Annotated in this window: 109 protein-coding genes, 1 tRNA gene and 1 pseudogene (2 of these 111 running past the window's edge); 51 read left to right on the top strand and 60 right to left on the bottom strand. The window is 55.3% G+C overall.

Going from position 1 to position 115,343, the window contains the following annotated elements:
• Positions 1–1,432 carry the 5' portion of a Hint domain-containing protein gene (locus QEZ52_RS00600; RefSeq protein ID WP_406646983.1) on the bottom strand. It extends 143 nt beyond the left edge of the window, so only the first 1,432 of its 1,575 coding nucleotides appear in the window; its start codon is at positions 1,430–1,432; its stop codon lies beyond the left edge, outside the window.
• Positions 1,433–1,795: 363 nt separating this feature from the next.
• Between QEZ52_RS00600 and dapE the strand changes: the two genes are divergently transcribed.
• From dapE to rnr, 3 genes are read left to right on the top strand one after another with little or no spacing between them, the layout of a single operon-like run.
• Positions 1,796–2,941 carry a succinyl-diaminopimelate desuccinylase gene (gene dapE, locus QEZ52_RS00605; protein ID WP_406646985.1) on the top strand — a complete coding sequence of 382 codons (1,146 nt, stop codon included), beginning with the start codon at positions 1,796–1,798 and terminating at the stop codon, positions 2,939–2,941.
• Positions 2,942–2,947: 6 nt separating this feature from the next.
• A complete protein-coding gene (locus QEZ52_RS00610) occupies positions 2,948–3,559 on the top strand; it encodes a TIGR04282 family arsenosugar biosynthesis glycosyltransferase (protein ID WP_406646987.1) in 612 nt (203 codons plus the stop codon).
• 32 nt (positions 3,560–3,591) lie between these two features.
• On the top strand, positions 3,592–5,853 hold the full coding sequence (gene rnr, locus QEZ52_RS00615; RefSeq protein ID WP_406646989.1) for a ribonuclease R: 2,262 nt from the start codon (positions 3,592–3,594) through the stop codon (positions 5,851–5,853).
• On the opposite strand, the gene QEZ52_RS00620 is transcribed toward rnr, so the two are convergent.
• Both QEZ52_RS00620 and QEZ52_RS00625 read right to left on the bottom strand, forming a co-directional pair.
• The gene (locus tag QEZ52_RS00620; RefSeq protein WP_406646991.1) at positions 5,850–6,263 is read right to left on the bottom strand and encodes a DUF1801 domain-containing protein; all 414 of its coding nucleotides are present in this window, start codon (positions 6,261–6,263) and stop codon (positions 5,850–5,852) included. The two genes, rnr and QEZ52_RS00620, sit on opposite strands and share 4 nt — an antisense overlap.
• Positions 6,260–7,039: a glutathione S-transferase family protein gene (locus QEZ52_RS00625; protein WP_406646993.1), complete on the bottom strand. Its 780-nt coding sequence runs from the start codon at positions 7,037–7,039 to the stop codon at positions 6,260–6,262. Before QEZ52_RS00625 ends, QEZ52_RS00620 begins: the two co-directional genes overlap by 4 nt.
• Positions 7,040–7,044: 5 nt before the next feature.
• On the opposite strand from QEZ52_RS00625, the gene QEZ52_RS00630 reads away from it, so the two are divergent.
• Complete coding sequence (locus QEZ52_RS00630) at positions 7,045–7,764, top strand: helix-turn-helix transcriptional regulator (RefSeq protein WP_406646996.1); 720 nt, start codon at positions 7,045–7,047, stop codon at positions 7,762–7,764.
• A 69-nt stretch (positions 7,765–7,833) separates the two neighbouring features.
• On the top strand, positions 7,834–9,156 hold the full coding sequence (locus QEZ52_RS00635; RefSeq protein ID WP_406646997.1) for a lytic murein transglycosylase: 1,323 nt from the start codon (positions 7,834–7,836) through the stop codon (positions 9,154–9,156).
• Positions 9,157–9,228: 72 nt separating this feature from the next.
• Here QEZ52_RS00635 and QEZ52_RS00640 read toward each other — a convergent pair whose 3' ends face one another.
• From QEZ52_RS00640 to QEZ52_RS00665, 6 genes are all read right to left on the bottom strand, one after another.
• Positions 9,229–10,473: an ABC transporter permease gene (locus tag QEZ52_RS00640; protein ID WP_406647000.1), complete on the bottom strand. Its 1,245-nt coding sequence runs from the start codon at positions 10,471–10,473 to the stop codon at positions 9,229–9,231.
• Between the two features lie 6 nt (positions 10,474–10,479).
• Positions 10,480–11,739, bottom strand: coding sequence for an ABC transporter permease (locus tag QEZ52_RS00645; RefSeq protein WP_406647002.1), 1,260 nt, complete (start codon positions 11,737–11,739; stop codon positions 10,480–10,482).
• 77 nt (positions 11,740–11,816) lie between these two features.
• Positions 11,817–12,893, bottom strand: coding sequence for an ABC transporter substrate-binding protein (locus QEZ52_RS00650; RefSeq protein WP_406647004.1), 1,077 nt, complete (start codon positions 12,891–12,893; stop codon positions 11,817–11,819).
• A 79-nt stretch (positions 12,894–12,972) separates the two neighbouring features.
• On the bottom strand, positions 12,973–14,073 hold the full coding sequence (locus QEZ52_RS00655) for an ABC transporter ATP-binding protein (RefSeq protein ID WP_406647006.1): 1,101 nt from the start codon (positions 14,071–14,073) through the stop codon (positions 12,973–12,975).
• 340 nt (positions 14,074–14,413) lie between these two features.
• Positions 14,414–15,811: an aspartate aminotransferase family protein gene (locus tag QEZ52_RS00660; RefSeq protein ID WP_406647008.1), complete on the bottom strand. Its 1,398-nt coding sequence runs from the start codon at positions 15,809–15,811 to the stop codon at positions 14,414–14,416.
• A 66-nt stretch (positions 15,812–15,877) separates the two neighbouring features.
• Positions 15,878–16,573 (bottom strand): GntR family transcriptional regulator, encoded by a 696-nt coding sequence (locus tag QEZ52_RS00665; RefSeq protein WP_406647010.1) that lies wholly within the window; start codon positions 16,571–16,573, stop codon positions 15,878–15,880.
• Positions 16,574–16,704: 131 nt separating this feature from the next.
• Between QEZ52_RS00665 and QEZ52_RS00670 the strand changes: the two genes are divergently transcribed.
• From QEZ52_RS00670 to QEZ52_RS00685, 4 genes are all read left to right on the top strand, one after another.
• A complete protein-coding gene (locus QEZ52_RS00670; RefSeq protein ID WP_406647012.1) occupies positions 16,705–17,790 on the top strand; it encodes a polyamine ABC transporter substrate-binding protein in 1,086 nt (361 codons plus the stop codon).
• A gap of 112 nt (positions 17,791–17,902) precedes the next feature.
• Positions 17,903–19,030: an ABC transporter ATP-binding protein gene (locus QEZ52_RS00675; protein ID WP_406647014.1), complete on the top strand. Its 1,128-nt coding sequence runs from the start codon at positions 17,903–17,905 to the stop codon at positions 19,028–19,030.
• Positions 19,030–19,911, top strand: coding sequence for an ABC transporter permease subunit (locus QEZ52_RS00680; RefSeq protein ID WP_406650599.1), 882 nt, complete (start codon positions 19,030–19,032; stop codon positions 19,909–19,911). Before QEZ52_RS00675 ends, QEZ52_RS00680 begins: the two co-directional genes overlap by 1 nt.
• Complete coding sequence (locus QEZ52_RS00685) at positions 19,908–20,723, top strand: ABC transporter permease (RefSeq protein ID WP_406647016.1); 816 nt, start codon at positions 19,908–19,910, stop codon at positions 20,721–20,723. The genes QEZ52_RS00680 and QEZ52_RS00685 overlap by 4 nt, the downstream gene beginning before the upstream one ends.
• A 58-nt stretch (positions 20,724–20,781) precedes the next feature.
• On the opposite strand, the gene QEZ52_RS00690 is transcribed toward QEZ52_RS00685, so the two are convergent.
• The 3 genes from QEZ52_RS00690 to QEZ52_RS00700 all read right to left on the bottom strand — a co-directional run bounded on the left by QEZ52_RS00690 (position 20,782) and on the right by QEZ52_RS00700 (position 24,436).
• Positions 20,782–21,582 (bottom strand): phosphotransferase family protein, encoded by an 801-nt coding sequence (locus QEZ52_RS00690; RefSeq protein WP_406647018.1) that lies wholly within the window; start codon positions 21,580–21,582, stop codon positions 20,782–20,784.
• 141 nt (positions 21,583–21,723) lie between these two features.
• The gene (locus QEZ52_RS00695; RefSeq protein WP_406647020.1) at positions 21,724–22,383 is read right to left on the bottom strand and encodes a flagellar hook capping FlgD N-terminal domain-containing protein; all 660 of its coding nucleotides are present in this window, start codon (positions 22,381–22,383) and stop codon (positions 21,724–21,726) included.
• A gap of 4 nt (positions 22,384–22,387) precedes the next feature.
• A complete protein-coding gene (locus tag QEZ52_RS00700) occupies positions 22,388–24,436 on the bottom strand; it encodes a flagellar hook-length control protein FliK (protein WP_406647022.1) in 2,049 nt (682 codons plus the stop codon).
• Between the two features lie 126 nt (positions 24,437–24,562).
• Between QEZ52_RS00700 and QEZ52_RS00705 the strand changes: the two genes are divergently transcribed.
• The 7 genes and pseudogenes from QEZ52_RS00705 to QEZ52_RS00735 form a co-directional block, all read left to right on the top strand.
• A complete protein-coding gene (locus QEZ52_RS00705; protein WP_406647025.1) occupies positions 24,563–24,838 on the top strand; it encodes a rod-binding protein in 276 nt (91 codons plus the stop codon).
• Positions 24,831–25,190, top strand: a complete 360-nt coding sequence (flgN, locus tag QEZ52_RS00710; protein WP_406647027.1) for a flagellar export chaperone FlgN — start codon at positions 24,831–24,833, stop codon at positions 25,188–25,190. Before QEZ52_RS00705 ends, flgN begins: the two co-directional genes overlap by 8 nt.
• Before the next feature lie 204 nt (positions 25,191–25,394).
• The gene (locus QEZ52_RS00715; protein WP_406647029.1) at positions 25,395–26,603 is read left to right on the top strand and encodes a flagellin; all 1,209 of its coding nucleotides are present in this window, start codon (positions 25,395–25,397) and stop codon (positions 26,601–26,603) included.
• 71 nt (positions 26,604–26,674) lie between these two features.
• On the top strand, positions 26,675–27,046 hold the full coding sequence (gene flaF, locus QEZ52_RS00720; protein ID WP_406647031.1) for a flagellar biosynthesis regulator FlaF: 372 nt from the start codon (positions 26,675–26,677) through the stop codon (positions 27,044–27,046).
• 1 nt (position 27,047) lies between these two features.
• Entirely contained in the window at positions 27,048–27,452 is a 405-nt protein-coding gene (flbT, locus tag QEZ52_RS00725; RefSeq protein ID WP_406647033.1) for a flagellar biosynthesis repressor FlbT, read from the top strand.
• Complete coding sequence (locus QEZ52_RS00730) at positions 27,449–28,249, top strand: DUF1217 domain-containing protein (RefSeq protein WP_406647035.1); 801 nt, start codon at positions 27,449–27,451, stop codon at positions 28,247–28,249. The genes flbT and QEZ52_RS00730 overlap by 4 nt, the downstream gene beginning before the upstream one ends.
• Positions 28,250–28,353: 104 nt before the next feature.
• A pseudogene (locus QEZ52_RS00735) lies at positions 28,354–28,524 on the top strand (IS3 family transposase); the annotation flags it as partial.
• An 85-nt stretch (positions 28,525–28,609) separates the two neighbouring features.
• Here the strand turns inward: QEZ52_RS00735 and QEZ52_RS00740 are convergent.
• Positions 28,610–29,947 (bottom strand): FliI/YscN family ATPase, encoded by a 1,338-nt coding sequence (locus tag QEZ52_RS00740; RefSeq protein ID WP_406647037.1) that lies wholly within the window; start codon positions 29,945–29,947, stop codon positions 28,610–28,612.
• Positions 29,948–30,034: 87 nt separating this feature from the next.
• Here QEZ52_RS00740 and QEZ52_RS00745 point away from each other — a divergent pair, with 87 nt between their 5' ends.
• The 9 genes from QEZ52_RS00745 to QEZ52_RS00785 are packed head-to-tail and all read left to right on the top strand — an operon-like array spanning position 30,035 to position 34,604.
• Complete coding sequence (locus tag QEZ52_RS00745) at positions 30,035–30,430, top strand: FlgB family protein (RefSeq protein ID WP_406647039.1); 396 nt, start codon at positions 30,035–30,037, stop codon at positions 30,428–30,430.
• 15 nt (positions 30,431–30,445) lie between these two features.
• On the top strand, positions 30,446–30,838 hold the full coding sequence (gene flgC, locus QEZ52_RS00750; protein ID WP_406647041.1) for a flagellar basal body rod protein FlgC: 393 nt from the start codon (positions 30,446–30,448) through the stop codon (positions 30,836–30,838).
• Between the two features lie 19 nt (positions 30,839–30,857).
• A complete protein-coding gene (gene fliE / locus QEZ52_RS00755) occupies positions 30,858–31,148 on the top strand; it encodes a flagellar hook-basal body complex protein FliE (protein ID WP_406647043.1) in 291 nt (96 codons plus the stop codon).
• 1 nt (position 31,149) lies between these two features.
• Positions 31,150–31,422, top strand: coding sequence for a flagellar biosynthetic protein FliQ (locus QEZ52_RS00760; RefSeq protein WP_406647045.1), 273 nt, complete (start codon positions 31,150–31,152; stop codon positions 31,420–31,422).
• Positions 31,422–32,138 carry a flagellar hook-basal body complex protein gene (locus QEZ52_RS00765; protein WP_406647047.1) on the top strand — a complete coding sequence of 239 codons (717 nt, stop codon included), beginning with the start codon at positions 31,422–31,424 and terminating at the stop codon, positions 32,136–32,138. Before QEZ52_RS00760 ends, QEZ52_RS00765 begins: the two co-directional genes overlap by 1 nt.
• Before the next feature lie 21 nt (positions 32,139–32,159).
• A complete protein-coding gene (flgG, locus tag QEZ52_RS00770; protein ID WP_406647048.1) occupies positions 32,160–32,945 on the top strand; it encodes a flagellar hook-basal body protein in 786 nt (261 codons plus the stop codon).
• A complete protein-coding gene (gene flgA, locus QEZ52_RS00775; RefSeq protein WP_406647050.1) occupies positions 32,945–33,364 on the top strand; it encodes a flagellar basal body P-ring formation chaperone FlgA in 420 nt (139 codons plus the stop codon). The genes flgG and flgA overlap by 1 nt, the downstream gene beginning before the upstream one ends.
• A gap of 1 nt (position 33,365) precedes the next feature.
• Entirely contained in the window at positions 33,366–34,109 is a 744-nt protein-coding gene (flgH, locus tag QEZ52_RS00780; RefSeq protein ID WP_406647052.1) for a flagellar basal body L-ring protein FlgH, read from the top strand.
• A gap of 9 nt (positions 34,110–34,118) precedes the next feature.
• Positions 34,119–34,604: a flagellar basal body-associated protein FliL gene (locus QEZ52_RS00785; protein WP_406647053.1), complete on the top strand. Its 486-nt coding sequence runs from the start codon at positions 34,119–34,121 to the stop codon at positions 34,602–34,604.
• Between the two features lie 464 nt (positions 34,605–35,068).
• Here the strand turns inward: QEZ52_RS00785 and QEZ52_RS00790 are convergent, their stop codons facing one another.
• The 11 genes from QEZ52_RS00790 to fliL all read right to left on the bottom strand — a co-directional run bounded on the left by QEZ52_RS00790 (position 35,069) and on the right by fliL (position 45,420).
• Positions 35,069–35,218, bottom strand: coding sequence for a transposase (locus QEZ52_RS00790; RefSeq protein ID WP_406647055.1), 150 nt, complete (start codon positions 35,216–35,218; stop codon positions 35,069–35,071).
• Between the two features lie 175 nt (positions 35,219–35,393).
• The gene (locus QEZ52_RS00795) at positions 35,394–35,780 is read right to left on the bottom strand and encodes a hypothetical protein (protein WP_406647057.1); all 387 of its coding nucleotides are present in this window, start codon (positions 35,778–35,780) and stop codon (positions 35,394–35,396) included.
• Between the two features lie 11 nt (positions 35,781–35,791).
• Positions 35,792–36,883, bottom strand: coding sequence for a flagellar biosynthesis protein FlhB (locus QEZ52_RS00800; RefSeq protein WP_406647059.1), 1,092 nt, complete (start codon positions 36,881–36,883; stop codon positions 35,792–35,794).
• Positions 36,883–37,653 carry a flagellar biosynthetic protein FliR gene (locus tag QEZ52_RS00805; RefSeq protein ID WP_406647061.1) on the bottom strand — a complete coding sequence of 257 codons (771 nt, stop codon included), beginning with the start codon at positions 37,651–37,653 and terminating at the stop codon, positions 36,883–36,885. The genes QEZ52_RS00800 and QEZ52_RS00805 overlap by 1 nt, the downstream gene beginning before the upstream one ends.
• Entirely contained in the window at positions 37,650–39,674 is a 2,025-nt protein-coding gene (gene flhA, locus QEZ52_RS00810; protein WP_406650601.1) for a flagellar biosynthesis protein FlhA, read from the bottom strand. The genes QEZ52_RS00805 and flhA overlap by 4 nt, the downstream gene beginning before the upstream one ends.
• Before the next feature lie 72 nt (positions 39,675–39,746).
• Positions 39,747–40,241 (bottom strand): transglycosylase SLT domain-containing protein, encoded by a 495-nt coding sequence (locus tag QEZ52_RS00815; protein ID WP_406647063.1) that lies wholly within the window; start codon positions 40,239–40,241, stop codon positions 39,747–39,749.
• Positions 40,242–40,611: 370 nt separating this feature from the next.
• Positions 40,612–42,888, bottom strand: a complete 2,277-nt coding sequence (locus QEZ52_RS00820; protein WP_406647065.1) for a hypothetical protein — start codon at positions 42,886–42,888, stop codon at positions 40,612–40,614.
• On the bottom strand, positions 42,885–43,754 hold the full coding sequence (gene motA, locus QEZ52_RS00825; RefSeq protein ID WP_406647067.1) for a flagellar motor stator protein MotA: 870 nt from the start codon (positions 43,752–43,754) through the stop codon (positions 42,885–42,887). Before motA ends, QEZ52_RS00820 begins: the two co-directional genes overlap by 4 nt.
• 73 nt (positions 43,755–43,827) lie before the next feature.
• Entirely contained in the window at positions 43,828–44,445 is a 618-nt protein-coding gene (locus tag QEZ52_RS00830; protein WP_406647070.1) for a MotE family protein, read from the bottom strand.
• Positions 44,445–44,867, bottom strand: a complete 423-nt coding sequence (locus QEZ52_RS00835) for a hypothetical protein (RefSeq protein ID WP_406647072.1) — start codon at positions 44,865–44,867, stop codon at positions 44,445–44,447. Before QEZ52_RS00835 ends, QEZ52_RS00830 begins: the two co-directional genes overlap by 1 nt.
• Before the next feature lie 10 nt (positions 44,868–44,877).
• A complete protein-coding gene (fliL, locus tag QEZ52_RS00840) occupies positions 44,878–45,420 on the bottom strand; it encodes a flagellar basal body-associated protein FliL (protein WP_406647075.1) in 543 nt (180 codons plus the stop codon).
• A 103-nt stretch (positions 45,421–45,523) separates the two neighbouring features.
• Between fliL and fliF the strand changes: the two genes are divergently transcribed.
• From fliF to fliP, 4 genes are read left to right on the top strand one after another with little or no spacing between them, the layout of a single operon-like run.
• Positions 45,524–47,152 (top strand): flagellar basal-body MS-ring/collar protein FliF, encoded by a 1,629-nt coding sequence (gene fliF, locus QEZ52_RS00845; protein WP_406647077.1) that lies wholly within the window; start codon positions 45,524–45,526, stop codon positions 47,150–47,152.
• A complete protein-coding gene (locus QEZ52_RS00850; protein WP_406647079.1) occupies positions 47,152–47,748 on the top strand; it encodes an ABC transporter ATP-binding protein in 597 nt (198 codons plus the stop codon). Before fliF ends, QEZ52_RS00850 begins: the two co-directional genes overlap by 1 nt.
• Positions 47,741–48,037 (top strand): FliM/FliN family flagellar motor C-terminal domain-containing protein, encoded by a 297-nt coding sequence (locus QEZ52_RS00855; protein WP_406647081.1) that lies wholly within the window; start codon positions 47,741–47,743, stop codon positions 48,035–48,037. Before QEZ52_RS00850 ends, QEZ52_RS00855 begins: the two co-directional genes overlap by 8 nt.
• Complete coding sequence (gene fliP / locus QEZ52_RS00860) at positions 48,034–48,774, top strand: flagellar type III secretion system pore protein FliP (RefSeq protein ID WP_406647085.1); 741 nt, start codon at positions 48,034–48,036, stop codon at positions 48,772–48,774. The genes QEZ52_RS00855 and fliP overlap by 4 nt, the downstream gene beginning before the upstream one ends.
• Positions 48,775–48,795: 21 nt before the next feature.
• On the opposite strand, the gene QEZ52_RS00865 is transcribed toward fliP, so the two are convergent.
• Entirely contained in the window at positions 48,796–49,509 is a 714-nt protein-coding gene (locus QEZ52_RS00865; RefSeq protein WP_406647088.1) for a GNAT family N-acetyltransferase, read from the bottom strand.
• A gap of 124 nt (positions 49,510–49,633) precedes the next feature.
• Positions 49,634–50,248, bottom strand: a complete 615-nt coding sequence (locus QEZ52_RS00870; RefSeq protein ID WP_406647090.1) for a helix-turn-helix domain-containing protein — start codon at positions 50,246–50,248, stop codon at positions 49,634–49,636.
• 172 nt (positions 50,249–50,420) lie between these two features.
• Here QEZ52_RS00870 and lpdA point away from each other — a divergent pair, with 172 nt between their 5' ends.
• From lpdA to QEZ52_RS00910, 8 genes are all read left to right on the top strand, one after another.
• Positions 50,421–51,803 (top strand): dihydrolipoyl dehydrogenase, encoded by a 1,383-nt coding sequence (gene lpdA, locus QEZ52_RS00875; RefSeq protein WP_406647092.1) that lies wholly within the window; start codon positions 50,421–50,423, stop codon positions 51,801–51,803.
• A gap of 12 nt (positions 51,804–51,815) precedes the next feature.
• Complete coding sequence (lipA, locus tag QEZ52_RS00880) at positions 51,816–52,766, top strand: lipoyl synthase (protein WP_406647094.1); 951 nt, start codon at positions 51,816–51,818, stop codon at positions 52,764–52,766.
• Between the two features lie 18 nt (positions 52,767–52,784).
• Positions 52,785–54,155, top strand: a complete 1,371-nt coding sequence (locus QEZ52_RS00885) for a sodium:alanine symporter family protein (RefSeq protein ID WP_406647097.1) — start codon at positions 52,785–52,787, stop codon at positions 54,153–54,155.
• 70 nt (positions 54,156–54,225) lie between these two features.
• The gene (locus QEZ52_RS00890; RefSeq protein ID WP_406647099.1) at positions 54,226–54,639 is read left to right on the top strand and encodes a universal stress protein; all 414 of its coding nucleotides are present in this window, start codon (positions 54,226–54,228) and stop codon (positions 54,637–54,639) included.
• Between the two features lie 48 nt (positions 54,640–54,687).
• The gene (gene gcvT / locus QEZ52_RS00895; protein ID WP_406647101.1) at positions 54,688–55,785 is read left to right on the top strand and encodes a glycine cleavage system aminomethyltransferase GcvT; all 1,098 of its coding nucleotides are present in this window, start codon (positions 54,688–54,690) and stop codon (positions 55,783–55,785) included.
• A gap of 17 nt (positions 55,786–55,802) precedes the next feature.
• Positions 55,803–56,168: a glycine cleavage system protein GcvH gene (gene gcvH / locus QEZ52_RS00900; RefSeq protein ID WP_406647103.1), complete on the top strand. Its 366-nt coding sequence runs from the start codon at positions 55,803–55,805 to the stop codon at positions 56,166–56,168.
• Between the two features lie 64 nt (positions 56,169–56,232).
• Entirely contained in the window at positions 56,233–59,088 is a 2,856-nt protein-coding gene (gene gcvP / locus QEZ52_RS00905; RefSeq protein ID WP_406647105.1) for an aminomethyl-transferring glycine dehydrogenase, read from the top strand.
• A 124-nt stretch (positions 59,089–59,212) separates the two neighbouring features.
• The gene (locus QEZ52_RS00910) at positions 59,213–60,199 is read left to right on the top strand and encodes a helix-turn-helix domain-containing protein (RefSeq protein ID WP_406647107.1); all 987 of its coding nucleotides are present in this window, start codon (positions 59,213–59,215) and stop codon (positions 60,197–60,199) included.
• 31 nt (positions 60,200–60,230) lie between these two features.
• Here the strand turns inward: QEZ52_RS00910 and QEZ52_RS00915 are convergent, their stop codons facing one another.
• Both QEZ52_RS00915 and gabT read right to left on the bottom strand, forming a co-directional pair.
• Complete coding sequence (locus QEZ52_RS00915; protein WP_406647109.1) at positions 60,231–61,661, bottom strand: aldehyde dehydrogenase family protein; 1,431 nt, start codon at positions 61,659–61,661, stop codon at positions 60,231–60,233.
• A 141-nt stretch (positions 61,662–61,802) separates the two neighbouring features.
• On the bottom strand, positions 61,803–63,107 hold the full coding sequence (gene gabT / locus QEZ52_RS00920; RefSeq protein ID WP_406647111.1) for a 4-aminobutyrate--2-oxoglutarate transaminase: 1,305 nt from the start codon (positions 63,105–63,107) through the stop codon (positions 61,803–61,805).
• Positions 63,108–63,241: 134 nt separating this feature from the next.
• Here gabT and QEZ52_RS00925 point away from each other — a divergent pair, with 134 nt between their 5' ends.
• On the top strand, positions 63,242–63,823 hold the full coding sequence (locus QEZ52_RS00925) for a cupin domain-containing protein (RefSeq protein WP_406647114.1): 582 nt from the start codon (positions 63,242–63,244) through the stop codon (positions 63,821–63,823).
• A gap of 29 nt (positions 63,824–63,852) precedes the next feature.
• Positions 63,853–64,962 carry a CaiB/BaiF CoA transferase family protein gene (locus QEZ52_RS00930; RefSeq protein ID WP_406647116.1) on the top strand — a complete coding sequence of 370 codons (1,110 nt, stop codon included), beginning with the start codon at positions 63,853–63,855 and terminating at the stop codon, positions 64,960–64,962.
• Between the two features lie 116 nt (positions 64,963–65,078).
• On the opposite strand, the gene QEZ52_RS00935 is transcribed toward QEZ52_RS00930, so the two are convergent.
• From QEZ52_RS00935 to dctP, 3 genes are read right to left on the bottom strand one after another with little or no spacing between them, the layout of a single operon-like run.
• A complete protein-coding gene (locus QEZ52_RS00935) occupies positions 65,079–66,398 on the bottom strand; it encodes a TRAP transporter large permease subunit (protein WP_406647118.1) in 1,320 nt (439 codons plus the stop codon).
• A gap of 46 nt (positions 66,399–66,444) precedes the next feature.
• Positions 66,445–67,020 (bottom strand): TRAP transporter small permease subunit, encoded by a 576-nt coding sequence (locus QEZ52_RS00940; protein WP_406647120.1) that lies wholly within the window; start codon positions 67,018–67,020, stop codon positions 66,445–66,447.
• Complete coding sequence (dctP, locus tag QEZ52_RS00945) at positions 67,020–68,033, bottom strand: TRAP transporter substrate-binding protein DctP (protein WP_406647122.1); 1,014 nt, start codon at positions 68,031–68,033, stop codon at positions 67,020–67,022. Before dctP ends, QEZ52_RS00940 begins: the two co-directional genes overlap by 1 nt.
• Positions 68,034–68,426: 393 nt before the next feature.
• Between dctP and QEZ52_RS00950 the strand changes: the two genes are divergently transcribed.
• The 5 genes from QEZ52_RS00950 (at position 68,427) to QEZ52_RS00970 (ending at position 73,685) form a co-directional block, all read left to right on the top strand.
• A complete protein-coding gene (locus QEZ52_RS00950) occupies positions 68,427–69,881 on the top strand; it encodes a biotin carboxylase (protein ID WP_406647123.1) in 1,455 nt (484 codons plus the stop codon).
• Positions 69,872–71,104 (top strand): C45 family autoproteolytic acyltransferase/hydolase, encoded by a 1,233-nt coding sequence (locus tag QEZ52_RS00955; RefSeq protein ID WP_406647126.1) that lies wholly within the window; start codon positions 69,872–69,874, stop codon positions 71,102–71,104. Before QEZ52_RS00950 ends, QEZ52_RS00955 begins: the two co-directional genes overlap by 10 nt.
• Complete coding sequence (locus QEZ52_RS00960) at positions 71,104–72,015, top strand: carbon-nitrogen hydrolase family protein (RefSeq protein ID WP_406647128.1); 912 nt, start codon at positions 71,104–71,106, stop codon at positions 72,013–72,015. The genes QEZ52_RS00955 and QEZ52_RS00960 overlap by 1 nt, the downstream gene beginning before the upstream one ends.
• A 39-nt stretch (positions 72,016–72,054) precedes the next feature.
• Complete coding sequence (locus QEZ52_RS00965; RefSeq protein ID WP_406647131.1) at positions 72,055–72,573, top strand: glyoxalase/bleomycin resistance/extradiol dioxygenase family protein; 519 nt, start codon at positions 72,055–72,057, stop codon at positions 72,571–72,573.
• 95 nt (positions 72,574–72,668) lie between these two features.
• A complete protein-coding gene (locus tag QEZ52_RS00970) occupies positions 72,669–73,685 on the top strand; it encodes a C-terminal binding protein (protein ID WP_406647133.1) in 1,017 nt (338 codons plus the stop codon).
• A 9-nt stretch (positions 73,686–73,694) separates the two neighbouring features.
• Here the strand turns inward: QEZ52_RS00970 and QEZ52_RS00975 are convergent, their stop codons facing one another.
• Genes QEZ52_RS00975 through QEZ52_RS00995 form a run of 5 tightly spaced genes read right to left on the bottom strand, consistent with a single transcriptional unit; the run spans position 73,695 to position 79,862 of the window.
• Positions 73,695–74,534 carry an EamA family transporter gene (locus QEZ52_RS00975; RefSeq protein ID WP_406647135.1) on the bottom strand — a complete coding sequence of 280 codons (840 nt, stop codon included), beginning with the start codon at positions 74,532–74,534 and terminating at the stop codon, positions 73,695–73,697.
• Positions 74,531–75,886, bottom strand: a complete 1,356-nt coding sequence (locus tag QEZ52_RS00980) for an aspartate aminotransferase family protein (RefSeq protein ID WP_406647137.1) — start codon at positions 75,884–75,886, stop codon at positions 74,531–74,533. Before QEZ52_RS00980 ends, QEZ52_RS00975 begins: the two co-directional genes overlap by 4 nt.
• Positions 75,887–75,944: 58 nt before the next feature.
• Entirely contained in the window at positions 75,945–77,393 is a 1,449-nt protein-coding gene (phnY, locus tag QEZ52_RS00985; RefSeq protein WP_406647139.1) for a phosphonoacetaldehyde dehydrogenase, read from the bottom strand.
• A 14-nt stretch (positions 77,394–77,407) separates the two neighbouring features.
• Positions 77,408–78,652, bottom strand: a complete 1,245-nt coding sequence (phnA, locus tag QEZ52_RS00990) for a phosphonoacetate hydrolase (RefSeq protein WP_406647141.1) — start codon at positions 78,650–78,652, stop codon at positions 77,408–77,410.
• Positions 78,653–78,674: 22 nt separating this feature from the next.
• Positions 78,675–79,862, bottom strand: coding sequence for a 2-aminoethylphosphonate--pyruvate transaminase (locus QEZ52_RS00995; protein WP_406647143.1), 1,188 nt, complete (start codon positions 79,860–79,862; stop codon positions 78,675–78,677).
• Between the two features lie 116 nt (positions 79,863–79,978).
• Here QEZ52_RS00995 and QEZ52_RS01000 point away from each other — a divergent pair, with 116 nt between their 5' ends.
• The gene (locus QEZ52_RS01000; protein ID WP_406647146.1) at positions 79,979–80,869 is read left to right on the top strand and encodes a LysR substrate-binding domain-containing protein; all 891 of its coding nucleotides are present in this window, start codon (positions 79,979–79,981) and stop codon (positions 80,867–80,869) included.
• Between the two features lie 34 nt (positions 80,870–80,903).
• Here the strand turns inward: QEZ52_RS01000 and QEZ52_RS01005 are convergent, their stop codons facing one another.
• The 10 genes from QEZ52_RS01005 to QEZ52_RS01050 form a co-directional block, all read right to left on the bottom strand.
• Positions 80,904–82,925 carry a putative 2-aminoethylphosphonate ABC transporter permease subunit gene (locus QEZ52_RS01005; protein WP_406647148.1) on the bottom strand — a complete coding sequence of 674 codons (2,022 nt, stop codon included), beginning with the start codon at positions 82,923–82,925 and terminating at the stop codon, positions 80,904–80,906.
• Entirely contained in the window at positions 82,925–84,037 is a 1,113-nt protein-coding gene (locus tag QEZ52_RS01010) for a putative 2-aminoethylphosphonate ABC transporter ATP-binding protein (protein WP_406647150.1), read from the bottom strand. The genes QEZ52_RS01005 and QEZ52_RS01010 overlap by 1 nt, the downstream gene beginning before the upstream one ends.
• Positions 84,038–84,172: 135 nt before the next feature.
• Complete coding sequence (locus QEZ52_RS01015) at positions 84,173–85,195, bottom strand: putative 2-aminoethylphosphonate ABC transporter substrate-binding protein (RefSeq protein ID WP_406647152.1); 1,023 nt, start codon at positions 85,193–85,195, stop codon at positions 84,173–84,175.
• A 405-nt stretch (positions 85,196–85,600) separates the two neighbouring features.
• Positions 85,601–88,063 (bottom strand): FAD-dependent oxidoreductase, encoded by a 2,463-nt coding sequence (locus QEZ52_RS01020; RefSeq protein ID WP_406647154.1) that lies wholly within the window; start codon positions 88,061–88,063, stop codon positions 85,601–85,603.
• 86 nt (positions 88,064–88,149) lie between these two features.
• Positions 88,150–88,905 carry a DeoR/GlpR family DNA-binding transcription regulator gene (locus tag QEZ52_RS01025; RefSeq protein ID WP_406647156.1) on the bottom strand — a complete coding sequence of 252 codons (756 nt, stop codon included), beginning with the start codon at positions 88,903–88,905 and terminating at the stop codon, positions 88,150–88,152.
• Positions 88,906–89,070: 165 nt separating this feature from the next.
• A complete protein-coding gene (locus tag QEZ52_RS01030) occupies positions 89,071–90,108 on the bottom strand; it encodes an extracellular solute-binding protein (protein ID WP_406647158.1) in 1,038 nt (345 codons plus the stop codon).
• A gap of 46 nt (positions 90,109–90,154) precedes the next feature.
• Positions 90,155–90,964 (bottom strand): ABC transporter permease, encoded by an 810-nt coding sequence (locus QEZ52_RS01035; protein ID WP_406647160.1) that lies wholly within the window; start codon positions 90,962–90,964, stop codon positions 90,155–90,157.
• A 14-nt stretch (positions 90,965–90,978) separates the two neighbouring features.
• A complete protein-coding gene (locus tag QEZ52_RS01040) occupies positions 90,979–91,908 on the bottom strand; it encodes an ABC transporter permease (protein WP_406647163.1) in 930 nt (309 codons plus the stop codon).
• Positions 91,908–92,999: an ABC transporter ATP-binding protein gene (locus tag QEZ52_RS01045; RefSeq protein ID WP_406647165.1), complete on the bottom strand. Its 1,092-nt coding sequence runs from the start codon at positions 92,997–92,999 to the stop codon at positions 91,908–91,910. The genes QEZ52_RS01040 and QEZ52_RS01045 overlap by 1 nt, the downstream gene beginning before the upstream one ends.
• Positions 93,000–93,094: 95 nt before the next feature.
• A complete protein-coding gene (locus tag QEZ52_RS01050) occupies positions 93,095–95,164 on the bottom strand; it encodes an FAD-dependent oxidoreductase (protein WP_406647167.1) in 2,070 nt (689 codons plus the stop codon).
• A 166-nt stretch (positions 95,165–95,330) separates the two neighbouring features.
• Here QEZ52_RS01050 and QEZ52_RS01055 point away from each other — a divergent pair, with 166 nt between their 5' ends.
• Positions 95,331–96,119 (top strand): LuxR C-terminal-related transcriptional regulator, encoded by a 789-nt coding sequence (locus QEZ52_RS01055; protein ID WP_406647169.1) that lies wholly within the window; start codon positions 95,331–95,333, stop codon positions 96,117–96,119.
• Between the two features lie 93 nt (positions 96,120–96,212).
• On the opposite strand, the gene QEZ52_RS01060 is transcribed toward QEZ52_RS01055, so the two are convergent.
• From QEZ52_RS01060 to QEZ52_RS01110, 11 genes are all read right to left on the bottom strand, one after another.
• Positions 96,213–97,709: an aldehyde dehydrogenase gene (locus QEZ52_RS01060; RefSeq protein WP_406647171.1), complete on the bottom strand. Its 1,497-nt coding sequence runs from the start codon at positions 97,707–97,709 to the stop codon at positions 96,213–96,215.
• 15 nt (positions 97,710–97,724) lie between these two features.
• Positions 97,725–98,402, bottom strand: a complete 678-nt coding sequence (locus QEZ52_RS01065) for a DUF1028 domain-containing protein (RefSeq protein ID WP_406647173.1) — start codon at positions 98,400–98,402, stop codon at positions 97,725–97,727.
• Between the two features lie 122 nt (positions 98,403–98,524).
• On the bottom strand, positions 98,525–98,941 hold the full coding sequence (locus tag QEZ52_RS01070; protein ID WP_406647175.1) for a RidA family protein: 417 nt from the start codon (positions 98,939–98,941) through the stop codon (positions 98,525–98,527).
• A gap of 41 nt (positions 98,942–98,982) precedes the next feature.
• Entirely contained in the window at positions 98,983–100,512 is a 1,530-nt protein-coding gene (locus QEZ52_RS01075) for a 4-hydroxyphenylacetate 3-hydroxylase family protein (protein ID WP_406647177.1), read from the bottom strand.
• A gap of 209 nt (positions 100,513–100,721) precedes the next feature.
• Entirely contained in the window at positions 100,722–101,981 is a 1,260-nt protein-coding gene (locus QEZ52_RS01080) for a flavin-containing monooxygenase (protein WP_406647179.1), read from the bottom strand.
• A 341-nt stretch (positions 101,982–102,322) separates the two neighbouring features.
• Positions 102,323–103,807: a pyridoxal phosphate-dependent decarboxylase family protein gene (locus QEZ52_RS01085; RefSeq protein ID WP_406647181.1), complete on the bottom strand. Its 1,485-nt coding sequence runs from the start codon at positions 103,805–103,807 to the stop codon at positions 102,323–102,325.
• Between the two features lie 730 nt (positions 103,808–104,537).
• Positions 104,538–104,613: transfer RNA gene (locus QEZ52_RS01090), tRNA-Thr, on the bottom strand.
• A gap of 308 nt (positions 104,614–104,921) precedes the next feature.
• Positions 104,922–105,491, bottom strand: coding sequence for a hypothetical protein (locus tag QEZ52_RS01095; protein WP_406647184.1), 570 nt, complete (start codon positions 105,489–105,491; stop codon positions 104,922–104,924).
• Between the two features lie 319 nt (positions 105,492–105,810).
• Positions 105,811–107,310, bottom strand: coding sequence for a heme biosynthesis protein HemY (locus QEZ52_RS01100; RefSeq protein WP_406647186.1), 1,500 nt, complete (start codon positions 107,308–107,310; stop codon positions 105,811–105,813).
• A gap of 10 nt (positions 107,311–107,320) precedes the next feature.
• Positions 107,321–108,751: a COG4223 family protein gene (locus QEZ52_RS01105; protein ID WP_406647188.1), complete on the bottom strand. Its 1,431-nt coding sequence runs from the start codon at positions 108,749–108,751 to the stop codon at positions 107,321–107,323.
• 53 nt (positions 108,752–108,804) lie between these two features.
• A complete protein-coding gene (locus QEZ52_RS01110; RefSeq protein ID WP_406647190.1) occupies positions 108,805–109,527 on the bottom strand; it encodes a uroporphyrinogen-III synthase in 723 nt (240 codons plus the stop codon).
• Between the two features lie 75 nt (positions 109,528–109,602).
• On the opposite strand from QEZ52_RS01110, the gene tsaD reads away from it, so the two are divergent.
• Genes tsaD through QEZ52_RS01135 form a run of 5 tightly spaced genes read left to right on the top strand, consistent with a single transcriptional unit; the run spans position 109,603 to position 112,795 of the window.
• Entirely contained in the window at positions 109,603–110,700 is a 1,098-nt protein-coding gene (gene tsaD, locus QEZ52_RS01115; protein ID WP_406647193.1) for a tRNA (adenosine(37)-N6)-threonylcarbamoyltransferase complex transferase subunit TsaD, read from the top strand.
• Positions 110,697–111,659, top strand: coding sequence for an NAD(P)H-dependent glycerol-3-phosphate dehydrogenase (locus tag QEZ52_RS01120; RefSeq protein ID WP_406647195.1), 963 nt, complete (start codon positions 110,697–110,699; stop codon positions 111,657–111,659). Before tsaD ends, QEZ52_RS01120 begins: the two co-directional genes overlap by 4 nt.
• Before the next feature lies 1 nt (position 111,660).
• Positions 111,661–111,930 carry a YciI family protein gene (locus QEZ52_RS01125; protein ID WP_406647197.1) on the top strand — a complete coding sequence of 90 codons (270 nt, stop codon included), beginning with the start codon at positions 111,661–111,663 and terminating at the stop codon, positions 111,928–111,930.
• Positions 111,930–112,352 carry an EVE domain-containing protein gene (locus QEZ52_RS01130; RefSeq protein ID WP_406647199.1) on the top strand — a complete coding sequence of 141 codons (423 nt, stop codon included), beginning with the start codon at positions 111,930–111,932 and terminating at the stop codon, positions 112,350–112,352. The genes QEZ52_RS01125 and QEZ52_RS01130 overlap by 1 nt, the downstream gene beginning before the upstream one ends.
• Positions 112,353–112,399: 47 nt before the next feature.
• Positions 112,400–112,795: a DUF1761 domain-containing protein gene (locus tag QEZ52_RS01135; protein WP_406647201.1), complete on the top strand. Its 396-nt coding sequence runs from the start codon at positions 112,400–112,402 to the stop codon at positions 112,793–112,795.
• A 452-nt stretch (positions 112,796–113,247) separates the two neighbouring features.
• Here the strand turns inward: QEZ52_RS01135 and QEZ52_RS01140 are convergent, their stop codons facing one another.
• From QEZ52_RS01140 to ahcY, 3 genes are all read right to left on the bottom strand, one after another.
• Positions 113,248–113,589, bottom strand: coding sequence for a DUF2853 family protein (locus QEZ52_RS01140; protein WP_406647204.1), 342 nt, complete (start codon positions 113,587–113,589; stop codon positions 113,248–113,250).
• Positions 113,590–113,726: 137 nt separating this feature from the next.
• Entirely contained in the window at positions 113,727–114,440 is a 714-nt protein-coding gene (locus QEZ52_RS01145) for a transporter (protein WP_406647206.1), read from the bottom strand.
• Between the two features lie 212 nt (positions 114,441–114,652).
• Positions 114,653–115,343: the 3' portion of an adenosylhomocysteinase gene (gene ahcY / locus QEZ52_RS01150; protein ID WP_406647208.1), read on the bottom strand. It continues 698 nt past the right edge of the window; 691 of the gene's 1,389 nt are visible here — the last part of the coding sequence; its start codon lies off the right edge, out of view; its stop codon occupies positions 114,653–114,655.

Genomic DNA, 115,343 nt, shown 5'->3' on the forward strand with positions numbered 1-115,343 from the left:
ACAGGCTGGAGCTTTGTGGACCGGGCAGAAAGCTTTCGGTTTGCAGCCCTTCGGAATAGACTACCTGATGGCGATCAAACATGATGTGGACATAGGTGACTTCACCGCCTTGATGACGCACCACGGACTGATCGTTGATCATGTCCTTGGCCGCCACCAGAACTTCGTCCTCACCAAACAGAAGTTCGGCGACCGCATCGCGCACCAAAATTCGATGTTGGGGTGAAACCAACAGGTCGCGATGTTCACCAAAGGTCCCCGCCCGAATGTGGATAGGGGCATAATCCCCAGTCGCCTGCACCACCCGCGACCCGATCCAGCGCAAGGGCTGAGCCCCGTCATCCCGGGTCCAGACTGGATCTCCCGGTTGCAATTCCTCCACTGGCACCTCGCCATACGGAGTTGCGATCAACGTTCCGGCAACGAAACACGGGATGGAATTGACCTGTACAATACCTGTGTCGGTGTTCGCCCCATTCGACACGGTGTACGTAAAGTTGAATTCCTCGGTGTCCCCGTCACCTATGACCTTGAGCGTACCATCTGAGTTCAACTGAACACTTTGGCCAGTATTGAGCTGAACGATATCGCCAACATTGACCGCGATGCCATTGATGTGGGTAATGGTCAGCGTGCCGCCGCTGGCACTGACGTCATTGGCTGTCACGTCCAGATCAACAGATCCCGTTGGAAACAAATCCGTGGAATCGCCCAATGCCACCAGGTCGGTTTGAACTGAATTTGCTGCAATCAGCAGGTTGGAATCATAGCTGCTGTCTGTCACATCCGCGATGCCGATACGGATTGTGTTCACAACGCCCGGGATGACATTCATGGTCAGCGTCATGGTCACGGTCAGACCATCCATCTCGGTGTTGTAGGCGTCGCCGGTATTGTCCAGAAACAGGTTTTCATTGGTGCTGCTGTTCACATTTCCCGGATCAGTATCACCATCGCCAATCCCCAGTTCCACCTGCGTTCCATTAACCCAGACACCCACAAAATCCTGATACAGAGAATCCGTATATTCCGGGTATTCTTCCGAAGAAAACACAAACTGCATGGTCATCAACGACCCGGTCGGGATAAAGCTGACATCCAGATAGGAGGCGTCATAGGTATTCGTACCCGCCGCAGCATTGAAGTCCGGATTGTTGTTTTGACCAGAGGTGTTGGTCGATGTACTGGCTGACCGGTTCGGGTCTCCGCCCGAACGGGTGAAATGCGAGGCGCGACCAGTTGACAGGATTACACCGGTGTCTCCCGGTGTCGCACCAGGTGCCAGCGCATCCCCGTTAGAATAGATCGCCGAAGATTGGCTCCATCCAGAATAGGACGCGCTGACAACTGTCGCACCATCTCCAAAGATCGCCTCGGCCATTGCTGTGGCGTTGGCATTTGTCTGATAGCCAAGTTCGGCACCCGTCGCCATTTTCTGCCCCTTTTTTCATTCCAAGGCAGACATTCCGCGAACAGGCAAATCCCGGTCACGAAATAGGTTCTCCAGCCATAGTATGGCGGAGAGAAAAATTGGCGGCCTCTTGTGTGCCGTCCTGCTCGAATTGCCCTGCCTCGGGTCATTTTGTTTGCCTCAGATGTATCACGACTTTTTCAGCTTGCTAAGGCGTTTCATAATGCTGCCGCCAAGTTGCTGCTTTTGAGGCACATTTGACACAAGCCCCCAGCGTACCCATCAAGGTGAGCTCAGAAGGGTTTGGTTGGCGGATATGTGGTTTGCACCGGGTATCAAACCGCGTTAGGCCAGTTTCAACGACCCCTTTCCGGAGCCTGCGCCATGTCTCATACAGATCCCGCCCAGCTGACAGCCGATTTGATCCGCTGCCCTTCAGTAACACCTGAGGAGGGAGGCGCTCTGGTACTCCTGGAAAAGCTGTTGAGTAATGCCGGTTTCGACTGCACTCGCGTGGATCGAGGGGGCATCAGCAACCTGTTTGCCCGTTGGGGAACACAAGGTCACGCCCAGACGTTTGGGTTCAACGGTCATACGGATGTCGTGCCGGTCGGGGATGTGGCGGCCTGGACTGTTGATCCCTTTGGTGCCGAAGAAATCGACGGGTTCATGTATGGCCGTGGTGCAACCGACATGAAATCTGGCGTGGCCGCCTTTGCCGCTGCGGCTGTTGATTTCGTGCGGGACACACCTCCGAACGGGGCGATCATTCTGACGATCACCGGCGACGAAGAGGGCGATGCATACGACGGCACCACCGCTTTGCTGGACTATATGAACAATTCGGGCGAGGCGATGTCGGTCTGTCTGGTGGGCGAACCGACCTGTCCTGATCACATGGGCGAGATGATGAAAATCGGGCGGCGCGGGTCGATGACGACCTGGTTTACGTTCTCCGGGGTTCAGGGCCACGCCGCATACCCGCATAGGGCCAACAATCCGTTGCCTGCCATGGCACGCCTGATGGATCGGTTGGCATCGCACGAACTGGATCAGGGCAGTGACCACTTTGATGCCTCGACCCTGGCAGTGGTGACAATGGACACTGGCAACCCTGCAACCAATGTGATCCCGGCGCACTGTCATGCCACAGTAAACATTCGGTTCAATGATCTGCACAACGGTGCCGCGCTGAGCGATTGGCTAAAGGCCGAAGCTGACAAGGTCGCAGACACATTTGGTGTCGGCATCGAACTAAAGACCAAGATTTCGGGCGAAAGCTTCCTGACACCTCCGGGCACGCTGTCCAATCTGGTTGCCGCCTCTGTCAAAGCGGAAACGGGGGTAACACCAGTTCTGTCCACCACCGGAGGTACGTCAGATGCGCGCTTTGTCAAAAATCACTGCCCGGTTGTCGAATTTGGCCTGGTGGGTCGCACCATGCACCAGGTGGATGAACGGGTTGAAATCGATCAGATCCACCAACTAAAGGCGATCTACACGCGTGTCCTGCGGGACTATTTTGCCTGATCCCGCATGAAACGCACATTGGTCATCATGGTCAAGGTTCCGCGCCCCGGGAGGGTCAAGACCCGTTTGGGGCGCGACATTGGCATGGACGCGGCCGCGTGGTGGTTTCGCCACCAATCGGCGCGGCTGATCCGTCGGCTGCGTGACCCACGCTGGCAGATCGTTTTGGCGGTCGCGCCGGATGTCGCGGGAATGGCGTCCAAAGTATGGCCTGCTGACCTTCACCGCATTCCGCAGGGAAACGGCGACCTGGGAGACCGGATGGGACGCATAATGCGCTCTATGCCGGCGGGGCCCGTGTGCATCATCGGAGCGGATATTCCGGGGATTACGCGCACGCATGTCGCGCGAGCCTTTGCGGCATTGGGAGACCATGATGCGGTCTTTGGACCTGCCTTTGATGGCGGGTACTGGCTGGTCGGGGCCAAACGTGTTGCCGCCTTACCCAGTGGGATGTTTCGCAACGTCCGCTGGTCAACACCACATGCATTGGCCGACACAATCGCCACATTGCCGGGGCGGCGTATCGCGCAGGTCGATCAATTGCGTGATGTCGATACTGTCCTGGACTTGCAACCAGCGCCTTTGCCCAGAACGTACCATCGCTTTTGCGCATGACGAAGGCGGGTTGCCGTGCTAGGGCACATGACATGACGCGTATCCCTTCCAAGCAGGAGGTCCTTGATTGGATCTCGGCGCACCCGACCCAGAATTCGAAACGAGACATTGCCCGTGCCTTTGGCATCAAGGGGTCTGACCGGATCGACCTGAAACGGCTTCTCAAAGAGCTCGAAGCCGAGGGGCATCTGGAAAAGCGACGCAAAACCTATCGCGACCCCGAACGGCTGCCACCGGTCAGCATCCTGCAAGTCAAGGCACCGGATGCAGATGGCGACCTGTTTGCACGCCCCCTGGAATGGCACGGCGAAGGTGTGGAACCTGTTGTGCTGGTCATGCCACGCGCCAGCGATCCGGCGTTGGGTGAAGGTGATCGAATTCTGGCCCGGCTGACGTTTGTGCAGGAGAGCGACCACTCCTACGAAGCCAGGCTGATCCGACGCATCGGTACCAATCCGAAACGCATCCTGGGCGTGTTCCGCAAGGGGTCCGAAGGCGGGCGTATTGTGCCGATCGAAAAATCTGCGTCTCCCGAATGGACCGTGGCTGAAGGTGCTATTGGCGGTGCACGCGATGGTGAGCTGGTCGAGGCAGAACAGGCCGGACCAAAAACGCGGCTGGGCCTGCCCAAAGCGCGGATCATCAACCGTCTGGGTGATCCATCCGCCCCCAAGGCCGTATCGCTGATCGCCATTCATCAACATGGCATACCCGACAGCTTCCCGGACGCCGCCATTGATGAGGCTGACAAGGCCAAGCCCATGGGCCTGGGCGGACGCAAGGATCTGCGTGATATGCCATTGGTCACAATTGACCCTTCGGATGCACGCGACCATGACGATGCCTGTTTCGCCCAGGCCGATGACGACCCGAACAACCCTGGAGGTCATGTCGTCTGGGTCGCGATTGCCGATGTGGCAGCCTATGTTCAAAATGGCACGGCACTGGACCGCGAGGCCCGCACGCGCGGCAACTCCAGCTATTTCCCCGACCGAGTTGTCCCTATGCTACCTGATCGGTTGTCCGGAGATTTGTGTTCTCTGCACGAAGGGGTACCGCGCCCTTGTGTCGCCGTTCGGATGCAATTGGACAGCGAAGGCCACAAGATCAGCCATGAATTTGTACGGGGCCTGATGAAATCAGTCGCTTCGCTGCATTATGCCGAAGTGCAGGACGCGATGGACGGTGCTGCCAATGAACGCACCGAACCGTTGATGGATGATGTCATACGACCGCTCTATGCGGCCTATGACGCGCTGAAAGCAGCGCGAGCCAAGCGCCAGCCCCTGGAACTGGACCTGCCAGAACGGCGCATTGTTTTGGATGACGATGGTCAGGTGCAATCGGTCAACTTCCGCGACCGGTTGGATGCCCATCGCCTGATCGAAGAATTCATGATCCTCGCCAACGTCTGTGCGGCAGAAACCCTGATCGCCAAACGGTCCCCCCTGTTGTTCCGTGTGCACGAAGAACCCGCCCCAGAAAAGCTGGAAGCGCTGCGCGAGACCGCCCAGTCTGCCGGCTTGACCCTCGCCAAGGGGCAGGTGTTGCAAACCCGGCACCTGAACGCCTTGTTGAACCAGGCAGCCGGTACGGACGAGGCCGAGTTGATCAATATCTCGACTCTTCGCTCGATGACACAGGCCTATTACAGCCCTGAAAACTTTGGTCATTTCGGGTTGGCTTTGCAAAGATACGCCCATTTCACCTCGCCCATTCGCCGTTATGCTGACCTGATCGTGCATCGCGCACTGATCTCGTCGCATGGGTGGGGCGATGATGGGCTGGCCCCGGATGAAATTGATCGGCTCGAAGATACGGCCACTCATATCTCGGAAACCGAACGTCGGTCGATGATGGCTGAACGTGACACCACCGACCGATATCTGGCCGCCTATCTCAGCGAGCGTGTCGGAAATGAGTTCACCGGTCGCATTAGCGGCATCGCCCGGTTTGGTGCCTTTGTGAAACTGGACGAAACCGGAGCAGATGGGTTGGTTCCAGTGCGCACACTGGGGCGCGAATTCTTCCATTTTGATGCCGAAAGCGGCACGTTGATGGGCAGTGACACCGGGCTTCTCATCTCGATCGGACAGCGTGTCACCGTGCGTATCACTCAGGCTACGCCTGTCACCGGGGGGCTGGAGCTGGAGTTGCTGACGCTTGACGGTCAGGCCCTGCCCCGAGGAGGTGTGCGCCGCAGCCCCGCAGGTCAAACGGCAAGACGCAAATCCGTCAAGGCCAAACGAAAGAAGGACAAGATCGCCCGCAAGGTTGAACGCAAGCGCCGCTAGGCACTGCGACGCGTCAATTTGTAGGTCAAAGCCCGTTCGACCAACCACCCATGGCGCAGGGATTCGATGTCGGCGGCCTTGGAAAACAAAACAGCTCGCGTCCCTTCCACCCTGTCCCAAGCCGGAAATTTCTGCTGAAATTCTGGAATGACCCGGCTTTGACAATGGACAAATAGGGCAAAGCCACCTGTCTTTGGCACACCCAATCTGATGGGCGTGCCGGATTTTGTCTGCTCGGTAATGTAAGACGGTTGCCCCCACCGCAATGCTTCGGTGACAGGCCCAACTTTGGGGAGGTTGGCGGCCGTCTCAAAGATCAATTGCCGCAATGCCAACATCCCCTCGCGCGCCTCGGGTTCCGAACTGTCAAAAACCGCCTGAACAAGGTCGCTGGAAAACGGCTGTTTCACGGCAGTGGCACCGCTTTGCGAACGCGCTCTGCATATGCAGAAAGCACAGGATCATCGCTGATCCGCTTGTTCAATTCGGTCTTGATTGGTGTTTCCATCATTGCCGACAGCATTGGCCCCATGCTCAGATCCGCGGCTGTTACCTGCTCGCCAAACAAGAATGGGCGATCCCCCAGCAAGTTTGCAATGGCTACCAGATCCTTTTCCAGGCGGGCATGACGCTCTGATTGGGAAAACCTGGATGTGCCCTGAAATCCCAACCCCCTGAGCACAGATTTTCGTATGGAGTTCGAAATGGGACGCCGGATCCAACGGGGAATCGCGACAAAAAATATGTCTCGAATGATCGGCCACACGGTATCATTGGCCCAACGATCCTGAACGATGTGGAAATACAGGTGATCTTCGGCCATGTGGATCAGCGCGCGGGAATGGGCCTTTTGTTCGGGGGTCAATCCGGGGTCGAAATCCATGCCGGCTTGTTCCAGCCAGTCCCGGATGGAGTCGCTGTCTGCAACCAACCGTTCCCCGGTTTTCATCACCGGTAGCTTTTGGTGCGGCATTTTGCGGGGATCCAGCAAATCCTCGCGTTGCCACGGCTGACCAGATTGGGCCAACAGCATGGCCGCCTTGACGCAAAAGGGGCTTAGGCTGAACGTTGCTGTATTGCCGGGATAGGTGAGGAGGGTCAGCATGGTGTCGAATTTCCTTGTGAAGTATTCCATCAACCTTAGCTGCCAGTCATGACAAAAACTGTCATCAGTGATAGACTTCATGCATCATGTCCAGATCTCATCGCCTGCTCCAACTGATGCAATGCCTGCGCGACGGCGCAGGACCAAAGACAGCTGTCTCCCTAGCCCGCGAGTTGAACATTTCTGCCCGTTCCATCCATCGCGATATCGCGACCTTGCGGGAAATGGGGGCGGTCATTGATGGTGCGGCGGGATATGGTTTTACCCTGATAGAAGACAATGCCATCCCGCCATTGCGGTTCACCGATGACGAACTGGAGGCTCTGGTTCTGGGCCTGCGCGAAGTCCAGCAAATCGGTGATCCGGATTTGGGCTTGGCCGCTGGTCAGGCTTTGATCAAACTGCAGGGTCGGCTACCACCACGTCAATCTCACAGACTGAAACACGCAGTGCTGTCAGCCAAGCGATTTGTTCAACCCGAAACGCCTGGGATCTCGGCGGCACGGTTGCGGAAGGCAGCTTGGGATGAAATGGAAATCAGATTCGGTTATACTGACGTGCACGGGGCCGTCACCCATCGTCAGGCGCGCCCTCTTGGCATTGCCTATATGGATCGGTCAACTGTTTTGATTGCCTGGTGTTTGTTGCGACAGGACAAGCGGGTGTTCCGCCTCGACCGAATGCGCGATCTTGAGGTGACACAAACCTGCTTTAGACCCAATCGTGTACCGATGTTACGCGACGCAATTGAACAGATCCGATGTGACATCGAAAAGACGGGAAAAGAGCACAACTCCGCAAACTGACCGCTTTGGAAATTCGCGTGTTCGCATTAGAATCAGGGAAGAGCAGAGCAGACGGTCAGGGACAATACAATGCGGAGACATGTAACCGGAGCGGTCTTGGCCCTTTTGTCAGGCAGCGTTGGATGGGCAGAGTTGCCGACATCCGTCGTTCGTCCAACAGCGCGCCCGGACAAATTTGGCGACACATATGTCCATGTCATCGTTGGACAAAAACGCCCCCAAGCCCGACCTGTGGCACAAACGACAATTTCGGAACCCAAGATCATGGACCGTACGCAGACCTTTGCCGAATGGAGCAACAGATTTCGGGAAAAGGCGGTTGCAAACGGTATTTCACCAGAAACTGTGGACCGTGCCTTTCGGGGTATTGTCTATGACGCCGAAGTGGTCCGGCGCGACCGAAATCAATCCGAGTTCACCAAGACAATCTGGGACTATCTGGACACCGCCGTATCCGACGCCCGTGTCAACAACGGCAAAACGGCCCTGGCGCAGTACCGGCACCTGTTGCAACGGATCGAAGAAACCTATGGCGTCGACAAGCAGGTGCTGCTGGCCATTTGGGGTCTGGAAAGTGCCTATGGGGCGTTTCGAGGCAACGACAAAACGGTCCAATCCCTGGCAACTCTTGCCTATGATCCGCGCCGCAGCTCCTTTTTCGAAGAACAGCTGATGGAGGCATTGAGCATCCTGCAATCCGGGGATGTATCAGCTGACCGCATGCGTGGCAGCTGGGCCGGAGCAATGGGGCACACCCAATTCATGCCCACATCCTTTCGGGATCATGCGGTGGATTTCACCGGAGATGGCAAACGCGACATCTGGTCGGACGACCCTAGCGATGCCCTGGCATCCACTGCAGCCTATCTGGCACATCACGGCTGGACCACGGGGCAACCTTGGGGCGTAGAGGTTGCGCTACCCAAGGATTTTGACTATCGCCTGGCCAATCGCAGCATAAAAAAGCAACCGGCTGCATGGGGACAGATGGGGATCCTTGATACCCATGGCAAACCGGTCAAGAATCACGGCCTGGGATCGATCCTTTTGCCAGCAGGGGGGACGGGAGCGGCCTTTATGATCTTTGACAACTTCGAGGTCATCGAAAGCTATAACACCGCGGATGCCTATGTGATCGGGGTCGGGCATTTGGGAGATCGGATTATGGGTGGAAACCCCGTACAGGCCAAATGGCCGCGTGCGGACCGCGCATTGACGTACAAGGAGCGCACAGAGATGCAGCAGCGATTGACGCTGCTTGGGTTTGACACCCAAGGTATCGACGGCAAGATTGGCCCCCGAACCATAGATGCGGTGCGGGCCTATCAGGTGGCCAACGGTCTGCTCCCCGATGGCTATCCGTCCCTGCGGCTATTGGATCTGTTGCGCTAGTTCCTACAGACCAAGACACAAGAAAAGGCCCCCGCCGTTGGCGAGGGCCTTATTCATTTTCTGTCAATCCACTCAGCTGGGCGACAGGCCCCGCATCCGTTCGGACCTACGACGAAGCAACTCGACGACAGTCAGAAGCCCGATAGAGATGATCACGAGAATCGTTGCCACGGCCAAAATCGTCGGGCTGATCTGTTCACGAATACCCGAGAACATCTGGCGCGGAATGGTCCGCTGCTTTACGTCCGCCAACTGCAGGACCACGACCACTTCGTCGAATGAAGTGATAAAGGCAAACAGGCCGCCAGAAATAACCCCAGGCAGGATCAACGGCATCTGCACCCGGAAGAAGGTCGTCACCGGCCCTGCCCCCATGTTCGATGCCGCCCGTGTCAGGCTTTGGTCAAAACCGGACAGGGTCGCGGTCACCGTAATGATCACGAATGGAGTTCCCAGGGCCGCGTGGGCCAGGATCAAACCGGCATAGGTCTTGGCCAGGCCGACGCCCGAGAAGAAATAGAACAGACCAGACGCGGTAATCACCAACGGAACGATCATCGGTGAAATCAGCAACGCCATGATTGGGCGCCGCCAAGGCATTTCGGATCTCGACAGACCAATGGCCGCCAAAGTACCCAAGGCCGTGGACAACAATGTTGCCCAAATCCCGATGAAGAACGAGTTGCGGATCGAACGGATCCACTGGGCATTGTTCCACATGTCCGACCACCAGCCGGCGATAGCTTCGGGAGCCACCATACCATTGGCCAGAATGTCCTTGTACCAACGCAACGAGAACGCATCAGGATCCAGTGCGAGCATACCGGGAGTAAAGCTGAAGTAAGGCTCCTGGTTGAAGCTGAGCGGGATCAGGATGATGATTGGCGTGATCAGAAAGACAAAGATCGCACCACAGATCGTCCGGAAGGTGTAGAACCACAACACCTCGCGCGCTGTCGCATAAGGTGGCTGGTTGAGCCGGTAGGATCCCGTATGCAACCACAGTGCCATGCGCCCGATGATGTAGCCAACAAACATCAGCAGCACCCCATAGGGGAAACTGACCAACAAGGACCCAAGAACCAGGAAGGCGGCACCCGTGGCCAACCCAGCCATCAATGGTTTGGGGACAGCCTTGACCACGACCATACCGGCCGCAGCAAAGATCACAGCACCAACCAGTAGGTAAGGTAGGAACAGGGATAGGCTGCCCTGCGCTGTCATCAGGCCGATCAGCGCACCGAACCCGGCCAGGATACCCAATGTAAAGCCAATGGGCGGCTGCGGCGGGATATATCTAAATTCACCACTACTCATGTCAGATCACCCAAGTTTCATATTGTCGATGCCGACAATGCGGTCATACAACCAGAACAGGAACAGCACGAACACCAGCAGCACCAGACCCAGGGCCGCGGCAAGGTTCCAGTTCAACGACTTTCGCATGTGGAAATCGATGATGTTCGAAATCATCTGGCCGTCTTGCCCCCCCACAAGTGCAGGCGTGATGTAGTATCCAATCGCAAGGATGAATACGAGCATAGCACCCGCGCCGATACCGGGAACAGACTGTGGGAAATAGACCCGCCAGAACGCGGTCCAGTTCGTAGCCCCCATGGATTTCGCCGCACGCACATAATACGGCGGGATGGTTTTCATCACCGAGTAGAGCGGTAGGATCATAAACGGCAGCATGATGTGCGTCATCGCAATCAATGTCCCGGTCTTGTTATAGATCAACGAGAACCTGGCATCATCGGTCGCAAGTCCAAAAACCACAAAGAGGTCATTCATCACACCCTGCGCCTGCAACATGGCAATCCAGGCCGTGGTTCGCACCAGAAGCGATGTCCAAAACGGCAGCAACACCAGAATGAGCAACAGGTTCGATGTGCGCACTGTCAGGGTCGACAGCAAGTAGGCCACCGGATACCCCAGAAGCAGGCAGAATATTGTCACCAAGAAAGAGATCTCGAGCGTTCGATAGAACAGCTTGCCGTGGATTCGGCGCTCTTCATCCTGGCGTTCAAATGATCCGTCGGCGTTGTATTTCATATCCAGCGCAGACGCCACATAGCCCGGGTTGAATGTCACGGATGCGATTTTGATCGCTTTCCAGACTTCAATGTCGGCCCAGTCTTTGTCCTTAGCGATCAAAGCTTCCATGTAGGGAGCTTCCATCTTCTTGGCGCTGCGGGCAGTTTTGGTAAACAGGCTGCGGGTACCGGATTTCTCACGGTTCACCCGGGTTGCAACCTGACCGATTGTCTTGTTTTCCCGCGCTTTTGCCAAGTCGGAAACCATCGCCGCTGCCATGGCTTCGGTTGGCGGTGAAATCGCGTCCCAATCGGACATCGACGCCGCGGATTCGGGCATCAGGTTGGTATAGCGTGCATCGTAAACACCCTGCTGTAGCAGGACCACGATTGGCACAAGAAAGACCACGATAATGAAGGCGATCAGTGGAAATGCGAGCCCGAAAGCGCGCGCGCGGCTGCGGAACATTGCCTGGGCAAGACGCTTTTTAAGAGGCGTGCCATCCGCGGCAAGCAGCGGTCCGGAGGACCCTGTGGTGTCTGTCATAAGTCTCTGGCCTCGAAAGAATTCTTGGCGAAATGGAAAAGGCCCGGCATGGGCCTTTTCCACATTTCATTCGCAGATTAGTTGGCCAGCCAAGAGTTGAAACGGTCGTTCAGCTCGTCCTGGTTGTCAGCCCAGAATTCAAAGTTGTTGACCAGAGCATTTGCCAGGTTTGCTTCGGCAGTCGGCATGTGCGGACCCATCTCAGTCTTGCCGTCGTTGTACAGACCAACAAGCGGACCGGACGATTTACGCGCCGGGCCATAGGAAATCCAGGATGCCTGTGCGGCCAGCTGCTGGGTGTCCGTGGAGAACGCCAGGAAGTCCAGAGCCGCGGCTTTGTTTGGCGCACCTTTGGGCATGACCCACAGGTCAAAGTCCATGATCTGACCGTCCCAGACCACTTCGAACGGTTTGCCTTCACCAGCAGCCGCGTTGAAGATCCGACCGTTATAAGCGGTGGTCATGACAACTTCGCCATCGGCCAACAGCTGCGGAGGCTGGGCGCCAGCTTCCCACCAGACAACGCTGTCTTTGATGGTGTCCAGCTTGGCAAATGCGCGGTCCACACCTTCGTCGGTGTCCAGGATGCCATAGACTTCGGCCGCCGGAACACCGTCTGCCATCAGAGCCATTTCCAGCAACGATTTGGGGTTCTTGCGCAGGCCACGCTTGCCCGGGAAGCCTTCGAGATCGAACAGGTCGTCAATGCTGTCGACGCCCGGAGTTTTCGAGCTGTCATAGGCGAAAACAGTCGACCACACGATGTTGGCAACAGCACAGTCGCTCAGCGCACCTTCGATGAAGTCATCGGAAGCTGGAGTGCCGTCGGGTGCCGCAGGCAGGATCGAATGATCGATCTCTTCCAGCAGACCTTCGTCACAGCCGCGGATTGCGTCGGACAGTTCTACGTCAACCAGGTCCCATGTGACAGTACCGGCTTCGACCTGAGATTTGATTTCCGCGAGACCACCATTGTAGTCCTCGGAGACAACCGTGTTGCCGGTCTTGGCGGCCCATGGCTTGTGATAGGCTTCGACTTGGCTTTTGGTATAGGCGCCGCCCCAGCTGACAACGGTGATGGAATCAGCAGCCGATGCAACACCGGCAGTAAAGGCCAATGCCGTGGTCGCGAGAAGGGTTTTGGTCAGGTTCATACTTATACTCTCCTAGTTGGTATTCAGGTTGGTTTTGTCCCTCGGTCCATTGGTGGCCGAGGGTTGTTGGAAATTTGAATTACGCGTCCAGCGCGCGGCAGTCGTCCGGCAACCAGCCGATTTCGATCTGCGCACCAGGTTCCAAACGCACCTGATCAGGTGCATTTCGGGACTTGATGACAAAGTCGTCGTTTCCGGCCACGCTCAGACGTGTGCGGAAAATGTCGCCCATGTAGATGAATTCCTTGACCGTAGCCTTCAGAAGGTGCGCGCCACCTTGCAGACGATCCTTGTTGAATTCCACGCGTTCAGGACGGATTGAAACACGGGTCCGCTCACCTGGCTTGGTCACATTAACCGGCTTGCAGTCAATCAGTTCGCCATCGTCCAGCTGAACCAGCGCGATGCCGTTGTTGATCTCCTTGACCACACCTTCGAGCGTGTTGTTCTCGCCGATGAACTGGGCAACAAAACTGTTCTGGGGCGCTTCGTACAGCTCATCTGGCGGCGCCAGCTGCTGAATCACACCGTCGTTGAACACGGCGACACGGTCTGACATGGTCAAAGCTTCGGTTTGGTCGTGGGTCACATACACCACGGTAATACCCAAACGGTGGGCCAAATGGGTAATCTCGAACTGCATCTTTTCCCGCAGTTGCTTGTCCAGCGCGCCGAGCGGTTCGTCCATCAGAACCAGTTCCGGTTCGAACACAAGCGCACGGGCCAGGGCGATCCGCTGTTGTTGGCCACCCGACAACTGTGCGGGACGTCGCCCACCAAAGGCACCCATTTCAACCATATCCAGGGCGCGTTTGATTTTTTCTTCACGTTCAGATTTGCCGAACTTGCGCACTTCCAGAGGAAAGCTGAGGTTCTCCGCAATGGTCATGTGCGGAAACAGGGCATAGTTCTGAAAAACCATGCCAATGCCGCGCTTGTGCGGCGGGATGTTGTTAATCGGACGCCCGTCAAGGCGAATTTCGCCATGGGTGGCTGTTTCAAACCCGGCCAGCATCATCAGGCAGGTGGTTTTACCCGACCCTGACGGCCCCAACATGGTAAGGAATTCGCCCTTGGGCAATTGGAGGTTAAGATCTTTGACGACAAGCACCTCGCCGTCATAGCTTTTCTGAACGCGTTCGAACTCCACGAACGCGTTGTTATTCGATGCATCAGCCAAATCAGGCTCCCCGTCTATGTTCCCGGCAGCTTGGCGCTGCACTTGTTTTGATCTAATCACACCCAGCATAGGTAACGCTAGGTACGAATAAAATAAATTTCCGAAGCTTCGGTTACGTAAAAACTATGTTCTCGAGCGTGAACTTCGGAAGTTCGTTGCTTTGGGGAGTTGATTACAATTCGCACCAGAGGCGGCGACTTTTTGCGACTCATTGATGACGATTTGCGCCGCGCACATGTCGCATTTGGTTCGGTTGCGCCCCCTATTCGTCTTTCAGGGACTGCAACCGATCCTGATGGCGAAGGACCAATTAACTGATTTCTCGGCTTTCTAGCAGATTTTAGGAGGCAGAGACCATCAACCCGTCGCCGGTGATCTGTTCAAGGCAGTCATCCAAGGCCAGACGCGCCCGTTTAATCATCAGGTCAATCTCGGACCGAGAGATAACCAATGGCGGTGAGATCACCATCCGGTCGCCCACATGGCGCATGATAAGGTTGTTGGCAAAAGACTTCTCACGGCAAATCAGTCCAACAGTCCCCTCGTCGGCGGCAAATTTGGCGCGCGTTTTCTTGTCCGGCGTCAATGCGATCGAAGCCATCATACCAACGATCTTAGCCTCGCCAACCAGCGGGTGATCTACCAGGCTTTCCCATTTTTCTTTTAGATAGGGGCCCGTGTCGACCCGAACCTGATCAACAATTTGCTCTTCTTCCAGAATTCGGATGTTTTCCAATGCCACGGCAGCGGCGACCGGATGCCCGGAATAAGTGTAGCCATGATTGAATTCATCGCTGGCAATCACACCCGCGATCTCCTCGCTCACGACCGATGCTGCGATTGGCGCATAGCCAGAGCTCAGGCCCTTGGCGATGGTAATGATATCAGGCCTGATCCCCATGGTTTCACTGCCGAACCAATTTCCGGTCCGGCCAAAGCCACAGATGACCTCATCCGCGATCAACAGGATTTCATACTTGTCACAGATCCTTTGAATCTCGGGCCAATAAGTTTCCGGGGGCACGATAACCCCCCCGGCACCCTGCACCGGTTCTGCGATAAAGGCGGCGACACGGTCTTCGCCCAATTCCAGAATTGCGTCTTCCAAAGCACGCGCACGCGTCAAACCAAAGTCTTCGGGGGACGACTCTCCGCCTTCGGCCCACCAGTGAGGTTGCTCTATGTGATGAATGTCCGGAATCGGAATCCCGCCTTGTGCGTGCATTGCGGACATTCCACCCAAGCTGCCACTGCCAACGGATGATCCATGGTAGGCATTCTTGCGCGAAATGAAGATCGACTTATCCGGCTTGCCTTTCAAAGCCCAATAATGCCGAACCATGCGAATATTGGTGTCATTGGCCTCGGATCCCGAGCCGGCGAAAAACACATGGTTCAGATCACCCGGGGTGAGTTCGGCGATTTTGTCCGCCAGGGCAATCGCAGGAACGTGGGTGGTCTGAAAAAACGTATTGTAATACGGCAGCTCCCGCATCTGGCGTGCTGCAATATCTGCCAGTTCGTCCCGACCATATCCGATATTCACACACCAAAGGCCGGCCATGCCGTCCAGAATCTCACAGCCTTCGCTGTCAGTCAGATACACACCCTTGGCGCGTGTGATCACTCGCACGCCCTTGTCAGCCAGTTCACCATTGGCGGTAAACGGATGCATATGATGGGCCGCGTCAAGGGCCTGCAATTCTTCCGTTGGCATGTGGTTTGTAATCGCGGTCATCTGCAAGCAACTCCTGAATTCGAGATACTAGCCACAATATGATCAAATTTTACGGTGTCAATCGAATCAGTTGCCCTCTTCTAATCCCGTCACGACCTGATCCATACCCTGAGTCACGTCACGTTCCATTGCCAGCGCAGCCAATTCCGGATCACGTTTGCGCAGCGCGTCAATGACGTCCTTGTGACGGTCCGGAAAGCTCTGGGTGCCAAAGCGACCACACATCACCCGCAAAGAGGGGCCAAACCGAAGCCAAAGCCGATCTGCCAAGTCGGCCAAAATCGGAGCTTGGGCGTGGTCGTAGATAGTCGAATGGAATTGATAATTGTGATGCAGATAACCGGTGACATCCCCCGTATCAATCGCGTGATCCAATGCTGAGTCAATCCGCTCCAATGTATCAATATCCGCCGCATTTATTCGAGTTGTAGCGCGTCGGGTAAGCTCGGTTTCTATTGTTTTTCTTGCATAAATCAGTTGTCGAACATCGTCCGCAGACAATATCGGAACACTGACACGCCGATTGCCCTGAAAGATCAATGCACCATCGGATATCAACCTCCGAATGGCTTCGCGAACCGGAGTCATTCCGGCACCAAGTGAGCCGGTCAATCCCTGGATGGTAACAGCCTGTCCAGGGGCCAGTTCCCCAAACAGAATCTGTGCACGCAATGTCTTGTAAACCGTTTCATGCGCGGTCTGTTTCGAGCCGTTTTCGACCACGGTTTTCTCCGCTGCTAGGGGTTGCTCCACGTTACTCATTTTCCCTCTTTTGATCCTCGGCTGAACAAAGTTCCGACACCCAGTATCATAATTCTACTTGCCCCAAATGGCAAAACTTGATCAAATCCGATCAGCCGGACCCTGAAACCGGCACGAACAGGGAGACATTCATGACACTCAAAACGATGACCTTGACCGCCATCGTCGCTCTCGGCACCACTGCAGCATTTGCTGAAGAGGTTCGCGTTTATAACTGGTCCGACTATATTGATGAAGAGTTGCTGACCAAGTTCGAGGCAGAAACCGGCATTGATCTGATCTATGACGTGTTCGATAGCAACGAAGTTCTGGAAACCAAAATGTTGGCCGGCGGGTCGGGCTATGACGTCGTTGTGCCCAGCGGAACATTCCTACAGCGCCAAATTCAGGCGGGGGCATTCCAAAAGCTGGATTCGTCCAAATTGTCCAATGCCGGCAATCTGTGGGATCTGATCGAATCCCGCACCGCACAATACGACCCTGATAATGCCTATTCCATCAACTACATGTGGGGAACAACAGGCCTGGGGGTTAACGTCGGCAAAGTCCGCGAAGTGTTGGGCGACGACGTTGCATTGAACAGCATGGATCTGGTGCTAAAACCCGAGAACATGGAAAAACTTGCCTCCTGCGGTGTCCACGTCCTGGATGCCCCGGCTGAAATCATTCCCATGGTTCTGCAGTATCTAGGCGAAAACCCGGACAGTCATGACAAGGATGTTATCGCCAAGGCCGAACCCGTCCTGATGGCCGTGCGCCCCCATATCCAGAAATTCCACAGCTCTGAATACATCAATGCGCTGGCCAATGGCGATATCTGTGTTGCCGTGGGGTGGTCTGGCGATATCCTTCAGGCCCGCGACCGTGCAGCCGAAGCGGAAAATGGCGTCGAGATCGAGTATCACGCATTCGCCGAAGGCTCATTGATGTGGTTTGACCAAATGGCGATCCCCGTCGATGCACCGAACCCGGATGCCGCACACAAGTTCCTGGACTTTATCTTGGACGCCGAAAATATGGCCACGGCATCGAACTATGTCTATTATGCCAACGGCAACAAGGCGTCTCAGGAACATCTGGTCGAGGACGTGATCGGCGACACCGCAATCTATCCAGACGACACAACCATGAAAAACCTGTACACCACGACCCCTTATCCGGTGAAAACACAGCGAACCGTGACGCGTTTGTGGACCAAAATCAAATCAGGTACCTGACCTGAAGTGTTACACAGGCGGGTTTTGAAACCCGCCTGTTTTCGTTTGTATTCCAACCACTTGACGCGCCGCACAGGCGCGGCTTGCGAAGCTGACCAAATTGGGGGTTTTCGTGACTTCATCCGTTTTTGCACCCTGGGAAGACCCCGAGGCCAGACCGCTGATCCATTTTCAGAATGTCACCAAACGATTTGGCGACTTTGTTGCCATCGACGATCTGACTCTGGACATCTTTGAACAGGAATTCTTTGCGCTGCTGGGCCCTTCCGGATGCGGCAAGACCACAATGATGCGCATGCTCGCGGGGTTTGAAACCCCAACTGAAGGCACAATCGAACTGGCTGGAAAGGACATCGCCCCGACACCACCAAACAAACGCGCCACAAACATGATGTTCCAATCCTATGCCTTGTTTCCGCATTTGTCTGTCTGGGAAAACATTGCCTTTGGCCTGAAACGGGAAGGCATGCCCAAAAACGACATTCATGATCGGGTCGAAGAGATGTTGCGTTTGACTCGGTTAGAGAAATTCGCCCGGCGCAAACCTCATCAGATTTCAGGTGGGCAGCGTCAGCGTGTGGCTCTAGCCCGATCTTTAGCCAAAGCCCCAAAGTTGCTGCTGCTGGACGAACCGCTGGGTGCCCTGGATAAAAAGCTGCGGCAGGACACTCAATTTGAACTGATGGACATCCAAGAGAAAACCGGAACCACCTTCGTCATCGTCACCCATGACCAAGAAGAAGCCATGACCGTCGCATCCCGCGTGGCCGTCATGGATCATGGAAGGATCATCCAGGTTGCCACTCCGGATCGAATTTATGAAACACCAAATTCTGTCTATGTCGCTGATTTCATTGGTGATGTGAACATTATCCAAGGCACAACTACGCCGAATGGCGAAGACAGCTACGCCATTCGCTGGGCCGAAGATCAGGCTCCGCTGCACGCCATTTCGAACAGTAGTTTTTCCGATGGGCAGACCTGCAATCTGGCAATTCGACCAGAGAAGGTGACCATCTCGGCTGAACGACCTGAAAACGCCGACAACACAGTGCAAGGGCGTATCCTGGACATTGCCTATCTCGGCAACATTTCGACTTACTATGTGGAATTGCCGTCCGGGGACACGATCAAGGCGCAGACGGCCAATACCCGGCGTATCGCGCGTCGCAGTTTTACATGGGAAGACACTGTTTGGTTGTCCTGGACGGCAACCGCAGGCGTTCTATTGGCTGAATGATGCGCCGTTTTGTTCTGATCGCCGTTCCGTATCTATGGCTTCTAGCCCTATTTTTGGTGCCGTTTGTCATCGTCCTCAAAATCTCGCTGAGTGATGCGGCCCTGGCCCGCCCCCCGTATTTTCCACAATTCTCATGGGATGAAGGGATCGGAGCGCTGCTGTCCCAGTTGGACTTCGAAAATTTCATTTTTCTAACTGAAGATGATCTGTATTGGAAAGCCTATCTAAGCAGTCTTAAAATCGCATTGATTTCAACGGTCCTGACGCTGTTTGTCGGCTTCCCGATCGCCTATGGCATGGCGCGTGCGCCATCCGAGTGGCGCCCGACGTTGATGATGCTGGTCATCCTTCCCTTTTGGACCAGTTTTCTGATCCGGGTCTATGCCTGGATGGGGATTCTCAGCAACGAAGGTTTTCTTAACCAATTTCTGCTGTGGATTGGTGTGATTTCCACTCCGTTGACCATTCTGAACACCAACACGGCTGTCTATATCGGGATTGTCTATACTTATCTGCCATTCATGATTCTGCCGATCTATTCTGCCTTGGAACGCCTGGACGGGTCATTGATCGAAGCCGCCGAGGATCTCGGGTGCTCTCGCCTGACTGCATTCTGGATGGTTACCATTCCCCTATCTCGACCCGGGATTATCGCAGGTTCGTTTCTCGTCTTTATCCCTGCATTGGGTGAATTCGTGATTCCATCGTTGTTGGGCGGTTCCGGCACTTTGATGATCGGCAAGGTTCTGTGGGAAGAGTTCTTCTCGAATCGCGATTGGCCCGTTGCCAGCGCAGTAGCTGTTGTCCTGTTGCTGATCCTTGTGATTCCGATCGTTTTGTTCCAGCGCAACCAGCAGAAACAGCAGGAGGCGGAACAATGAACAGGTTCAGTTGGTTCAACGTCGTTTCTCTGACTTTGGGGTTTGCGTTTCTCTATATCCCGATGATCATCCTGATCATCTTCAGCTTCAACGAAAGCAAGCTGGTCACAGTCTGGGCCGGATTCTCGACCAAGTGGTACGGTGAGCTGATCCAGAACGAGGCCTTTTTGAGTGCGGCTTGGGTGACGCTGAAGGTAGCGGTCCTCTCATCAACCATTGCGACGGTGCTTGGCACGATGGCTGCCTATGTGATGGTGCGTAGTGGCAGGTTCCTGGGGAGAACGTTATTTTCAGGAATGATCTACGCGCCACTGGTGATGCCCGAAGTGATCACCGGACTGTCTTTGCTGTTGTTGTTCATCGGCATTGGTCTGGACCGGGGCGTGTTGACCATCGTTCTGGCACATACCACATTCTCCATGTGCTATGTATCGGTAGTCGTGTCTTCTCGGCTGGTTACATTTGACAGGTCTCTTGAGGAAGCCGCCCTGGACTTGGGATGTTCTCCAGGAGAAGCCTTTCGATTGGTGACGCTGCCAATTATCGCGCCTGCCGTAATTTCGGGATGGCTGTTGGCCTTTACCCTATCGCTGGATGATCTGGTCATTGCTTCCTTTACGTCCGGCCCCTCTGCGACCACTTTGCCGATCAAGATTTTTTCGGCCGTTCGCCTGGGGGTTAGTCCGGAAATCAACGCCCTTTCCACAATCATGATTGCCATTGTCACAGTCGGTGTACTGACTGCATCTCTCGTCAGTAAACGTCAGACGTTAAAACAAAAACGCGATGAACAGGAAGCCGCGCGCGCATGACAAATCACAGAGTCCGTTTGGTATTCGAAGAAAACGGGCTCTTCGACTCAATACCCACTCAGGCCCTACGCAAGGCTTCTAATTCCAGATACATCGCGTCCAGATATTCCTGTTGCCCTTGTTCAGTTTTCCACAAGCAATAGGCCGCCATTCTCCAGTGGAACCAAGGCTTCAACAGTTGAAAACGCTCTACCACTTGCCGGTCAGGGTAGGCCTGAAAGAAAGCCTCTTCTTCTTGGTCGGACAAGGGCGTACCGCGGTACAACAATTGCATCGCAGGTGACGCGAAAATTGCCAGATCTTCAGCCGGATCGCCCAAAACGGGGCATTGCCAGTCGATCAATGTCAATGTCCCATCATGTTCCACAATGTTCCCTGGAACAGGATCACCGTGAATAAATGTTATAAAGTTGGTTTTGGGGACAGAAACCAACGGGCGTGCATCCTGAATCTGTTGCCGTACAGCCCCGAAACAACGGTCCAGAATGTAAAACGCTGCAGTGCCAATTTGTTGGCTACCATTTGGACCTTTTGGCGATGTTCCAAAATACGGTTGGTCGTGCAGTCTTCCCAAAAGTTGTGCAACATGCTCTGCGCCTCTGCGCCACGTATCCCCCGTCACATGTGTGTAAAGAATCCATCTTCGCCCCTCGAATGCACCTTCATCCAGCAACCTGGGAGCCATTCCGGTTCCAGCCAGCGCCTTGAGGCTGGATACTTCGCGATCGGGGTCATTGGAAAACAACGGGTTACGCGAACCTAGCCCATATAATTTTAGGACGCAGCTTGTTTTTCCCAGAACTCGCCAGACGTAATTGGAGCGACCACCAACCAAAGGCTGAAGGCTATCGGATGGCACCAGGACACCCCGGCCAACCAGCCACGCAAAGAACCGGGCTTCGTACTCTGTTTGCAAACCTGACAGACTACCGCTCCCACAATCGGGTGCCACCCGAAGTCCCCGGCGGCAAACAGGAGCGGTTTATAGAATCATCGCCTGTTAAACTGGTTCGCGAAGCGCCGTTACCGCAGAGGACAAGATCGCCTGCCCGCCCGGAAGGATCAAGATCACTTCTCCATTTTGTATCTGCGCTTCCTGTACACGCGCATAAATCTGCGCCGGTTCGGTTAGGATGACGTCGCCGCCTTGTCGGCTTTCGACAGTGAAACTGTAATTGCCCGAGGGAAATGCAGCGCCTGAGCTGTTCAACCCATCCCAGTGATACGGATCCGCAGAAACAGGAAGCGGTAATCTTTGAACCTCTGCTCCGCTGCTGTCCGTGACCACCAGCTCCACACTGTCCGAAACCGCTGCCGGATTAGGTGAAATCGTTATCGGACTTCCGTCAAAATGACCCGGCATTGCCGCCCTGGCTTCCATCCCAACCCAATTCGACATTGCCGAAAATTGAGACGTTCCGATCGACCCAACCAACGACGTAAGAGAATCGTTGGTCTTTACTTGCTGCTCAACCATGGAAAATTGGGCCAGTTGCGCCGCATATTCCGTGGAATCGATCGGTTCCAACGGATCCTGGTAACGGGCTTGCGCCGTGAGCATTTTCAAGAATGTTTCGAAATCGGAAGTCAACGCAGACGTATTGGTTGCTGCGGGTTGCGGAGTGGTCGTTGTTTGTACCTGCGAAACTGCGTTTACCATTGCTTCAAATCCTTATGTCCAACCCATTTGTGACCACAGCCGACTGCCCGTTGGACGAACCTTGCACATGCTCCCCCGTGTCCCCCATAGCCTCCCCAACATTGTCTTCTCTGGTCTCCGCTTCTGGTGAATGTTCAGGTTTTTGACCGCTTCCGGAGAAATCCAGATTGATATCGTCATATCCCATGTCCTTAAAATCACTCAGCAGTTGATCAACGTTTCGCCGCAGCAATTCCAATGTTTCAGATCGCTCGGCTACAATCGAAACTCCGATCGTGGCGTCCGATAGAGTCAGGGCTATTCTGACATTTCCCAATTCCTCTGGATTCAATGCAATTTCGACTGGACGAGTACCCGATCTGGCCATTGCATCCTGCATCTGGGTGACGACAGAGCGGTAGACCTCTGCCCTGGATGCGAGAGGAGAAACATTTTTCACATCTATGGGAAACTGAACGTCATTACGTGACCCGCGCTCTGCAAACTCGGGCACATCCACCAATACTTCTTTTACAATGGTCGCTGACGTGGATTCTGCCTCCAGTCCAAAGTGCGAACGCGTGGCGGCGATCTCTGTGGGTTGAACAGCCCATTCTCGGCCAGCTGTTTGTCGGTTGGAACTGCTGGCGTTCGCCAGTTGCGGCGCAAACAACGTGGATGCGAATCGCCCAGAATCTCCCCAGTTTTTCGCCTCAAGCTCGGCTATGTTACTATTATTTGGCTCCGGGAGCCGTGCTTCAGCCTGCATCTCTGCCATATGGTTTTGCTCAGGGGGCGTCGCTGCTGGCACCATGCTCTGGCCCGAGATTCGGCGACTTGCATCAACCTGACCGAAAACTGGGCTTGGCGCATCAGCGGGGCGACCAATGTCATCCTGGCTCAAACCCGCACTCTGTCCCGTGCCAGAGCGACCAGAGTCAAGTTGGCCAACAATTGCACCCAGCCCATTAATGGAGCGCCCCAATTCCAAATGACCCACCGCGGACCGATCGACATGGAACTGGCCCGCCACTGTGCTCTGAGATATATTAAGACGATCGACAGCGGCCTGCCCAGCAGCGGCCCAGTTTTTGGCAGCAGGGTGAACCTCATCCGCCAGAGCAAAAACGGCCCGTCGACCCAAATCAGGGTCACCTAGAGGCACCTGACCAACTTCAGCCCTGAGTGTGGCCGTAGTCCCCAGCATTTGCGGTGCCGTTCGGACTTCTGAACCCACTGTCCGCAGCATAATCTCTGGATTAGATGCCCCAATAAAATCCGTGTTTTGATGATCGATCGAGAGGTCGGAAACTCTGTTTTCTGTCATGGCACCCGCCAAATTTCCAACCGGGTCCTGAGGATTCATTTTACCCGAGCGCACAGTCTCAGCCTCTACCTGAACCGCGCTCGGTGGCGAAACATTCTCGGTGTTCGGCCTCGAGTTCAGAGATGGCCTGGAACGCGGATCTGGTTGATTAGATGCACCCTGTTCCTCTGTGTGGGCTCGAACGTCCAATACATCGGAAGGTTCAGCAATACGCTGCATCGTGTGAGTTCGCATTTCACCTGTGGTACGTGCAATCATGGAAAACATGATTGCAGGACCAGATGCACTATCGATTGGAACTTCGGGATTGTTGCTGTTCTCCCCTTGCTTATCAGGCATATTCTCCTGTTGCGGCACGTTGTCTCTGACAGAAGCCACAAAATTCTCAGCGACTTTCTCGTGTCCAATCAGAGTTCTAGTACCGGGCTGAGTCTCAGACTGGTCGAGCAAGCGAGTTTCACGCACATTCGGATTTTCCAGCGTTGATTCATCGACGTCCTGATCCACGTTGGCCTCAGGGTGGGCAGGATCATCCGAAAGAACAATGCCTTCGTTCTCTGGGTCAGGCAGGGTCAGCGTTTCCGTTCCAAAAACGTCCGGATGACGGCCGTTCGTCGTGATACCCGCCTGTTGATCAAAAACGGACTGAAATGCCGCAGCTTTGGACAACGGGATGCTAGCAGTCGACTCGGACTTGATATCTGTTTGCAGTGCCATCTGTGACACCTGATTGATCAAAATCTGCATTTCACACCGGAATTCTTTCACGTTGCCCATAGCAATAGGCAATTTCGGTTACCGTCTTTTTAACCGCCCTTGCTGCATCCTGAAAAAGTTGAAGCAATTCGAAACTTTGTAAACCGGAGGTCGCAGATGACACTCATTTCCATCCCCCCCCCTCAAGTTACTACGACAGGGCAGCCAAGCCCTATGCGTCAGGCTGCACAGGAATTGGAAGCTACATTTTTGGCTGAAATGCTGAAATCAGCCGGGCTTGGTGAGACCCCCAATGCCTTTGGTGGCGGAAGCGGAGAAGATCAATTCTCGAGCTTTTTGGTGCAAGCCCAAGCGCGTGAAATGGCCCGTTCCGGTGGAATCGGGCTCGCCGAATCACTGTTTCAAGCCATGAAGGAGGCCTCGGATGTCTAAACAAACCAGCCAACATTTGATTGATCAGCTTGACAGCCTTCTCGAACACGAACGCAAGGCGCTTGTATCTGGTGATCTCGCACAATTAACAGAAATCGTTCCCCGCAAAGAAGTTCTGATCGACAATCTGAATGCCTTGGATCAGCTGGAGCGGTCTGTGCTTGAGCAGACACAGACCAAACTTGAGAGAAATCAGTTGCTGTTGAACAGTGCGCTGGCTGGGATTCAAGCCGTCGCCGGGCGCATGGCTGAACTGCGCAAAGCCCGCGAAGGCCTGGATGTCTATGATGAAACCGGTCGCAAAACCCGGTACGGCATGATGGCAACCGCCAAGCTGGAAAAGCGGGCCTGAAGCGACTGTGTTTATGAAAATACGATCTATCCAGTTGGCCAAGCTTAGCATTCCATTAGCACATATCGCGCCAATCTGCCCCTGCACCCAGCAAGTGGTGGCGCGATTAGAAAGTGAATCGCAACAGTCAGAACGACACTTGGTCCGTCCTATGGGGGCGGGATGAAACCGGGCTTAAAAGCCCCATGACTAAAGGATAGAAGCATGTCCAGCATTCTGACGAACAACAGCGCAATGGTTGCATTGCAGACTCTGAAATCAGTAAACAAGAACCTCGCTCAAACCCAGTCGGAAATCTCGACCGGGAAATCGGTTGCAACGGCCAAGGACAACTCTGCCGTCTGGGCGATTTCCAAAGTGATGGACTCGGACGTTCAAGGTTTCAAGGCCATTTCAGACAGTCTGAATCTGGGGCAGTCCACTGTTGCTGTGGCCCGGCAAGCATCGGAAACCGTAACCGACCTTTTGACCCAGATGAAGGGCAAAATCGTTGCTGCGCAAGAAGACAACGTGGACCGGGGCAAAATCAACGATGACGTGACTGCGCTGAAAAACCAGATCAATTCCGTGGTTGCTGCCGCGCAGTTCAATGGATTGAATCTTGTGAGTTCGACCGGCTCTTCGTCGATCTTGTCGTCTCTGGATCGCGACGCTGCTGGCAACGTCACAGCGTCCAGCATTACAGTCAGCAATCAGGATCTGTCGTCCGGTGCCTATGTAACCAAGCAGGTATTTGACGGATCGACCGGTGCATCGGGAGACCTGGATCGTGTCGCCGAAGCAATTGACAATGGTGCGACTTCGGCGACTGCATTGGTCACGGACGAGTCCTCTGGTGCATTTGTAGCGGGTGACAAAGTCATCGTGGCAATTGATGACCAGACGATTTCATACACCGTAACGGCAGATGACGCGGCGGCGACAACCACTGGTGATATCGTTGCCCTGGGTCTCAAAAACGCCATTGACGATCTGGGAATTACCGGTCTGACAATTGACTACGACTCCGGCACTGCTGGCACCCTGTCAGTGGCCAACGCAACAGGTGCCGACATTTCGTTCTCGGCACAATTTGTGAACGCTGGTTCTGGCGGACTGGGTGCGATGGCTGGAATTGATGTCAGCACCGGTGTTGGAGCCGGGGCCGCGTTGGGCGCAATCGAAGCTCTGATCGACACGGCAATTGATGCGTCGGCCGCCTTTGGTTCCGCACAGGGGCGGATCGATACGCAGGCTGATTTTATTGGCAAGCTGACCGATTCACTCAAATCAGGCATTGGCTCGATGGTTGATGCCGATATGGAAGCAGCCTCCGCGCGCCTGCAGGCCTTGCAAACACAGCAGCAACTGGCAACCCAGTCTCTGTCGATCGCGAACCAGGCACCACAGTCAATCCTGTCGTTGTTCCGGTAACAAACACGGCGGGGCGCAGCGACGCGCCCCGCACTTCGCCAGCCCCTGATAATTACATGTAAGGAAATGACGTGAACGCCACGATGAAGGCCCAACGCGCCTATTCCACAGCTTCTGCGCCAACGCGGACCTCCAAGGATATTGAGTATGACGCAATGGCCCGAATAACTCATAAAATTCGTAGCTCCGCCCAGAAAGGACCAACTGGCTATCGGTCTCTGGTCGAAGCCCTGCATGACAATCGAAAGCTCTGGGACATTTTTGCGGTCGAAGTCGCCGATGCCAATAATCCGCTCCCTTCTGACTTAAAGGCACGTCTGTTTTATCTGGCCGAATTTACACGCCATCACACATCCCGAGTTCTGGCCAAACAGGAAACCGTGGATGCCCTTGTCGAGGTCAATACCTCAGTATTGCGCGGCATGAGAGGAGGAGATATCTGAAATGTCGGGACTGGTTCTGAAATTGGCGCCAAAAGAGCGCATTTTGATCAATGGTGCCGTGATTGAGAATGGCGACCGTCGCAGCCGATTGTCTGTTGTGACGCCCGATGCCAATATTCTGCGCCTCAGAGATGCCATACACCCGGAGGAGGCCACAACCCCTGTCCGCAGGGTGTGCTATGCAGCCCAACTTGTCCTGACGGGGGATAGTAATCCGACGGATGCACGACTGCCATTGCTGCGTCGTATCGAAGAGCTGAGCCAGGTCTTTACCGATCACGACAGCCGGGCCTCCTTGGCTGAAGCTACAGACGCATTGATCCAAGAACACCACTATCGGTGCCTCAAAGCATTGCGATCTCTGATACCGCGAGAGGACCGGCTCATGGCCGCGCACGCCACGTGACACTGCAACCAATCATTCCAGCAGGCGGAATCCAGGGGTGGCGTTTTCTCCAGCAAACCTACGACCGCCAGTTTTCATCCTTTTCAAAAGACCCAGTCCTGAAAAGGGACACAGAGTATTTTGCCGAAAACATCGGCGCAGTCCAATCAGCTGAAGACCTTGTCTCGGATCGGCGCCTCCTGAGGGTTGCTCTTGGAGCCTTCGGGCTCGAGGATGACATCAACAATCGCTACTTCGTGCAAAAAATCCTGTCTGACGGAACATCTGCTGAAGATGCGCTGGCGAACCGACTTGCAGATGAAAGATACAAGGACTTCTCTGACGCCTTTGGCTTCGGGCCAAGCTCTGTCCAAAAGACCGTCAACTCAACAGACATGCAAAACATTGTTGATCGCTTCAGGGAACAGTCCTTCGAGGTTGCCGTGGGGGAGCAAAATAATGACATGCGGCTGGCATTGAACATGCAAAGATCGCTGAAAGACTTGGCTACTGGCGACATGAGCGAAGATGCCAAATGGTTCACTGTCATGGGAAACCCACCTTTGCGCCAGGTATTTGAAACTGCGCTGGGCTTGCCTTCTGCAACGGGTCAGCTGGACATTGATCAGCAGTTGGGAATCTTCAAAGACCGTGCAGCTGCCAATTTCGGGAGCTCGACCTTCGCCCAGTTCAGCACCGATGCTGGTATCGAAGATGTGACTATCAGGTTTCTCGCTCGATCCCAGATATCCCAAATTGGCGCGTCTGTATCTTCCGCATCCACCGCTTTGATTTTGCTACAAAATAGCAATTTCTGAAGTCTAGTAGTTTTATGTCCTAAAATTTGACATCGAACACACAGGTGCGCGTATCCACTAACAGATACGCAGGTGATACAGAGCGCCAGTTATTCAAACGAGTGGACATCAGCTATGTGTGGCCCCGTGAAGGCTGATTGTCTCTCGCCGTGATCCTCGACCCGCATTTCAGGCGCGTGATCGGCTGGACTGTGAGCAATCGAATGAAACGGGATGTAGCGATACGGTCCCTGGCGATGGCGATGGCGATTACATTCAGTGCGCCACCCAAGGGGTTCAATCCATCATACTTGTTACTTGGGACCCAGAAGCTCCTTTCTCAACAAGATTGGCATGTGTATTCGCCAGGGTTCGAGTGTCTTATCTGCTCGCAGGTTGGATACCGGCCCGTCGTAGGATAACGCTCAGGCGATCAAAACTATTCGAAATTCCGACATCATCGGATTTCGCAAAGAAAGCATCCAACTCGTCCCAGATTTGAACGGCCTGATCCAGTTTGATGTCTGTCCCCGCCTGGTACAGCCCAGCCTTGATCATCACTTCTGATTGTTCATAAGCGCCTAAGAGCTTGCGCGTTTCCGAAATGAGTACATTTTCCTTCTCTGTCGCCGCATCCGGTAGTGATCGAGAGACCGAGCGCGCCACATCAATCGCCGGAAACCTACCCCGTTCCGCAATGCTGCGATCCAGCAAGATATGCCCATCCAGTGTCCCCCGCAGGATATCAGCAACAGGCTCTTCCATGTCAGATCCTGCAACCAGAACACTAAACACCGCAGTGATGTCCCCCTGACCATTGCTTCCTGGGCCAGCGCGCTCGCACAGGGCCGTCAACAACGGTGACAATGATGGCGGATACCCTCGCAAAGCGGGCACTTCACCAGAAAGAGTCGAAATTTCGCGGTGTGCTTCGGCGAATCGGGTAACTGAATCAGCCAGAAACAAAACGTTTTGACCCTGATCGCGAAAATGTTCAGCGACTGCCATGGCGGCCCATGCGCACCTGCGCCGCGTTGTGGCGGGTTGGTCAGAGGTGGCAACTACGATGATTGATCGCTTCATTCCCTCTGGCCCCAAAACACGGTGAACGAATTCATTCACTTCGCGCCCTCGTTCGCCGATCAAGGCAATTACAACCACATCGGCCTGCATCCCGTTTGCCAGGGAAGACAAAAGTCGAGACTTCCCGACTCCGGAGCCGGCAAAAAGGCCAATTCTTTGTCCACGTACAATTGGCAAAATCGTGTTCAGAACAGCCAAACCAGTTGCGAGACGATCTCCCAATGGCTTGCGTTTTGCGGCTTGGGGCGGCGGCGCAAGCACGTCATGAGACATAGCGCCGGGCCCCAGCGGTCGACCATCCAAAGGTCGACCGAACGGATCAATCATGCGACCGATCCATTGACCACAAGGTGCAAAATCAGGGACAGGCGACAAAGCCGCGGGGTCACCGACTGCTACCTTTTCAGGCGTGGTTTCCGGCAGCATAAAAACAGTTTCATCTTCAATCTGAATCACTTCGCCGTTCAACGTAGTTCCGTTCAAACGTTTCAGTTCCAACAGATCTCCGATGCAAGCGTCCTGAGCGAGCCCGGACAGTTTGATACTGCCCCCCTGAACCGCGACCACACGCCCCACAGGTCGCGCCAACGGTTTGCTCGCGACAACATTTCGCAACATTCGCAAGGTTTCGTTCATTGGGGAACTCCAAACAATTTCCTGAAAACAATTTCTAAAGGAATCGGGGTTAAGCCTTGATTGAGATTGGTCGAGGGAGAAGCCCCGGTGTTTTCAAAACTGAATGTTTTTCAATTGGCACACGCCATGGCTACGCATGCCGGCAAGCGCCAAGCTGTTATTTCCGCGAATGTCGCAAACGCAGACACTCCGGGTTACATGGCCAAAGATCTGGTCTCATTTCGCCAACTCGTGGAATCCGCCGAGGCCGGTCGGCCGGATACGATGGTGGCTAGCCGCACCCGACATCTAAACGGCCAGTCTTCCTCTCTTCTATCCGCAACAGAAGCAACAACATCCAGCCAGTTAAGCTCTGGCGAAAACAGTGTTTCCCTGGAAACTGAAATGCTCAAAGCAGCAGAGGCCAAGCGTGAGCATGACAGGGCGCTGGCGATCTACAAATCATCCCTGAACATTTTGCGAACCAGCCTTGGTCGCTCCTAATTCACAGGTATCCAGATGAGTGATCTCTCTGACGCATTAAACGTGACAGCCAGCGCATTGAAGGCACAAGCCTCACGGCTGCGGCATGTTTCCGAAAACCTGTCAAACGTTGATACACCAGGATATCGGCGCAAAACGATCGCCTTTGAAACCAAACGCGATCTGTCCAGTGGTGTCGAAACCGTGGCTGCGGGTCGGGTCCAATTGGACCAAAGCACATTGCGCCAAGTTTATGATCCGTCGCACCCCATGGCGAATGAAACGGGATATTTCGAGGCATCAAACGTCGATCTCATGATCGAGCTGGCCGACGCACGAGAAGCTCAACGCAGCTATGAAGCAAATCTGAAGATGTTCGATCAAGCGCGACAAATGTCGTCATCGCTGATGGACCTATTACGTCGTTAATCAACCAAGGAGATCCAGAATGGATATTCGCAGTCTTTCCGCTGCCAGCGGCTATGCGGCCGCCAAACCCGCAACCCAAACCGACCCCGATTTTCAGGGAAACGCATCGGCATTCAAATCGACATTTCAGGATTTTGCAGCCACCCTGCATGGCAGTGAACAGACGTCTATCGCAGCCATGACAGGTGGCGCGGACCCTCATGCCTTGGTACAGGCGCTGGCACAGACCGAACTGGCCGTCGAAACCGCCGTAACCGTGCGCAACAAGGTCGTCGAAGCTTATCAGGAAATCCTGAGAATGCCGGTTTGACATGTTAACGGACGGAGTCATTTTTGACACGTTGCGGCAGGGCTTGTGGACAGCAGTAATCATCTCGTTCCCGATCCTTACCGTTGCCTTGGTTGTTGGTCTGGCCATTGGTTTGTTCCAGGCTCTGACATCCATTCAGGAAATGACGCTAACTTTTGTTCCAAAGCTGGTCGCCATCGTGATCGTCTTTTGGTTGTCCATGAATTTTATGACTCACACGCTGGTGTCCTTTTTTGGCAGCCAGATCATACCGCTCATTGCAGGAGGTTCCTGATGGAAACGGCAGGCTATGCTACGCTATCGCGGCAATCCGGTTTGATGCAGGAAATGCAGGTTGTGGCCAACAACATTGCCAACTCTGCAACGACCGGATTCCGACAAGAAGGTGTGATTTTCTCCGAATACGTCAAATCGACAAGTGATGGATCCCCATCGCTGTCGATGGCACGGGCACAGGCCCATGATACATCCCTGTCCCAGGGTGCATTGACCCAAACAAACGGGACCTTTGATCTGGCAATTGAAGGCGACGGTTTTTTTATGGTCGAAACACCCAGTGGAAACCGGCTGACCCGGGCTGGAGCCTTTTCAGCAAATGCTGACGGCGACCTTGTGACGCCCGATGGGTACCGGGTTCTCGATGCAGGTGAAGCCCCAATTTTTGTTCCATCTGATACCGGGAAGATACATTTTGCCAGCGACGGCACGGTCAGCGCAGATGGTCGTCTTTTGGGGCAGATAGGCCTGTTTCAGGCCACGGAAACAACCGCCATGAAACGCGAAGATGGTGTCATGTTCGACCCCGGTGGTGACGTTGAACCCGCATTAAATGCCCAAATCATTCAAGGGTTTCTCGAAGGGTCCAATGTCAATCCAATCCTTCAGATTTCCCGAATGATTGAAATTCAACGCGCCTACGAGCTTGGCCAGAGTTTTCTTGAATCCGAAGACGAACGGATCCGGAATGCTGTCAAATCCATGCTTCGCTAACCTCTGAGAAGGAGACCCACAATGCGAGCCTTGAAAATTGCGGCTACAGGCATGAGCGCGCAGCAAATGCGCGTCGAAACGATCTCTAACAACCTCGCCAATATGAACACCACAGGTTACAATGCGCGTCGCGCAGAATTCGCCGATTTGCATTATCAGCAGATGGCACGCGCGGGCACAGTAAATGCGTCCGATGGAACAGTTCTCCCGACAGGGGTCCAGCTCGGGCTGGGGGTGCGCCCCACGGCAGTGACCGTTCATCTTGCCCAGGGGGCTTTGTCTGCGACTGGCAACGATCTGGATGTCGCAATCGAAGGCAACGGGTACCTCGAAGTCACGCTGCCATCCGGACTGTCGGCCTACACGCGCGACGGCGGGTTGAAACGGTCTGCCGAAGGGTTGATCGTTACTTCCGACGGGCACACGGTATCGCCGGAAGTAACGATCCCTTCTGATGCACGTAGCATTTCGATCAACGCCACTGGCGAGGTATATGCCTACTTCGATGACACGGCCGAGGGCCAGTTGCTTGGACAATTTGTTCTTGCTGGTTTCACCAACGCCAAAGGGCTCGAAGCCATGGGTAGCAATCTGTTTGCCGAAACCGAAGCCTCAGGGCCACCGCTGTTGTCTGAAGCCGGTTCGGACGGGTTGGGGACCTTGCGTCAGGGATACCTGGAAGACAGCTCGGTTGATGCTGTTCGCGAAGTAACCGAACTGATCGAAGCACAGCGCGGGTATGAAATGAACGCCAAAGTGATATCGGCCGTCGACCAGATGATGGGCGCGACGACACAGGTGCGCTGATGAAACGAACCCTTCTCATGACTTTGCTGACCGCAATGGCGCTCCCGGCTTGGGCCGATATCCTGGTTCCGGTGCGCACAATCCGGGCCAAGGAAATCATTGCGCCCGAAGATCTGATGATCAAACGGGTCGATCTGGCAGGTGCCCTGTCAAATCCCGCAAATGTCGTTGGCTTGGAGGCACGAGTCGCCCTGTATCCCGGACGCCCATTGCGCCCTGGTGACATAGGCCCGCCAGCCATTGTCGAACGCAATGACCTGGTCACATTGGTTTTTGTGCAGGGCGGTCTGAAAATCGTGACCGAAGGGCGTTCATTGGGCCGAGGCTCTGTCGGCGAAACCCTTCGGGTCATGAATATGCAATCCCGATCGACCGTTTTTGGGAAGATCAGGACAGATGGTACGGTTGAGGTAAAGTGATATGAATACACGATTGTTGTCCAACAGCTTAAAGATCTTTTCCCTGTTTGCCGCTGTGACAGCCTGCGGTCGGGTGGACCATCTGGGAAAGCCACCATCTTTTTCCGAAAACACGGAAACGCCGGAACATGTTGCAATGCTTTGGCCCGGGCTCCCGTTGCATACCCAACCGCAACGCAATGTCGACCAGTCCTCACTGTGGAGCGGCGGGCAGCATTCTCTATTGGGAGACCGGCGCGCCATTAAGAAGGGTGATATTCTGACCGTTGTCATCGAAATTGATGAAGAGGCTGAGATTTCCAATGACACCGAACGCTCCAGATCAGGATCCGAGAGCTTGGGCGTGCCTGACCTCTTCGGGCTTCCTCAACGTATCAACGAAAATCTTCCCGCTGGTGCAAGCATGGACAACGCAGTAGATATTGCGTCTAACAGCTCGTCTGGTGGTCAAGGTTCTGTGAAGCGCAAGGAAAAGCTGACTCTTCGGGTTGCAGCAACAATTGTCGACGTTTTGCCAAATGGCATCCTTTCGATTTCCGGATCTCAGGAATTGCGGGTCAACTTCGAATTGCGCGAGCTGCTGGTTACAGGCTTTGTCCGACCGGAAGACATCTCGAGACAAAATGAAATCACCTATGACAAAATTGCCTCTGCCCGGGTTTCGTATGGTGGGCGCGGACAAATCACTGATGTGCAACAACCCCGTTATGGACAGCAGATACTTGATGCCGTTCTGCCGTTCTGAGGATTAGAAATGCTTGCCAAGATTCTTCCCCTCATACTGGCGTTTGCAGGTACTGGAGGCGGCATTGCCGCCGGGCTGTTTCTGACACCTGCAGATCCCGTTGATCCTGCTTCAACACCACATCAAGCGGCAAAAACCGAAGAGCACAGCGAGACATCGGAAGAGAAAAAGAACGAATTCGTCAAAATTTCCAACCAGTTTGTCATACCGGTTGTGCATAGGGACAAAGTAGCGGCCCACGTTGTTCTATCGCTGAATCTCGAAGTTAATCCCGGGACCCAAGATACCGTTTTTGAACGTGAGCCCCGGTTGCGTGCCTCATTTTTGCGGGTCCTGTTCGATCACGCCAACATGGGTGGGTTTCAAGGTACATTCACAACCTCGTCACATCTGGATTCATTGCGCACCGCCCTATTGGAAACCGCCCAACTGGAGCTGGGAGAAGACGTCATCGACGTCTTGATCGTTGATATCGCCAAGCAAGACACCCGTTAAGAAGCAGGTCCCAGGCGGCGTCAAAGTTGGTCACCTTAACTCTCGACCAAATGCACCTCTTATTCCCAATTGGGCACCGCTCTGCTGGTGGGGCCCTGTAAACCGCCACCGATGGCCAGCTGATCATACACAATTCCCACTGCCCATGCTTCATTGCTTTGCGTTCACCAGCTAGCCTTCTCGCCTCAACAGAACGTGGATGCGCCTGTAACCACAGCGCACACGGGTTTCCGAGGTCTTCTTGATGCGTTTGTTGAGTTCGGGTTGTTCGTCGCCGTGCGCCTTGTCGTGACAGGTCGAGCGTTCCGCTTGCAACACACCACAAGCACGCCGGATGCTGACGAGCCAAATCGCGCGCAGATCATCAACCTATTGCCGGCGACGGGCAGGCCTCAACGCCTTCGCTTGATAACGTTCTGCAGCATCGCTTTATCCAGAGCCAGAGACAGATCAGCCACCAAGCGCTACAGTCTCGTGTTCTCTTCGTCGAGCATTTTGATCCGCTTCATCCCGGAAGGCATCAGCCCGCCATACTTCCTGCGCCAATTGTAGACCGTTGCTTCCGCGATCCTGGTCTTACAGCACCCCTCCGCGACGCTCGTGCCCTCTTCCACTTGCTACTGGACAATCGCGAACTGCGCTTTGGTGAACTTGCTCGTCTTCATGGAACTCTCCTTCTCCCGTTCTCGGGATCAAAATGGAGAATTCCAGTTCAATACGGTCCTGTTTTCGGGCAGCAAGTCACCACCCGTGAAACCCGTTCTGGATTAGAATGTCATCGGCAGCGTGTCAGGTCCATCCCAGGTTTCGCGCTTCATTGCGTTTTCTTTTTTGCATAACACGGTCATTTTTCTTTTCGTCAACGAGTTTCCGAATGGCTTGATCCCGCCCAAATGCCAATCGAACTCGACCCATCAATTGCAACTTCTGCCCTCTGATCTGAGCCAGTTCCATGTTCAGACGTTGCCGCGTGCTGTGTTGCCACGCATTCCACAAAAGATCCGCACCGATCATCTTCATGGCATCATCACCCATGCCAGAATCCAATCCACTTTTCCTTTGCTCGTCCAACCTGCCCAACGCGGATCGGATTGACTCTTCTTTGGCCAGAAGCTTGGAGATTTTTGCCTGTTCCTCGAGATAAAGAACCCCTGTTACCTTTTGCAGATCTTCCAACTTCTTAACGCTCATACGAAACTCTCTTTCGCCTTACGTCGCATTGTTTCGGCAAATCTGATAGCCGCAGCTACCGGGCCGTAATGCTCTTCTGTGATCTCTTGGCCAATGGCGACAGTGGCATGCAATGCCCGCGCTGTTGGCGCGTCTTGATGGATTGGCACTCCATTTTCACTTGCGATCTCACGAATGACTGCCGCAACTTCATCCACACCTTTTGCTACACAAATTGGTGCCGACCCTGGCATTCTATCCCATTTCAAAACAACGGCGTAATGCGTCGGGTTCACGATCACAACGTCTGCATCGGGTACATCTGCCATCATCTGCGAACCGGCAATCATCTGAGCACGCTGACGGCGTTCCTGCTTCATATGCGGATCACCTTCCGCCTCTTTCATCTCGTCCATCATCTCTTTGCGCGACATACGGTTTTTCCGAATGTGCTCATGATATTGCCAGACAGCATCAATTCCCCCGATGCACGCGGATATGACCGCAACCAAAAACAGGAACTCCAATGCCAATTGCGCGAGCAGTGCTGTAACCGAACGGGCTTCGACTCCAACAGCGGCAACAATATCGGGTAGGCGAAAATTCAGATAGAACCCTAGGCAAACCGCATAGAGAGTCAATTTCACAAAGCTCTTAAAGAACTCAAACAAGCCACTTCGTCCGAATTTGTTCTTTGCGTTGGACAAAATGGATATTCGAGATGCTTTGAACTCTAGCTTGGATGGTGCAAAGACCATTGCGCGCTGCGCAAGAACAGACAACAAAACTGCTACGGCGGGAGCTATGAACCAAGGGGCGATCGTCTGCATAACCGCCGATAGAATTCCCCCCATCAATGCGCCGGGGTTTCCCTTAAAAATCAATTCAGCCAGTTCTCCGGACTGTCCGATCAAAACCATCAAACTGGTCCCAAAATCGGCAACCGTGCTGGCACCGACAGCGGCCAATGCGATCAAAAGACCAAAATAGGAAGCCGCGACCGACAAATCTGCAGACTTCGGAACCTCGCCCTTGTCGCGTGCTTTTTGTAGCTTTTGCGGCGTCGGTTCGTACGTCTTGTCAGAGTCATCATCGGGCGCCCCGGACATCAGTTCATCCTCACCGGGTTTTCAAAGAAGCCCATCAAGGCGTCAATCCAAACGGTCAGCAACATTGGCGATGCCACAAAGAGCAGAAACAGGCCGCCAAAGGTAATCAACGGTGCACCAACAAAGGCAACCATCATCTGAGGCATGGCACGGTTGATTGCCCCCAAAGCCAGATTATAGATTACGGCCGTTATGACAAATGGCGCAGCCAAGACAAACGCCAGAGAAAACGATCTGGCAATTTGTCGGATGCCCCATTGGGACAACCCGGCCGGATCTGGAAACTGTCCTATGGGCAACATGTCATAAGACAGGATCAAAAACTCAGCCGCGCGAATATGAAGACCTGCAAAAATGGCCAAGGCAAGTGCCGCAAAAACCAACACCTGCCCCATTGCCGGGATAGGGTCCATGCCAGCAGTCCCAAAGATCTGAGAAAGCGATGTCGACTGACCCGCGATTGACCCTGCTGTCTGCAAAGCAAGAACGAGCAATCGGATACCCAAACCCATGGCTAAACCGATTGTCGCCTCGGCAACTGCAAATAGGGCCAGCCCGGCCAAGCCCTCCGGCTCTGGCACGGTGGGCACCGCTGGAGCGACGATTGCCGTAAAGGAGAAAGCGGCAACCAACTTAATCCGGGTTGGCAGCGTCGACGCTCCGAAAGCCGGCAGCACTGAAACCAGGGCAGAAACCCGAAAAAAGACAATCGCAACATGCCAATATCCACCAATTAATGGCTCGAGGGCCGTCAAATTGTCGAGGCTCATGTTTGGACCATTCCGACAAGAGCGGGCCGCGCATCCAGACCGATTTCCTCGAAGGACAGGACAGGGTTAGACACGCCCCGTGCCTTGAGGATGGTTCGCAAAAATCGACGTCGCCGTGTGGATGTGACCAAAGCCGGAAATACGCCCTGCTCTGATATGGAGTTCAACTTTTCTGTCATACCATCTGCCAGACGATTAAAGAGATCGGGAGGCAACGCAACATCTACTCCGGATTGGGTTTCGATCTGGTAATTGGCAAATGTCTCTTCCCACTCGGGGGCCAGTTGGACCAATGGAATAGATCCATCGTTCCGCTTCATCTCAGCGACCAGCTGAAACCCTAAACGATGGCGCACATGCTCACAAATGCCATCGGGCTGGGTCGTGTGCAAACGCGCCTCTGCAATTGCTTCCAGGATAAGCGGCAAATTACGAATGGACACCCGTTCGTCCAAAAGCAATCGCAGTACGGCATGCAAAGTGTCGATTGGCACCTTGTCTGGAACCAACTCATCCAGCAGTTTTCGGTTCGCTTCGGCACGCACCGGATCACTCAAACGGGTCATTTCTGACATCAACCGGCGCAGCGCCTTGAGCGTTAGAAGACGCGCAAAGTTCTGCTTGATCACTTCCAGCAAATGGGTCGCAAGAATTTCCGACGGCGACACAATTGTCGCGCCAATAATCACCGCATCCTCCTGATCTTTTGCCGAAATCCATCGCGCGGGTGCACCGTAGACGGGTTCGGTCACGTCGTTCCCCGGTGGCAATTCATCGGTTCGGTCCATCAGCAGCGCAAGAACTAGTTCCGGATGCAGTACACCACGCGCCTGTTCGACACCTTGAACGCGGATCAGATAAGTCCCTGTCTCCAGCTCAGGTTGATCGGTAAGACGAATGTCCGGCAAAATCAGTCCGAATACACTGGCAACATGTGTGCGCATGTTGGCGATGCGGGCATCCAGTCCGGTACCAGGGTCCAAAACCATTTCCACCAAGTCCGGAGCAAATTCGAGATGCACATCATCCAGATCCAGAACGTCCCCCAAAGCACGTTGAGGCACTGCATTGTCGTCATCTTTTGGGTCTAATTGTTCAACCTGATGTTGCAGAGTTTCCCGATACATATAGAATGCGGCATAGCCCAACACACCTCCCCCCAGAATAAAGGGGAGGAACGGCAGGCCTGGAACCAATGCAAACATCACCATAAGCGCCGCAACTGTCGCTATGGCTGCTGGGTGTTTGCCAAGTTGTGAAAAAAGAGCATTATCCGTAGCTCCAGGTGTTCCGCCACGCGCCAGTAGTAATGCCGATGCGATCGAAATAATAACCGCCGGAATCTGAGTGACCAGTCCATCACCAACAGTCAGTATCGCATAGGTTTCGAATGCAGCACCGACGGGCATTCCATGCACGATAACGCCCATGATCAGCCCCATAACCAAATTTAGCAACGTGATTAGCAGGCCAGCAACCGCATCGCCTTTTACAAACTTCGACGCACCATCCAAGGACCCGAAGAATGTCGTTTCTTGCTGCTCACGCTCCCGCCTTTCCTTGGCCTGTTGATGGTCAATGGCCCCTGCTGACATATCGCTATCAATGGCCAATTGTTTACCGGGCATCCCATCCAACGCGAACCTGGCACCGACCTCTGCCATCCGTGCCGCCCCTTTGGTGATAACCATAAAGTTGACGATCAACAGAACACCGAAGACCACCAAACCCAGGAAAATACTGCCGCTCATAACAAAGCTTGCGAATCCTTCAATCACATCTCCGGCGGCGCTTGGTCCGGTATGACCTTGTCCAATGATAAGTTTTGTCGAAGAAATATTGAGCGACAGGCGCAGCATTAAGGCCGCCAGCAGGATTGTTGGAAATGATGAGAAATCAAGCGGCCGTTCAATAAACAACGTGACGGTAAAAATTAAAATGGCGATCCCAAATGATGCTGCCAAACCAACATCCAGCACCCATGAGGGCATCGGCAAAATCATCATCACGATGATCGCCATTAACGCCAACGCCAACATTACCGTAGAGTTCAACAGGTTTTTCCCAGAAATCTGAAACACGATTCAATACCCCTATTGAAATTCTATTGTGGCACGTGTCGTATTAGAGCGCCCGCCCATGGGAACCAAAGATCCCATCCTGGGTGAGGATCCTGAAATCAATGCGCTTACAGCGCCATTTTCATTCACCGACCATGTATTTTCATGCGAGGGCGTTTTTGAAACGGCTCGAACGCTTACAATTTTCGCGTCCTTCAATTGGCTATGCATTTTTTCAAAGCGATCTGAATATGCAACTGCGAATTTTGGAGTTCGGGAGTGGTAAGCGCCTGCCGCTTCCTCCCAATTTCCATATTCCACATATAGAGATTTCAAAAAAGATGCTGCATAATCAGCATTCGACATGGGGTTAAACATTTCTTCGATTGATTGAAATGCACTTCCATGCCATTTAAAGTTTATCTGAAAACACCCCAAATCAAAACTTCTCGCACCAAGTTTGAAGTGTCGAAATACAAATGCCAAAGCCTGATCTTTGTCGGCAAACCAATGACCGGCCCCCTCCATGTTGACCGTCCACGGCCAAGGCTGGAGCCCATCCGGCTGTCTGTGGCGCCCAGTTTCCAGCCGAGTGATCGTCCGAAGAATATCATATGGAACACCAGAGCGACTTGCAGCTTCAAAGGCTGCCTGGTCACATGTAGACAACCCGCTAACCTGAGGGGTTATCGCATGAGCGCAAACCGGGAACCCCAAAACCACTAAGGAAAGTACAGTCCATTTACGTTTTGGCGGCTGTACGTCACCACGCCTGATTATATTGGCTCTCGGCATTCTGCGCGACCTATGATGCATTCAGTTAGGTCGATTTTAAGTGCGTTGATGTTTACAAAAGATGACCATTGATGCGCTAAGGGAAAACAAAATCTGAATAAAATCAGCGTGCAGGCGTATCCTGCAACAACTCACGTAGGTTCTGTCTTATGCTCGTGCTTTCTGCGACGAGTTCATGTGCACTGGCCAGCGGAGGCAAATCAGATCGGACCCCAACTGGGTCGATCAAAGCATCAGAGAGCGAAACGAAACCTGCATACCTACCCGATACGTTACCCAGGTTTTCGGGTTTTTCACCGGAATGCCACACACTACGTAGTGCCTGATCGACGTCCTCATTTTGAACAAACAGGTTTGCAGCGTCAGAGAAATCGCCATTCAACATCATCGCTTGCGCTCGAATACGGCTCGCTTCCCGTCCCTGGACGCCCAGTAAATCGATCATGGCGCGATGTGGAAGATCGAGATCCAATGCTGTTTGACCTAGCAAAAGGCTTGCTTCTTTCCGTTCATCGCCGGAAAAATGCGCTTGTTCAAGAAAGTCACGAGCTGGGCCTGAGAACCCCATTTTCGAAAGCCTACGGGCCAAAGCAAGGATTACGTTCGCTTCTTCTGGCCATGACTCCCAAGTCGCGACCTGGAAGGCATGGCGTAGGAACGTCACATCGTCGGCCTGCTCTGTTAACGCAAATAGCGCAGGCACGAGAGCGGTATTCACATGAGACCGCCCATCAATCTCCCGGATAATTGCCAAGCGCTCAAAGACACTTTCAAAATCTCCAGCCATCCCCAATGCGATGATTTCAGCCTGCCTGACTTCCGGCCCAAGCGCATCCTTACGATATTCTAGCGCGTAGGAAGAAATCAGGTCCGAAACGTCTGGTGTCAGTGGTTTTCTGACTTCCCAACGCTTCCCTATTAGGCGCACCAAGGCTTCGACAGAATTTATATCCGCCGAATTGACAGTTTCTATTAGCTTCTCATCTTCCAACGTCGAACGCCCACTGAGCCCAGCAATCTCTGCTTGTGCAAGGCTGAGGTCCGATGTTGGTTCGCCGCCCAACCTGGCGACGGCTCGGAGAACTGCCTCAGCCGCATCCTTGTTTCCGTGGTCTACAAACATGCGGCTCAATTTCGGACCCAAGTTCTCTCGCAAATGAGAAGGCAGACTTGCAAAGCTTCTCAATACGGATTCCGTATCAGTCCGGTCCGATATCTGGCCCGCTGCGAGAACCGTCCACAATGCCCCAGATCCAGGACAGGCGCTCTGGTCTTGGAATGGGCTGGGGTAATCTACTTTTCGACCATCCACGATTTTCGCCAAACTTGGCAGAACGGTCGCTTCCACATTGTTTTCAGGAAGAATTTGAAGAACTTGCTCTGCTTCTGCACCGAAACCCAAATAGATATACAGCCTGGCAAGTTGCTTGATCTTTTCTTCATCAAGAACGTCAAACTCTCCAAATATTTCTGACCTGATTTCACTCACCCGATCAAATGTGGCCCCGTCATTTATCCACGAGTTTATGTCAGTGATTTCCTCTGATAGACACACAACATCCGATGGGCGTCCTGCTGTACCTTCCAAAGAGGATTGAAAATCCCGGTCAATTACCGTTGATGCGTTAATATTTTCGATTAACGAAAGCTCACCTTTATGTGCCGACAATCCAGAATAATCTTCCGTCGCCACAGTGTTTGTTTGCGGCTGTAAAACGCCTTGACTCAAAGCGCGTGACAGCATCCCGTCGAGGTACTTCTCTGTATTGTCATTGGATTTTTGAAATTCTTGATTTTTGATATTGAATGGAAGTACTAACGTAGGTGATGTCGTTTTGTTCTCCTGCATAGTTGCAACTGTGGAGTCTAGATCTAATCGGCCATACCCCCCATTAAGGGCAAACGTTCTTTCAACACCTGCAGTTTCTTCAACGCTTCTAACTCCATCCATATTAAATCGGTACGAAACTCCACTTTTTGGGAAAAATTTTTCTCGTGATTCCCAAAGTGTCCGCTTTGGTTCACGGATATCAATTACCAGAAACGAGTTCTCTTGCATGAATCCTGAAATATCGCACCGGCAGGCCAAATCCAACTGAAGATCACCTTCTTTTGAAACTTGCCTCAAGGCCAAAAGATGTTGCTTTCCAATTCTGGAGAAAACTTTCGAAGTGTCAAAAATAATTTCTGGGCTATCCACGGAAATTGTTGCCGCCTGACCATTGGTAGCAACACTCCATTTCACCTGGTCAGGGACTTTTAGAACTAGTCGGGTAAATCCATCATGAGCGCCCGATCGAACGACACTTCGGAATGTTTCAGCAAGCGCAAATCCCGGACCAAGCAGAAACATAACCAAGAAGAAGAGCAGGCGCATCATGCGGCGTCCTGCTTAATTGCCTTCAGCGATTCCTCGAGATCTGAGAATCCTGGTCGAATATGAGACGGAGTGTTTTGCCGCCCCACTTCGATGCAAATCGAAACGGCATGGTTGTGAAGATTGGCAACCAAAACCTCCCTGATCAGCTGATAAAAGTGACCGTCTTCTTCAACGACTGCCTTTACCTTTGCTGCGAATGGGCCAACCAAACCATAGGCTAGAAACACTCCCAAGAACGTTCCAACCAAAGCCCCACCAATCAACCTGCCTAGAACTTCGGGCGGCTGGTCGATCGACCCCATGGTTTTGATAACCCCGAGAACCGCCGCAACGATCCCCAAAGCTGGCAGCCCGTCTGCGACGGTTTGCAGCGCGTGGCTGGAATGCAAGGCATGGTGCAGATTCGCCTCCATCCTCTTTTCCAGGACTTCTTCGACCTGATGGGGATCATCATAATTCATGGACGCAGAACGCATGGTATCGCAAATGAGATCGATTGCTTCCCGATCCTGCAGAATTTTGGGATATTTTGAAAAGATCGGAGAATTTTGCGAATCCTCAATATGCTGTTCAACCTCCACCGGATTGGCACGGGCGACCCGGATCAATGCAAACAGCAGGCACAGTAGATCACGATAATCGTCTGGCTTCCACTTTGGCCCCTTGAAGACCTTTCCGATGTCCTTCGCAGTATGTTTTACCCCGCCCATGTCATTGCCAATCAAAAATGCTCCAACGGCAGCGCCGCCAATCATCATCATTTCGAAAGGCAAAGACTTCAGGATGATTGCCATCTTGCCGCCAGCGGCGAGATAGCCGCCAAACACCATGGCAAAGATCGTTATAATACCAATAACACCGATCATGCGGGATCTCCTGGGTTCTGCTCTAAATAGAGTTTTCCCGACTGGGGTTAAAAAAACGTGTCAGGAAGGCCGCTTATTCTCGTGGGACATTCGCATTTTTTCCGGCCATCACGACGCTGATAGTATAGGCGGTGTTGGGTGCCAGCCCTGCCAGAATGGCGGCTGCTGCATCGGGCTTCATTCGTCCCAGAAATCCCGCCGCAAAATCCGGGTCCATTTCTTCAAACAACGCCGCCGAATCCTTTGGTTTCATTTGCTCGTAGACTGTCGTGAGCTTGGCCAAATCATTTTCAGAAGCACCATCTGCCAATGTCAGTGTCGCTCTGAGCTGTTCTTCGGCCTGAACCAAAGCGGCCATTTGCTGCTCGATCGCCTGATCGGCGATCTCCAAGGCGCGCATCCGATCTTGAATTTCGATCTCCTTAGCCTCCAGAATCGCCTCCCTCTCACGAAATGCCGTTAGCATCGCGTGAAAGTCTGGATTCACCTGGCTATCGGACCGGAAAGGCATTTCATCCTCCGCACCCGCCTCTTTTTCCTCTGCCGTGTCTGGCATCAATTCCCTTGCAATTGCTGGCCCCGCTTCCAAACCCAATCTGAGAACCGCAGAGCCGGACAAAAGAACCGCCAGTACGAAAAGTGTACCAATTCGCGACGGGCGACCTGTTTTTGATGCTCGTTTGGTTTTCATCAGGCTGCCCCCTGTTGCTTCCGCTCATGCCGCATGAACATCAGGCCGGGCTTTGCAGGCTGCGGCTTGGGTTCAGCTGGCTCTCTACTATGAGGTTGCTCTACGGAGCTCGGCTTGGGGCTGTCTACATCTTCCAGCCCGGGCATGTCGTGCATCGAAGCCATCATCAACTCTAACCTTTGCGCGACACCTTCTGCTCGCATCGTCAAGTCCTGCAACGCTTCCTCAGAACCGTGCGACGCATCGCGGGCAGCCGAGAGTGTTTTGGTCAAATCATCAACTTGCGCCGAAAGAACAGCGACAGCGCCCCCGACTCCCTTCTCCAAGTCATTGAAACGATTCAATCTTCGCGCCAATACAAAGCAATAAAAACCTGCACCTAACGCCCCCGCTGCCAGCAGGATATCTGCAATCAATTCCACCTTATGCCTCCTAGTTCAGCACAAATTCCATGACCAACAAGTCCCTCACACGCCCACGACCGGTGACAATATTGATCCGCCTCAGCATCTGTGATCGAATTCGAGTGAGCGCAACGGGGTCTTGAAGATCACTCACCTTAAGAGCCCGCAGGTAGCTATTGAGCACATCTGTTACCCTGGGCAGCAGTTTTTCAACGTCCGCCTGCGCGTCACTGCGTACTTCCAACTGCGCAACCATCCGCAGCTGCTGTGCCTCGCGCCCCTGCCCCATAGAGAGATGAATAGGGTCCAGGGGCACGAAGGCGATTTCACTAATATCGGTCATTGGGTCGGCCAGTGCCTCCACTGGCATCTCCGTAGAATGTTCCGCTGAATCCGATGATTCCGAATTTTCGTTGCCGAATCCGAACGGCAATAACCCGGACTGGGCGGCATAAAAGCCACCTCCGCCCCCAATCACAGCCAAGATCACCCCAATGATTAGAGGAAGTTTCCCCCGTTTCGTTGATGGATCACCAGCATCCGGGCCCGTATCGGCAACTGCGTCAGTCATAGATTTCCTCAAACTCTCTGTTCCTCCTTCATAACCGTTGAGGGACTAACCGAATGTTAAGGCCGATCCATCAAGTTCGGGACACGCCGCGCAGAATGTCGGCATGACGGAGGATAAGGTGCAGCAGATCAGAACTATCTGGGCAAGTTTGGATGGGCGTAAACGGATTATCGTGGTGGGTGCCACGATGGCGATGTTTCTAAGCGTTCTTTTATTGTCACGCGTCGCAACAGCCCCGACGATGCAATTGCTGTATGCTGGGCTGGAAAGCGGCTCGGCCGGTGACGTCATCCGTTCTCTTGAACAACGCGGAACAATTTATGAAGTTCGGGGGGGCTCGATCTATGTGCCATCGAACCAGCGTGATGAATTACGTATGACGCTGGCCAGCGAGGGGCTGCCAGCAAATGGCGGCAAAGGTTATGAATTGCTTGATTCGCTCAGCGGATTTGGAACAACCTCGCAAATGTTTGATGCAGCATATTGGCGCGCCAAAGAAGGAGAGTTGGCGCGCACAATTGTGGCAAGCCCTCACATAAGTCAGGCCCGCGTGCATTTGGCCAACGCGGCCTCAAATCCATTTCAACGCACAGCGGAACCAACGGCCTCCGTTTCTGTCGTTCCCTTGGGGGCCGCGATCACGGGTACTCAGGCAACGGCCATCCGACACCTCATCGCTTCCGCGGTGACTGGGTTGGACGCGTCGAACGTCGCTGTGATCGACGCAAATGGTACGATGATAGGGGCGACAGACTCAACGGTTGCAGCTGTGGGGTCGACAGGGGATGACCGCGCCCAAATGCTGCGCGAACGCGTCTTGCGGCTTGTCGAAGCCCGGGTCGGAGCCGGAAATGCCGTCGTGGAAGTAAGCGTTGATACTGTAACCGAAACCGAGTCGATCCGGGAAAAGAGAATAGACCCCAACAGCCGGATCGCTATCAGCACAGATGTCGAAGAGCGTTCTGACTCTTCAACCAACGAATCCCAGGCGGTTACCGTTGCTTCAAACTTGCCGGATGGGGATGCCGCAGCAGGGGAAGGTTCCAAGGCAAGCACGAGTTCGACCCGGGAACGGGTCAACTATGAGATTTCCGAAACGGAATCGGAAATCATTCGTGCGCCCGGTGCAACCAAACGGCTGTCGGTGGCTGTGTTGGTCAACGGGGTAACTGCAGACGATGGAAACGGAAACCTGATTTTTGAACCCCGTCAGGAAGAAGAACTGTCGGCGCTGCGGGAACTTGTGGCCTCGGCAGTCGGGTTTGACGAGACACGCGGCGATGTGATCACCCTGAAATCCATGGATCTACCCCGCATTGAACCACAGGGAACAGTGGTGAGTTCATCAGTTTTGAACAATGTGTTTTTTGACGCCATGTCCCTGATACAGCTGGCAGTTCTTGCACTTGTCAGTCTTGTTTTGGGTCTTTTCGTCATTCGCCCGGTTTTTGCCAATGCCGCGCTCCCGGCACCAGGTCAATTGACCCCGCTCCCTGTGTCCACCAACGCAAATTCTACCGGTGATGCACCAGTTCTGACCGGAGAAATCGACCCGACCGGCGACGCGTTTGACTCCGCGTCCCGACCGCCAGCTGCAACAACCTCTCTCCCGGCGCTCGGCGACCCACAAGAAAACCCGGTTGACCGTCTTCGGGCAATGATTGGTGAACGTCAGGAAGAAACGGTGGAGATTCTAAGAGGCTGGCTCGAAGAGAGTGAGGAGAAAGTTTGATGACCATCGCACATCTTTTAGAAGACTTTGCCATTCCTTTTGATGGCAGCCAGATTTTCACGTTGAGTGAGGACGCGCTGGAAGATCAACGGCTTGCGTCCTTTGAACAGGGATACAGTGCAGGATGGGACGACGCAGTCAAAGCCCGAGATCAAGAGACCGGTCAAATATCCGCTAACTTGGCAAGCAACCTGGAAGATCTTTCCTTTACCTACAACGAGGCGCTTACGCAGATGACCGACTGTTTGACTCCGTTTTTTCGTGGGTTGGCTGACGTTGTTCTACCAGAAACCATGGCGCTCAGCTTTGGTCACCATATTGCCGAGGAAATGGCAAAAATGGGGCGCGACCAGGCCGAGCAACCCGTGTTTGTCGTCGTCTCACCAAACGACAAGGCCGTCGTCCAATCCGTTCTATCCGAGCAAGCAGGCATGAATGCTCGAATCGAAGGCGACCCGCTGTTGGGTGCCGGACAGGCCTATGTCCGGATCGGAAACCGCGAGAGAGAAATCAATTGCGACTCGCTGGTTACCAGCATCCGTCAATCGATCGATACTTTTCTTTATCAGAACCAAGAGGATTTGAAACATGGCTGACCAAGACGCGACCCGTGCGGCGACCCACGATCCGGGAAACCCGTTTGTCAACGTCCCGATCGAAGTCACCGTTTGTGTCGGCAAGGCCCGGCCCCTGATCCGGGATCTGGTCAATCTCGGGGAGAATGCAATCCTGCCGCTCGACAAAAAGGTCGAAGATCCGGTGGATCTGTTTATTGGCGACCGCTTGATCGCACGCGGATTGCTGGAAGAAGTCGAAGGTTCGGACTCTGGGCAATTGGCAGTACGTTTGACTGAAATCGCAGATCTGCAAAGTGGATTGGGATGATTTTTCGGCTCCTTTTTGGGATTGCGGTGACTGCGATATGCCTGGCTATGCCTCAGGCCAGCCACGCACAGGAACTGTCTCTATCGCTCACGGACGACGGGTCTATTTCGGCGCGCTCCATTCAGTTGATCGTTCTGATCACGGTTCTCAGCCTGGCACCCGGGCTCGCGATTACGATCACTTGCTTCCCGTTTCTGGTCACAGTTCTTTCGATCCTGCGCCAAGCAATCGGATTGCAGCAATCCCCGCCCAACATGTTGATCGTAAGTCTCGCGTTGTTCCTGACTTACTTCGTAATGGAGCCGGTTTTTTCCAAATCCTGGGAGATCGGGATCAACCCCTTGCTGCAGGAGCAGATAGACATCGAAGCTGCAATTCCACGGGTTTTAGAGCCTTTTAGGGTTTTCATGTCTGACAGAGTCGACCCCGTCACCTTGGACAGCATGGCAGCATTGCGAAACTATGATGTCACCAGTCAGCCTACGGATCAGGCACCGCTTTCGATCCTGATCCCCAGTTTTTTGCTGTCTGAAATTTCGCGCGCCTTTCAAATCGGGTTTTTGGTCTTTCTACCCTTCCTGATCATCGACTTGGTTGTCGCAGCAATCCTGATGTCTATGGGCATGATGATGGTACCGCCGGCCATCGTATCCCTGCCTTTCAAGCTGGCATTCTTTGTAGTTGCCGACGGGTGGAGCCTGATTGCGGGGGCATTGGTGCGCAGCTATTTCAATTGAAGTAACAGGATTCCAACACAGTCATGTAATCTGGATCATGTCGGTCAACCGTTCTCTTTGTCTTCCTGCCTCGTCAAAATTCTGGGGGTCAAGCCACAGACAAAGAGCTCGGCTGATCCGGGGCCAGTCCCGATCCAATATGGAATACCACGCGGTATCCCTGTTTCTTCCCTTGTAGACCAAAGCCTGCTCGAACAAACCGTCATAGCTGAACCCCAGACGCTCAGCTGCCCGCCTCGAGGCTTCATTCAGAGCGTCGCACTTCCATTCGTAGCGTCGGTACCCAAGGTCATCGAAAACATGCCGCATCATCAGGAACATGGCCTCAGTCGCGCCACGTGTACACTGTAACAGAGGGGAGAACGCGATCCCCCCGACCTCGACGCTTCCAGCGTCCGGTTTGATGCGCATATAGCTGGCGACCCCAATGGCACGCCCGGTGTCGCGATCCAATATCGCGTAATAGACAGGATCACTCTGTGCCGAAATGGACACCAGCCAGGCCTGCATGTGATTCTTGGTAGAGAATGGGCCAACAGACATATAGGTCCACAGCCCGTCCTGTTTGCCCGTCTGAAAGGCGGTAAACAGGTCATCGGCATGTTGTACCGGATTCAATTCAATCAGGTCGCAGTATTGGCCACGCATCGGTTTTCGATCAGGCACCGAACGCGGATGCCAATTGGGAACCTCCTGGCCAATCGGCTGTCCGAAAGCGTTGATCCGATGTGTCATGGTTGAACTCCGAATAATCACCGGGATTGGGTTATCAGGATAGACCAGCAGGCAAACAGTCAATTCCAGTTTGGTCATTCAATCCAACTGACACCCTTGCAGATCGCCCCAGAACCCGCTGCATCTACAGTTGCAACGACACCCAAAGAACCTTGGCATCTTCTTCGCTGGTGGACACACAGCCATGCCCCATACCGCTGTCATAGTATACTGAGTCCCCGGCCCGCATGGGTAACGGACGATAGTGTTCTGTATACAGTGTCACTTCGCCGCTGATGACATACATGAATTCCTCGCCGCGGTGACGAACCCATGTGTCAAATTCACTGACATCGCGTGCCTTGATCGTGCTGATATAGGGCAACATCTGTTTGCTGGTCAGTTCGGTACAGAGCAGTTCGTGATCATAGGTGCGCGTCTCCTGATGCTCGCCCTGCCCCAGGCGGGTAAAATCACGGCGCCCCGAAATATCGCTCTTGGCTGACTGCACGAACAGCTGTGGGGTTTCCAGTTCAAGCGTCTGCATCAGGCGGCGGATGATTTCGAAACTGGGTTTGGTCTGATTGTTTTCAATCTTGGACAATGTCGACCGGCCAATGGCGGCAGACTTGGCCGCCTCCTCCAAAGTCAGGCCCTTTTCCTTGCGCGCCTCCCGAATCATGCGACCCAGAACTTCGCCATCTGGCGCCTCCATACCTTCGACAAGGGGGCCAATTTCTTCTGCTTGTACGGGTTCCATTTGGCGTTTTCTCCTGCTCCCCGGCCAGCTTAGCTTTGATACATCACATAGTCAAAATTTCCCCTACATTTCTTTTGTTGATTATTGTGGAAAAGTTTCCTATAGGAACGCAACGACGCATACTGGTGCATACATTCCTAAATTGGAACGTTTTCGTTCAGAGAGGGAAATCATGAGCGACTATGATTTGGTGGTGATCGGCGGAGGCCCCGGCGGCTATGTGGCGGCGATACGCGCCGCGCAACTGGGACACAAAGTTGCCTGTGTCGAAGGGCGCACGACGCTGGGCGGCACATGCCTGAACGTCGGCTGCATCCCCTCCAAGGCCCTACTGACCTCTTCGGCAAAATACGCCGAGCTTTCTCATCTCTCCTCCCACGGCGTTTCGGTCGGAGAGATTGGTTTGGACCTGAATGCCATGATGGCCCGCAAGGACAAGATCGTCGGTGACCTGACGAAAGGTATCGCTTTCTTGTTCAAAAAGAACGGTGTGGATCACATCGAAGGTTGGGCCAGCATCCCGACGGCCGGACAGGTTCAAATTGGCGACCAGATCCTGACCACCAAGAATATTGTAATCGCCACCGGCTCGGAGCCCACGCCTCTCCCTGGGGTGGACATCGACGAAGTGGATGTGCTGAGCAGCACCGGAGCATTGGCATTGGAAGAGGTGCCAGAACGCTTGGTGGTTATCGGCGCGGGCGTGATCGGACTTGAATTAGGTCAGGTCTGGTCACGTCTCGGATCCAAGGTGACAGTCGTGGAATACCTCGACCGGATCCTGCCCGGCATTGACGGTGACATCGCCAAACTGTCCCAACGCGCACTGTCCAAACGCGGGGTAAAATTTCAACTCAGTCGTGCATTGAAGTCAATTACCAAGGGTGACACCGCCCTGGCTCTGACCCTCGACCGGGTTGGCAAGGACAAGCAAGAAACGCTTGAAGCCGACAAGGTCCTGATCGCCATCGGACGTCGCCCGGTAACGCGCGGGTTGAACCTGGAAGACCTGGGTGTCGCGACCAATGCCCGCGGGTTTATTGAGGTAGATGATAGTTTCCGGACATCGGTTCCGGGGATCTACGCTATCGGTGATTGCGTGCCCGGCCCAATGCTAGCGCATAAGGCCGAAGAAGATGGTGTTGCCTGCGTCGAACTCCTGGCCGGGAAACACGGACATGTCGATTATGACACCGTCCCGGGCGTCGTCTACACCGACCCCGAAGTCGCCTCGGTTGGACAAACCGAAGAGGCGCTGAAAGAGGCGGGTACCCCTTATACCGTAGGAAAATTCGCTTTCATGGCCAACTCACGCGCCCGTTCGACCGGTGAAACGGATGGTGCGGTCAAGGTTTTGATGGCTTCAGATGGCGCATTGCTTGGTGCCCATATCTGCGGAGCCCATGGTGGTGATCTGATCGCTGAACTGGTTTTGGCGATGACCCAAGGCATCACAGTCGAAGAAGTCGCCCGCACTTGTCACGCCCATCCGGCGATAGGTGAGGCGGTCAAGGAAGCCTGTCTCGATGCGCTTGGCCGCGCGATCCACGCATAAGGAGGTCGCCAGATGACTGTCCAGCTCCGCCCCCGCCACCCGGAAAAAGCCAAGCGCACCGACAGCGTCATCCCGCGCAAGCCCAAGTGGATCAGAAAGAAGAAAATCGAAAGCGCCGAATATTACGACACGCGGCGTCTGATGCGGGATCATGACCTGACGACAGTCTGCGAAGAGGCCGCCTGCCCCAACATTGGTGAATGCTGGTCCAAACAGCACGCCACCATGATGATCATGGGCGAAGTTTGCACCCGCGGATGTTCGTTTTGCAATGTCGCAACCGGTAAACCGGATACGCTGGACGTCTTTGAACCCGGTCGTGTGGCCTCCGCAGTGACGAAGCTGGGTCTGCGCCACGTTGTGATCACATCCGTAGACCGGGATGATCTGGCAGACGGCGGCGCAGAACATATCGCCCAGACCATCCGTGCCGTGCGCCATCAGAACCCCAACACCACGGTCGAAGTTCTGACACCTGATTTTCTGGGCAAGGGCGATGCCGCCAATATCGTTTTTGATGCAGCACCGGATGTCTTCAACCACAATCTGGAAACTGTTCCGCACCTGTATCCGACCGTGCGCCCTGGAGCCCGCTATTACACCTCATTGCGGCTTCTGGATGACGCAAAGCGGTCAAATCCACAAATTTTCACGAAATCCGGCCTGATGGTTGGATTGGGGGAAACCATGAATGACGTACGCCAGGTGATGGATGACCTGCGTGCAGCCAATGTCGATTTTCTGACAGTGGGTCAGTATCTGCAACCCACTCCAAAACACCATAAAATAGACCGGTTCTGGACCCCGGAAGAGTTCGCACAGCTGGAGCAGATCGCACGCAACAAAGGCTTTCTGCATGTTTCTGCGACGCCGTTGACACGATCCTCGTTCCACGCGGACCAAGATTTTGCCGCCCTGAAACGCGCGCGCCAGCAGGCGCTGGCAACTGGGCATTCACTGTAACGCAATGGGAGGGAAACCATGGAAGCGTTAAATTCAATCGTAGGAGCCATCAACGGCGTCGTCTGGGGGCCGCTGATGCTGGTCCTCATTCTTGGCGTAGGCTTCTTCTTGCAGGTTGGGCTGAAATTCATGCCGATCCTGAAACTGGGCACGGGTTTTAGCCTGCTGTTCAAAGGTCGCGAAAGCCAGGGCGAGGGCCAGATCAGCCCATTCAACGCGCTGATGACTTCGCTGTCGGCGACCATTGGTACCGGCAACATTGCCGGTGTGGCTACTGCTGTCTTCCTGGGCGGTCCAGGCGCCTTGTTCTGGATGTGGATGACCGCGTTGGTAGGCATGGCCACCAAATATGCCGAAGCTGTCCTGGCGGTAAAATATCGCGAGACCGACGAGCTGGGCAATTATGTCGGCGGGCCGATGTATTACATCAAAAACGGCCTGGGTGCCAAATGGGCCTGGCTGGGTTTTGCATTTGCTCTGTTCGGCGCGATCGCGGCATTCGGCATCGGCAACGGTGTACAGGCCAATGGTGTGGCACAGGTTCTGGAAAGCAACTTTGGCCTGAACACGTCGGTTACAGGTGTTGTCCTGATGATCCTGACCGCAGCCGTGATCCTGGGTGGCATCACCCGCATCGGTGCGGTCGCCGGTAAGCTGGTTCCATTCATGGCCGTCAGCTATATCGTCGCCGGCTTGCTGGTTCTGCTGATCAACATCGGTGCCATTGGCGACGCGATCAGCCTTGTCTTTACCCACGCCTTTACCCCATCGGCTGCCGAAGGTGGTTTTGCAGGTGCGGCTGTTTGGATGGCGATCCGCTTTGGTGTGGCACGTGGTGTGTTCTCGAACGAAGCCGGTTTGGGCTCCGCCCCGATTGCACATGCTGCTGCATCGACTGCCGGTCCTGTCAACCAGGGTCTGGTTGCCATGTTGGGCACGTTCATCGACACCATCATCGTTTGCACCATCACTGGCCTGGCCATCATCGCATCGGGTGCGTGGACGTCGGGTGAATCTGGCGCGGCTCTGACATCGCTGGCGTTTGAACTCTCATTGCCAGGCATCGGCGGCTATTTGATTGCAATTTCGCTGTCGATCTTTGCCTTCACCACAATCCTCGGCTGGTCGTTCTATGGCGAAAAATGTGTTGGCTACCTGATGGGTCACAAGTTCCTGATGGTCTATCGCATCGCATGGATCGTGATGATCTATTTTGGTGCAACCGCCGATCTGGGTTTCATCTGGTTGCTGGCGGATACGCTGAATGCCATGATGGCCATTCCGAACCTGATCGCTCTGGCTCTGCTCAGCCCGATTGTCTTCAAGCTGACCAAGGAATTCTTCGCTTCTGGCGGAGCCTCGGAAAGCGGCAATTCGCCTGCTGAATAACCGTCGCGGGGGGCCGTGATCTGCGGCCCCCGCTTCCCCAAAGTGAACTCTCATTTCGAGGAGATGACAGATGGCTACCAAAATCATGCTGCCGATTGACCACACCGACGATCGTTCGTGGAAAAAGGCACTGCCCGTCGCGCTGGAACAGGCGAAATTCTACGGGGCCGAACTGCACGCGGTTTCGGTCATCCCCGAGATCATTCAATTGCCCAACCTTCCGCCCAACTATGGGGCGGGTGCCAAGGCGCACGTTCAAAAAGCTGTCGAAGACATCCTGAAGCACGGCGGCGCAGCGGATGTGTCTGTACATATCGAAGAAGGCAGCGTTTATCGCGAAATTCTCAAGCTGGCTCACAAGGACGGCTATGACATGATCATCATGGCCTCGGCCAAAGGTGATTTCCCAAATTACGAGATCGGCCCCAACCTGGCCCGCGTGGTGCGTAACGCCCATTGCACTGTTATGGTTGTACGCGACTGATCGCGTTTCCTTTCCGATTCAAGCCTCGTTTCAAGCAAGGACAAGAATATGACCGACGCACCCAAACGCACACCGCTTTATGACCTGCATGTCGAACTGGGCGGCAAGATGGTTGATTTTGCTGGCTGGGAAATGCCTGTGCAATACCCGATGGGCATCATGGGCGAACACAAACATTGTCGCGAGAAAGCGGCGGTGTTCGATGTCTCTCACATGGGCCAGGTGATCCTGAAAGGCGACAATGTAGGCGAAAAGCTCGAAGCGCTCTGCCCGCAAGCCTATGCCACATTGAAAGAGGGCAAAGCCCGCTATGGGTTCTTCACCAACGAAGATGGCGGCATTATGGATGACTTGATCGTATCCAACGCAGGCGATCATTATTTTGTCGTGGTCAACGCCGCACTGCGCCACCAGGACATCCCGCACATGGCCGCCAATCTGGATGGTGTCGACGTCATCGAGATTTTTGACCGTGCATTGGTCGCGGTTCAAGGTCCCAAGGCCGAAGACGTCGTGGGCGACCTGTGCCCTGCCGCCCGTGATCTGAAGTTCATGGAAACCACCGTCGCAGACATCAATGGTGTTTCCTGTCGCATCTCGCGCCTGGGTTACACGGGTGAAGACGGGTATGAGATTTCGATTCCGGACGCCGATGCCGTAGCTGTGGCCCGTGCCTTCCTCGCACACGAAGACTGCGAGCCTGCCGGTCTGGGCGCGCGTGACAGCCTCCGGCTCGAGGCCGGTCTGTGTCTCTATGGCAATGACATCGATCAATCGACTTCCCCGATCGAAGCCAGCCTGAACTGGGCCATCCAGAAACGCCGCAAGGAAGAAGGCGGTTTCCCCGGTGCTGCACGCATCCAAAAGGAATTGGCCGAAGGCGCAGCCAAGAAACTGGTCGGCATCAAACCTGCCGGTCGCGCCCCAGCCCGCCAAGGTGTGGAAATCCAATGCGCCGAAGGCAACACTATCGGTGAGATTACCTCGGGCGGTTTTGGCCCGACGGTCGGCGGCCCGGTCGCCATGGGCTATGTCTCTGCCGGGCATGGTACCGTTGGTGAACAGGTCAACCTCGTTATCCGCGGCAAGGCCCAGCCTGCCGAGATTGTATCGCTGCCTTTCGTGCAGCAGAATTACAAACGCTAATCCCAGGAGCAAAAACAATGGCCATCTATTATTCCGAAGAGCACGAATGGGTTCTGGTCGAAGGCGACGTCGCCACAATTGGTATCACCCAGCACGCCGCTGATCAGTTGGGTGAAATCGTTTTCGTCGAACAGCGTGAAGCAGGTGACGAATTCGCCAAGGGCGATGACATCGGTGTTATCGAATCCGTCAAGGCGGCCTCGGAAATCTATGCCCCCGTCGATGGCGAAGTCGTTGAGGCAAACGAAGCTCTGGCCGACAACCCCGGCGCATTGAACGAAAGCCCCGAAGGCGACGCCTGGATCTATAAGATCAAGTTGGCGAATGCCGCACAGCTGGAAGATCTGATGGATCTGGACGGCTACAAGGCCCTGATCGGCTAACGCATCCCCTCCTCGCCGGAAACACGTCCGGCGGGGCCCATTGCCCAAACAAGGACCAAGAGACATGGCCTTCAAACTGACCGATTACGAAGCATATGACTTCGCCAATCGCCGCCACATCGGCCCCTCCCCACGGGAAATGGCCGACATGCTGCAGGTGATCGGCTTTAAAACTCTGGATGAGCTGATTGACGCCACGGTGCCCCCGGCGATCCGCCAGGAAGAGGCGCTGGATTGGGGTCCGGCAATGACCGAGCGTGACGCGCTGTATCACATGAAACAGGTCGCCTCCAAGAACAAGGTTCTGACCTCTCTGATCGGTCAGGGGTATTACGGCACTACGACGCCCGCGCCGATCCTGCGCAACATCCTTGAAAACCCCGCTTGGTACACTGCGTATACCCCCTACCAGCCCGAAATTTCCCAGGGCCGCCTCGAGGCGCTTTTGAACTTCCAGACCATGGTCAGCGATCTGACCGGGTTGGACATCGCCAACGCTTCGCTTCTGGACGAGGCGACCGCCGCCGCCGAAGCAATGGCCATGGCACACCGCGGTTCGCGCTCCAAAGCGAACAACGCGGCCTTTTTTGTCGACAAAAACTGCCACCCGCAAACCGTGGCAGTGATCAAGACCCGCGCCGAACCTTTGGGGATCGAGGTTCTCGTGGGCGACCCGGATACGATGGATGCGGACGCTGTCTTTGGCGGTATCTTCCAGTATCCGGGTACTTATGGGCATGTACGCGACTTTACCGATGAAATCGCCGCGCTGCATGCAAACAAGGGCATCGCGATTGTCGCGGCCGACATCCTGTCGCTGGCGCTGCTGAAATCACCCGGTGAAATGGGTGCCGACATTGCCATCGGATCGACCCAGCGGTTCGGCGTGCCCATGGGCTATGGTGGCCCCCACGCTGCCTATATGGCGACCACCGACAAGCTGAAGCGTGCCATGCCCGGCCGCATCATCGGTGTGTCGATTGATGCGCGCGGCAACCAGGCCTATCGCCTGTCGCTGCAAACCCGCGAACAGCACATCCGCCGTGAAAAAGCCAACTCGAACGTCTGTACTGCTCAGGCGCTGCTGGCCGTCATTGCGTCAATGTATGCAGTTTACCATGGTCCCGACGGGATCAAGGCGATTGCCCAGTCGGTGCACCGCAAGACCTCGCGGCTGGCCGATGGCCTGGAAGAAGCAGGGTTCAAGGTTGAACCCGAAGTGTTCTTTGACACCATCACCGTCGAAGTCGGTCACCTTCAGAATGTCGTCATGGAGGCCGCCGTCGCCCGTGGCGTCAACCTGCGCAAAGTTGGCGAAACCAAAGTCGGCATCTCGCTGGATGAACAGACCCGCCCCGAAACCATCGAAGCGGTCTGGGGTGCCTTTGGCATCGACAAGAAAGACGACAGCTCGAACAAGCATTATCGCCTGCCCGATTATGCGCTGCGCGAAAGCGAGTATCTGACTCACCCAATCTTCCACAAGAACCGGGCCGAAGCAGAAATCACCCGCTACATGCGTCGTCTGGCCGACCGTGACCTGGCACTGGACCGCGCGATGATCCCGCTCGGCTCCTGCACCATGAAGCTGAACGCGACCATCGAAATGATCCCGGTTACCTGGCCGGAATTTGGCAATCTGCACCCCTTCTGCCCCGAAGATCAGGCGCAGGGCTATCACGAGATGATCGCCGATCTGAACGACAAGCTGTGCCAGATCACCGGTTATGACGCGATCAGCCAACAGCCGAACTCGGGTGCGCAGGGTGAATATGCGGGCCTGCTGACCATCCGTAACTACCACGCCTCGCGTGGCGAGGCAGGCCGGAATGTCTGTCTGATCCCAACCTCGGCGCATGGCACCAACCCGGCGTCGGCGCAGATGGTGGGCTACAAGGTGGTTCCGGTCAAAGCGGATGACAGCGGCAACATCGACGTCGCTGACTTCCGGGAAAAGGCAGAAAAGCATTCGGACCAACTGGCCGCTTGCATGATCACCTACCCATCGACCCACGGCGTGTTCGAAGAGACCGTACAGGAAGTCTGCCAGATCACCCATGATCACGGCGGTCAGGTCTATATCGACGGTGCCAACATGAACGCCATGGTGGGTCTGGCCCAGCCGGGCAAGATTGGCGGCGACGTCAGCCACCTGAACCTGCACAAAACCTTTTGCATTCCGCACGGCGGCGGCGGTCCCGGCATGGGTCCGATTGGCGTCAAGGCACATCTCGAAGAGCACCTGCCGGGTCACCCGGAGTACGGCACCGCTGTTGGTCCGGTGTCGGCCGCTCCGTTTGGTTCGCCGTCGATCCTGCCGGTGTCCTGGGCCTATGTGCTGCTGATGGGTGGTGCGGGTCTGACCCAGGCCACCAAGGTTGCGATCCTGAACGCCAACTACATCGCGGCCCGTCTGAAGGATGCCTATCCGATCCTCTACACCTCGGAAACCGGTCGTGTGGCGCATGAATGTATCCTGGACACCCGTCCGCTGGACGAACAGGGCCACGTTACCGTGGACGACATCGCCAAGCGTCTGGTCGACTCGGGCTTCCACGCACCGACCATGTCCTGGCCGGTGGCTGGCACGTTGATGGTGGAGCCAACCGAATCCGAACCCAAGGACGAGCTGGACCGCTTCTGCGAAGCGATGCTGTCAATCCGAGGCGAGGCCCAGGACATCATCGACGGCAAGATCGACCCCGAGAATAACCCGCTGAAACATGCACCACACACGGTGCGTGACCTGGTGGGCGATTGGGACCGTCCTTATACCCGCGAACAGGCCTGTTTCCCTCCCGGTTCGCTGGGCGTGGACAAATATTGGTCGGTGGTGAACCGCGTGGACAACGCCTATGGCGACCGCAACCTGATCTGCACCTGCCCGCCGATGTCTGATTACGAAGACGACGCATCCTGATCCGACGCTACTCAGTCCCGCCCGCATGTCGGGCGGGACTGTCTATTCTGGCCCCATCGCCAGAGTATTTCTCACGTGACTTTCAGGTGACTCCCAACGACTTCACTCATGCGAAGGGACACATATGGCTTATCTGGAACCCATCCAAAGCTGCGCCTTGGCACCAGTTGAAAGCAGGGCGAACAAATCCGATCTGCGCGTCGACATCTTTGTGCCTGATGTGACAGCTAACGCTTCGGCGCAAATGTTCCTGGACCTGTTCCAAGCAGCCAACGATCTGCTGACCGGAACACGCTATCGCGTGACCCTGCGCACCTTGTCGACACCAGTGAACGAGGACCCCCGTCAATGGCAACGCCGGACGGTCATTTTCTTGGGCAACCTGCAATCACGATGGGTTTCGCGCCCCGACCAACGCAACCGGTTGGCCTCGATCCTCAGATTGTCACCTCGCAGCATGATGATTGGGGGCGCTGTATTTCTGATGCGGGATGCCGGGATGAACCATGACGTCAATCTGGCCATCCATCCAAATTTTACCGCCGCAGCCCAGGAAGAAGGGTTGCTTGCCGATGCGTCCACCACCGTTCGGGAAGGCCGCATTAACAGCGCCTCTTCCGGCTTTGCCGCACTGCCCTTGATAGTGGATCTTATCGGCGAAGATCATGGCCCCTATATCGGCAAAACTTTGTCGGCGTATCTGGGCCTTTCGGACGGTCGCCAATCACCACAAAGCCGGGAATTCGTGTCGCTGCGCCACCGCAGCCGCGGGGACCGGTTGATCGACGTGGCCCTTAAAATGATGCAGGAGCATATCGAAGAACCGCTACAGATCCGCGAATTGGCCAGCACATTGGGTGTTTCAACCCGCAAGCTGGAACGCCGCTTTCAGGAGAAAACCGGTAGTACGCCATTGACCGTCTATCGCCAATTGCGCATCGAACGAGCGCACCAGCTGATCAGCCAGACTGACCTGACCAATTCCGAAATCGCCGTGGCAACCGGCTTTGGGTCACGCGCTAATCTGGCCCATTGGTTTCGCAAACAATATGGCACCGGACCAACCGAAGCGCGCACCCGGATGTTTCAACGACCGGCCCTGACGGGTTGACCCAGGCGCCGGGTCAACCCATTCACAAGATCTACCCGGCAAAGCTGTAGGCCGTTTTGACCGTGGTATAAAACTCCGCAGCATAACGCCCCTGTTCGCGCGACCCATGCGACGATCCTTTGCACCCACCAAAAGGCACATGATAGTCAACGCCGGCCGTCGGCAGGTTAACCATCACCATGCCTGCCTCGCTTTGACGCTTGAACTCACGCGCGTATTTCAGGCTGGAGGTACAGATCCCTGACGACAGGCCAAATTCTGTGTCATTGGCCACGCTCAGCGCATGATCAAAGCCTGAAACCTTGATGATGCTGGCGCAGGGACCAAAGATCTCTTCGCGGCTGGAGCGCATGTCGTTGGTCGCATTCAGAAACACCGCCGGGATCTGGTAGTATCCGGTTGTGTCACGGTCAACGTGCTCCCCGCCAATAACCTCGGCCCCTTCGGCCCGTGCCAGGTCCACATATTCAAGGTTTCCGACCAACTGCTTTTTCGACACCACCGGCCCGATCTGCACCGACGGATCCAACGGATTGCCCACAGTCAGCGCCTGTGCCTGAGTCACCAACCGATCGACAAAAGCATCGTGAATACCGGCATCGACGATGATCCGACTCGAGGCCGTGCACCGTTGACCGGTAGAAAAGAACGCTCCGTTCAACACAACAGGCACCGCAATATCCAAATCGGCGTCATCCATGACGACCATCGGGTTCTTGCCGCCCATTTCCAGCTGTATCTTTTTCATGCTGCGGGCCGCGTCTATGGCCAGGTTCTGCCCCACCGGAACGGATCCGGTAAACGAAATCGCGTTGATCCCGCTGTGCGCGGACATTGCATTACCCACAACAGATCCTTGTCCCATCACCAGATTGAACACGCCTGCGGGACACCCTGCCTCATAAAGGATTTCAGTCAACAAGTGGGCACTGGCCGGAGTCAAATCGGCGGGTTTGAACACCACAGTATTTCCATAGGCCAGCGCAGGCGCAATTTTCCAGGCGGGGATGGCGATGGGAAAATTCCACGGCGTGATCAGGCCAACGACACCCACAGGTTCGCGCACCACGTCAACATCCACATCCGTGCGTAATGATGCGATGGCATCGCCTGCCACGCGGACCGCTTCGCCCGCAAAGAAACGGAACACCTGAGCAGCTCGGACAGTTTCACCAATGGCTTCTGCCAGGGTCTTACCCTCTTCCCGGGCCAGGACAGTGCCGATTTCGGTCTTGCGCGCCAACAACTTCTGCGCCACCGCCTCCAACAAGTCAGACCGCACCTGAGGCGACGCCGAAGCCCACCCTCTCAGAGCGCCGTTGGCGGCCTGGACCGCCTGATCAACCTGTTCGACCGAAGCGCGGGCATAGACACCGATCACCTCGGAAATATCTGCTGGATTGCGGTTCTCCACCGCGTCATGCCCGTCCACCCAGGCACCTGCAATTAAGTTCTGTTTCATGACTCACTCGATGTTTGGGAAGACCACTGCGCAAACCCAGCGCCAGACCGACGGATTTGACAAAAGAACCGGCTGAAGCAATCGGGGGAACATGTTGCTTCAGCCGGAGAGAGAGGCTGGACCCAGACGGCCCCAACTCTCCTACTCTGCTGCAACTGCCGTTGCGTTGATCGCAGCGTCGATTGCCGATTCGAGCACATCCAACGCCTCGTCGACCTGCTCCATCGGCGTCGTCAGCGGCGGCAAAAGACGTACAGCATTGGCACGGGTGCCGCAGGGCAGGATGATCAGCCCGCGGGCCTCAGCTTCGGCCACGATCGCCTGGGTCAGCGCCGGGTCGGGAGCGTTGCTGCCCCGGTCCGTGACCAGCTCGAACGCCACCATGGCACCTTGGCCGCGCACATCACCAATTGCTTCGTAGCCCTGACGGGCCGCGATATCGGTCAGGCGTGCAATTATGCGGTCCCCGACCTCAGTGGCCCGCTCACACAGGTTTTCTTCGACGATCACATCCAGAACTGCATGTGCGGCAGCAACCGCCAGCGGGTTGCCCGCATAGGTGCCGCCGATACCGCCCACAGGGGCGGCATCGACGACCTCGGCCCGACCGGTTACGGCTGAGAGCGGAAAGCCACCGGCCAGTCCCTTTGCCATGGTCACCAGATCGGCAGCAACACCAGCGTGTTCAAAGGCAAACAGTTTGCCGGTGCGTGCGATTCCCGATTGGACCTCATCCGCGATCAACAAGATCCCATGATCGTCACAGATCTGGCGCAGCGCGCGCAGGAAATCTGGCGGGGCAATGTTGAAACCACCTTCACCCTGCACCGGTTCGATAATAATCGCGGCCACACGTTCGGGATCAATCGAGCTGCGCAACATGTTGTCCAGAACCGCCAGGGATTGTTCAACTGTCACCCCGTGGAACTCATTTGGGAAAGGCACGTGCAGGACCTCGGGCGGCATGGCACCGAAAGCTTTCTTATAAGGGTTTACCTTGCCGCACAGCGCCATGCCCATCAGGGTTCGACCGTGGAACGCCCCGGAAAAGGCGATGACACCGGAGCGCCCAGTATAGGCGCGGGCCATTTTCACTGCGTTTTCGACAGCCTCGGCACCGGTGGTGACCAGCATGGTTTTCTTGTCAAAGCCGCCGGGGGTCGATGCATTCAGTCGCTCGGACAGGGCAATATAGCTCTCGTACGGGGCGACGTGAAAACAGGTGTGGGTAAAGTTTTCGGCCTGTTTTGCCACCGCAGCCATGACTTTGGGGTGGCGATGGCCCGTGTTGTTCACCGCGATCCCGGCAGCAAAGTCGATGAAGCGATTACCATCCGCATCCCATAGTTCGGCGTTTTCCGCGCGAACCGCATAGATTCCACGGGTGGCGACACCCTTGGCCACGGCGGCCTCGCGGCGTGATTTGAGGTCAAGGCTGGCGCTCATGCGATATGTCTCCTCTGCGTGCGCTTCGATTCTTCACATCATATTGCGCATTATTTTGAACTTTACTACTTATAAATTGCGCAACATCCAGAGATTCGCCTATCCTAAGCAAAATGACACAGGGATATTCAGTCATGACAGATGAATTCGATGTTGGAGACCGGTTAAAGACGCTGAGAACACAGTTTGGCATGTCCCAGCGACAACTTGCCGAGGCCGCCAATGTACCTCATGGGCAGATTTCCATGATCGAAACCAACCGGAGCAGCCCCTCAGTGGCTTCTCTGCGCAAAATTCTAGGCGGCTTTGGCATCACCATGTCTGAATTTTTTGAGCCCGAATCTATTTCAGCTCAAAAAGCCTTCTTCACTCCGGCGGAAATGCGCGACCTGACGTCTCTTTTGTATCGACGTGATGATCCGGCCCAACAAAAAATCACCATCATGCAGGTCGGCGACGCCAAGGCACATGGCCTGCAAATCCTGCACGAACGGTATGAAGCTGGTGCAGACACCGGCGATTCCATGATCGAACACGAGGCCAACGAAGGTGGCATCGTCGTCTCGGGCGAAGTCGAAGTGACCGTCGGTGACGAAGTCCGTGTGTTGAAAGCCGGGGACGCCTATCTGTTCAACAGCCGGGAACCGCATCGGTTCCGCAATATCTCTGATCGCCCCGCCGAAGTCATCTCGGCCTGCACCCCACCTTATCTCTAACTTGACTTCCGTCATCAAAGGAAACGCTTATGTCCCCTCTTGAAGGTCTCAAAGTGGTCGAACTGGCCCGCATCCTGGCCGGTCCCTGGATTGGCCAATCGCTGGCCGATCTGGGTGCGAACGTCACCAAAGTCGAGGCCGAAAGCGGCGATGACACCCGCGCCTGGGGGCCCCCATTTATCGAACGCGATGGGGACAAAACTGCTGCCTATTACTATGCTGCAAACAGGGGCAAGACCGCGGTCGTAGCAGACTTCCGAACCGCGGAAGGTCAAAAGATCGTGCGTGACCTGGTGGCCGACGCCGACATCCTGATCGAAAACTTCAAAGTCGGCGGATTGGCGAAATACGGGCTGGACTATGACAGCCTGCGGGAGCTGAACCCGAGGTTGATCTATTGTTCGATTACAGGGTTTGGACAGGACGGCCCTTATGCCAAACGCGCGGGCTATGATTTTTTGATCCAAGGCATGTCGGGGCTGATGTCGATCACGGGCGAACCCGATCGCCAACCACAAAAAGTAGGAGTGGCGGTAACGGATGTCGTGACCGGGCTTTATGGCACCATCGGGATTCTGGCGGCGGTGGAGCAACGTCACCGCACCGGGCTGGGTCAGCATATTGATATGTCGTTACTGGATTGCGCCACCGCACTGTTGGCCAATCAGGCGATGAATTACCTGGCCACCGGCAACAGCCCATTGCGCAAAGGCAATGACCACCCCAATATCTCACCCTATCAGGTATTGCCCACGGCGGACGGGCATATCATTCTGGCCGTTGGCAATGACGGACAGTTCCAGCGGTTCTGCCGGGTGATCGAGCGCCTGGATCTGGCAGAGAACCCCGATTATGCCAGCAACGGGTTGCGGGTGTCCAACCGCGACGCGTTGACAGCTGAATTGGCGGACTCCCTGAGCAACTGGACCTCGGCCGAGCTGTTGTCTGCACTGGAAGCGGCCACTGTGCCTGCCGGGCCGATCAACTCTATCGGGCAAGCTTTTGAAGACCCTCAGGTGCAAGCCCGTGGACTGGTGATCGAACCCGAAGGCATCAAAGGCGTACGCGGCCCTTGGAAATTCTCGGACGCCGAACTGGCGCTGGACAAGACCGCACCGGTCCTGCCCAAGGCCCAGTAGGCCGCAATCCGCAGATTCAGAAAACAGCCGCCTCGGGAACGAGGCGGCTGTTTCAGTTGGGGATCAAAGGTTTGGATCTATGCCCTCAGACTCTAACGCAGACGCCAATCCCGCGATCAGAACAGCAAACCCGGTAACCACAGCGCGATCTGCGGGAAGGCCACAACCAGCGCCAACCCGAAAATCTGCAGCGCCACAAACGGAATCGCCGCCCAATATATGTCGCCAATGGTGATATCCGCCGGTGCAACCGATCGCATGTAAAACAGGTTGTAGCCGAACGGTGGTGTTAAATACGCGGACTGCATCGACAGAATGAACAACACCGCAAACCATGTGGTGTCATAGCCCAGATCCCGCACAATCGGAACGAACAACGGCACAGTGATGAACACGATGGCAAAATCGTCCAGAAACATACCCAACACAAAGTAAGTGGCCAACATGGCGATGATCACCAGTATGGGTGACAATTCAAAATCTTCGATCAGCTCACCGACGATCATCCCCGCACCCAGGCCCACATAGATTTTCGAGAAGAACACGGCCGCGATGGTGATCCACATCAACATTCCCATCAGCTTGGTCGTCGTCAGCATGACATAGCGCAGCATGTCCCAGCTGACCCGGCCGTGCAGCGCCGCAATCACCAACGCGCCAAATGCACCAATGGCAGACGCCTCAGACGGAGACGTCACTCCGCCAATAATACACCCCAAGACCGTAGCAATCAGAACTCCTGGCGGGATCAAATGGCGCAGGGATTTCAGTTTTTCCAAACCGCTGAACCGCTCTTCATCCGGGGCGGGTGGGCCAAGGCTCGGGTTAAACCGGCAGCGCACCAGTACATAAAGGATATATATCCCGGCCAGCATCAGCCCCGGCATCAGACCGGCGGCAAACAGTTTGCCCACGGAATCGCGACTGAGAAACGCATAGATGATCATCAACACCGAAGGCGGGATTAGGAAACCCAACGCGCCTCCGGCCATAATCGTGCCGGTCACCAGTTTCTTGTCATAGCCGCGTTTCAGCATCGCAGGCAGCGCGATGATACCCAATGACACGGTGGCTGCGCCGGAAACACCGGCCATGGCGGCGATCAGGGCACAAATGATGACAGTACCGACCCCCAATCCACCGGGCACCCCCCCCATCAGCTTGTGGATCATCTCGAACAAGTCATCCGTGATGCCGCTCCGTTGCAGCACAAGCCCCATGAAGATAAATAGTGGCAACGCCACCAGCAGGAAATTGTCCATCGCGCTGTAGGTCGAGCTGACCAACAATTCGAGCCCACCGGGTCCCCACAACACAAAGGCGCTGCCAACGCCGGAAATCGTCAATGCCCAGGCCAGCGGCGATCCCATCGCCATCAAGGCCAGCATTGACAGGAACATGATCGCCGTCGTGGTCAGCGGATCGAGTTCAGCCATGTTTCCTCCTCCCCGGGCAACCATTGGCTACCCGCGTAAATGCGCCCTACTTGGTGGCGGCTTTCAATAATTCGGGGTCAATGTCGCTCTCGTCTTCGCCCGCGCGAGGATCGACAAAATCAATTCCCAGCAGAACCAAAACCGAACGCAGCAATTCCGCGATGTTTTGCAGGATCACCAGGCCGACTGCGACGGGGATGACCGTCTTGATCGGGTAGATCGCCGGTTGCCAGATGCTTTTGTTCGAATACTCACGTACTGCCCAACTGTCGGCGGCAAACTCAACGGCCATTTTAAAGAAGACACCCAGCACCACCAAGCCGATGGTAAAGATGATGGTGTCGCAGAACGCCTTGCCACGCGGCCCCATCAGGCCATAGATCACTTCGGACCGGACATGTCCGCGATGGCGCAGGGTATAGGACCCAGCCAACATGCAGAATGCTCCGTACAACATTGTCGATGTCTCATGCGCCCAAATGGTGGGCGAATTGAGGAAGTAGCGAGCCACGATTTCCAGCATCAGCACAGAGATCATGGCCAGGGTCAGCCATGAAATGGCCCGCCCGACAAAATCGGACAGGCCATCCTGGGCGACCAGATATCTGGTCACCGCGCTCATTACAGGCGGCCTTGGGCCTTGGCGTTGGCGATCAATGCGTCAACAAATGCCTTGTTGCGGTCCGACCGTGCCGCCTCTTCGGCCCACACGCCTTGTGCAGCCTTTGTCAGCGCCTTGGAATCCGCATCGGGTAAAGTCGCGTATGCAAAGGTGCCATCTGCGACGCCGGCGTTGCCGTCTGCCAACCACTGGTGAATGTCATCTGCAAACTGCTGAATTGCGACGTTCAGGATCTGCTTGTGCTCATCGCTCAACTTGTCCCAAGCTGCGGGATTGGCCAAAAAGGTTTCAGTCCAGCCCGGCATCAGCATGTTCATAAAGGTATAGTTCTGGGCCGTTTCGTTCAGCTTGAGCTGTTCGTATTCAACCGGACCACCATAGATGGCACCATCGATCACACCTGTCGACATGCCGATATACAGCTCCTGGGCCGGGAGATACACGGTTGGAATGTCAAAAGCGTTCAAAACCTTGGCGACATTGGATGTGGCGCGGATCTTGCGGGTTTTCAAATCTTCCAGAGAAGTGACCGGCTCTTTGGTCAGCAGGTCATAGTTATGACCATATCCCTTGCCCAGATACACGGTGCCGGCTTCGGAATACGCTTCGGTCAGAAGCGCTTCTACTTCGGGGCTGTCAAACAGCGCCTTCGCTTCATCCACGCTGGCCCAAGCCCCCGGAAGCCCGGCCTCGATGTTGCCGACATCCACCTGGCCAGACCAATACCCGCCGGTACCATGTACGATATCTACAGTACCCTTCGAGACGGCATCAGCAAACTGATCCGACGCGACCAGTTCACCCCCACGAAAATACTGGATACGCAGCGAACCGTTTGAAGCTTCCTTGACAGCCTTTTTGAACTTCTTGGCGATCGGATCAATTTCAGTTCCATAGAAAGTGTGGAACCGCAGGCGCACGGTTTCGGCAGAAGCAGCCGATGCAACCGATGTCAGCGCAGCGGCACCTGCAATCATGCCCAGCGCGGCACGGCGGGAAAAAGAGAGTTTCATGGTTGTTCCTCCTGGTGGGGATTGATGCATCCCAGAATATTCCAGCAGACGGACGTGCGATCAATTTTTTGCGCAAGCATCCATCAGCATGGCGAATCACCTACATGATTCAGTCATATTTGCGCAATAATTTACGACTAAAGTTCTTGTATATTTGACGAATTCTCGGCAAAATCGATTGTGTCACACGATGATTTCAAATTTTTATGGTATCTTTTCAAAGATATGGCAAATATGGGCTTCAAAAAATGGCAAAGTGACGCACTCAATATTATGAGCGAATTTGCATCGCTATTTAGAGCATCTTTACTTTATAAGATTGTGCGCAAGACCGAATCGAAGTTGCCCATGGGTCAACCTCCCGTCACCGCGCTTAGAAGGAGTAGCGCCCATATGAGTTCCCAGAAACCGCCCCTTCGCGGGCTGACCGAGATTTTTCGTTTCTTGCGCCGCAATGAAACGCCAATCTATGTGATCATGCCGACACCCTTTAACCTGCTGGGATTGGACCAGTGGGTTGGTGGGCTGGAGTATGTAAATTACTTTGATATTTTTGACGGGCGTCACCCGCGTACATTCCTCCCCACTCAGACCGAGCCTCAGGATTTCAGGTCGATGGAGGACGTGGGCAACTATCTGATCGATCACCCAGAGTTCCGAGCGCACGTTAAATCCCAGAGTCCTGGGATGGCGCTGTTCGTACAGTTCGATGACAAGACCGAAGAGCTTTGCGAAGAGGTCGGCCTGACCATCGGTTTGCCTTCAAACGACCTGCGCAACCGACTGGACAGCAAAATCGAAACCACCCGCCTGGGCAACGAGGCCGGAGTGCCCAGCGCGCCCAACATCATGGGCGAAGCCAATACCTATGGCGATCTGGTCAAACTGGCCGAACGCGCCGGATTGGGACGGGATCTGGTTGTTCAGACGCCTTATGGAGACAGTGGCCGCACCACTTTTTTCATCAAATCCACAGACGATTGGGACAAATACGCCAACAAGATCATAGGCCAGTCGTTGAAAATCATGAAGCGGTTGAACCATCTGCCCGGCACCATCGAAGGCTGTGCCACACGACACGGATCGCTGGTTGGTCCTGTCATGACGGACATCACCGGGTTCGAAGAAATCACTCCGTACAAGGGCGGTTGGTGTGGAAATGACATTTCGCCCAGCATTCTGCCTGACGGCATCCCGGACAAGGTGCGCGACATGGCGCGCAAGTTCGGAGATCGCCTGTACCAGGAAGGATACAAGGGCGTGTTCTGCATCGACTTCTTGCTGGATACAGACACCAACGAGGTCTATCTGGGCGAGCTGAACCCGCGTATCAGCGGTGCCTCTCCGCCAACAAACCTGATCACCTCGACCTATGGCGGTTGCCCCTTGTTCCTGCTCCACCTGCTGGAGTTCATGGACGTCGAGTACGACGTTGACATCCAAGAGATCCAGTCGCGCTGGAATCACTATGACCACTGGACCCAGCTGATCCTGAAACAAACCGACGATAAGGTCGAACTGATCACAAAGGCACCGCAATCAGGTATCTGGCAAATGGGCGACGATGGCGACATCGAATTTCTGCGCCCTGGTCACAATATCAACGCTCTGGGCAATGAGAACGAGGCGTTTTATCTGCGCGTCTATGGGGTTGGCGAATACTGTTATCACGGTGCCGATCTGGGGTGCCTGCTGGCTCGTGGCCGGATGCAGTCGGACGATCGCGAACTGCTGGATCGTGCCAAGAGGTGGAACAAGGCGATCAAGGGCGAATTCAAAAGTGTTCCGCTCTCTCCCCACACGCATGTTTCGCTGCCAACCGACATGACGGCAGGGAAATGGTTCTAGAACCGAACACATCTGGGTTGGATGTGAATGCCGCCCATGCCCAATTGACGTTCCGGTGCTTATGCGAACAGGCACCGGACGATGCGTGGCGGCGTGTCATTGCACACGGGTGGCCAGGTTGGCGCGAATGGTTTACGTCGCGCGGTGGAAATGACCTGCCCATCACAGAAGCACATCGTGCCCTGCGTCGGTTCATGCCCGAATTCGAACCCCTCGTGGAAGAGCTCAATCAGGCAGCCAACCCAGACGAGTCCCTGCAAAGGTTTCTCACGTTCTGGTGCCCACCGCGCTATCTGGTGAACTGTTCGCAGGCGGTAATTGTGGATGACAAAGGTCCCTTTCTGATCCGCAATTATGATCTGGATCCTGCGCTGAATGAAGCGACACTGCTGACTACTTCCTGGCGCGGCACGCGGGTCATGGGCATGGTCGAGGCCATGGCGGGGCTGGCTGACGGAATGAACGAACACGGGCTGACAGCGTCGCTGACCTTTGGTGGGCGGATCAACGTGGGCAAAGGGTTCGGTATTCCGTTGATCATGCGCTATTTGCTTCAGATGTGCCGTGATACCCAGGACGCAGTCGACCTCTTGCGGGCTGTCCCCGCGCATATGTCTTATAACATCACGCTGATTGATGCCTCGGGGGATTGGTCAACCGTAATGGTCGCTCCCGACCGGCCAACAATGGTTCGCCAACAACCTTGGGCAACCAACCACCAACTGGGCGTGGAATGGCCTCGGCATGGGCGGATCTCGAACACGTTGGGACGGGCGCAACATCTGGAACGGCTGCTAGAAGATACAGCCGCGAACGCCTGCACTCTGCACCAGACGTTCCGTCAAAAACCCGTGTTCAGCACAAATTACCGTCAGGGGTTCGGCACCGTCTACACCGCCGCCTACCGCCCCTTGCAGCGCGAGGTCCAACTGAGCTGGAGCGATGGAACAACAGTTGTTCGTACGATGGATCAGGTCGGCTCTCACAAACAGCCTATCGCCTATTTCGACAGCGGGTCCCGCGCACCCGCAACACCCACCTATACCCCACCAGCATGGCACCCCGATTGGTACGACGCCTTTGTCAAAGCCACCCACCCGGCGCATAGCGGCCCGGAACAGGTCCGCCTGGCCGCGTTCTGGCGGCGCAACCATTTTGGGCAGGACCATGACTGGTGGAACCTGCTCCCCAACACCACCGACATTCTTCAGGAGGATAGCTAATGTCCCGTTTCGCCATCGCCGGTATCCAGATGCACATTACCACCCATCGCAATATCGAAGAGATGCGCCAGCGGATGGAAATCCTGTTTCATTTGTACCCATGGGTCGAAATGGTCGTATTTTCTGAACTGGCCGCGCACGGTCCGGCACTGCATGCTTCCCAGCCGAAAGGCGGAAGTTATGAACGTGAATTTGCCGAGATGGCCCGCCATTATGACACATGGCTGATCCCCGGGTCATATTTTGAAGAGCTGGACGGCGCGATCTATAACACCACCCCGGTCTTCAACCCCGAAGGCGAGGTGGTCACCCGCTATCGCAAGATGTTCCCTTTCACACCCTATGAAAAAGGTGTCACCCCAGGTCGCGAATTCTGCGTCTTTGATGTCCCGGACGTGGGCCGTTTTGGTGTTTCGATCTGTTATGACCTGTGGTTCCCCGAAGTGACCCGGACCCTGACTTCCATGGGGGCCGAGGTCATTATCAACCCCGTATTGGCCAGCTTTGTCGATCGTCCGGCCGACCTAGCGATTGCCCAGGGTTCCGCGGCGATGTTCCAGTCCTATATTTTCCACATCAACGGTTTGCTGGCAGGCGGAAACGGCTATTCCATGGTCATCGATCCGGCTGGCCAAATCCTGCATCGCGGCAACGTTCAAGAGGAAATGATCCCCATCGAAGTGGACTTCGAACTGGTTCGCCATCAACGCCGCAATGGTATCCTGAACATGGGTCAGCCGTTGAAAAGCTTTCGCGACAACACCGTCGAATTCCCCCCCTACCAGCCCGGGTTTGACCGCGGCTATCTAAATTCTCTCGGGCCGCTGCAAAAGCCCGCCCGGAGGGCAGGGAAAACGGCAATCGCTGCCCTGCCAGCCGCGATGCCCGCAACCGATCAGAAGACCGGTTGAAAGAACCCCATTCCAAAACTTGATGTGAAAGGAAAGCACATGACTTCATCTCACGCCAAAATCCCAACCAAACCCAAAGGGTTCAACGCCATCACCGCTTCGATTGCGGTTCCAAACATCTCGGATGCTGTTGCTTTTTATGCCGACACTCTGGGCGCTGATCTGATCGAATGCCTAACCATCCCCGGTTCTGAAACCGCCATCTATGCAACGATCAAAGTTTCCGGCACCACGGTTGTTCTGAACCTGGATGACACGGCCCTGCCTTATGGCGAACCAGGCCACGTGACCCTGCACCATTATCTAAACGATATCGAAGAGGTGTTTGAAAAGGCAATCAACAACGGCGCAGTGGTTGTTTCGCCCATCACCCCGGCCTGGTGGGGGGATTTAACGGCCGTTCTGGTCGATCCCTTTGGTGTTCGTTGGAGCCTGGCGCAGCGTGCCGAACAGTTAAACTCACAGGAACGCAGACAGCGACTCGAAGCGCTGTATAGCCCACCCAAAGTCGAAGAGGTGCCTGAGCAGGTTGGTCCGGGTTTCGAAGCGGGCACCTAAGTGCGGCAAAACTTATCAACCTATCGGTAAAACAACTTTGCCTGATCGCGGGCGGTCGCGGATAGTTTCCCTGAACTGCAAAAAAGGGAACCGAGATGAAAATCGTCCGGACCGACCGCGAATTGCAAACGCCCCGATTGGACACAGCATTGACAGCGGCCGGGCATGAGCTTGTGTTGTTGCCAGACGGGGTACCCGAAGATGATTTGATCGCGGCCTGCACCGATGCCGACCTGGTTCTGATGTGTTATACGCCGATTACACGGCGGGTGATCGAAAATGCGCCGCGGCTGAAAGGGATCGTGAAATACGGTGTCGGGATAGACGCCATCGACATCCCCGCCGCCATCGACAACGGCGTCTCTGTGGTCAACATCCCGGAATACGCCGAGGAAACGGTGGCCGAAGGTGCATTTGCACTGATGATCGCGCTGGCCAAGAAGCTGACCCGTTTAAACACCCACATGACCAAATCGGGTTGGGCCTGGCCCGAGCCGACTTGGCTAGGAACCGACATCGCTGGAAAGACGGTGGGAATTATCGGGTTGGGCAAAATCGGACGCAGCATGGCGCGCATGGCCGGAGCTGGGTTCCGGGCCCGGGTCATCGCCTACAGCCCGCATTCCTCTGACGACGAGATGCGAAAGCAGGGCATTGAAAAGATAGAGAATTTGCACGATTTTCTGGCGCAATGCGATTTTGTCACCATCCATAGTGTCCTGAATGATGAAACCCACGGGCTGATCGGTGCGGCCGAACTGCGGACGATGAAGGAAACCGCATTTCTGATCAATGTGTCACGCGGTGCCATCGTGGACGAAACCGCGCTGGTTCAGGCGATCACACAAGGTTGGATTGCAGGCGCGGGATTGGATGTATTCAGCCAGGAACCTCTGACACGCCGTGGCCACCCGATGAGCGCACTGTTTGACCACCCCGATGTGATCCTATCCCCGCATCTGACGTTCTACACCGAACAGGCGATGCAACGGCTGGAAGACGAAACGCTGGAACGCTGTTTGGAGGTTCTGGAGGGGCGCGACGTTCAGATTACATCAACGGACCCAAGGTTGCGCGCCCAGACCTCGGGCGTCACGTTCACAAGTCGGTAAACCACAGTTTCATTTTCCCAAAGCAATCAGGATTATGCCGGCTCCAACGACCATCGCGGCAAACAATCGTGTGCTCCGGGGCCCCTCGTCAAACCACATCACTCCGATCAACGCAGCAAAGATCACTGACGTTTCCCGCAACGCAGATACAAGCCCCAGCGGAGCCAGCGTCTTGGCATACAGAACCAGCGCATATGCGGTTCCCGACACAATGCCGCCCATGAATCCAAGAAACAGCGCCTTGGCCGGTTCGGCCCGCAGTCGGTCAATCCGGGTCGGGAACAGGAACAAGACGATCAGGATCTTGGACAGAAACAACCATGTGATATAACTTAACGCATTGCCCGACAGCCGGACACCTACCCCGTCCACCAACGTATAGATCACCACGGTTCCGCCAATCCCCAAGGCTGCAAAAACCGCATTCTTGGACAGGGCCGATTGAAACGCACCGCGCGCCAAAAGCATAATTCCCAAGGACACGCACAGGATTCCGATCCACGCTTGGATCGGCAATTTCTCTCCCACGATGCCCTGTGCCCCGAGCGCCACCATAACCGGCGCAAAACCGCGTGCGACCGGATAGATCAGGCTCAGATCCCCCATCCGGTACCCGATGTTCAACATAAAGAAATAGACCCAGTGGATCAGAATGGACGCCACCATATACGGGATAGCGGCCATATTCGGTGCGGGGACAAAGCCAATGAAAACCAGGCTCCAAACCACATGCCCCAAGGCAATCATGCCTAGGGTGATCACCCGATCTCCCGCACCTTTGACAATGGCATTCCACAAGGCATGGAGAAAGGCGGCCGACAGAACGACCAACCCAAACCAAACCGTCATGCAGCAGCTTTTATTGCAGTCACCACAATCTCCAGTGCCCGATCCAAATCAGCACGCGAGATGGTTAATGGCGGAGACAACGTCAACACACACCCTTGGCTGATCTTGAAACTCAAACCAGCGTCGAGACAGGCATAATATATCTGTTCTGCCCGCGCATTCCCGGGGGTCTTGTCGGCCCGATCTTCAACAATTTCGACACCGAACATCAGACCACGACCGCGAATGTCACCAACGATCTCGACATCACCCAGCCGGTTCTGAAGCTGATCCATCGCATATTGGCCCAACTCGGCCGAGCGTTCGACCAAACCTTCTTCTTCGATGATCTGGATCGTGGTCAATGCCGCCCGCGATGTCACCGGATTCTTTTCGTGGGTGTAATGCCCAATGGCGAAATCACCACACACATCCAGGTCAGCCCGCGCCACACAGGCAGCGATCGGCAAGATGCCCCCGCCCAATGACTTGCCCAGCGTCACGATGTCCGGAATAATTTCATCATGCTCAAATGCGAACATCCGACCCGTCTTGCCCAACCCGGTCGGGATCTCGTCCATGATCAGCAAAGCACCACGCCGATTACAGGCTTCGCGCACGGCCTTCCAGAACCCCGGAGGCGGCACATAGGGAACCGCGCGCATTGGCTCTGCGATAACGGCGGCCACGTCGCCCTCGCGCTCCAGCACAAAATCCACCATCTTGGCGCAGGCCAATCCACACGTATCCGGACCGGCGTGATTATAGGGGCACCGATAGCAGGCAAAAGGCGCAACATGCTCGGTTCCCGGCAACAATGGTCCGGCAATATGGCTGCGGAACGTTGCTTCGCCGCCGACGCTGGCCGCGCCCATGCCAGCACCGTGAAAGGAATCCCAGAAGGAAATCGTCTTGAACCGGCCCGTCGCAGCACGGGCTATTTTCAGAGCGACCTCATTGGCGTCCGACCCGCCGGTGGTAAACAAGACCTTGCCCAAATCCCCCGGCGCAATCTGTGCAAGCTTTTCTGCCAGTTCGACCGCTGGGTCATTGGTAAACCGGCGCGGAGCAAATGGCAGATCATCCAATTGCGCTTTGATGGCTGCCACCAGTTTCGGATGCCCATAGCCAATGTGATGCACAGAGTTCCCATGGAAATCCATGAACCGGCGCCCATCCATGTCCTCAATCCAGATGCCGTCTGCCTTGGCAATGGTACTGACACAGGGGCTGGACAGGCTTTGATGCAAAAATGCCGATGAATCCCGTCTCAACAGCGGCTCAGACCGGGGCCCGATGGATTTCTTTAGCCAGGTCCTCCGCGCATCGGACGTGTTGGACTCTCCTTCGGTGTGAACGATCTTGCTGGACATGGGGCCTCGCTGAAAAAAGGGCGGCCCAAATGGGCCGCCAGGGAGAACTTGGAAATGATTATTTGGGCCAGGGAAGCGAGTAAGTTTTGACGTTTGTGAAGAACTTCATGGCTTCTGTTACGCCTTCTTTCACTGCGTTTCCGCTGTCCTTGATACCTCCAAAGGGAGAGGTTTCGATGCGGTATCCGGGTTGTTCCCAGATGTTGCAGGTGCCCACATCCAAACCATTGATATAGGAAATCGCCCGGTTCAGATCATTGGTGCAGACACCGGATGACAGACCGAATGCAGTTGAGTTCGAGATCTCCATGACCGCGGCGTCATCGTCGGGCACCCGCACGATTGGAATAATCGGGCCAAAGGTTTCTTCCATAACCAATTCGCTGCCGTGGGGCACCTTGTCGACCACGATCGGTGGCAGCAATGCGCCCTGGCGGCCAGGGTGGTACAAGATCTCGGCACCTTCTTCTTCGGCCATATAGACCCGCTTTTCGAACAGCTCTGCTGCCTGGGCATGGATCACACAGCCCAGTTCGGTTTCCGGGTCCTGCGGGTCGCCAAATTTGATTTTCTTGGCCTTTTCCAGCACCAGGGGCACGAATTTTTCGGCCACGCTTTCCTGCACCAAAATCCGTTTGATCGCGGTACACCGCTGACCCGAATTTCCGGTCGCCCCGGCCACGGCAATGGTCGCCGCCTTGTCCAGATCTGTGTCACTCAGGTCGTTGCAGATGATCAGCGGGTCATTGCCGCCCAGCTCCAGCGCCTGTCGGGTATAAGACGCCTTTTCGGCGATCAGCTTGCCCACCGGCACACCACCGGTAAAGGTGATGATATCAATATTTTCATTGACGATCATCTCTTCGCCAATGTCCTGGGGCCAACCGGTGACCACCTGGAACATCTCGGGCGGCAGGCCTGCTTCGTAGAGGATATCGGCCAGCGCCAGCGCCGTCAGCGGCGTCAACTCGGTCGGCTTGCAGACCATGCAATTGTTGGTGGCAATCGACGGGGCGATCTTGTGGCTGACCATGTTCAGCGGATGGTTGAACGGGGTAATCGCTGAGATCGCCTTGACCGGTTCGCGCTTGGTAAAGATTTTGCGCTCTTTGCCGTTGTGGGTCAGGTCGCAGGAAAAAATCTCACCATCGTCGTTCAACGCCTGGGCGGCGGCGAACTGGTAAACATCCTGAGCGCGCTTGGTTTCATAAATCGCATGCTGGTGGCAAATGCCCAGTTCCAGCGTCAGCCATTTGGCCAGGTATTCGCGTTTTTCGCCGATCAGCTCACCTGCACGCTGCAGGATCTGTGATCGCTCATAGCGCGACAGTTTGGATTTGTAATTGGCCGCGATTTCAAACGCCTTACGCGCGTGTTCGGCCGTACCCGCAGGTACGGTGCCGATCACCTCGTCCGTATAGGGGTATTTCACCGGGACGACAGCGTCGGTAAAGACGATCTCGCCGCCGATGCGCATACCTTCGTTGCGGATTTCGTTTTGTGTCATGGGCTGGTCTTTCATCAGAGGGCCGCCGCCTGGGTGGCGTAAAAGAACGCATCAAAGTTGCGCAGAACCGGTTGCTCTGGCAAGGGCAGAACCCGATTGCAGATAAACGGGACTTCCTGTTCGGTGAGCCCGCCATGGCTGCGCAGCGGTTCCTTGAGCGCCGCCAGATCGTGACGATGTTCGGATGTGCCGATGCAGATGTTTTCGCCTGACACCATCACGATGTCTCCAATCCGGTCGCTGGGCAGTTCGAACCGGGCCACGGCCTGGGCGTTGGTCAACACATGAGTGATCCCGTCAATCGCCAGCAAACGGTCCATGATGTCTGCCTGATCAGCCCCTTCGGGCAGATAGCAGGTGGCAAAGGAGCCCAGCGCGCCGTGGTGCACCACATAAGGGTCAGTAATCGGCAGGATCACCCGCGCCGCGCCTTCGCCCAGCCAGTCATCCATCAAGTCCTGCGCATAGATCACCGCGGGGCTGCCATCGGCCAGATGCTTGGGCTTCATACCGTGGTCAGCCGTCACCACAATGGCCGCACCCAATTCGTCCAGTTCACCCAGATAGCGGTCGAACATTTCGTAGAAGTCCAACGCGCCTTGCTGTTCAGGGGCGAATTTGTGCTGGATGTAATCGGTGGTCGACAGATACATCACGTCCGGTTTGAAATCTCGCAGCAGCTTGACGCCCGCTGCAAAGACAAACTCGCTCAACTCCGCGGAATAGACTTCGGGAACCTCCATACCCAGCCACTCACTGGCATTGTCGATGCCGTGTTCTGCCTTGGTGGTTTCGCCCGAACGCTCTGATGAAAACGCCACGGCGCGGTCTTCGTCAAACTTCAGACCTGCGCCCAACAACGCGCGCAGCTTGTCCTTGGCCGTGACCATCGCCACCCGGGCACCTGCTTCGTAGAATTTGGAGAACAGCGTCGGGGCCCGCAAGAACCGCACATCGTTCATCATGACTTCTTCGCCAGTGTCCGGGTCAATCAGATAATTGCCGCAAATCCCGTGTACGACTGGTGGGCGTCCGGTTGCGATCGACAGGTTGTTGGGGTTGGTAAACGACGGGATCACCGAATGCGCCAAACGATCGGTGCCGTCGGCCCGCATCCGTTTAAGGTTCGGCATCAGGCCTTTTGCAATCGCCACTTCGAGGTATTCGGGTTCGCAGCCGTCCAGGCAGATCGAAATCGCGCAAACCTTGGGCACATCATAGGCCCGACCATTTGCTACAACAGGGGATGATATAGTCATGAAAGTAGTTCCTCTTATGATCTCAGGCGGCCAGCTTGGCGCGTTCTTGAAGTGCAATGGCCGGAGGAGCGGCGCTGGTCACACCCATCTCGTCCAACGTTTCCTTGGCGGCGGCTACGACCTGCCGCATAACGTGTTCGTCCATCTGACCGATACACCCAACGCGGAAACTGTCCACAACCGTCAGCTTGCCGGGGTAGATGATGAAACCCTTGTCCTTCATCAACTCATAGAACCGGTCAAAGACGAATTTGGCATCGTCCGGGCAAAAGAATGTAACAATGATCGGAGACAACCAGCGATCCTTGAGCAGGGCTTCAAATCCCAATTCGCGCATACCATCGACCATGACATCGCGATTACGGGTATAGCGCGCCCCACGTCCGGCTACGCCGCCTTCATCTTTGTGGGCCCGTAGCGCCACCAGAAAGGCCGCAACCACATGAGTCGGTGGCGTGAACCGCCACTGGCCGGTCTTGTTCATATGCGCCCACTGCGCATGAACATCCAGGCTCAGCGAATGACTGTTGCCCTTGGCCGCCTCCAGTTCGCTCTTGCGGGCGATGATGAAACCAAACCCCGGAACACCTTCGATGCATTTGTTGGCCGACGACACCATGGCCTCATAGCGGATATCCTCGACTTTCAACTCGATCGCGCCAAAGGCCGACATCGAGTCGATCAGAAGTTTGCGCCCTGCAGCATAGGTGGCCTCGGAAATCTCCTCGACCGGATTCAGAATACCTGAACTGGTTTCGCAATGAATCGCGACCACATGGGTGATGTCCGGATCATCGGCCAGGATCTGCGCAACCTCGTCGCCGCGGGGGGGAAGGTAATCCCCCTTGTCCAACACCACATGCGCCCGCCCGAGATATTCCAGCGTCTGGGCCGACCGCATCCCATAGGCACCATTGGCCAAAACCAAAGCCTTGCCATCACGCGGAATAAAGGATGCCAGCATCGCTTCGACAGAGAATGACCCGCTGCCCTGCATCGGCACACAGTCAAAGTCGGCAGACCCATCGCCCAACAATGACAACAGGCTGGTTCGCAGTTCGCGCGTCATGGCGCGAAAGTCTTCGTCCCAGCTGCCCCAATCACGCAGCATGGCTTCTTTGACCGCATAGGATGTTGTCAAAGGGCCAGGTGTCAGCAGATAGGGTTCCCCCAGTTTTGGCCGTTCAAGTCCGGTTTCAGGAGCGGTCATTTTTCATCTCCGATATGATCTTTCAAGAACACCATTGCAGCAACATCTTCTATATGTGAAATTGCAATTAACAATCGTTGCATAGGTTCAGCCTATACAAAAATCAGGAGCAATTCATGCGCCACAGCCAATTGGTTGCATTCCACTATGTTGCTTTGTTGGGCGGGTTTTCACGAGCAGCGGAAAAGCTGTACCTGACCCAACCTGCGATATCGGAGCAGGTCAAAAAATTGGAACAGGACCACGACACCCTGTTGTTCTTTCGCGAACGCAAAAGGGTTCGGCTGACCAACGAGGGAGAAGCGCTTTTCCGTCTGACCAAACAGTATTTCGAAATCGAACAGCAGATGGGCGAATACCTGTCATCTACCAGCGCAGCCGTCGCAGGAGAGTTGCGGATCATCGCAGATTCTGCCTACCACATTACCTTTTTCCTGGGAAAGTTCCGAAAACGATATCCGAACATCACTGTTATTCTACGAACCGGAAACACAGAAGAAGTCCTCGAAGCGTTGCGCACCTACAATGCCGAAATCGGGATCATCGGCAGCCCGTCCCCGGGCAAGGACATGGATACTTTGAAATTGGGAACTTCGGAAATCATTGCATTTGCCGCCCGCGGGTTTTTATTGCCATCAAAGCAATCCCTTTCGCTGGCCGAATTGGCAAGGCAGCCGCTCATTTTTCGCGAAACAGGCTCTAAAACGCGTCAAAAGCTGGAAGACGAGGCACGTAACCAGGGCATCACGCTTTTGCCTGCCATCGTTGCAGAAGGACGCGAAACTGTGCGCGAGGTGGTGGCATCCGGTGCGGGGATCGGGTTTGTGTCACAGGCTGAATATGTCAAGGACGACCGGCTGACCCAAATCAAACTGTCCGATACCAATATCCAGATGAGCGAAACCATTGTTCACCTTGGGCAACGACGAGATGTCCGGGTTATTAGAGCATTCATGGAATTTGCTCGAACCGCGCAGGCCGAAAAGGAAAAACACGCCGACGGATAGGTCGGCGTGCCTGTTGTCTCTCCCAGAACGCGCCTCAGCGGGTGCGCCAGGCCTGGGTTCGGGTCAAAACACCCTTGGACACCAGAAGGTGTATGATCCGCGCCGCCGCGTTGGTGTAAAAGATCATCATCCCCATCGCCGCCGCCGGTGCGATGTCCCCGGCGTCATCCATGTTCAGAACCGCAATCGACGCCAATGATGTCTTGGGGGAATACAGGAATACAACCGCAGACACCGTCGTCATCGCATTGACGAACAGATAGATCGAAATATCCAGAACCGAGGGCAAACACACCGGTACCGTCACCCGAGTGAAAAGCTTCATTGTGGGTTGCTTCAGCGACGCCGACACCGATTCAAATTCCCGATCCATCTGTTTGAGCGCAGTCACTGCCGTCAGGTGGGAAACCGTATAAAAATGCGTCACCGAACAGATCACCAGGATTGCCATGGTGCCATAGATCCCGTTCAGCGGATTCGATGGGTTGTTGAAGAAAAAGATGTAGGCGAGCCCAAGAACCATTCCAGGGATAGCCATCGGCAGCATTGCAAACATCTGAAACAACGCCCGGCCCAGCTTGAACCCGTTCGATTTTTCGACCAGGTAGGCCCCAAAGAACACAATCGCGGTGCCAGCCACGGCCGTCAAAAGACCCAGCTTGATCGAATTGTAATACGATCCCCAGCCACCGCCATCCATCTTGTCGAACTGATAATTGTTCAGGCTCAAACTCAGGTCATAGGGCCAGAATTTGATCAGCGCCGCGAATTGGCAGACCGCCAGGATCCCGACAATGAACACCGCGACCAATGTGCAATAGGCCAGAGACAAGCGGTCAACACGCTCATTGGGCTGCGGCTGATACGGAACCGAACGCGCCGACAACAATGCCACCTGCTTGGACTGGACCAGACGGTCGATGCCAAAGGCCAGGATCGCCGGAACCACCAAGACCACTGACACCACAGCCCCCATTTCAAAATTCTGCTGACCGATGACCTGTTTGTAGATATCCACCGCGAGCACGTTGAATTGGCCTCCGATCACTTTGGGCAGGCCAAAATCGGTGATCACCAGATTGAACACCACAAACGCCGCAGAAATCAGACCATAGCGCGCCCCGGGAATGGTCACGGTCCAGAAGGTCCGCCAAGGTGACGCGCGTAGGCTGGTGGCCGCTTCGTACAGCCGGGCATCCGAAATCGCCAAGGCCGTTGAAATGATCATGAACGCGTGCGGGAAGGTAAAGAACACCGATCCAATCACGATCCCGATCGGGCCATAGATACTGGCTCCAAACAACAGCTCCTTGATCATGCCCTGATTGCCGAAAAGATACACCAATGCGATCCCGGGCAACAATGACGGCACCAGAATCGGGGCCATGGCAATCAATCGAAACACACCTTTGTAACGCATACAGCTTCGGTTCAACGAATAGGCAAACCAGAATGCCAACGTCACGGTCACAATCGTGCTGATGACCGCGATCCACAGCGAGTTCTTGATCGAGTTGAACAGCGCAGGTGTCGAGAAGTAATTGACAAAGTTGTCGACGCCCGTCGCCTTGACCGGGCGCAATTGAACCCTGCGGAAAGTATTGGAATCCAGTGTCACCCATTCCAGGTCATTGTGCAGCTTGGATCCAACCAGAAAGCGCCCGCCAGCAGCTTTGTTGCGCACCATATACATTACTGGGCTGCGAAAGCTGAAATCCGGGAAGAATTTTGTTACAGGCAGCCGCCCGTCCGATCCGGTACTAAGCTCCAAGTCCTCGTAAGCGCCCGTTTCGCGGTTCAGCTGTGCGCCAGTCAGGATCGTACCATCGAACACGCCATTTTCATCGCTGACCTGAAATTCATACTGTGACAGTTCCATCCGGTAGGTCGAAAACGATTTTGACAGCATCGCATACAATGGAAAGGCAAGGGTGATGACCAGATAAAGGGCGATCACCATCATGCCCCCGCGCATCATGATGTCATCGCGGCTCAGCTTGCCCTTGACCACCGGTCCTTCGGGGAGCTTGTTTGACGTGCTAGACAGTACAGACATCAGCTTGCCTCCGGTCGCTCGAACGCCATCAGGCGGTCGATTGGCAGTTCAATGGACATCTGTTTGCCTTCTTCCAATCCCAGACGTCGAATTGCATTGATCGAAAAATCCGCGATCAGTTCAGATCGACCAAACCGTTCATTCTGCAATCGGCAGCGCCAGAACGAGCCCAGGAATTCCATTTCGTGCAGCAAAACATCAATGCAGTTCCGGTTCGGATCATCCGAGACATACCCCTCTTCGTGCGGGATGACGTCTTCGGGACGGATGGCCGCCACAACCGGCGTCCCGTCCCCGAATGCATGTTCGTGACACGCAAAGGTTTTTTCCCCAACACTGAGGCGCCCGCCTTTGGTCACCATGGATTCAATCTGATTCATTTCACCGATGAAATCTGCAACGAACAGATTGGCGGGTTCGCGGTATATTTCCGTGGGAGAGCCGACCTGTTCGATCACCCCATGGTTCATCACCACGATCCGATCCGCCATTGCCAACGCTTCTTCCTGATCGTGGGTCACCATGACTGTGGTTACACCCAATTTGCGTTGCAACTCTTTGATTTCATGCCGCAGATGCACGCGCACCTTGGCGTCCAGTGCAGACAAAGGTTCATCCAACAGCAGAAGACCGGGATTGGTGGCAATCGCACGGGCCAGAGCGATCCGCTGTTGTTGCCCACCCGATAGCTGTGCAGGGTATTTGCGGCCCTGATCCGGCAGGCCCACCAATTCCAACAGCTCGCTGACGCGTACCGCGATCTCCGATTTTCCGCGGCCGGTATTTTCCAATCCGAACGCGATGTTCTTTTCAATAGTCAGGTTTGGGAACAGGGCATAAGACTGGAACACAATGCCAAAATCCCGTTCCGAAGGGGGCAGGTTCGACACGTCCTTGCCATCTTGCATCACCGTGCCTTTGGTCTGCAGATCCAGACCGGCAATGGCCCGCAACAATGTGGTCTTGCCACAACCCGACGGGCCAAGAAAGCAGACAAACTCGCCTTCGTTGATGTCCAGGGAAATGTCCTTGAGAGCCAGGAAATCACCGAATGCTTTCCATAGGTTCTCGATACTTAGGTAAAGGTCGCCAGAAGCGTTTGCTTGTTTCACAGGGTCGGGTCCTTACGTCTTCGCGGTGCGCGCGTCGAAACGGGCCGGCAGGGCCGGGTTCGTTTGATTCAATCTGTTGGAGAGCATGGGCAAGCTGTAAGCGAAGGGCGCGGATGCGCCCTTCGCCTCCAAGACTTAGTTCTTGGGGTCGGATTTACCGTCGTACCGGCTCTGCCATTCCTTGAGGATAGCTGCGCGGTTGTTGGCGGCGAATTCAAAGTCATTGTCGATCATTGCATCCAACAGACCTTCTGGGAAGTGTTCAACCGGCTTGGCGACGCCAGGGTAAGCAACAACAGCGTATCCGGTGTTGTACATCTCATTGGCTTCCTTGGTCACGGTGAAATCTACCAGAGTCTGGGCGGCTTCGAGGTTGGCAGTCCCTGCAACGATTGCAGTGGCTTCCATGTCCCAACCAACACCTTCGGACGGCACGATGATCTCCAGAGGTGCACCAGCGGCCTTGGACTTGGCACCCCTGAAGGCAAAGGAAATGCCGATCGGAATTTCACCAGCTGCGGCCAATTTGCACGGTTTAGAGCCTGAATGGGTATAGCGCGCGATGTTTTCATGCAGCCCGTCCATATAGGCCCAGCCACCTTCTTCACCAAACATTTGCAGCCAGCTGGACACATCCAGGAAACCGGTGCCGGAAGAGTTCGGGTTCGGCATGATCAAATGACCCGCGTACATCGGGTCGGTCAGATCCTTCCACGATGTTGGTGGGGTCAAACCATTCTTTTCTGCTTCGACGGTGTTATAACAAACCGAGGCCACCCAGGCGTCCATGCCAACCCAGGCCGGAGGGTTGTCGTTATCGACAAACTTTGGGTCCAGCTTGTCCACACCAGCGGGCGCATAGCCTTCCAGCATCCCTTCGGATTTCAACAACAGCAACGACGTCGCCGCCAGACCCCAAACAACATCCGCCTGTGGGTTGTCGCGTTCGGCCAGCAGCTTGGCGGTAATAATGCCCGTAGAATCGCGCACCCAATTGATCTTTATGTCTGGATGGCTGGCATTAAAGGTTTCAGCATAGCGGGCCAGGTCTTCGGCCTCCACCGCAGTATAAACGGTCAACTCGGTTTCTGCCGCTGCCGCAGTTGCAAACAATGCACCTGCCAGGAAAGTCGTAAAATTCTTTGCAGTCAGTTTCATTTATTTCTCCTCCGTTGGTCTTGATTTTTGTCGACTGCAAACGACCAGAGCTGCAGTCGGATTTTTGAAAACAGTTTGGCAGTTTCCTGCCACAAGAAAAATCGATTAATCCTACCAGTTGATCAGCTAAGCCTATACTAAAGCCACGCGTACAAACCAGAGATCGATTCCCTTGATCGCGCCCCAAACGTTATTGCCGCATGTTCGGTCGCTTCCGACCAGAGATTTTTTCCCAGCTTCCATACGATTGGGATCGGTTTTCAACCCTTGGCCGCAACGTTACGAAGCGGGGCAGGTTTGCCCTCAACAGACAGGAATACACGGGTGCGCCTGTGGGTTGACGGGGTTCGAAACGATCCGTTTTCACTGTTGTTGCCGCATGCAACAGCACTTTCGACCGGTCTGCTACCCATCCACCTTTGGGCGCTCGCTTGATGGATCATATGGTGGACGCAAAGATGCATACGCTGTCAGTTTGACCCCGGCCAGATCCACTTCGAACCTGTGAGACGAAAGAAAAGCGGCCGTCACACGCTCAGGTGCGTGCAGCAGGCACAAAGCGACAGCGGACCCCACAGTGTGTCCGTATGCAGCCGAGCGAATCTCGCCTATCTCAACTCCGTTGCACAACACGGACTCACCGCCCCACAACTGGGCGTCCCTGTCTTCCAACACCAATTGGACAATCCGTGTATTCAGATGGTCCGGATCCGATTTGGCCTGTGTTAGAGCCTTTTTCCCGATAAAACCGCCCGGTTTTTCATAGTCCACCGCGAAATTCAAACCTGCCTGAAGCGGTGTAATGTCGGGCGTCAACTCGCGGCTCCAGGCGCGAAACCCCTTTTCGATCCGCAATCCTTCGAGCGCATAATACCCGGCATCGCAAAGGTCGAATTCGACACCCGCATCCATCAGGTCTTCGTACACCCCCACGGTGAACTCGACCGGAACGATCAGTTCCCACCCTAATTCGCCAACATATGTCATGCGATTGGCAAGCACAGTCGCATATCCCAAATCAATCTCTTGGACGGTGCCAAAGGGGAAGGCCGTGTTTGAAAAATCTGCCTTGGACAATTTTCGCAACACATCACGCGATTTGGGTCCCATAACCGCGAGCACCGACCAGGCAGCGGTCACATCAGTCAGGAACACATGGGCGTCTGTGTCAAAATTCTTGCTTATCCAATCCGCGTCATGCACCGCTTGTGCCGATCCGGTGATCAACAGAAACTCCTGATCTTTGATTCGCAGAACCGTCAGATCGCTTTCATACCCGCCGCGCTCATTCAACAATCCCGTGTAGACAGTTCCACCGACAGCCACATCCACATTTGCCGCACAGATCCGGTTCAGCTGAACACAGGCATCGCGTCCCTGGACCAAAAGCTTTGCGAATGAGCTTTGATCGAACACCGAAACACCTTCGCGTGTGCTCCGATGCTCTGCTGCGACCGTGTCATGCCAATTTTGACGGCCAAAACTGTATTCCACGTTTGGATTTTCGCCATCTCGCGCAAACCAATTGACCCGCTCCCATCCCATCTTTGAGCCAAACACGGCCTTTTTTGAGGACAGATGCCCATACAACGCAGATCTGCGGAACGGCCGGGCGGTATCCAGCTCCCGGTTAGGCCAAGGCATGGCATAGTGCAGCCCCAGGGTTTCCTTGATCCGGTCATGTAACCAGGTCGGATTGTTATTGAAGTTCGCAAACCGGCGGATGTCGACAGAAAACAGATCGGACGTGGGTGCCCCATTGACGATCCATTCTGCCAGGGCCCGCCCCGCACCTCCCGCGCTGGCTATTCCCATGGAATTAAAGCCGGCACCGACAAAGAAGTTCTTTACCTCCGGCGCTTCTCCCAACAGATAATTATTGTCCGGGGTAAAGCTTTCGGGGCCATTGTAGAATTTGCGTACCCCGGCGTCGGCCATTTGAGGCACACGGATCAAACCGTTCTCCAACAGGATTTCGAATTGGTCCCAGTCATCGGGCAACAGCTGGAAGAAGAACTTGTCCGGGATGCCGTCCATTGCCCAGGGTTTGGCCTCGGGTTCGAACCCACCCAACACCAGACCTCCGGTTTCTTCCTTGAAATAAATGTACCCATCGGGATCGCGCAACACCGGCAAATCCGGGCTGACCCCGTCGATCTGTTCCGTCACAATGTACATGTGTTCGGCCGAATGCAGCGGAACATTCACGCCACACATCTGGCCCAGCCTGCGGGCCCATTGCCCACCACAGTTCACGACCACTTCTGCCCGAATGGTGCCTTGATCGGTCACAACGCCCGACACCGCCCCGCCGTCCGTCCGGATGTCCGTGACAGTCACGCCCTCTATGATGCGCGCGCCATTCATCCGCGCGCCCCTAGCCAACGATTGGGTCAAATCCGTCGGGTTGGCCTTGCCGTCTCCGGGCATCCACAGCCCGCCCTTCAGATCGTCCACCTCCATCACCGGCCATTTTTCCTGCGCCTGCGACGGAGAAATAACCTCCACATCCACGCCCTGAGCCCGTGCCGCCGCCGCAGTGCGCAACAGCATAGTCATGCGATCATCGCTGCGTGCCACAGTTACAGAACCGCATTCATTCCATCCCGTTGCCAATCCGGTTTCGGCCTCGAGCTGCGCGTACAATTCAGTGGAGTATCGGATCAGGTTGGTCATGGCAGGCTGACTGCGCAGCTGTCCTACCAACCCAGCCGCGTGCCAGGTTGTTCCACAGCTCAGCTGACCCTGCTCCAGCAGGACCACGTCACGATGCCCCATCTTGGCCAGGTGATAAGCGACCGAACATCCGACGATGCCCCCGCCAATGATGACGTATTGTGCCTGTTCCGGGATATTGCCGTCGACCATAGTCAAACTCCGTAGGTGGGAAACAATCATTCCACGCACCCTAAAGTGACTTTGCATTAGTTTGCAATATCTCTCTTTTTTTGGCGTTACGCCAATTGATAGTCCATTCCGACCCGGCCCATCGCATCTATGGTTTCCGGGTCCGGCTTTTCGTCCACCACAACCAATGCTCCATCCGGCAAAGGCCGCATGACAATCTTGCCGACAACACCGAATTTGGAATGGTCAGCCAGAATGAAACTCTGCTCGGCCTGCGCAATCATGCGATGCCGCAAATCAGCGGCCTCTCGCGAAAAATCCGTGAGCAAGGCGCGCGCGCTTAATCCCCCAGCCGCAATCAGGGAAAACTCGGCGCGATACCGCGACAGATGTTCGATGGTTTCGATGCCGAACGTTGCATTCTCTGCCACATTCAGTCGCCCACCCAGAACTGTAATCTCCTTGGAAACAGGGCCTAATAAGGACGAAATAGACAAATCGTTGGTATAAACTGTCAGGTTCTGCCTGTGATATCTTAGCAATCGGGCAACCGCCAAAGTTGTCGATCCATTGTCGATGATCAGGCTGGCACCATCCGGAATCTGGCTCAGGACAAACTGCGCAATTCGGGACTTCCCTTCGGGGTTTGTCGCAGCTCGCGTTTCGATCTCTGGTTCTTGGTTGCGAATCCGCGTGGCACCACCGCGAACCTTGTGCAGCTTGTTTTCACTGGAAAGCTGATCAATGTCCTTGCGAACAGTTTCCCGGGTCACTCCCAATACTTCGGTCAACGATCTGATCGAAACCGCCGGTTGTTTTGAAATCTCCCGCAGAATGATCGCATGCCGTTCGGATGGAAGCATGACGCTGCCCCTTTGAATTTGCCAAGTTTTGCCAAATTATCGCAGAATGCGTCGAATGGCAATTTGTCCTGTCATACACCCAAAGGGCGATCAATGCCTGTCGAAAAAAACCGCGCCCGACCCAATGGCCCGGACGCGGTGAATTTCCAGTCAAACCTGAAGCGCTTATTTCTTCACATTTGTCCAAATCTTGTCGTACACGGCCTGTGTTTGTTGGTCACAAACTTTGATGAAGACGCCCGGTCCTGCGGTTTTGGGCGGGTTTGCTTCAGGCAGTGTTGCCAACGCCGGGTCGAGATGGTCGGCGACGCCTGAGACGCCCGCGCCATAACGGGCATAGTTCGACACTGCGGCAATGTTTTCGGGTTCTAGCAAAAAGTCCATGAACTTGAGCGCGTTGTCGCGGTTCGGGGCGTCCTTGAGCAGAACGACGTTGTCCATCCACACCACATACCCTTGGGTCGGGAAGGCGTATTCCACATTCGCACCCTCTTCGCGCGCCTTGGCACCGAACCCGTCATAGATCTGCCCCACCGCCGCATCACCCGAGACCAGCACTTCCTTGGCGGTGTCCGAGTTGAACGATGCCCAGTGACCTTTGGCCTGGACCAACATGTCATTCAGCGCTTTGAGCTGGTCACGATCCGAGGAACATTGCGGAATACCCAGATGCAGCGATGCCATGGCCATGACCTCGCCCTGGCTGTCCAGCATATTGATCTTGCCCGAGAGTTCGGCAGGCGGATTGAACAAGATGTCGGTGGTGTTGATGTCGCCCTGATAGACGTCGCGGTTGACCGAAAAGGATGTGGAACCCCACTGATACGGGATCGAATGTGTCCGCCCCGGATCAAAGCTGGGATCGGCCCACTCTGGCGCGATGTTGCCTTTGTTGGCCAGCTCGCCGTCGCCGATGGTGTCCAGCAGGCCTTCGCCAGCCATGATCGACACCATGTAATCGCCCGGCACCGCCACGTCGTAGGTACCGATGGCGCCGGCCTTGAGGCTGGCCAGCATGGCTTCGTTGCTGTCATAGGTGTCGATCACCACTTCGATGCCGGTTTCGGCGGTGAATTTGTCGGCCAGCTCCTGGGGCATATATTCGAACCAGTGATAGACGACGACCTTGCCTTCGGCAAAAGCGGCTCCTGCGGTCAAGGCCAAGGCCGAAGCGGCGACGGTTGTTTTCAGTAGATGTTTCATGTGGCTCTCCTGTCTGTTGGTTTTGGGCTGTTGGTTTCTTCTCGTATTATTTGGTGTTGTCGGATTTGCTGACGAAGTAAGAGATCGTGACCATCACCACCGAGACGCTCAGCAGCATGGTCGAAATCGCCATGATATTGGGTTTCAACCCCTGTTTGACCGACCCAAAGATCGCCGTGGGCAAGGTTTCAACCCCGGCACCTTTGACAAAGTTGGTGATGATGAAGTCATCAAGGGACACGATAAAAGCCAGCAGAAAGCCCGAGATGATCCCGGGCATCATCAAAGGCAAAAGGATCCGGGTAAACGCCTGGCGTTTGGTGGCATAGAGATCCATCGCCGCCTGTTCAAAACTGTCTTCGATCCCCTGCATCCGGGCCGAGATCGGCAGATAGGCAAACGGGATACAGAACGCGATATGGGCCAGCAGGATGGTCAACAACCCGCGATCAAACCCGATGGCGTTGAAAAAGATCAGCGTCGCCACCGCGGTCACGATTTCCGGCACCATCAATGGCAGGCTTATCAGCCCGAACGACAGGGTGCGCAGCCGGAACCTGCCGCCACGCACCATGGCGGTGGCCGCCAGGGTGGCAATCGATGTGGACACGGTCGCCGCAATGATCGCAATGACAAAGCTGTTGCGCGCCGCCAGCTTGAACTTTTCGCTTTCGGGGCCGACGAACACATCGGCGTACCAGCGCAGGCTCAGGCCCTCCCAAACAGTGATCGATTTTGACACATTAAAACTGTAGATCGTCACCACGACCAGCGGCGCATACAGGATCACCAGGCACAACAGGGTGATGGGTTTGAACCCGGCATAGGATTTGATGTCGAATTTTGCGGTTGCCATGGTCTTACCCCTCCTCAACCTTCTGACGCCTGAGTCTTGGCCTGTTGACGGGAAAAGAGCATCAGCAGGATCAGAACCATGCTCAGCAGGATCATTGACGCCGCGGCGCCAAACGGCCAGTTCCCGGCGTTGCCCTTGAATTGCTCCTCAATCAACGAGCCGATCATGAAGTTCTTGGCACCCCCGAGCAGATCCGGCGCCAGGAACGAGCCCAAGGAGGGCACGAACACCAGAATACAACCCGCAATCACCCCCGGTTTGACCGCAGGCAGCAGGATACGCCGCAGGGTCACCCATTTGGTGGCGTACAAATCGGCGGCTGCCTCGGACAGCGTGAAGTTATAGCGTTCCACAGCCGCATAGATCGGCAGCACCATGAACGGCAGATAGGAATAAAACAGGCCCAGCTGCACCGCAAAATTGGTGTTCACGATGTGGATCGGGCTGTCGATCAGCCCGATGCCGATCAGGAAATCATTCAGCGGCCCCTGATCACGCAGCAAGAATTTCATGCTGACTGTGCGGATCAGCAGGTTCACCCAATAGGGGATGGTGATCAGGAACACCCACATCGGGCGTACTTTTTCCGGTCGGGTGGCGATGAAATAAGCGGTCGGGAATCCGATCACCAGGCTTAGGATCGTTGCCGCACCCGCCTGCCAGATCGAACGCCAGAAGATCTGGATATAGGTCCATTCGATCACCGGTGGCTCGTCCCCGAACAACCCGCGGTCAAAAAAGAACTGATCATAGGCCGCTAGGGAAAACTCCCAGATCACCCCGCCGCGGAATTCCTTGGTCAAAAAGGAATAGATCAGCATCATGGCAACCGGGGCCAAGGACAGGATCAACAGAACCACCCAGGCCGGCATCAACAGCCAGTTGCGGGACTCTGCATAGGTATCGGTGAGTGCGCTGCCGCCGCTTGCCGCTCCGCCCGCCATCAGTCCACCAGGAGGCGTGCCGCCCCCAGCTCCATATTGACGAACATGTCGGCACCTGGCTCAAAAATCCGCTTGTTTCCGCGATCAGAATTCGACGTGCGCACGATAAAATCCGGGCCCTCGTCGAGCGCGACGATGGTCGAGATATCGGTGCCGACAAAGATGTTTTCCTTGACCCGACCGTGCAGGCTGCCGTCCTTTTCCGGCTCGCCCGACATGTACAGCCGCTCCGGGCGGATCGACATATGCACGCGGGATCCGGCACCGACGCCCTCCACTGCATTACAGGTCAATTCATGCCCGCCGCCCAGGTGACAGATGGCGCGGCCATCGGTGATCTGATCCACCGAAACCTCCAGCAGGTTGGTTTCACCGATAAAATCGGCCACGAACATATTGCGGGGTCGTTCGTAGATGTCCGTTGGAGCGCCCAACTGCTGAAGCTCGCCGGCCGACATCACCGCAATGCGGTCCGACATGGTCAGCGCCTCTTCCTGGTCGTGGGTCACAAAGATGAATGTGATCCCTGTCTCTCGCTGCAGATGCTTCAGCTCCAACTGCATTGCCTTGCGCAGCTTGAGATCCAGCGCCGACAGCGGTTCATCCAGCAACAGAACCTTGGGTTGTGGCGCCAGCGCACGCGCCAGCGCCACACGTTGCTGCTGTCCACCTGAGAGCTGTGAAGGCTTGCGAGCAGCAAATTGGCTAAGTTGCACCAGCTCAAGCATTTCGCCCGCCCGCTGGCGCGCTTCGGATTTGGACTTGCCCCGCATTTCCAGGCCAAAACCCACGTTGTCCAAAATCGTCATATGCGGGAACAGCGCGTAATTCTGGAACACCGTATTCACTGGCCGCTGATGTGGAGGCAAGGTTTCAATTTCGTCGCCATAAAGGAAAATCTCCCCTTCGGTGACGTCCTCAAATCCCGCAATCATTCGCAACAACGTCGTCTTCCCGCACCCCGACGGACCCAACAACGTGAAAAACTCATTGTCATAAATCGACAACGATATCGTCTTCAAGGCGGTAAAATCCCCGTAACGCTTAACCGCATTACAAACATCAATCGCAATGGTTCGGTCTGCTTTCACTGGTCTCTCCCTTGTTGCAAGGACGTTCATTTTGATCGTGATCCAGCCAGCTATCCGGCCTGTCCCTGGGCCAGTTGGCTAGGTGTTTGGTCGGATCATCCAACTGCCAGTTCGGTAATCTCACGGCGGAAGGGCAGCGCATCACCAATGTCCTGGCCATCCAGCTCACGCGCATAGCGGTGCCCGGCATAGGTGGCCCAGGCAATCGGTCCCGGCGCATTGGCGTCGCCAATGATCTTGACGGATTTGATCCCGGCATCAGCCCAATCGGTTTCGCGAGATTTGAGATCCAAATAGACATGGTTGTTCTCCAAACGAGACGACACCATGACCACAGCGTCACAACCATACTCGCGCGGCGCATCTGTATAGATGCAATTGGACATCACACGGCCGCTGCCGATTTCGGTCACGCCACGGTTCAGCACGATATGGACACCCATTTCCGCCAACTTTTTGTGGATTGCGTGTTGTTCCAAAGTGTTGTTGGTCCAATCCGACAAATAGGCCGAGGGCGTGATGATGGTGACGTCGCACCCTGCCTTGCGCAGCAATTCGGCCAGGACACCGCCCATGTAGTAATGATCATCGTCATAGATCACGACCTGGCCGGAGGGCAGCGTGCCTTCCATGATGTCATCGGGGGTAAAGATCGGCATCGTGGGATCAGTGGCAAAGGGCACAACATGCTGGCGGCTGACCCCATCACGACGCCATTTTGACCCAGTTGCCAGACACACGTTTTCAAACCCGAATTCCAAAATGCTGTCTGCGTCCAACGCGCTGTCAAAATAGGTTTCGACATTGGGTTTCTGGCTGATCTGATAGTCGCGGTAATCCACCACGCGGCCCCAGGCCGACAAGCCGGGCAGGTGGCGTTCGCGGGCCACACGCCCGCCCAAAGTGGTTGTCGCCTCGGCAATCGCCACGTCATATCCGCGCTCAGAAAGCGCACGGGCTGCTTCCAACCCGGCAGGACCGGACCCAACAACCAACACGTTGTCGCTGGTGCCCTTGGGGTTCATGCGTTCCGGATGCCAGCCTTTGCGCCATTCTTCCATAAAGGTGGGATTCTGGGTGCAGCGACTGATTGACATAGTCATGTCGCCGGTGATGCAAATATTGCAGCCAATGCATTCACGGATATCTTCGATCCGGCCTTCGTCAATCTTGAGCGGGATAAACGGATCGGCAATCGACGGTCGCGCACAGCCAATCATATCCAACGTGCCGGATTTGATCATCTTGGCCATCACATCAGGAGAGGTAAACCGACCAACCCCGACAATCGGCTTGTCGGTCAGGTCGTGAATGCCCCGCACCAGTGCTTCTTGCGCGGCCTCTTCCTTGAACCGGGAAGGACCTGAACAATCTTCCCAAGTTCCCTGTGCCAGATCCCAGATATCGGGCAGATTTCGGTTCATTTCGACAAAATCACGGACTTCGGCATTGGAAAAGCCAAGATCCCCGATCGTTTCGTCCAAGGACACCCGCAGGGCGATCCCCATCGTATCGCCCACGGCGTCCTTGATGTCGCCAATCACCTCATTGGCAAACCGCGACCGGTTTTCCAGCGACCCGCCATATTCATCTGTTCGATGGTTAGTGGCGCGGCTCAGAAAATGCTGAAAGATACCAAAGCCATGCGCACCATACAGATTGATCAGATCGAACCCGGCCTCTTTCGACCGCTTGGCTGCATTCACGAACCAGCGACGCAGATCACGGATGTCGGATTTATCCAGCGCGCGCGCCTGAATCGGATCGTTGGTAAAGGTGCGAATGGGTTGGGCCGAAACCGCCAGCGGCACTTCTTTGGAGTATAGATTAGGACCGTTGACCCCGGAATACGCCAATTGAATTCCGGCCAACGCGCCATGGGTCTTCATCTTTTCCGACATCTTGCGCAGCTGGGGAATGTCCTTGTCTTCCCACAGGCGCAATTCAATGAACGGAGTGATTTCCGAAGTATGATGCATCTCGCATTGTTCGGTAAAGATCACGCCCCAGCCGCCTTCGGCCTTGATACCACGCATGGCAGCCGCAGCAGACGGATCACGATACCCTCCACCGTTGCAGTGGGGCACCTGATAGAACCGGTTTTTGGCTGTGACAGGGCCGATCTGCATCGGTTCGAACAGAATATCGTAACGTGGGTCGCGCATTGCGTGCCCTCCCTTTAGCGTCTGGCTGGGGTTGCGCAGCGAGGTGCATAAGTCCTGCGAGAGATTTTCTGGTCCCGGTATCGAGCCTTTGATATACCTCTCAATTCAAGGACTATTAATATCTGGAGCTACCTAGAGGGGTATATACCCCCAAGGAGGTATGAACGTGTCTGCATCTGGTCCGGAACTGGCTTTGGCCCATGCAATTTCGGCTATTGGAAAGGCTGATTTCCAGACTTTGCTTTATCGGTGGATTTGCCTGATTGGTGAAATCGACAACGGTGCCATGATCGCCTTTTTCAAAGACCGAGGCCCCGAAGCCTATTTCTCTGAAGCACAAGACCGACGTGTGTTTGCAAATCTTGACAGCCACTATTTGCGTGGTGCCTACCTGCTTGACCCAGTCTATTCGCTCCATGTCAAACACGCCGACGAGGGCCTGTACCGTCTGATCGACATTTCGCCGGATCACTTCAGACGTAACGAATATTTTGCGTCCTATTTCCGACGCACGACCTTGATCGACGAATTGATTTTTCTGGCCCACCCCGCACCGGGGGTGACCATCACAATCTGCGTCGGAAGGGATGCCACATCCGGTCGAAAATTTTCAGCACGCACCATAACGCGGCTCAGAGAAACAGCCCCCATCGTTGCGGCTCTGGCGAACGCACATTGGGGCAATCTACGGTCAGAAACAGAAACAGATGACCTGCAGGTGGTTGAAGCGCTCAGGAACAGGTTGTCGAACGAGCTGAAAATCTCGCTCAGCCCACGTCAGTCTGAAATCGCCTTTCTCGTGCTGCAAGGTCATTCCTCGGTTTCCATCGGGTTGACCCTTGGAATCAGTCCGCTCACCGTAAAAACGATCCGCAAGCAGCTGTACAGAAAATGCAACATATCTTCTCAGGCAGAGCTCTTTTCCCTGCTGACGCCATATCTGTTGCGAACATGATGGCAAGGAAACTGACCCGGCAAGGTCGGAACAACTTTGGTGGTTCAGCGGCCATTGGCGATGCCTGAGCGTTCGCCAATGGGGCGTTTTGGATCAGGCTTTATACTTGATCCAAGTGGTCTTGAGCGCAGTGTATTTCTCAAGACTGTGCAGCGACAAATCCCGCCCGAACCCGGATTGCTTCATTCCACCGAACGGCGTCTGTGCCGACAGAGCGTCCACCGTGTTCACCGACACGGTCCCAACGTGCAATCGGTCTGCCACCCGACAGGCGCGGCTCAGATTGTCGGTCCAGACCGAGGCCGCCAGCCCATAAATTGAATCATTGGCCATGGTCACGGCCTCTTCTTCGGAATCGAACGGAATGACCGACAGCACCGGTCCAAATATCTCATCCCGCGCCAGAGGATTGTCGTGGCTTACATCATCAAAGATGGTTGGTTGTACAAAACATCCCTTGCCACCCACTGTGATCCGTTCACCCCCCGCCACCAGGTTGGCAGACGTCTTGCCGGCCTCGATAAATCGCATAATGCCCTGGGTCTGCTTTTCATCAACGATGGCCCCCATTTTCGCGGCAGGATCCAATGGGTCTCCCGGCTGCATGGCCTGGGCGCGTGCGATCAACTTTGCGACAAATGCATCCTTGATCGACCTTTCGACATAAAGCCGCGAATTGGCTGAACAGACCTCTCCCTGATTAAAAAAGATGCCAACGGCCGCCATATCTGCCGCCGTATCCAGATCCTCGCAATCAGCAAAGACCAGATTCGGGCTTTTGCCGCCGGTTTCAGGCCAAATCTGTTTCAAATTGGATTGACCAGAGTATTGCATGAACATTTTGCCAATACCGGTCGAACCGGTAAAGGCCAGGCTGTCCACATCCATATGCAGACCCAACGCCCGACCTGCGGTGGCGCCAAAGCCGGGAACCACGTTCAACACGCCGTCCGGCAACCCGGCCTCGACCGCCAACTCCGCCAGTCGCAAAGCAGAAAGAGGCGATTGCTCGGCAGGTTTCAGGACAACCGAATTCCCGGCCGCAAGAGCCGCGGCTGCCTTCCATGTTGCCATGTCCAAGGGAAAATTCCAGGGCGTCACCGCCCCGACCACCCCCAACGGAACCCGTGCCACCAAAGCCAAGTCCCCCGGACCTGTGGGGGCCACTTCGTCATAAATCTTATCGATGGCTTCGGCGTACCACTGAAAGAAATGCGCTGACCCCGGGGCATCGACAGTGGCCGCATCGGTAACCAGTTTGCCCATGTCCAGACTGTCGAGCAGCGCCATCTCTTCCAGGTTGGCCCGGATCAAATCCGCAAGCTTCAGCAAAACCGCCTTGCGATCGCCAGGTGCCATGCGCGACCAACGACCATCGTCAAACGCGCGCCGTCCGGCTGCCACGGCCAGATCCACGTCCGCCGTGTCACATTCCGCAACCGCAGTCAGAACCGCGCCTGTCGCCGGGTTGATGCTGTCAAAGGTATTACCCGAAACCGCATCAACAAATTTGCCGTCGATAAAGGCCTGCCCCCGCAGGGTCAGAGCCTCGGCGCGGGTTTTCCAGTCTTGGTGAGTATAGTCCAGCATGGCATTCTCCTGCTGTTATTCATCGCCCGGCACGCCGTATGATGGTGCCTCTCGGGGATCTAGGGCGCGCTGGATATAGGCGTCCAGTTGCGGTTTGTAGACGTCCCAGGCGGCGGCGATATTTTCGATTGGACAGGCGTCCTGGGACCAATCACAGCGCAGCTCGGCCACCGGCCAGCTGACGGTGTCGACGATCAGCATTCCCGCCGAATGCACCGGGCCGGCCTCACCACCCGCCGCCATCCCGGCGCGCATGGCGGCAATCAGCCGGTCCCCGATATGGCCAGTCGCGGCTTCGAACCCCTCAACGATGGCCTGGCAGACCCCGTCATTGGCCAGCAGATTACCGCCCGAAGCCACATCACGCCCCTGCGCCTGGGTCCAGATGCCCAGGGAATTTGGCCCGGAATGGATCGCCGTGTCGCCTTGCGCATCCACAGCCAGAACCTGGCGATAGTCGATATGCGCACCGCGCCGCTGCACCTGGGCAATCGCCTCGGTCGCACTCAGCCCCTGCTCCATCAGATCGAGCGTCAAAGGCCCCAGCGAGGGATCAGTCACATTCTGGCTCGCCACCGCGCCCACGCCCGCCCGGGCAAAGGCACATCGCGCCGCGACTGCTGGCGAAGATGACGAAATCGCCATTCCGAACATGCCCGTTTCAGCGCAGCGCGCCACCAGCGAAAAGGTCATCTCTCACTCATCTCCCTATAGCCCCTGAATGGGCTTCTTTCTGGTCCCAAATACTTTCGGGGGGAGCGTTGCAATCCAACAAGGATTGCAACGCGGGGGGCAGACAGCCCCCAAAACACGGATCAATCGGGAATGACTGCGGTACCATCAATTTCGACCAGCCAATCGGGGCGGGCCAGCGCCTGAACGACCAGACCAGTCGACACCGGATGCACGCCTTTGATATATTCGCCCATGGTGCGATAGACGTCCTCGCGGTAGCGCACATCGGTGATATAAACGACAACCTTGACCAGATGCTCCATGCTACCACCCGCCTCTTCGATCAGTTGACGGATGTTCTGCATCACCTTGTGGGTCTGTTCGACAGGGTCGTGACTGTCAATATTCACGGCGTCATCCAGATTCTGCGGGCACTGGCCACGCAAATAAACAGTTTTGCCACCTTGGGTCACAACAGCCTGACACAGATCATTGTCCAGGTTCTGTTCCGGGTAGGTGTCCGAGGTATTGAACTTACGAATACGGGTATGGGCCATTTGGGTCTCCGTTTGTTTGGGTATTGGAATGGTGAAACAGGCTAATGGGAGGTGATGCTATCGCTCTGCGTTGCATCCATCGCGAACCACCGGCTGACAGCGCTATCTGCCTTTGACGTTGTCCTTGGTCCCATGACGGTGTCGGACAGGTCTGCGGCGTGTTTGACGAATGCCATCGGCCCGTCCCAGTCAAAGTTCTGGTAGACAGCCGCGAGGTGGGTGTGGGGCGGGGATTGGGCGAACAGCTGGAACGACAGGCGGTGCCCGGCGTAGTCCGAATTCAGCAGGTCGCGGGCAAAGGCCAGCAGCTTGCGCCGGTCCTCGGCCGCCCATTCGTCGTTGAGGGTATAGTATTTCTCGAGCCACGGACCCGTGTCATCGCTGGCGAAACTCGCCGCATCCGGGGTCACGCAGACCTGGCCACCGCACAGGTCGCGGGTCAGCTGCACCATGGCGGGCAGTTGCGAACAGGCCTGCACCCGGCCCGCATACAGCAGCGATTGGTTCGGCATCATCAGCCCGGCGGGCGATTTTTCCGCCAACGCCACCGACGCGGTCAGATGTGCGTTGATCCCTTCGCGGTAGCACGCCAGGGTCGACAGCTTCTCCTGCACACCCTGTTCGCGGTCCAGCCCGGTCTGGCGGACATTGAACAGCGCCGCACCGATCATCATGTCGGTCTGTTTCAGGATCCGCTGCAGGAACGGAAACGCCGAATACCGGTGCAACGTGGCGCGCATGAACATCGCCGCACGGGTGTGGCGGTAAAACAGCACGTTCTCCCAGGGGATCAGCACATCGTCAAACACGACCAGCGTGTCGATCTCGTCAAACCGGTTGGCCAGCGGGTAATCTGCGGCAGGCGCGCGACCGGCAAACCCGGTGCGACAGATGAATTTCAACCCCGGCGCGTTCAGATCACAGATGAACCCGACCGCATAGGGCGACATCTCTTCCTCGCCCCAATTGGCAATCGTCGGTTTGGTAAAGGCCTGGTTGGCATAGGCGGCTGCGGTTTCGAATTTGGCCCCGCGCACGATGATCCCGGCATCGGTTTCGCGCACCACATGCAACAGCATGTCCGGGTCCTGATCCTGCGGAGGGCGCGACCGGTCGCCCTTGGGGTCGGTATTGGCCGAGACCTGGAACAGGTCCTGACGCAGCACCGTGTCGATATGGGTCCGGATGTTGCCCGCAAACTGCGGGTCGAGTTCGCCCAGCACATCAGCCCCATCCAGCAGCGACCACATCTCGCCCACGGTTTCATCGCCCACCCGGGTCACGACCCCACCGATTTCATTCATCATGTGATCGGTGGCGCGGCGTTTGGCCCACCAATCGGCCTGGCTGTAGGGCAGCTTGTAGCCCATGGCCGAAACCTCGCCAGCTTCGGTATAGGTCATCAGATCCGCATGCGGCGCCTGATGCTGCATGTCATAAATCCGCGCCCGAATATCCACCAACGGCTTGAACTGAGGATGCCCCGAAACATCACGCACCCGCTCACCATTCACATAAACCTCACGGCCTGCGCTCAACGAAGCGAGATACTCAGATCCTGTGCGTATCATGGTGTGTCTCCTGCACCTGCTGGGCCCCCTTTCGGGAGGGTCTGGCACGTTTCACCCTAATGGTTTTCATATGGTCAGCAGGAATTGAAGCATTGTCTGTCTCATCCCTGATAAGGGTGTGCCTAAGCTTTTTCACCCCAAGGGACGACGGGTCGCCACACCTTTTGGTGCGGCGATCCTGATCATCGCTATTGCGACCCTCACAGCAGTCAGCTTTCGGTTGGGCCGCGATACTCCAGATACTTGCGCTGGGTGGCAATCTGATCGGCCACATGTTTGGCGTCATGCCAGACCCCCCAGATAAAGGTCGATCCGCGACGCGACTGCCAGGGCAGCCCCAGAAAATAGATGCCCGGTTCGGATGATACCCCACGCTGGTGCTGCGGTTTGCCAGTGTCGTCAAAAGCATCAACCTTCATCCAGCTGAAGTCCTGACGGAAACCCGTTGCCCATATGATCGACGTCACGCCTGCCTCTGCAAGGTTCAGCTCACTGATCGGATTGGTCAGGCAATCGGGGTCGGCAAAGGCAATACGGGCCTCGGGCTCTTCGGGCAGGTCGATGCCGGTACGAGCGATATAGGCATCTGCAGCGTCCAGCATTTCCTTATAGTTGATGTCGCCACCGTTGACATTATCCTGCAGATCACCAGCAAAGGTCAGCATACCGTCGGTGTAAGATTGTGTCAGCCCGACAAGGGTGACGCCTTCGTTACCGAGGCGACGGAAATCCATGGTCTGCCCACCATAGGCACCGCTGACCGAGATCGTCACATGTTCGGTTCCGGGTTTCAGCGCAGCAACGTCCCACAGACCCAGAACTCCCAGCCACCAGACAAAGTCACGACCCCGATAGGCCCGTGGCGGGCGATCATGCGGGCCGACCGACAGGTAAACCTTGCGCCCAGCGCGGTTCAGTTCATCAGCAATCTGAGCACCCGAAGACCCGGCACCCACAACCATCACTGCACCTTCGGGCAGCTGATCGGGGTTGCGATAGTAAAACGAATGGATTTGTTCAACGCCAGCATCAGCTGGAACAACCGGCGGGATAACCGGATGTTGGAAGGCACCAGTTGCCGCCACGACGTTCCTGGCTTCAATCACACCATCAGAGGTTTCGACGCGGAACCGGCCCTGACCGTCCAGACGTTCGGCGCTTTTGACTTCAACACCGGTTCGGATCGGTGCTTTGATCATCTCGGCGTAGTCGTTCAGATAATCAGCGACGCGTTCTTTGGTCGGAAAGGCATCCGGATCGACATCAGCGAATTCCAGGTTTGGGAAACGGTCATGCCAAGCCGGACCATTGGCCACCAGATTGTCCCAGCGGCCCGTCCGCCAGGCTTCGGCGACACGGTTCTTTTCCAATACGAGGTGAGGCACACCATTGTTGCTCAGATGTTCGCTCATGGCGATGCCGGCCTGGCCACCTCCAACAACAAGCGTATCTATGTGTTCAACTGACATTTGCGGGTCCTCTTGAATGATATCTGGATGATCATGGCGCGTTTGAGATCACCTTAAGGAAGCCGTCAGCGAGCGAAAAACATGATTTGTTTAAGCACTGGTTGCGTTGCGCCTAAGTGGGTGGGACACGAGGGAGAAGGGTCTGATGGAGCCTGGTATCATGGGCCGACCGTGTATTGTCCGGCGAGTTTCCTGGCTTCGGGCCGACGGCCAGATCCAACACAGGCAGCAGGAGTCTCGTGGTGTTCTGGCCTGATAATCCCCCATCTGAAACGGAAAAGCCTACAAATCCTGGATGCCGTCCGGAGTTCTGCTTAAAATGGGGGTGTTGCACGCGCGGTTTATGATCGGTGGGACGCGAGGCTGTTGTGCCTAGCACGTTCCAGATCCTGCCCCAGCCTGGTGACTTCCCGCACCAGCAGGTCCAGATCCTGTTTCTTGGTACGATGATTATTGATGGCGACCCTCAGGCAATGGCGATCACCAACGGTGGTATCGGATGGCACAGCCACCCCGGTCTCTTGGAGACGCAGCATGATTTCCGTGTTCAGCTCTTTCAGCTCAGTTTCAGCCAAGCTGGATCCGCGGTAACGAAAACAAACGATATTGATTGATGTCGGGGCCACCAGCTCCAACAGCGCATTCTCCTGAATCAGCTGGGTCAGATATGAACCTTGGGCAATATTCTGGTCAATCAGACGACCAAATTTGGCAACACCCTGCTCCTTGATCGACATCCAGATCTTGAGCGCCTTGAAACCACGCGACAATTCAAATCCGTAGTCACCCAAAAACTCGGCAGCTGCGACGCCACGTGGTTTTTCTTCTAGGTATTCGCCATGCAGCTCAAACGTGTGGAAGTGGAGCGCGGCATCCCGAACCAACGCACATCCAGCCTCAAAAGGCGTATGCAACCATTTGTGAGGGTCCAGGGCCATCGAATCCGCCCGTTCTATTCCATCGACCAGGGATCTGTTCTCTGGCGCAATCTTGATCAATGCCCCGATACAGCCGTCGACGTGAAACCACATGTTTTCCCGTTCGCACAGATCAGCAATTGTCGGCATCTCGTCAATTGCACCGGTATTTGTTGTACCCGCGGTCGCAATCACGCAAGTGGGCAGGTATCCGGCCGCCCGATCATCTTCGATAGCTTTTTTCAAAGCCGCGATATCCAACTTTAGGTTAGCATCAGACGGAACAATATGCAGCGCCCGCCGACCCAAACCCAGGGTTTCAAGAGCCTTCTGACTCGCGCTATGAACCTGATCTGACGTGTAAAACCGCAATGGTTTGGGCAGCGCCGTAATCCCCTCCTCGCGCACATCGACCCCAGCCATCTTATTGCGGGCCACGGTCAGACAAACCATGTTGGCAACAGACCCGCCGCTGGTCAGCGTGCCACTGGCCGAAGCCGGAAACTCGACCATCTGTTTGAGCCAGTTGACCACCTGTCGGTCAACCTGCGCAGCCGCCGTGTTCCCACCGCCCAGGTTTGATCCATCTATGGCGGCCAAGAAATCGGCCATGGCCCCTGTCATATTCCCGGACCCCATGTACCACCCCCAGAACCGTGGATGAGTATTCCCCATGGCATAGGGCAGAACATGAGATTGAAATTCTTCATACACCGCCCCGACAGGCATTGGGTCCATTGGTACATTTGTCTCGAAGTGATCCCGAACCGATTGTGGCATCTGTTGCCAGACAGGCCGATCACGCAGGGTTCCAATATGCGCAAATGCATCCTCTACCATCCGCCTTGCGGTTTCTTGGGTCTCGGTCCAATCCGCAGGGTCAAGACTCTCTTCGGGACAATCAGTCATGGGGAAACTCGCTTTGCTCTGAGGGAAAAGGAAAATTTGTAAATTTGGGTCAGTCGCCTTTGCATTGAGAAATCAAGCGTGGGAACACGTTTGAACTATACACGTCAGATGTCACCTGTCATCGGTCCAAACCATGCCTCTCGCACCGTGCCGCGTTCGGATGTGACTACCAATACGGTCTGTATACCGGGATATTGCACGACAAAAATACGCTGACGTCCGTCACTGACTGGATGCAACGGAGCAGTAAAAACCTTGAACGATTGGGTCGCTCGGAAATACAAGGTCAGGAATTGACCATCCAGCTGCGACAGTCCTAAACGGTTGAAATCGTTGTCAGATTTTGTAGATTCTGAAATGGTCTTGCCGTCGTGGCCAAGAAAAAAGCCGTGTCAAAACCAAACTTCTGTACCGAGCCGCCGCTCCGCTCTTGGTCAACACGTCATTGATGCTATCGGCCATGTATCCCCGGGGAATCCCCAGAAATGCCCGACCAGAATTTTCCTAACTGGTGTCTACCCGAATGGCAAAGACGCCGTTGCTGACGACGACATGGTTGGCGCAAAAACCATTGAACGCAAGAAACTGAAAACAGACAAGGAGTTCAAAAGCGCGGATATTTGGAGCCCAAACGTCTTACACCGATCGAACTAAGGGGGGATATTCAGAGGGAGAACCAAGAAATTCCCAATAACCTCTTCGACAATATCAGGTGATTACCCCAAAACTATGGTGCCTCAAGAGGGACTCGAACCCCCGACCTTGTCCTTACGAAGGACCTGCTCTACCAGCTGAGCTATTGAGGCATGCGCCAGACCGTTTAAACGGTCACAATAGTTCGCGCAAGTCTGGAAAAATCCACGCAGTAGACGCAATTCCTGTTTTGCAATGTCCGACCACAACCCGCCCGAATGCTGGATTTTTCCCGATTTCCAAGCCGCCCACAGCCAATTTTCCAGAACAGTTTATAATATGAGCTTGGTAGCATTGAACGTTGAGCCTGTTTGTCGCTGCAGGTCTGCTTGACTGTGCTTTCGGCGCGCAGGCGATGCGGAGCTGGCTGCAATGCCACAACCGCCCTGTGCACACCCCCGGGAACCACGTCAGGAGTTGATCATTTGACGTTGGGAACAAGGTTCAGCGACCCTTGTCCCATTTTCCGCAATAGACCGGTTGCCTGAGCAAAGGTCATGTCGAGTTGCTGAATACGATCCAGTGAAACAATCACCGAACTCCCAGACCAGGCCGATGGTGATCCAGGCAAGAACAGGATCGCCCGATCTTCAAACCGTTCAACTTCAAATGCGATTTGGTCAAAATCATCGAACCGAACCAAAACCGGGATCAGTGCCGCACTTTTGTCTTCTGCCCTGGTTGCGCTGGTTACGACGCCTTTGACCACTGCATACCCTGGGATGACATCAAAGAAGATATTGTCCAGACGCTTCAAGCCGCCACCAAAGACAGCTTTTCTTGCGCCCAAACCGATCAGATAACATGCAAACAGAATGAACAGGATCGCGATCACATCAGCAACAAATACGCCAACCGCCCTATCCAATGGAAAAAACCGTTCCATCGGCTTGGCGGCAAGCCGAGCGAACGTAAAAACTTTTTCCAAGATGATGATCATCACGGCCAGAGGTGCCAGCAACAACAAGCCATTCAAAATAGTGGATTTCACAACCAGTCTCCTTAGGGGTTCTTCCCGTTCCGATGATATTGGTACCGCATCGTATTGCTCCCGTAACCAGAATTCTGATCATGGTGCCTTTGCCCGTTTGGTCGGGTTGACAAAAGCGGCTGCGCGGCATTCTGATCAAAGCCGCTTGGCATTGGACATGGCGCGACCCCAAGCCAACGGGCATTCCAGCAACACTAGAGAATTTACTCAGGCGTCAACCGCAGACGTCGACATTCGCTCCAAAAAAGGCCCCCGCTTGCGCGAGGGCCTTTGATCAGGTCAGTGCAATACTGGTCAAGTTCGCGGGTCCATAGTCACCTTACGCCTGCTTGGCTTTGGCGTCGGTCATGTCCTCGGTGGTTAAGTCGATTGCGGAGTCGTCAGGGGTTTCGTTGATATCTATCACGACCTCGGTATCCGCAGGAGCTTCGCTTTTGTCTTCCAGCGATCGAACAATCAGGGGCAGCATATGCGCACCCGTTGCGCTGCTGACTTCGGCAGCTTCTGGAGCCTTCCAGCTGAGCGTATCAAAGCTGGCACAGGTATCACAGACAGGAGCCCATTCCACATGTGTATGATGACAATTGTCACAGACCCACTGTGGGCCGCGTGGTGCCTGAAGCGCCCGAGCCAACCAGCCCTGTACCACAGCATCGGACGCCCCTTCGCCGCGTTCGATGGCTGCCATTAGCGTAAATGCACGGGCATCCGGTGCCTTGTCGATCAGATCGCCCAAAGACCGGCGGGCTTCGGGGAAATCTTCGGCCACAATATTCAGCTCGGCAGCCAACAGTCGGGTTTCAGTGTGGTCTGGATGGATCTTGGTCAGAGCTGTAAACCGTTTCACCCGCTGTTCGGCGGTCTCATCCGGTTCGATTTCGGCAAAAGCATGAGCCAGATCGGGATGCGGCTGGGTCTCCCAAGCCTTGCGAAGCACTTTGATTGCCGCGCGTTTCTTGCCCTTGGCAATATCCGCCCGGGCAGCCATCGCAGCTGCAGGAACCAGATCCGGCGACAGCCGGTTGGCTTCAATCGCACGCTCCTGTTGTTCAGTCGTAGCACCATCCGCCAGCAAATCTTTTGCCGACGACAGCGCCAGAACCGCGTCGCGGCGTTTGTAAACATCGCGCGGCAAGGTTCCGGTCTTCAGCTTGGTCGACAAAGTTTGACGCGCGCCCGCCCAATCCTGTGCCTGCGCCTGCAATTTCAAAAGAGTATCCTGAACCTCTTCATGCTTGGGCCGCAACGCCAGCGCTTTTTCCGCCAAAAGTCGCGCGGTGTCTGTGTCACCCTCGGACAGCTTTTGTTTCATGATCCCACGCACACCAACGAAACGGGTCTGGTGGTTTGTCACCAGCCGCTTGTACGTCTCGGCCGCCTTGCGTGTGTCGCCGGTCATCTCGGCGGCCTGTGCGGTCAATAGATCGGTCAACTCTGGTTTTTCCAAATAGCGTTCGGCACGCGCTGCCTTGGCCATGGCCTGGCGTCCTTCACCAGAAGCCAGCGCCATCAAGGCATCCGCCAATGCCTGATACCCCTTGCGTTCACGCCCCTTGTCAAAAAACCGAGACAAGGCGGTTTCGTCACCGTTCAGGAACCGCAAAGTAGCCACCAGCAGTGACAACAGCTTTAGGAAGGCCCAGACCAGCACCACCAGCGCACCAAAGGCAATCACCGACTGCAATGCGCCCAACGTGTATTCAGTTCCAGCAAAGGTGATCTGAACCCCGCCGGCGGTTTCCATCAGGATGCCCGCGCCCAGAGCCAAAAGCCCAATGATCGCGACAAAAACGAGGATTTTCAACAATGACCAGAGCATAGCGGGTCCTTCAATTGGAATTCAGGCTTTGCGCCAAAGCATCGGCGGCGCGAATGGCAGTCAGGCGGGCAGTTGCTGCAGCTTCCCAATCGGCAAGCGCGGCACGCGCGCTGTCGGGCAGCGCGGCCAATTCAGCCAAAGCCTGTTCCAGTTGTCCGGATGTCACAGCAGCTTCGACACGTGACAAAATGGCATCGGGATCATCTCCCTCTCTGGGCGTAACGGATCGGGCCCCCAACTGTCTCTGAACATAGGCCAGGACCCCGCCAGAGCCTTTTGCTTCTGCTCTGGCTTCAGCCAATGCAGCGCGGGCTGCCGGGGCGTAATCTGCGATTAACGCTTGGAGTGTTGGAACCCCGCCTGCCGCTTCGGTCAAGGCGTCTGGGATGGCCACCCCCAGGCCGCGTAACTCTTCCAGACCTGCGTCTATTGCGTCGCCGGCATCCAAACCGACCTTGAGCCGTGCAACCGCCGACTGTGCGCTGGCCGCAAGAGCCGCAGCCGCGCTGGCGGCATCCAGCGCCTTGGCCTCGGCCACCATGTTTTCGACTTCTTCACGCTGTGTTGCCAGCGAATCCTGCAATCTGGCCAACTCGGCCTCATATGCATCAATGGCCAGATCCGAAACACCTTCGGTGATCGGTCGCTTTTCCAAGTCACCCAAACGAGTGGTCAGCGGCGCAATCTGACCCTCTATTGCCTCCAGGCGTACCAGTGCATCGGACAGCCCATCGGCAAGCGGTGCAACCTGTTCGGATAACATAGTCAGATCTTCGGTCACCGGCCCAAGATCAGGCAGATTCAACCCATCTATCCTGGCCTGAACTGCGGCAAGCGCATCGGACAATTCAGATTGCGCCAGACCCACGGCTGTGATTGCTTCGCTATTGTTGTTGGATTTCAACGCATCCGGTAAATACGGGTCCAGAATTTCACCGCGTCCAGCTACAAACCCCAACCCAGCCGCAATTACGCCACCCAGCAAGGCAGCCCCAAAGCCACCCTTCTTTTCTATAACCCGTTCCACCGCAGCAGGCGGTTCTGGATCTGTCACGGCTTGGTAAGAGGGGTCTTCCGACTCTTCTGCCGGGTTTTTGACCGGATCCTCCAAAGGATCTCCGGTCGCTTCAACAGTAACGTCTTCAACTTCACCCGTCTCGGTCTCGGTCTCGGTCTCGGTCTCGGTCTCGGTCTCGGTCTCGGTCTCGGTCTCGGTCTCGGTCTCGGTCTCGGTCTCGGTCTCGGTCTCGGTCTCGGAAGCAGTGTCCTGGAGGTTCACCGAGGACTCAACTACTTCGACCACATCGATCTGGTTTTCCTCGGATTCTGTCAGAACTTGACCTTCGGCACCGTGAGTATGCTCTTGGGTCACAGCCTCTTCGGGTTGCCCGGAATTGGCATCCGCTTCATGTTTCAGATCGGATTTCTTCTTGTCAGCCACTCCGGCCTCTCCCTCGATTCTCAAATCAAATGTGCGAACCCGCGACGGTGACACTACTGCGCGGGCCCATCTCCCTCAACCCGGTGCAGGGATTTGCACAGATTAATGATCTGGGTCTTCATCGCATCTGCATCTGGGGTTTCACATTCGGTCAAGCTTTTGAATTTCAATTCTTTTAATTGATTAGCCACGGCTGAACTCATCGCAATTAGGTGCGGATTTGCACCCGTGGGACAAGTGTCGGCAAATTGTCGCGCACTGCGGGGTGAGAAAAGCGGCACAATGATATCATTACACGCCATCAACAGGTTACGAGCCTCTTCAGTCAGAGGTAGCAGTTGCTGTTCGTAAACCACAACCTCCGAACATGGTACACCTGCGCCACTCAATGATTGGGCCACATCTCCCCGCCCGTGACAGCCGCGGATGTGCAGCAAGGGCGCTGTCACAGGAACGTCGGTCAAGGATCGGATCAGGGTTTCGGCGTTCTCTCCGCGCATTTCCGCCGGCCATCCCGCGTTCTTCGCGGCCCAAGTCGTGGCCGCACCAACGCAATAGGCCGGAACATCCGGCGACAACCGTCGTGCCCAGCGGACGCCATTGGACGAAGTGAAGATCACGCCGTTGATCCCAGCTAGGTCCACACCCACATGACTCTCGCGAATGTCCAGCAGTGGAGAGATCACAACAGGTGCCAAAGCCAGTACCCAATCCGGCAGACCTGCAACAAATTTTCGGGACGCCGCAACAGGACGGGTCATCAACAAGCCAGCCATTCAGAGCCCCCGGGATTGTTTGCGCTCTGTTAGGGTGGTACCTGCGAGACAAAAGGGATGCAACGGTCAGGACCTATGACAGACACTCACACGATCCTGGGGCTGGAAAGCAGCTGTGACGACACTGCTGCCGCCGTGGTGCGCCAAACCAGCGACCAACGGGCACAAATTCTGTCGTCTGTCGTATTCGGTCAGACCGACCTGCATCGCGCCTTTGGCGGGGTGGTTCCCGAAATTGCTGCGCGGGCCCACGCGGAAAAGTTGGACGTCTGTGTCAGGGATGCCTTGCAGGCCGCCAATGTGTCGCTGAAGGACCTGGATGCCATTGCTGTGACGGCTGGTCCGGGCCTGATCGGTGGTGTCATGTCGGGCGTCATGTGTGCCAAAGGGATGTCCGCCGCGACCGGCCTGCCACTGGTCGGGGTAAACCATCTGGCCGGGCACGCGTTGACCCCGCGCCTGACAGATGGGGTGAATTTTCCCTATCTGATGCTGCTTGTCTCTGGAGGACATTGCCAATACCTGATCGCCCGCGGACCCGAAGATTTCACCCGACTGGGCGGCACAATTGACGATGCCCCGGGCGAAGCTTTTGATAAAACTGCACGTTTGCTGGGATTGCCCCAACCCGGCGGACCCTCGGTTCAGGCAGAAGCCGACGCCGGTGACCCCAAACGTTATCGCTTTCCTCGCCCCCTGCTGGATCGTCCCGATTGTAATCTCTCGTTCTCTGGGTTGAAAACTGCCCTGCTGCGGATGCGCGACCAGATCGTCGCCGAAAAGGGAGGGTTGACCCGGCAGGATCGCGCAGATCTGTGCGCGGGTTTCCAGGCCGCGATTGTCGACACATTGACCGAAAAAACCCGCCGCGCCTTGCGCCTTTACATGGCCGAAAACCCGCCCTTTCCAACCGTGGCCGTTGCCGGGGGTGTAGCGGCAAACACTGCAATTCGGTCTGGATTAGAGACTGTCTGCGCAGAATTCGGCGCGACCTTTGTCGCGCCTCCGCTGGCTCTATGCACCGACAACGCCGCAATGATTGCCTATGCCGGGCTGGAGCGGTTCAAAGCAGGCGCGCGGGATGGCATGGACCTGACCCCTCGGCCCCGTTGGCCATTGGACAATACCAGCCCATCAATGTTGGGCGGCGGTCGCAAGGGGGCCAAGGCATGATCGTTTCCGTTCTGGGATCCGGCGCGTTTGGTACTGCGTTGGCGATTTCTCTGGCGGGGAATGGCCCTGTGACGTTGTGGGGGCGAAATTCGGACCAAATCCGCGCGATGCAAGACTCGCGCCAAAATGAAAGCCGCCTGCCCGGTGTGCCTCTGCCCGAGGGCCTCAAGGTCACAAGCGATCTTGCGGATGCGACGCAAAGTCAGACGCTGTTGTTGGCAGTTCCAATGCAAAAACTGCGCGTGTTACTGTCCGAAAACCACGCCATGTTCAAAGGCAAGACACTGGTCGCCTGCTGCAAGGGGATAGAGTTGAACACTGGATTGGGTCCAATTGCCGTGATTCGGGAATGCCTTCCTGATGCACAGCCGGCCCTGCTGACCGGTCCCAGCTTTGCCGCTGATATTGCCCGTGGGTTGCCAACTGCGCTCACCCTGGCTTGCTGTGACGAAGCATTGGGACGGGACCTGCAACAGGCTCTAACAACGGCAAATATACGGCTTTATCGCACCCAGGACACGGTTGGTGCCGAATTGGGCGGTGCTTTGAAGAACGTAATGGCCATCGCCTGTGGTGCTGTAATTGGGGCCGGTATGGGCGACAGCGCCCGTGCTGCATTGATGACCCGTGGCTACGCCGAAATGCAGCGCATGGCGTTGGCCTGTGGTGCCCAGCCTGAAACATTGGCTGGCCTATCAGGCTTTGGCGATTTAACCCTGACGTGCTCATCCGAGCTGTCACGCAATTATCAACTGGGTCTGTCCATCGGGCACGGACGGGCATTTGATCCCTCCGTCACAGTCGAAGGGGCCGCCACTGCCCGCGCCGTAGACGCCAAGGCCCGCGCCATGCTTCTCGATATGCCAATCACGCATACGGTGGTGGGCTTACTCGATCACAGCTTGACCATAGCACAGGCCACCGCTCAACTGTTGGCCAGACCACTAAAAGAGGAATGACATGCTGATTGCCCTTATTGCCCGCGATAAAACTGGTGCCCTGCAAACCCGCGTCGATACCCGCGCGGCCCATCTTGACTACATCAAAGACACTGGCGTTGTGTCTCAGGCTGGCCCCCTTTTGGACGACGACGGCAATATGACCGGTTCGCTGATCATTCTGGATGTCGAAGACATAGCGGCGGCGCAAAACTGGGCAGATCATGACCCCTATGCCAAGGCAGGCCTGTTCGAGAAAGTAGAACTCATCGCCTGGAAGAAGGTGATCTGATGGCCTATTGGCTGTTCAAATCCGAACCCTCGACCTGGAGCTGGGATGACCAGGTCGCCAAGGGGGACGCGGGAGAAGAGTGGGATGGCGTCCGGAATTATCAGGCGCGTAACTTTATGCGTGAGATGAAGATTGGCGACCGCGGGTTCTTTTACCATTCACAAAAAGAAAAATCGGTGGTTGGCATTGTCGAGGTCTGCGCTGGCGCTCACTCAGACAGCACCACCGATGACGACCGGTGGGACTGCGTGGATATCAAGTCGGTCCGCTCCTTTGTCACTCCGGTGACGCTGGGCCAGATCAAGATGGAACCACGGTTGGAAGCAATGGTATTGGTTAAGAATTCCCGTCTTTCTGTACAACCTGTAACACGGGACGAATGGCTGGCCGTTTGCGGAATGGGGCAGACAGACCCCGATTGATCGACCACACTTGGCCCAACTGGATTGTAACTCAGAAGGGAGCAGCTATGGAGTTCGTCAGTGTCATCGCCGCAGCAGCGGCTGGGTTTGCTTTGGGCGCGGTCTGGTACGGCGTATTGGCCGACCAATGGATGCAAGCCGCAAACATTCCTCGCGGGGAAGACGGCAAACCCGAAGGCGGTCAAAGCCCGTCTCTCTTTGCCGCCACATTTGCATTGCAACTGATTGTAGCAGGCATGATGCGCCATGTATTTGCATTGGCGGGAATTGACGAGCTTGCCAAGGGGCTGGTTGCCGGGCTGGGTGTTGGCCTGTTCTTCATCAGCCCGTGGATTGCGATCAACAACCTTTACGCAGGCCGCCCTGCCCGGCTTAGTTTGATTGACGGCGGCTATGCCACACTGGCCTGCGGGGCAATTGGCCTGGTTTTGTCTCTGTTTTGAACCCACCTGAGCAGACGATACCCTTTCGGGCAGGAAGCTTGGTAGCACCCAGTTACCCGGTGTTAGTGATTTCTCTGCTCATGGATCTGCCCATGGAAATATCGAACCGTTTCTGGAGCGCGCAAAGAGGTTTCCAAGCAGGAAAACTGTCAGGCACCCATCTGTTTTACCACCGGTGGAACATCAAAACGGTGCACGGACATCACCTGTCCGCGCACCGTATCATCTGGAAAAACCGGGGAAGAGGCCTGTAAACACCGGCTCCTTCCCCTTCACCCCGCGTGTATCCTACTCACCACACGCGTATCGAAAACTCAGGTCCCGGCCATCCTGGCCATATAGTGACCCTAGGTGCTTTCCATCTTTTCAGCAAACCCAAAGCTCTGACAATACAGCTAAAATGCGAAACGCCCGCTCGAGCGGGCGTTCGATTGGTTCACAGAGCTGGTCAGTTAGCTATACGCTGCTTCCTTGCCGAAATGCTTGGTCAGCATGTAATAGACCACTGCGCGGTATTTGTTCCGGTTCGAGCGACCATACGTGTCCAGAACCGAATTGATGCCTTCCATCAACTCGGGGCTGTCTGCCAATCCCAGCTTCTTGATCAGAAAGTTGTTTTTTACGGTTTCCAACTCACTGTCCTGTGTTGCCGCAACGGTTGAAGCATCCGCATCATAAATGGATGGGCCGCACCCGATCGTGACCTTGGTCAGCAGATCCATATCGGGATCCATCCCGCATTTGTTTTTCAGATCATCTGCGTATTGAGCGATCAGGTCGTCGCGTTTTCCCATCACATTTCTCCCGGGGCTGTTCAGGCCGGATTGACCTGAACAAAACGTTAGTTCGAAATGGGGCGGTTACAAACAGGAAAAATCAGGCTCTTTTCCCCGTAGTTGCACATTCACATCCATCCGACTGCTTAATCTGTCTATTTCGGAAAAAGAAATGTCAGGACAAGACGAGCTCCCCAACCGTCAGGACCGTTTGTTGTACTGTCCGCCCAGTAACGGACACCGGCCCCTATGCTGACGGGTTGGTCACCGATATTAACCAGCTTGGTCACCACAAAATTTACTGGCAACGCTGTATCTTTGCGTATCCAATCGTAAGTCGTTTCGCTGTTCAGCGTAAATGTCCAGGCGTCCGGTGTGGTATAACTGAGAAACGGCTGCACAAATGTCGTGCTAATGTCAGTCGATCCAGAGCCTTTGCCAACGTCCCACAAATGGTTGGCCAGACCGCCATAGGTCCACGGCCCGGATTGCTTCAGCACCACGCCCGTAATACCAGCAGCAAACTGATCGGCGCCCAGTGTATTACCTCCCGTCGGCAGAAGGAAAGCCGGTCCGACCCCCCAGATTAGGCCGCCTTTTGTGGGTTGCTTTGGGGAAAGGAATAAACTTTGAACAATGTCTCCGATCCCATTCTGCGACGTCCCAGGCACAAAATCCTGTTGATCAATCAAGGGGATGATGGTGCGGCTGATCAAATTCCAGTTATCACCCAACGAGATCGGGACCACCGGTTGCAGGTTCATAAAGGTCCGCTTGCCAGATCCTGATGGCCCATATCCGCTGTCATAATTGAATTGGAATGGCACACTGATCAAAGACGCCACCGGGTTTGACAGCTCCTTGGCCAAATCCGCATTCTCTTGCGCTTTTACCACGCACGGCGTTATCGCTGCACACCAAGCCAGCGCCAAAGACAACAGAATCCGAACTCTCACAGGAACTACTCCCAGACTGAAACAAGTATTTTGAAATCGGTCCTATCTAAAAGTGGAAAACAAAAATAAACAAGCCGCCATGGAACCCATGACGGCTTGCGACTTTACGTATTTTCCGAAAGCTATCAGTAACGATAGTGTTCCGGCTTGAACGGGCCATCCGGGCTCACGCCGATATATGAGGCCTGATCGGCATCAAGTTTCGACAGCTTCACGCCAATCCGATCCAGATGCAGTCGGGCGACTTTTTCGTCCAAGTGCTTGGGCAGGATATAAACGTCGTTGTTGTATTCGTCACCTTTGGTGAACAGTTCGATCTGCGCCAGCACCTGGTTTGTGAACGATGCCGACATAACGAACGACGGGTGGCCGGTGGCGTTACCCAGGTTCAGCAAGCGGCCTTCGGACAGCAGGATCAGACGGTTGCCCGAAGGCATCTCGATCATGTCCACCTGTTCCTTGATGTTGGTCCACTTGTGGTTCTTCAGAGCGGCAACCTGAATTTCGTTATCAAAGTGGCCGATGTTGCCAACGATGGCCATGTCCTTCATCTCGCGCATATGTTCGATGCGGATCACGTCCTTGTTGCCCGTGGTGGTGATAAAGATATCGGCGGTTGCGACTTCATCTTCCAGAAGGGTGACTTCAAACCCGTCCATGGCAGCCTGCAGGGCACAGATCGGGTCAACTTCGGTGACTTTCACGCGGGCACCCGCACCACGCAGAGAAGCGGCCGAACCTTTGCCGACATCGCCGTAACCACAGACAACTGCGACCTTACCGGCCATCATGGTGTCGGTGGCGCGGCGGATGCCG

The organism is Aliisedimentitalea scapharcae (assembly GCF_045277565.1).
Lineage (GTDB): Bacteria > Pseudomonadota > Alphaproteobacteria > Rhodobacterales > Rhodobacteraceae > Aliisedimentitalea > Aliisedimentitalea scapharcae.

Excerpts from the sequence above, each read along its gene's own strand:
- dapE (WP_406646985.1), top strand. The coding sequence starts at position 1,796 with ATGTCTCATACAGATCCCGCCCAGCTGACAGCCGATTTGATCCGCTGC.
- QEZ52_RS00610 (WP_406646987.1), top strand. The coding sequence starts at position 2,948 with ATGAAACGCACATTGGTCATCATGGTCAAGGTTCCGCGCCCCGGGAGG.
- rnr (WP_406646989.1), top strand. The coding sequence starts at position 3,592 with ATGACGCGTATCCCTTCCAAGCAGGAGGTCCTTGATTGGATCTCGGCG.
- QEZ52_RS00625 (WP_406646993.1), bottom strand. The coding sequence starts at position 7,039 with ATGAAGTCTATCACTGATGACAGTTTTTGTCATGACTGGCAGCTAAGG.
- QEZ52_RS00630 (WP_406646996.1), top strand. The coding sequence starts at position 7,045 with ATGTCCAGATCTCATCGCCTGCTCCAACTGATGCAATGCCTGCGCGAC.
- QEZ52_RS00635 (WP_406646997.1), top strand. The coding sequence starts at position 7,834 with ATGCGGAGACATGTAACCGGAGCGGTCTTGGCCCTTTTGTCAGGCAGC.
- QEZ52_RS00640 (WP_406647000.1), bottom strand. The coding sequence starts at position 10,473 with ATGAGTAGTGGTGAATTTAGATATATCCCGCCGCAGCCGCCCATTGGC.
- QEZ52_RS00645 (WP_406647002.1), bottom strand. The coding sequence starts at position 11,739 with ATGACAGACACCACAGGGTCCTCCGGACCGCTGCTTGCCGCGGATGGC.
- QEZ52_RS00650 (WP_406647004.1), bottom strand. The coding sequence starts at position 12,893 with ATGAACCTGACCAAAACCCTTCTCGCGACCACGGCATTGGCCTTTACT.
- QEZ52_RS00660 (WP_406647008.1), bottom strand. The coding sequence starts at position 15,811 with ATGACCGCGATTACAAACCACATGCCAACGGAAGAATTGCAGGCCCTT.
- QEZ52_RS00665 (WP_406647010.1), bottom strand. The coding sequence starts at position 16,573 with ATGAGTAACGTGGAGCAACCCCTAGCAGCGGAGAAAACCGTGGTCGAA.
- QEZ52_RS00670 (WP_406647012.1), top strand. The coding sequence starts at position 16,705 with ATGACACTCAAAACGATGACCTTGACCGCCATCGTCGCTCTCGGCACC.
- QEZ52_RS00680 (WP_406650599.1), top strand. The coding sequence starts at position 19,030 with ATGCGCCGTTTTGTTCTGATCGCCGTTCCGTATCTATGGCTTCTAGCC.
- QEZ52_RS00685 (WP_406647016.1), top strand. The coding sequence starts at position 19,908 with ATGAACAGGTTCAGTTGGTTCAACGTCGTTTCTCTGACTTTGGGGTTT.
- QEZ52_RS00695 (WP_406647020.1), bottom strand. The coding sequence starts at position 22,383 with ATGGTAAACGCAGTTTCGCAGGTACAAACAACGACCACTCCGCAACCC.
- QEZ52_RS00700 (WP_406647022.1), bottom strand. The coding sequence starts at position 24,436 with ATGCAGATTTTGATCAATCAGGTGTCACAGATGGCACTGCAAACAGAT.
- QEZ52_RS00705 (WP_406647025.1), top strand. The coding sequence starts at position 24,563 with ATGACACTCATTTCCATCCCCCCCCCTCAAGTTACTACGACAGGGCAG.
- flgN (WP_406647027.1), top strand. The coding sequence starts at position 24,831 with ATGTCTAAACAAACCAGCCAACATTTGATTGATCAGCTTGACAGCCTT.
- QEZ52_RS00715 (WP_406647029.1), top strand. The coding sequence starts at position 25,395 with ATGTCCAGCATTCTGACGAACAACAGCGCAATGGTTGCATTGCAGACT.
- flbT (WP_406647033.1), top strand. The coding sequence starts at position 27,048 with ATGTCGGGACTGGTTCTGAAATTGGCGCCAAAAGAGCGCATTTTGATC.
- QEZ52_RS00740 (WP_406647037.1), bottom strand. The coding sequence starts at position 29,947 with ATGAACGAAACCTTGCGAATGTTGCGAAATGTTGTCGCGAGCAAACCG.
- flgC (WP_406647041.1), top strand. The coding sequence starts at position 30,446 with ATGAGTGATCTCTCTGACGCATTAAACGTGACAGCCAGCGCATTGAAG.
- fliE (WP_406647043.1), top strand. The coding sequence starts at position 30,858 with ATGGATATTCGCAGTCTTTCCGCTGCCAGCGGCTATGCGGCCGCCAAA.
- QEZ52_RS00760 (WP_406647045.1), top strand. The coding sequence starts at position 31,150 with ATGTTAACGGACGGAGTCATTTTTGACACGTTGCGGCAGGGCTTGTGG.
- QEZ52_RS00765 (WP_406647047.1), top strand. The coding sequence starts at position 31,422 with ATGGAAACGGCAGGCTATGCTACGCTATCGCGGCAATCCGGTTTGATG.
- flgG (WP_406647048.1), top strand. The coding sequence starts at position 32,160 with ATGCGAGCCTTGAAAATTGCGGCTACAGGCATGAGCGCGCAGCAAATG.
- flgA (WP_406647050.1), top strand. The coding sequence starts at position 32,945 with ATGAAACGAACCCTTCTCATGACTTTGCTGACCGCAATGGCGCTCCCG.
- flgH (WP_406647052.1), top strand. The coding sequence starts at position 33,366 with ATGAATACACGATTGTTGTCCAACAGCTTAAAGATCTTTTCCCTGTTT.
- QEZ52_RS00785 (WP_406647053.1), top strand. The coding sequence starts at position 34,119 with ATGCTTGCCAAGATTCTTCCCCTCATACTGGCGTTTGCAGGTACTGGA.
- QEZ52_RS00800 (WP_406647059.1), bottom strand. The coding sequence starts at position 36,883 with ATGTCCGGGGCGCCCGATGATGACTCTGACAAGACGTACGAACCGACG.
- QEZ52_RS00805 (WP_406647061.1), bottom strand. The coding sequence starts at position 37,653 with ATGAGCCTCGACAATTTGACGGCCCTCGAGCCATTAATTGGTGGATAT.
- flhA (WP_406650601.1), bottom strand. The coding sequence starts at position 39,674 with ATGGCGATCATCGTGATGATGATTTTGCCGATGCCCTCATGGGTGCTG.
- QEZ52_RS00815 (WP_406647063.1), bottom strand. The coding sequence starts at position 40,241 with ATGGAGGGGGCCGGTCATTGGTTTGCCGACAAAGATCAGGCTTTGGCA.
- QEZ52_RS00820 (WP_406647065.1), bottom strand. The coding sequence starts at position 42,888 with ATGATGCGCCTGCTCTTCTTCTTGGTTATGTTTCTGCTTGGTCCGGGA.
- motA (WP_406647067.1), bottom strand. The coding sequence starts at position 43,754 with ATGATCGGTGTTATTGGTATTATAACGATCTTTGCCATGGTGTTTGGC.
- QEZ52_RS00830 (WP_406647070.1), bottom strand. The coding sequence starts at position 44,445 with ATGAAAACCAAACGAGCATCAAAAACAGGTCGCCCGTCGCGAATTGGT.
- fliL (WP_406647075.1), bottom strand. The coding sequence starts at position 45,420 with ATGACTGACGCAGTTGCCGATACGGGCCCGGATGCTGGTGATCCATCA.
- fliF (WP_406647077.1), top strand. The coding sequence starts at position 45,524 with ATGACGGAGGATAAGGTGCAGCAGATCAGAACTATCTGGGCAAGTTTG.
- QEZ52_RS00850 (WP_406647079.1), top strand. The coding sequence starts at position 47,152 with ATGACCATCGCACATCTTTTAGAAGACTTTGCCATTCCTTTTGATGGC.
- QEZ52_RS00855 (WP_406647081.1), top strand. The coding sequence starts at position 47,741 with ATGGCTGACCAAGACGCGACCCGTGCGGCGACCCACGATCCGGGAAAC.
- fliP (WP_406647085.1), top strand. The coding sequence starts at position 48,034 with ATGATTTTTCGGCTCCTTTTTGGGATTGCGGTGACTGCGATATGCCTG.
- QEZ52_RS00865 (WP_406647088.1), bottom strand. The coding sequence starts at position 49,509 with ATGACACATCGGATCAACGCTTTCGGACAGCCGATTGGCCAGGAGGTT.
- QEZ52_RS00870 (WP_406647090.1), bottom strand. The coding sequence starts at position 50,248 with ATGGAACCCGTACAAGCAGAAGAAATTGGCCCCCTTGTCGAAGGTATG.
- lpdA (WP_406647092.1), top strand. The coding sequence starts at position 50,421 with ATGAGCGACTATGATTTGGTGGTGATCGGCGGAGGCCCCGGCGGCTAT.
- lipA (WP_406647094.1), top strand. The coding sequence starts at position 51,816 with ATGACTGTCCAGCTCCGCCCCCGCCACCCGGAAAAAGCCAAGCGCACC.
- QEZ52_RS00885 (WP_406647097.1), top strand. The coding sequence starts at position 52,785 with ATGGAAGCGTTAAATTCAATCGTAGGAGCCATCAACGGCGTCGTCTGG.
- QEZ52_RS00890 (WP_406647099.1), top strand. The coding sequence starts at position 54,226 with ATGGCTACCAAAATCATGCTGCCGATTGACCACACCGACGATCGTTCG.
- gcvT (WP_406647101.1), top strand. The coding sequence starts at position 54,688 with ATGACCGACGCACCCAAACGCACACCGCTTTATGACCTGCATGTCGAA.
- gcvH (WP_406647103.1), top strand. The coding sequence starts at position 55,803 with ATGGCCATCTATTATTCCGAAGAGCACGAATGGGTTCTGGTCGAAGGC.
- gcvP (WP_406647105.1), top strand. The coding sequence starts at position 56,233 with ATGGCCTTCAAACTGACCGATTACGAAGCATATGACTTCGCCAATCGC.
- QEZ52_RS00910 (WP_406647107.1), top strand. The coding sequence starts at position 59,213 with ATGGCTTATCTGGAACCCATCCAAAGCTGCGCCTTGGCACCAGTTGAA.
- QEZ52_RS00915 (WP_406647109.1), bottom strand. The coding sequence starts at position 61,661 with ATGAAACAGAACTTAATTGCAGGTGCCTGGGTGGACGGGCATGACGCG.
- gabT (WP_406647111.1), bottom strand. The coding sequence starts at position 63,107 with ATGAGCGCCAGCCTTGACCTCAAATCACGCCGCGAGGCCGCCGTGGCC.
- QEZ52_RS00925 (WP_406647114.1), top strand. The coding sequence starts at position 63,242 with ATGACAGATGAATTCGATGTTGGAGACCGGTTAAAGACGCTGAGAACA.
- QEZ52_RS00930 (WP_406647116.1), top strand. The coding sequence starts at position 63,853 with ATGTCCCCTCTTGAAGGTCTCAAAGTGGTCGAACTGGCCCGCATCCTG.
- QEZ52_RS00935 (WP_406647118.1), bottom strand. The coding sequence starts at position 66,398 with ATGGCTGAACTCGATCCGCTGACCACGACGGCGATCATGTTCCTGTCA.
- QEZ52_RS00940 (WP_406647120.1), bottom strand. The coding sequence starts at position 67,020 with ATGAGCGCGGTGACCAGATATCTGGTCGCCCAGGATGGCCTGTCCGAT.
- dctP (WP_406647122.1), bottom strand. The coding sequence starts at position 68,033 with ATGAAACTCTCTTTTTCCCGCCGTGCCGCGCTGGGCATGATTGCAGGT.
- QEZ52_RS00950 (WP_406647123.1), top strand. The coding sequence starts at position 68,427 with ATGAGTTCCCAGAAACCGCCCCTTCGCGGGCTGACCGAGATTTTTCGT.
- QEZ52_RS00955 (WP_406647126.1), top strand. The coding sequence starts at position 69,872 with ATGGTTCTAGAACCGAACACATCTGGGTTGGATGTGAATGCCGCCCAT.
- QEZ52_RS00960 (WP_406647128.1), top strand. The coding sequence starts at position 71,104 with ATGTCCCGTTTCGCCATCGCCGGTATCCAGATGCACATTACCACCCAT.
- QEZ52_RS00965 (WP_406647131.1), top strand. The coding sequence starts at position 72,055 with ATGACTTCATCTCACGCCAAAATCCCAACCAAACCCAAAGGGTTCAAC.
- QEZ52_RS00970 (WP_406647133.1), top strand. The coding sequence starts at position 72,669 with ATGAAAATCGTCCGGACCGACCGCGAATTGCAAACGCCCCGATTGGAC.
- QEZ52_RS00975 (WP_406647135.1), bottom strand. The coding sequence starts at position 74,534 with ATGACGGTTTGGTTTGGGTTGGTCGTTCTGTCGGCCGCCTTTCTCCAT.
- QEZ52_RS00980 (WP_406647137.1), bottom strand. The coding sequence starts at position 75,886 with ATGTCCAGCAAGATCGTTCACACCGAAGGAGAGTCCAACACGTCCGAT.
- phnY (WP_406647139.1), bottom strand. The coding sequence starts at position 77,393 with ATGACACAAAACGAAATCCGCAACGAAGGTATGCGCATCGGCGGCGAG.
- phnA (WP_406647141.1), bottom strand. The coding sequence starts at position 78,652 with ATGACTATATCATCCCCTGTTGTAGCAAATGGTCGGGCCTATGATGTG.
- QEZ52_RS00995 (WP_406647143.1), bottom strand. The coding sequence starts at position 79,862 with ATGACCGCTCCTGAAACCGGACTTGAACGGCCAAAACTGGGGGAACCC.
- QEZ52_RS01000 (WP_406647146.1), top strand. The coding sequence starts at position 79,979 with ATGCGCCACAGCCAATTGGTTGCATTCCACTATGTTGCTTTGTTGGGC.
- QEZ52_RS01005 (WP_406647148.1), bottom strand. The coding sequence starts at position 82,925 with ATGTCTGTACTGTCTAGCACGTCAAACAAGCTCCCCGAAGGACCGGTG.
- QEZ52_RS01015 (WP_406647152.1), bottom strand. The coding sequence starts at position 85,195 with ATGAAACTGACTGCAAAGAATTTTACGACTTTCCTGGCAGGTGCATTG.
- QEZ52_RS01020 (WP_406647154.1), bottom strand. The coding sequence starts at position 88,063 with ATGGTCGACGGCAATATCCCGGAACAGGCACAATACGTCATCATTGGC.
- QEZ52_RS01025 (WP_406647156.1), bottom strand. The coding sequence starts at position 88,905 with ATGCTTCCATCCGAACGGCATGCGATCATTCTGCGGGAGATTTCAAAA.
- QEZ52_RS01030 (WP_406647158.1), bottom strand. The coding sequence starts at position 90,108 with ATGAAACATCTACTGAAAACAACCGTCGCCGCTTCGGCCTTGGCCTTG.
- QEZ52_RS01035 (WP_406647160.1), bottom strand. The coding sequence starts at position 90,964 with ATGGCAACCGCAAAATTCGACATCAAATCCTATGCCGGGTTCAAACCC.
- QEZ52_RS01040 (WP_406647163.1), bottom strand. The coding sequence starts at position 91,908 with ATGGCGGGCGGAGCGGCAAGCGGCGGCAGCGCACTCACCGATACCTAT.
- QEZ52_RS01050 (WP_406647167.1), bottom strand. The coding sequence starts at position 95,164 with ATGCGCGACCCACGTTACGATATTCTGTTCGAACCGATGCAGATCGGC.
- QEZ52_RS01060 (WP_406647171.1), bottom strand. The coding sequence starts at position 97,709 with ATGCTGGACTATACTCACCAAGACTGGAAAACCCGCGCCGAGGCTCTG.
- QEZ52_RS01065 (WP_406647173.1), bottom strand. The coding sequence starts at position 98,402 with ATGACCTTTTCGCTGGTGGCGCGCTGCGCTGAAACGGGCATGTTCGGA.
- QEZ52_RS01070 (WP_406647175.1), bottom strand. The coding sequence starts at position 98,941 with ATGGCCCATACCCGTATTCGTAAGTTCAATACCTCGGACACCTACCCG.
- QEZ52_RS01075 (WP_406647177.1), bottom strand. The coding sequence starts at position 100,512 with ATGATACGCACAGGATCTGAGTATCTCGCTTCGTTGAGCGCAGGCCGT.
- QEZ52_RS01080 (WP_406647179.1), bottom strand. The coding sequence starts at position 101,981 with ATGTCAGTTGAACACATAGATACGCTTGTTGTTGGAGGTGGCCAGGCC.
- QEZ52_RS01085 (WP_406647181.1), bottom strand. The coding sequence starts at position 103,807 with ATGACTGATTGTCCCGAAGAGAGTCTTGACCCTGCGGATTGGACCGAG.
- QEZ52_RS01100 (WP_406647186.1), bottom strand. The coding sequence starts at position 107,310 with ATGCTCTGGTCATTGTTGAAAATCCTCGTTTTTGTCGCGATCATTGGG.
- QEZ52_RS01110 (WP_406647190.1), bottom strand. The coding sequence starts at position 109,527 with ATGGCTGGCTTGTTGATGACCCGTCCTGTTGCGGCGTCCCGAAAATTT.
- tsaD (WP_406647193.1), top strand. The coding sequence starts at position 109,603 with ATGACAGACACTCACACGATCCTGGGGCTGGAAAGCAGCTGTGACGAC.
- QEZ52_RS01120 (WP_406647195.1), top strand. The coding sequence starts at position 110,697 with ATGATCGTTTCCGTTCTGGGATCCGGCGCGTTTGGTACTGCGTTGGCG.
- QEZ52_RS01125 (WP_406647197.1), top strand. The coding sequence starts at position 111,661 with ATGCTGATTGCCCTTATTGCCCGCGATAAAACTGGTGCCCTGCAAACC.
- QEZ52_RS01130 (WP_406647199.1), top strand. The coding sequence starts at position 111,930 with ATGGCCTATTGGCTGTTCAAATCCGAACCCTCGACCTGGAGCTGGGAT.
- QEZ52_RS01135 (WP_406647201.1), top strand. The coding sequence starts at position 112,400 with ATGGAGTTCGTCAGTGTCATCGCCGCAGCAGCGGCTGGGTTTGCTTTG.
- QEZ52_RS01140 (WP_406647204.1), bottom strand. The coding sequence starts at position 113,589 with ATGGGAAAACGCGACGACCTGATCGCTCAATACGCAGATGATCTGAAA.